The following is a 115,343-nucleotide window of genomic DNA, read 5'->3' on the forward strand; positions in this document are numbered from 1 at the left end:
CGAGGAAGCCACCGCCGCCGGTAACGAGGATCTTCATGCGTGCTGCTCCAGTTGCGCGGTGGCCCAGACCGTGAGCTTCTCGCGGCCAATCTTGGCGTTGTGGCGGATGTCGACCGGGAAGCCCGGGTGCGGCAGGAAATGCTCGATGCGCGCGGTGTGCGCGTGTGCGGCCGCTTCACGGCGCAGGCGCTCGACCAGGGCGGGCGAATCGATGGTGCCTGGCTGCAGTTCGTAGCACAGCACCGGCCGCTGCCGGCCCGGCGCACCCACGCCGACCAGCGCGGTGCGGGCGATGCCGTCCAGCGCGTTGAACACCGGCTCGACCTGCTCGGTGTACAGCGGCCCCTGCGCGGTTTCCACGCGCTGGGTCTTGCGCCCACAGAACCACAGCCGGCCCTGCGCGTCGAAGTAGCCGACATCGCCCATCCGGTGCACGACCCGCGTGCTGCCGTCGGCCAGGGTTTCGGTGATCTTCGCTGCGGCGGTGGCCTGCGGACGGTTGAAGTAGCTGTCGGTGGCGGTCGGGCCGGCCACGGTGATCTCGCCCACCTCGCCGGCGGCCAGCACGCGTGCCTGCGACCAACCCGGCAGCGGCGCGTCATCGATGGCGATGATGCGTACGTCGTTCGGCGCGACCACACGGCCGACGCACGTACCCGCGCCGGCCTCCGTGGCCTGGCGGGTGTTCTCCAGCTCGCGACCTTCGATCACCGCCACCGGCAGGCACTCGGTGGCACCGTAGGGGGTCCAGAACTGGGCGTCGTCGGGCAGCAGGCGGCGGATCCGCGCGACCACGTCCGGCGGCACCGGTGCCCCGGCCGAGGTCACCCGGCGCACGCCGGGCAGCGGCTGGCCGTGATCGGCCAGCACCCGCATCAGCGCCGGCGAGCCGAACAGCTGGGTGACACCAAAGCGGTTGATCGCGTCATGCAGCTTGCGCGGATCGGCCTGGGCCGGCCGGGTCGGATCCATGTCCGGGATTACCGAGGTCAGCCCCAGCGCCGGATCAAACAGCGCGAACGGCGGGAAGGTCGGCAGGTCGACCCCACCCGGCTCCATCCCGAAGGCGGCGCGCAGCAGTTCGACCTGGCCCACGAAATGACGGTGGCGGTAGACCACGCCCTTGGGCACGCCGGTGGAGCCGCTGGTGAACAGGATCGCGGCGACGTCCTCGCCATCGGTCGGGGCCAGCGCAGGCGCCACCGTGGCGCCCTGGGCTTCCAGCCGGGCCAGGGTGGTGCCACCCCAGCCCCAGCGGCGGCCAACGGTCACCAGCAGGCGTGCAGAGCGGCACCAGCGCAGCGCCAGGCGCGCCACGTGGGCCAGGCCGATGCCGATGAAGGCCTCCGGCTGGGCCTCGTCCAGGCATTGTTTCAGCGCGCGCCTGTCGATGCCCGGGTCGACCAGCACCGGCACCGCGCCGGTCTTGAACAGCGCGAACATCAGCAGGAAGAACTCCGGCGAGGGCCGCACCATCACCACCGCGCGCACGCCGCGGCCGATGCCGTGCGCGGCCAGACCGGCCGCCATCGCGTCGCTGCGGGCGTTGAGGGTGCGGTAATCCAGGGTGACGTCGTAGCGCGCCATGCCGCCGGGCCCGGGCGTGCCGGGGCAGCGGATGGCGATCTGGTCGGGGCGTTCACGGGCCAGCTCGGGCAGGCGCGCGGCGATGTTGATGGCGCTGTTCATCCGTTCATTGTCGCCGCTGTAGAAAAATCTTGCGCGCCGGCCGGTGGCGTGGAAAATTCGCGCCCTTCCCTCCTGCTTCGCTGCCGCCCAAGGCCGGTGCCCCATGCCCCATCCCTGCCTCACCTGCGGCGCCTGCTGCACCCAATACCGTGTGGCCTTCCACTGGATGGAATCGGACGAGGTCACCCCCGGTGGCGTCCCGCACGAGCTGACCCAGGTGCTGGACCCGCACCGGCTGTGCATGCGCGGCACCCTCTCCAAGCCGGTGTACTGCGTGGCGCTGGATGCGGAGATCGGCGTGTATTCGCGCTGCAGCATCCATCCCAACCGCCCCAGCGTGTGCCGTGAGGTGGATGCCTCGTGGGAGTACGGCAAGGCCAGCCCCCAGTGCGACAAAGCGCGCGTGGCGCACGGCATGCCGGCGTTGACCCTGGGCGACTGGCGCTGGCGGGACGAGGCGGGCAATGACGATGATCATCCCGATGACAACGGCAATTCGCCGGCGCCGCCGCAGGCACCGATCGCGGCGTAAAGATCGGCATGGGCAGGTGACGACCGCTGGTCGTCACCCCGATCAGATCGGGTTCGCGTCCAGAAACGCGCGGATCTTCGGCACCAGCACCTCGTGCTTGTCTTCCAGCACGTAATGCCCGGCATCTTCAAAGGCATGCACCTGCGCCTGCGGCAGTGCAGCCTGGAAGCCCTTCAGGAAATGGTGGTCGAACACGAAATCGCGCAGGCCCCAGCCGATGAAGGCGGGGCGGTCGGCGTAGCTGGGCAGGGTCTGGCCGGAACGCTCCAGCAGCGACCAGGCCTTGTCGGCCGGTGACAGCGGGATGTCCTGCATGAAGCGGATGGTGCTGATGCGGTTGGCATAGCTGTTGTACGGCGACACATAGGCGCGGCGCACCTCGGCCGGCATCTTCCGCTCCACGCCCAGCCACGAGGCACCGGACGAGAAGGCGTTGAAGGTGCGGATGATCCACTCACCCACCTTCCAGTGGCGGCCCAGCGCGATCTGCCACGGCATCTTCTTCGCGGCCGGCATCGGGAACGCGGCGGTGTTGAGCACCACCAGGCGTTTGACCTGCGCGTGGTGCGACAGCGCCCAGCCGAAGCCGATCATGCCGCCCCAGTCGTGCACGGCCAGGGTCACCGGGCCGGTGATGCCCAGGTGCGCGAGCAGCGCGTCCAGGTCATCCACGCGCGACTGCAGGGTGTACTCGTAGTGCGCGTCATCGGGCTTGTCCGACAGGCCCATGCCGATATGATCCGGCACGATGCAGCGGTATCTGTCCGACAAGCCGGCCACCAGGGTGCGCCAGTAATAGCTCCACGATGGATTGCCGTGGACCATCACCACCACCTCGCCATCGCGCGGGCCTTCGTCGAGATAGTTCATCGACAGGCCGGGGCGCACCTCGAAGCGGTGCGGATGGGCGGGGTAACCGGGCAGCTGGGGCATGCAAACGCACCTGTGAAAAGGGCCGGCAGAACCGGCCCTTGATGTTCAATTCCAACGCCGCAGCAGCCTGCGGCGACTGGTTTACCAGACCACTTCGGCCATCGAGCAGTTCAGGCCCGAGCCGATGCCGAGCAGCGCGATGCGATCGCCCTTCTTCAGCTTGCCCAGCTGCTTGAGCTTGCTCAGCACGATCGGCACCGAGGCCGGGCCGATGTTGCCGTGCTCGCCGAAGATCGTCATCACCTTCTTCGGGTCGATGCCGAAGTTCTTGATGAAGGCGGCGGTGTGCGGCTGGCTGACCTGGTGGATCACGAACTGGTCCAGTTCCTCCACGGCCCAGCCCAGTGCTTCACGGGCAGCCACGAAGGTCTTCTGTGCCAGCTTGATGCCTTCGATCAGCAGCATGCGGGTGTCGGTGACCATGCGGTCCAGGTTGCCGCGGCACAGCTGGTTCCACTCGGTGGCCGAGCGGGTCACGCCACCACGGTAACGCGGGGCATCGGGCACCAGCTCGGTGCGCGCCATGACCATCGCCGCGGCACCGCAGCCCAGGGTCAGGGCGGCCATCTCGTTGCGGAAGTCATCGGCGGTCACGCCCGGCAGGGCCATGCGCTCGAGGGTCTTCTCGTACACCAGGTTGGCGGTTTCACCGTCGACGATCAGCGCGTAGTCGATCTCGCCGCGTTCGAGCATGCGGGCGGCGATGTCCATGCCGTTGATGAAGGCCAGGCAGGCATTGGCGACGTCGAAGGTCATGCATTCGTCGCCGACCCCGAGGTTGCCCGAGACGATGCTGGCCGTGGACGGCTCCAGATAGTCGCGGCTGACCGAGGTGTTGACCAGCAGGCCGATCTTGTCGGCGCCGATCCCGGCGTCTTCCAGTGCTTTGCGGGCGGCCAGCGTGGCGGCGTCGGAGGCCAGCATGTCGGCATCCCACAGGCGGCGGGCGTGGATGCCCGCGATATCGCCGAGCACATCGGTACGGATGCCAAGGCGATCCAGCGTCGGCTTCAGCCGCTCGTTGATTTCCTTGGACGTCAGCGTGTGCGGCGCGTCGATGTGCGCCAGGCCGGCGATCGAGACATTCTTGAAGAGCATCAGTTAGCGCCAAGGCTCAGGCGAAGGGGGCGCTATTGTAAGCCGGCACGGGTTTCACCGCACCTTTACGAATTCACGCCCGGGCGTATGGTCCGGGCGTGGGGTGAAGGGTTCAGCGTGGCGGGCACTGGAAGGCCAGGAAACGCTGGCTGCCATCGGCGGGCAGGCCCGAGGCCTGCACGGCATTGGCACCGGCGCTGGGCGCCTCGTTGCGGGCCAGGGTTTCCAGCTCTTCCTGCACGCGCAGCGGGTTGCGGTTATAGAAGCCGACCTTGCTCTTCACGGTGACCACCACCTCACCCTTGCTCTGGCAGCCGCTCGGCGCGGGGCCGGCCGGCAGCACGCGGACCGTCTTGCCGGAGGACTCGATCGGCACCCAGGTGCAGGCGGAAACGCTGAGGATCAGGGCGGACAGAAGCAGAATGCGCATGGACAAGGCCTGGCTGGAATACGTAAGGGAGTGTGCGGGAAACAACTGAATCGGGGGTGATCAGGTGCCGGGGAATCCCCCTGGCACCTGATGGGCTGGCCGGCGCGATTGCCGGCCAGCGGCCGACATTACCGGGCCTTGGGCGCCGCGGCCGGAGCAGCCGGCGTCTGGACCGCCTTGCCTTCGGCATCGATCACCTGCACCTGGCCGAGGTTGAGCGCGCGCACCGGGGCCTCGGTCTGCTTGAGGTCACCCACCACCACCCAGGTCAGGGTCTTCGGGTCCAGCGTGGCCGCGGCCTGCTGCACCTGCGCCGGGGTCATCGCCTCGATCTCGGCCTTGCGCTTGAACACATAGTCGTCCGGGCGCTGGTACCGCACGATGCCGCTGATGGTGCCCATCACGGCACTGGCGGTCTCGTAGGCGCCGGGCAGGCTGAGGTTCTGGATGTTGCGGATGCGCGCCACTTCGGCCGGCGTGGCCGGCTTGGCCCCGCTGGCGAACTCGGCGATCTCCTTCTGCATCTCCTGCATGGACTCGGCGGTCTTGTCGATCTGCACGGGTGCGCGGGCGCCCCACGGGCGCTGGCCCAGGGTGTTGCTGGCGCTGCTGCCGGCACCGTAGGACCAGTGCTTCTGCTCACGCAGGTTCATGTTCAGGCGTGAGGTGAAGTCGCCGCCGAGCACGCCGTTGGCGATATCGAAGCGGGTCGAGCCGGGGTCCTTGGACGAGGGGACCACCTGGCTGGCGAACAGGTTGGCCTGCACCGCGCCCGGCTGATCGATCAGATACACCCGGGCCTGCGTCGGACGTGCGACGTCCACCGGCGCCTTGACCTGTGGCGCGGGGCCTTCAGCCTTCCAGTTGCCAAGCTGGCGTTCCAGCAACGGTACGATTTCCTTCAGCGTGGTGTCGCCGACCACGATCAGCGTGCCCTGCTCCGGGCGCAGCCAATCACGGTGGAAGTCCACCAGGTCTTCGCGGGTCATGGACTGGATGTCCACTTCATTGCCGCTGCCGGTGAACGGGATCGCGTATGGATGGCCCGCGCCGTACAGCAGCGTCGGCATCACGCGCATCGCAACCGCGCTGGGGTTGACCTTCTCCTGCTGGATGCCGGCGATCCAGGTCGCCTTGACCCGATCGATCTCGCCTTGATCGAAGCGCGGCTGGCGCAGCATGTCGGCATACAGCGCCAGCGACGGGGCCAGGTTTTCCTTCAGTGCGGACAGATACACGCTGGTGCTGTCCAGCGAGGCGGAGGCATCGAGCTTGGCGCCCAGTGCGTCGGCCGCGTCGGCGAACGGCAGCGCGCCGAGCTTGCCGGCACCTTCGGTGAGCAGGCCCATGGTGAAGTTGGCCGTGCCGGACTTGCGGCCCTGGTCGGCGGTGAAGCCGCCCGGGAATTCGTAGCTGAACTGCACGACCGGAATGTCATGACGCTCGGCCAGGATCACCTGGGTGCCGTTCTTCAGTGTGGCGCGGTGCAGCTCCGGGAACTTCAGGTCCGGGAAGGTCTTGGTCTGCGGCACGCCGGTGCTGCGGTCGACCTGCTTGGCCAAGGTCGTGAAGCTGGGATCCACCGCGGGCACGGTGAACGGCTTGGGCGTTTCCGACGGCAGTTCGGCCAAGGCGACACGCGCGCCCGGTTCGACCACGATGGTGTGGTCGCCGACGCCCAGCCACTTGGCGCCGACATCACGCACCTGCGCAGCGGTGGCCGCATCGATGGTGGCCAATGACTTGCGGAAGCAGCCCGGGTCACCTTCGTACACGGTGCACTCGGCCAGCGCGTCGGCCTTGCCGCCGAACCCGCCGATGCGCTCGATGCCGCGGATGAAGCCGGCACGGAAGGCGGTCTTGCCGCGGCTCAGCTCATCGGCGGTCGGACCGTCCTTGGCCAGGCGCTTGATCTCTTCATCGATGATCGCCTCGACCTTGGCCGGGTCCACGCCCTGCTTGACGCTGGCCATGATCACGAAGTTCGAGCCCAGCTGCGAGCTGTAGGCGCCGGCGCTGATGTTGTCCACCAGCTTGTCCTGGTGCAGCAGGCGCTGATCCAGACGCGAGGACTTCGCACCGCCGAGGACCTGCGCGAACAACTGCAGCTGGTCGATGTCGGTGGTGCCGACCTGGGCGACGTTCCAGGCACGGTAGATGCGCGCCTGCGGCACCTTGTCGGTCATCACCTCACGCGTGCTCTTCTCACGCTTGGCCACGTCCACCTTCGGCTGGGCCATGCTCGGGCCAGCCGGGATGTCGCCGAAGTACTTGGCGACTTTTTCCTTCGCCGTGGCCAGGTCGATGTCGCCGGCCAGCACCAGCACCGCGTTGTTCGGGCCGTACCAGGTGCGGAACCAGGTCTTCACGTCGTCCAGCGAGGCGGCGTTGAGATCGTTCATCGAGCCGATCACGCTGTGGTGATACGGGTGCCCTGCCGGGTACATCGCGCGGGTCAGCTTTTCCCAGACCTGGCCATAGGGCTGGTTCTCGCCCTGGCGCTTCTCGTTCTGGACCACGCCGCGCTGTTCGTCCAGGGCGGCCTGGTCGATCGCACCGAGCAGATGGCCCATGCGGTCGGACTCCATCCACAGCGCCATGTCCAGCGCGGTGGTGGGCACGTTCTCGAAGTAGTTGGTGCGGTCGGTATTGGTGGTGCCGTTCTGGCCGGTCACGCCGACCTGCTTGAAGGGCTCGAAATACTCGCCGTCGTGGTTCTCGCTGCCCTGGAACATCAGGTGTTCGAACAGGTGCGCAAAGCCGGTGCGGCCGGCGGGCTCGTCCTTGCTGCCCACGTGGTACCAGATGTTGACGGCCACGATCGGCGCCTTGCGGTCGGTGTGCACCACCACGCGCAGGCCGTTGGGCAGGGTGAACTGCTCGAACGGAATGTCGACCTTGGCCACCGTGGCCGGCTTGGCCAGGACCGGTGCGGGCGCCAGTGAGCCCAGTGCGGCGGAGAGCGCGACAGCCAGCAGCGCAGCACGCGGTCGAAGTTGGACGGTCATTCCGGTTCCTTGGTCATGAAAGTGAAGCCGGATGCTAGCGCGCCACCCGGGCAAAAGGCATCGGCCAACAGTCATTGGGGGCCGTAACGGACAGCCGCGACGTGATCCCGCGGACATCTGTCCGGACAGCGGACACGCGAAGATCGACAAAAAACCTTTGAAATCAACAGATAGAACTTGGCACGCGTCCTGCGAGGTACTGGGCAAGGGAAGCAAGGATCAAACCGAAACTGACTGAACGCTGAACAAAAACAAGAAAGTTCAAATTGTTCTTGCAAGCCCCGAATCGGTGTACTACCTTACTACCACACCACTGCTCACCAACACTAAACAGGACCTCGCCATGAACACCAAGACTCTCGCCATCGCCATCGCCTTTGCCGCCGGTTCCGCGTTTGCTTCGTCGGTGCAGGCCGCCCCCGCCATCGTCACCCTGGACACCGTGCAGGTCCGCCCGTCGGCTGACCAGATCGCCCAGGCCGAGGTTGAGCGCACCAGCAACATCCCGACCCTGGCCGTCGTGGAAGTCCGCCCGACCGCTGGCCTGATCGCCGATTACCGCGCCGAACTGACCGCCAACCGCCGCGTCACCACCCTGGCCGCCATCGAAGTGCGCCCGACCGCCGAACAGCGCCATGCCTTGGCTGCCGAACAGACCACCGCCCGCGGCTACGTCGCCACCTTCACCGCTGCCGCCACCGCGGTGGCCAACGAAGTGATCATCAACCTGCCGACCCTGCAGGTGCGTCCGTCGCCGGCCGATCTGCAGGCCCTGGCCCTGGAAACCGCTGCTGCCGCCGCCTCGACCGCTGCCTCGACCCTGATCCGCCAGTAAGCCGTCGCTGCAGCCTCCTGCAGCCACGGCGTACACTTTGCCGATGACTGCCACGCCCACGTTCCATGTCGTCCTGTTCCAACCCGAAATCCCGCCGAACACCGGCAATGTGATCCGCCTCTGCGCCAACACCGGCGCGCGGCTGCACCTGATCGAGCCGCTCGGTTTCGACCTGAGCGACAAGCAGCTCAAGCGCGCCGGCCTGGACTATCACGAATACGCCCGACTGCAGGTCCATCCAGATCTGGAGACCGCCCTGCAGGTGATTGCGCCCAAGCGCCTGTTCGCGCTGAGTACCCGCGGCAGCGTGCGTTACGACACCCAGCAGTTTGAAGATGGCGACGCCTTCCTGTTTGGCCCGGAAACCCGCGGCCTGCCCCAGGAACTGCTCGACAGCCTGCCCCACGGCCGTCGCCTGCGCCTGCCGATGCAGCCGGACAACCGCAGCCTCAATCTGTCCAACACCGTTGCGGTGGTGATGTACGAGGCGTGGCGCCAGAACGGGTTTGCCGGCGGGGAATGACTCAAAAAGCGTTGATTCCCGTCAGCTCGCGCCCGATCACCAGCTGATGCACGGTCTCGGTGCCCTCGTAGGTGATGACCGATTCCAGATTGAGCGCATGCCGGATCGCCACGTGCTCGGTGGTGATGCCCGCACCGCCGAGCAGATCGCGGCACTCGCGCGCGATATCGATCGCCATGCGGCAGTTGTTCCACTTGGCCAGGCTCACCTGCTGCGGCTGCAGCTGGCCAGCATCCTTCAGACGCCCCAGCTGCAACGCCAGCAACTGCGCGGTGGTGATCCGGCGCGCCATATCGGCCAGTTTGATCTGCGCACTCTGCGTGGCGGCCACCGGCCGGCCGAACAGCACGCGCTGCTTGGTGTAATCCAGTGCTTCATCCAGGCACGCCACCGCGGCACCGATCGGCCCCCAGCTGATGCCATAGCGCGCTTGGTTCAAACAGCCCAGCGGCCCTTTGAGGCCCTGCACATTGGGAAGGCGGTTACGGTCGGGCACACGCACGTTGTCGAAGAACAGGGCGCCGGTCAGTGAGGCGCGCAGGCTCATCTTGTGCTTGATCTCCTGCGTGCTGAAGCCGGCCATGCCCTTCTCGAGCACGAAGCCCTGGATGCCATCCTCGGTATGCGCCCACACGATCGCGATGTCCGCCACCGGCCCACTGGTGATCCACATCTTGCTGCCGTTGATCAGCCAGTCGCTGCCATCGCGCACCGCGCGGGTCTTCATCGCCGCCGGATCGGAACCACCATGCGCCTCGGTCAGGCCGAAGCAGCCGATCACCTTGCCGGTCGCCATGTCCGGCAACCAGCGCAGCCGTTGTTCTTCGCTGCCGTAAGCGTAGATGGGGTACATGCACAGCGAGCTCTGCACCGAAACGAAGCTGCGCAGGCCCGAATCGCCGCGCTCCAGCTCCTGGCAGATCAAGCCGTAGCTCACCGCATTGAGCCCGCCGCCGCCGTACTGCTCGGGCAGGCTGGAGCCGAGCAGGCCCAGCGCGGCGATCTCGGGAATCAATTCGTCCGGGAAGCGCCCGTCGTCGAACGCATCGCCGATGATCGGCAGCACCCGCGTATCGGTGAATCGCGCCACCGTCGCCTGCACCGCGCGCTCCTCCTCGCTGAGCAGCGAACGGATATCGAACAGATCGAACGGATTCAGTGACATGGCATCCCGGAAGGTGGCGGTGGAACCGGCCCCCATTGTGGTCGTTGTGCGCGAAGCGGCCAAGGGACGGCGGGGCAGCGCGGATGCTGCGCCGCAGCATCCTGGTATCGAACGCGCGGCGACACCGCTGTCATCGTCGGCGATCTAGGCTTAAATGCGCCGTGCCGGTACTCTGGCGCACTGATCCACCGTTTCGCCGTGGTGTGACACGCGCGATTCCCAGGCAACCGCCGCCGTTCAACCCGCGGCACTACCCACGAGTTACGCAGCCCCATGAGCGAAGAAATCAACGTCCTGCCCCCGCGTGAAGTGATGGAATTCGATGTGGTGATCGTCGGTGGCGGTCCCGCTGGCCTGGCCACGGCGATCCGGCTGCGCCAGCGCGCCATCGAGGCCGGCCGCGAGCTCTCGGTGTGCATCCTGGAGAAAGGCTCCGAACCCGGCGCGCACATTCTGTCCGGTGCGGTGATGGACCCGCGCGCGTTGACCGAACTGTTCCCGGACTGGGCCGAGCGCGGCGCACCGCTGAAGCAGAAGGTCACCCGCGACGAGTTCCTGTTCCTCAATGAGACGGCGTCACGCAGCACGCCCAATGCGCTGCTGCCGGAATGCTTCCACAACGAAGGCAACTACATCGTCAGCCTGGGCGAGGTCACCCGCTGGCTGGCGCAGCAGGCCGAGGCGCTGGAAGTGGCGATCTTCCCCGGCTTCCCGGCAGCGGAAGTGCTGTACAGCGACGACGGCGCGGTGATCGGCGTGGCCACCGGCGACATGGGCATCGAGAAGAACGGTCAGCCCGGCCCCGCGTTCGAGCGCGGCATGGCGCTGCACGCCAAGTACACGATTTTCGCCGAAGGCTCGCGCGGCCATCTCGGCCGCCAGTTGATCGCGCGGTTCCAGCTCGATGCCGGCAAGGATCCGCAGGCCTACGGCATCGGCATCAAGGAACTGTGGCAGATCGATCCGGCCAAACACGAGCCGGGCCTGGTGGTGCATGCCGCCGGCTGGCCGCTGGACAATGACACCTACGGTGGCGCGTTCCTGTATCACGCCGAGGGCGGCAAGGTCTCGATCGGCTATGTGGTCGGCCTGGACTACAAGAACCCGTGGCTGAGCCCGTTCGAAGAATTCCAGCGTTTCAAGACGCACCCGGACATCCGCAAGCACCTGGAAGGTGGCAAGCGCATCGGCTACGGCGCGCGCGCGATCACCGCCGGTGGTTTGATGTCGCTGCCCAAGACGGTGTTCCCGGGTGGCGCATTGGTCGGCTGCGAGGCCGGCTACCTCAACGTCAGCCGGATCAAGGGCAGCCACGCCGCGATCAAGACCGGCATGCTCGCCGCCGATGCCGCCTTCGATGCGCTGGTCGCCGATCGCCAGCACGATGAGCTGAGCGCGTATCCGCAGGCGTTCGAAACCAGCTGGCTGCATGCCGAGCTGCAGCAGGCCAAGAACTTCAAGCAGTGGTTCAAGAAGGGCCAGACCGTGGCCACGCTGATGACCGGTATCGAGCAGTGGCTGCTGCCCAAGCTGGGCATCCGCAACCCGCCGTGGACGCTGCGCCACAGCACGCCGGACCATGCCTGCCTGGAGCCGGCGTCGAAGCACGCGAAGATCCATTATCCCAAGCCCGATGGCGTGCTCACCTTCGACCGGCTCAGCTCGGTGTTCCTGAGCAGCACCAACCACGCCGAAGACCAGCCCAGTCATCTCACGCTCAAGGATGCCAGCGTGCCGGTGCGGATCAACCTGAGCGAGTACGCCGGGCCGGAAGCACGCTACTGCCCGGCCGGCGTGTACGAGTTCGTCGGCAGCGACGGGCATGAGCAGCTGCAGATCAACGCGCAGAACTGCGTGCACTGCAAGACCTGCGACATCAAGGACCCGACCCAGAACATCGTGTGGGTGACCCCGCAGGGCGGCGGCGGCCCGAACTACTCGGGCATGTGATCGCAACGGCCTGCGACCATGCGTCGCAGGCCATCGGGCGCGGCAGTCACCGCCGTGCTCGCTATCCTGAGCGTCCTGTTGGACGTGACCGCTGCGCCATGGCCCCTGCCTTCCGATCGATAGCGCCGTTATTGGCCTGCCTGCTGCTGGCGGCGTGTTCGCGCGCCCCGCAGACGCCGGAGCAGGCCCATCAGCAGGACCTGCAGCGCGCCTTTGCGATCTGTGCCGGTTGCCACACCGTCAGCCCGGGTGGCGTGCATCGGTTCGGCCCGAACCTGCATGGCGTGATCGGCCGGCGTGCGGGCAGTGTCCCCGGCTATCCGTACTCCAACGCGATGCGCGATGCAGGGCTGACCTGGAACGAGCAGACGCTGGATGCGTTCCTGCGCTCGCCCACGCACGTGGTGCCGGGCACCCGCATGGTCAACACCACCGCCGACCCGGAGCGCCGCCGGCAGGTGATCGAGTACCTGCAGCAGCAGCGCTGACATCAGCGGCGGCAGGGCGCCTCAGGACGCCTGCAACTGCGGCAGATAGGCACGCAGGGAAGCGGCAAACGTGGCGATGGCCTCCGCTTCCGTGGCCACCCCGCTCTCGTCCACCCGCTCCATCAAGGTACGTGCCTGGGTTGCCAGGACATGGGCGCCGAGCGTCGCCAGCGCACCGACCAGGCGATGCAGGACATCGACGGTGGCTTGCCGCGCGTCATCGCGTACCGCGGCATCCAGACGCGCCAGATCCTCTTCCGAGGTGGTGCACAGGCTGTCGATCAGTACGCTGGCGACATGCGCTGAACCGAACCGGCGCACGACCGCCGCGCGGTCCGGAAGTGCATCGGCGGCCAGCCCGTCGGCGTCGGCATCGGCGACCGGATCAGTGGTGCGCGCGCGTTGATCGGGGCTCGGCAGCCAGCGCAGCAGCGCCTGCCGCAGCAGTGCGAGCGGCACCGGCTTGCCCAGCAGATCGTCCATGCCGGCCTCACGGCACCGCTGCAGGTCATCGTCGAGCGCGCTGGCGGTCAAGGCGAGTATCGGCAACCGTGGCCTGCCGTGGTCGCGCTCCTGCTCGCGGATGCGCCGCGTCATGGCATACCCGTCCATCACCGGCATGCGGCAATCGGTGATGACCAGGTCGAAGTGAGTGCGGGCCAGCAGCGCCAATGCCTGCTCGCCGTTCTCGGCCAGCACGTGCGGCAGGCCCAACTGCTGCATGCGCCAGCCCATCAGCGCCTGGTTGGTGGGATGGTCTTCCACGATCAGCACGCGCCGCTGCAGCAGCTCGGCCGGCATCGGCAGCGTGTTGACCTGTTCCTCGGCGGCGCCTGGCTGTTCGTCTGCTGCGACGGCAGGCAGGCTCAGCCGCACCTCCACGCAGGTGCCTTCGCCCAGCGTGCTGTGCAATGTCAGCGTGCCGTGCATCAGGGCTACCAGCCGCTGGCAGATGCTCAGGCCCAGCCCGGTGCCACCGTACTGGTGGCTGGTGGCAGCCTCGGCCTGCGCGAACGGCGCGAACAGGCGCTCGCGCTGCTCGGCCGAGATACCAATGCCGGTGTCGCGCACGGTCAGGCTCAGCGTCTGCGCGCCGTCCGCATCGGTGTCGATCACCGCCAATGCAACGCTGACCTCGCCGTGGTGGGTGAACTTGAGCGCATTGCTGAGCAGGTTGAAGGCGACCTGGCGCAGGCGCATGCCATCGGCCAGATGCATCGCAGCAACGTCATCGTCGATCTGCATCCGCAGCGCCAGATCCTTGGCCACCGCCTGCGGCGCAAGCAATTGCTGCACATTGCCGAGCAGTGCGCGCAGTGCCACCGGATGCGGCTGCAGCGACAATGCGCCGGCTTCGATCTTGGAGTAGTCCAGCAGGTCGTCCAGAATCTGCCGCAGCATCTGCGCCGAATCCTCGATCACCCCGATGATGCGGCGCTGTTCGGTATCCAGCGTGGTGTGTGACAGTACCTCCACCATGCCGAGCACGCCGGACATCGGCGTGCGGATCTCGTGGCTCATCGTGGCCAGGAACTCGGACTTGGCGGCGGTGGCGCGCTCGGCCGCCGCCTTGGCCAATGCCAGCGCATCGGCCTGTGCACGCGCCTCGGTGACATCGACCCAATAGCCACTCCACAGCAGCGCACCGTCTTCGGCATCGTAGGGCAGCGCGCGCGAGCGCACCCAGCGCAACGTGCCACGTGGCGAGGTACGGAACTCCATGTCCAGCGGGATGAAGTCACGCGCGGCGCGTTCCAGTGCCTGGCGTACGCCGGCGCGGTCGCGCTCGTCGATCCGGTCCATCAAGGCGCTCTCGTCGGCCATCGCGTCGGCGGCGCTGAGCCCGAACAACGCTTCGGTATCGCCGGCGATGTACGGTATCGACAACCGTCCATCGCGCTCGCGGCGCCCCTGGTAGACGATCGCCGGCAGGTTGTCGGTGACCTCGGCCAGGCGCTGCTCGGCACGTCGGCGCATCGCGACCTCACTGCGCAGCCGCCAGTGCCCCCAGCCATGCACCAGCAAGGCCGTCAGCAGCACCAGCGCCAATGGCACCGCCCAGCGCGCGATCGCGCGCCAGTCCAGATCACTGCGGTACTCGGCCGACAGCCAGTCGCTGCGGATCGCCTCGTGCTCACGCGCGCTCATGGTGACCAGCATGCGGTCGAAGGTGGTGGCCAGCGGCGCGTACTGGCGTTTGACCGCCAGCGACAACCGATCGCTGAAGCCGGCCGGCGCCGCCACGTGGAGCTGGGCGGGATAGCGGTCACGGACGATCCGGTCGACGATCGCCAGGTTCCCGATATACGCATCGGCATCGCCATGGGCCAATCGTGACAAGGCCAGCTCGGCGCTGCGCGCCGGGATGATGCGGGCATTCGGTGCCTGCTGCAGGATGTAGCCGCGCAGGCGGTCCGGATCGGTCAACAGGATGCTGCGCCCGTCCAGGTCGCGCACACCCAGCACCGACGGGCTGCCGGCTGCAGTGACGATCACGTTCGGTACGGTGATGAAGGGCTGGCTGAAAACCCAGTCGTCGCCGAGATAGGTCGAATCGTTGGGGATGCCCATGATCGCGTCGACGTCGCCGCGGCGCAGCTGTTCGCGCACCTCGAACCAGTCGTGCGCCGGCACGCCGGTGAGTTGTGCGCCCACGGTGCGCAGCAGGCGCAGGTACTCGGCCGATACTCCGCTGGGCTGGCCGTTGGCGTCGATGAAGGCCAACGGCGCCGCATTCGGTGCGAACGCGAGGCGCAGCGGCGTGGCCAGCACCTGCTTTTCGGCATTGCCCAGGACCATCTGCGATTGCACCGACCATTCCGGTGTCTGCAACCACTGCCGCTGCAGACGGTCGCGCTCGCTGTCGGCGAGCGCTGCCAGCCCCATGTCCAGTGCTTCGGCCAGCGGCTGCTTGGCGTTGGGCACACCAAAGTGCAGACGCTCGGGGGGGAGATCACTGGGTCGCAACAGCGCCACCCCGGTCAAGCGGCGTTCGTCGATCAACGTCGCCGCGACGTAGGCATTGCCGATGTACACATCGGCGTCGCCTTTGGCGACCATGCCCAGTGCCTCCGTGGTGTTGCCCGCGATCACGCGGCGCGCAGCCGGAAAGCGCGCGCGCACTTCCTCACTGGTGACGAACTCACGCTCGGTGACCACGCGCAGTCCCCGCAGATCCGGGTCGGCCGACGCGCGGGTATCACCCGGGCGACCGACCAGCGCCAGCGGCGCATCCGCATAGGGCCGGGTATAGACCATGCACCGCGTACGGTCGGCGGTGAGGGTGATGTTCATCACCACGTCGACTTCGCCGCGGCAGGCGGCATCCAGTACGTCGGTCCAGTCGCGGTACATCCGCACCTTTACCTGCACCCCCAACTGCCGGGTGAGCAGGCTCAGGTAGTCGTAGCCCAGGCCGACCGGTTTCCCCTCGCGCATGGATTCGAACGGCGGCCAGCCGCTGTCGTACATGCCCAGGATGATGGTAGGGTGCCTGCCAAGCCACTCGCTCTGCCGGGGCGACAAGGTGGGCGGCGCAGCGGCGGATGCCGACACGCTCCATGCCGTTGCGAGCACGAACAGCACCAGCCAGCGGACGACATGGATACGCATGCTGCCTGATCTCCGTAGAATGATATCCCCATCCCGGCACGGCCCGACGGCTGCCTTACAGGCAATACTAGTCCATGACCCTGCGCATTATCATTGCCGATGACCATCCGGTCGTACGGATCGGCACGAAGGCCGTGATCGAATCCAGTGGCGTTGGCCAGGTGGTGGCCGAGGCCAGTACCGTCGCCGAGCTGATGGCCGCGCTGTCCGATCACCCCTGCGATGTCCTGGTCACCGATTACTCCATGCCGGGCGGCCAGCAGGCCGATGGCTTTGCGATGATCGCCATGATCCGCCGGCGTTTCCCCGCGCTGCCGGTGCTGATGCTCAGCGTCTCCAACAACCTGGCCATCCTGCGCCTGGTGGTGGCTACCGGCGTGCTGGGCCTGGTCGACAAGACGTCGTCGATGGACGAGTTGCCGCTGGCGATCCAGACCGTGCAGCGCGGCGTGCCCTATGTCAGCCTCACGCTGAAAGAGCGCATTGACGCGATCGGCACGAACAGCGTGGAGGAAGGCGAAGCCAAACCGCTCTCGCCGCGCGAACTGGAAGTGCTGCGTCTGCTGGGCAGTGGCATGACGGTCAAGGAAATCGCCATTCATCTGCACAAAAGCGTGAGCACCATCAGCCGCCAGAAGGGCGATGCGATGTTGAAGCTCGGCCTCAAAGGCGACGCCGAGCTGTTCGATTACCTGCGCGACGGCGAACGCTGATCGCCGCCGTTCTTCGACGGCCCCTCTGCTTCCTCCGACGCACGCGCGATGCACCTGCATCGCGATGGCGATCGTCATGCGTGATGTGTCGCGCGCATCTCTAACAGAACTCACGCAGAGAGTTCCCTGAAAAGCGGCTGCATTTATGTACTGCTCAGTTTGATATTCAGGGCTAATTCGGGTGACTAACGGATAATTCACACCTGTCGCCAGCAGCGATTTCCCCCTCCCTCTGCTGGCGGACTAAACCAAAAAATAAAAAGGTGTTCCCGAATATGAAGACTTCCCTGCTTGCTCTGGGCCTGCTCGCTGCACTGCCGTTCGCTGCTTCGGCAACCGACGGTCTGTCGTACAACTATGTTGAAGGCGGCTACGTGAACACCGATGCCAAGGGCGGCGACGCTGATGGTTGGGCGGTGAAGGGCTCGGTCGCCGTGGCGCCGAACTTCCACATCTTCGGTGACTACAACGCGCAGGAAACCAAGCGCGGCAGCAACGATGTGGACCAGTGGAAGGTCGGTGTCGGCTACAACTACGGCATCGCCCCGACCACCGATCTGGTCGCCCGCGTTGCTTACCAGAAGTTCGATCCGAAGCGCGGCCTGGACTTCAACGGCTACTCGACCGAAGTCGGCGTGCGCAGCGCGTTCACCCCGAACTTCGAAGGCTACGTGATGGCCGGTTACGAGGATTACAGCAAGAAGCACGGCATCAACCCGGACGGCGAGTTCTACGGCCGCGTCGGCGCCCAGGCCAAGCTCAACCAGAACTGGGGCCTGGCCGGCGAAGTGAAGCTGGCCAAGGGCGGCGACAAGGAATGGTTCGTCGGTCCGCGCTTCACCTGGTAATACGTTTTACGCACCACCGCGGTACGTTGTTGGATGGCGCGGTCTCTCTCCCCTGCGCCATGAAGCCCGGCTCACGTCGGGCTTCACTTATCTGCAGCACCTGGCGACACCCTCGTCGGTACGCCACGAAATAACCCGGCCCTGCGCCGGGTTGTTTCGTTCTGGCGGACCGCATCCGAAAAAAAACCCCGGCGTCTGCCGGGGTTTTTCGTGCATCACTTGAACAGCGTGTCCGGATACTCCGGCTTCTGCTCGCGTGCCAACAGCGCACGCAATCCTTCTTCGGGCGTCTGCTCACCGTGCAACACCGCGCGCACGCGATCGGAAATGGGCAGATCGATCCCGTGACGCCGCGCCTGGCGCATCACCTCATCGGCAGTCTGCACCGACTCGACCACCTGGCCGATCTCACGCACCGCATCGGTCAACGTCTGGCCACGGCCCAGGGCCAGGCCCAGGCGCCGGTTGCGCGACAGATCGCCGGTGCAGGTCAGCACCAGATCGCCCAGACCGGCCAACCCCATCAGGGTTTCCGGCTTGGCACCGATCGCCGCAGCAAGCCGCAGCATCTCGTTGAGGCCACGGGTGATCAGGCCGGCACGGGCGTTCAGGCCCAACTGCATGCCATCGGCGACGCCGGTGGCTACGGCCAGCACGTTCTTCATCGCACCGCCGAGCTCGGCACCGACCATGTCATCGCCGGTGTAGGCGCGGAACGCCGGGCCGTGCATGGCATCGGCCACCTGCTGGGCGAAGTCCGGCGCGTCACCGTGCACGGTGATCGCGGTCGGCAGGCCCTGGGTGACTTCCTTGGCGAACGACGGACCGGTCACTACCGCCAGCGGCACGTCCGACCCGAGGACCTCACGCGCCACTTCGTGCAGGAACCGACCGGAGCCGGGTTCGAAGCCCTTGGTCGCCCACGCCACGCCGGCACCGGCCGGCCGCAGTGGCGCCAGCGCACGCACGGTTTCACCGAAGGCGTGCGAGGGCACCACCACCAGGATCCAGGCAGCGTCCTTGACGGCAGCGGCCAGATCGGTGGTCGCGCGCAGCGACTCGGGCAGCGGAATGCCCGGCAGATAACGGGTGTTCTCGTGGCGCTGGTCGATGGCCTCGACCATCGCCGCGTCTCGCCCCCACAGCACGGTCGGATGACCGTGCCGCGCGAGCAAGCTCGCCAGGGCGGTGCCCCAGGAGCCGGCGCCGAGAACCGCGATTTTGTCTGCGTGGTTGCTCATCCGTACTGCAGCGCCGATCAGGCGTTGCCGGCCGGCTCGGAATCAGCGAGCGAGGTTTCGCCCTGTTCCTGACGCTGGCGCAGGGTTTCGGCGTACAGGCCTTCGAAGTTGATCGGCTGCAGGAAGAACGGCGGGAAGCCGCCGGCCTGGATCAGCTCGCTCACCAGCGAACGCACGTACGGGAACAGGATGTTCGGGCACTGGGTGCCGAGCAGCACGTCGATCGACTGCGGGTCCAGACCGACCAGGCCGAACACGCCGGCCTGCTGCACTTCGGCCACGTAGGCGGTCTTCTCGCCGGCCTTGCAGGTCAGGGTCACGGCCAGCACGACTTCGAAGGCGCTCTCGCCCAGGCGCTGCACGCGCTGGTTCAGGTTGAGCTGCAGTTCCGGCTGCACGGCGTCATTGAAGACGGCCGGAGCGTTCGGCGATTCGAACGAAACGTCCTTGACGTAGATCTTCTCGACGGTGAACGAGGGACCGGTGGCGGCGTCGACCGGCGCGACCGCGCCGTTGGTGTTCTCTTCGGACATTTCCTGTTGCTCCAAAAATGAATGCTGTAAAAACGGATTGTTACATGCCCTGCGATGGGGGCGCTGTGCGCCGCGCACAAGGCGTGCGCTGCAATCCGAGCGGGATCAGTTGCGGCCCTTGACCAGCGGCAACTCGGCCTGCTGCCACGCCGGGATACCCCCGTCGAGCACGTTGACCTGGGTGAAACCGGCCTTCTTCAGCGCCTTGGCAGCGGTCTCGGAGGCATTGCCGGTGCGGCACACCAGGACCACCGGGCTCTGCTGGGCCTTGGCCACCAGCTTGTGCTCCGGACCGAACTGGCTCGGCTGCACATTGCGGCTGCCGGCGATATGGCCCTTCTCGAAATCGCTGCTCGAGGACAGATCGACCACGATGGCGCCACCGGCATTCATCAGCTGGGTCAGTTCAGCCGGCTTGAGCGACTTGAAGCCGCGGAACAGACGGCGGACTTCGGTCACGATGATGGCCACGGTCAGGCCGACCAGGGCCATCGACAACATCGGGTTTCGGCCGGCAAAGGCCAGCAACTCTTCGTAATTCACTAAGATCACGGGTCGATAAGCGGGCGCCGATTGTCGCACATGCGGGCGAATCGGCGTCCAGCCCCCTGCTGGCCGGGGTCAGCGGTCCTGCCAGAGGTCCGGCAGTCCGTTGGCCTGGAGCCAGCGCTTGCCCTCGGCGTCCCAGCGCCAGATCTCCCGCACCCGCACCGTCCGCTCTGCCTGAGTGTTGTTGTTGATCACCCGCACCTCGGCCGTGCGCCCCACCCGGCCATCGGGCATGGGCACGTTGTCGCTGGCACGATAGCTGGAGATCTTCACCTGTTCGAAACGGCGCAGCTCCAGATCGGTCATCGGGTGCATCTTGGCGTATTCCGGATCCAGATAGGGCAGTGCATCCTCCACGGTGCCCCAGCGCATCGTGGAGTCGTATTTGATCTGGGTTTCCTCCAGATCCTTGCGCTGCTTCCGGGTGGTTTTCTGCTCGGCGGCCAGCGCGGTCACGCTGGTGAGCGCGAGCAAGGTCAGCAACAGGATCTGAAACGTACGGCGCATGCGAATTCCCCAATCGGCAAGGCGCCCATCCTACCGCCTTGCGAACGCCACGAAACGGCCGGTCAGCTCCGCGGCGGGCTTGTCGCCCTCGCCCGGATGGCGGGCGGAAAGGCTGATGCGCGCCTTGCCGCGCTGCGCGAAGGTGGCCAGGAAGCTGTCCCAGTCGGTTTCCGCATCGGCCTGGGCCTGCGCATCGAGGTCGCCATAGACCGGCGCCAGGTAGCGGATATGGCTGTCAGCGACGTAGACATCCGCATCGAACCCGGCCAGGCGCAGGCGCAGAGTCACCAGTGCCCAGCCGGACAGGGTCAGGGCGGAGGCCAGGCTGCCGCCGAACGCATTGCCCTTGTCGTTGACGTTGGCCGCCAGTGGGGCGCGGATATGCAGGACGCCGTCGCGATAATCGTGGACCCTGATCTGCATCGCCGCCACCGGCGGCATGGCATCCAGGACATGCTGCAGCGCGGACAATTGCGCCGGCAGGGAATCGGTTGCGGACATCTGGCTGATCACGTCACATCGAAGGGCTCGCATAATGCCCGCAATGAACACCCAAACGAAAGTCGCGCCGTGGACTCTGATCTCGCTGCGCCCGCGTGGCCAGCATGCGCCCGTGCGGCGCGCGGCCAAGGGCACCGGCGCCACCGTCATCGCGCTGTCGCCGTGGGCGCTGCAGTCACGCGCAGATGCGGCCACCTGCGCCGACCTGGCCGCTGCGCTGGCGGCCGAGCGGGTCGTATTCAGCAGCCCGGCGGCCGTGCATGCCGCCGCGCGGCTGACTGCATTGGATACCCCGCACGGCGGGAAGTGGCTGGCGGTCGGCGCAGGGACGGCTGCCGCCTTGGCGGGGCATGGCGCCCGTGATGTGCTCGCCCCGGGGCGGATGGACAGCGAAGGTCTGCTGGCGCTGCCCGCGTTGGCGGACCTGCGCGGCCTGCGGGCCGGGCTGGTGACGGCCCCCGGCGGGCGTGGGGTGATCGCCACTACCCTCCAGCAGCGCGGCGCCCAGCTGCTGCGGGCCAACGTGTATGTGCGCCAGCCCCTGCCGCTGCCACCGCGCACGCTGCAACGGCTGCGTCAGGCGATGGCGCCTTGGGCGGTAGCACTCAGCAGCGGCGAGGCCTTGTCGCTGCTGTTGGCGCAGCTTCCTGCGGATCTGCAGGCCCGCCTGCGCACCGCGACCGTGGCGGCTGCCAGCGAGCGCCTGGTGGCGCAGGCGCTCGCCGCCGGCTTCGCCAACGTGACCTTGGCTGCGGGTCCGCTGCCGGCGCAGCTGGTCCGCGCTGCACACGCCGCGCTCATGCACCCGGCATCTTCCTGAACAGGGAAGCTGTGCGGCCTTGCAGGGGGCTCGGGCGGCAGGCGATGCTGTGCGCCACGTCGCTCGCCAGCCAAGCGGACTGCCCGGCGCGCGCGACAAGGATGCCTGTATGAACGACGCTGATTCGCCCCCCTCTTCGAGCCGCCCCCTGCGCTGGATCGTGCCGATCGCGGCGCTGGCCGTGTTGGTCGGGGCCGGTGCCTGGGGCTGGATGCAATGGCAATCGCGACAGGCGCAGGAACATTTGCGCGCCGAGAATGCCCAGCTGCAGATGCAGGGCCTGCTGGACAGTGTTGAAGCGCTGCGCCGCGATCAGCGTTCCACCTCCCAGCGCGTGCAGGACGCAGCCGCGACCAACCGCGTACTGCGCGATGAAATGCTGGGCCTTGGCCAGCGCAACGCACTGCTTGAGGAAAATCTGGCCAAGCTGGCCGACAGCACCCGCCATGGCGCGCAGGCACTGCAGCTGGAAGAGGCCGAACTGCTGCTGAGCCAGGCCGGGCAGCGGCTGGCCTATGCCGATGACGTGGAAGGCGCCAAGCGCCTGTACGCGTTGGCAGCGGCCTCGCTGGACGATGTCCAGGGGAATGAGTATCTGAACCTGCGGCAGGCACTGATGCAGGAACGCAACGCCGTCGATGCCCTCGGCCCGGGTGCACGTACGCAGGCACAGGCCGCGCTGGCACAGTTCGCCGCGGGATTGACCGGCCTGCCCGATCAGATCGACGCACCGGTCGACGCGACAGCGGTCACGCCGTGGTGGCACCAAGTGCTGGCCCCGTTCGTGACCATCACCCCCACCCGCCTGCAGGGCCCGTTGACCGAGGCCGAGCGTGTGGCCGCCTGGGATTCGCTGCAGCTGGAGCTGACCCTGGCGCGTGCCGCCGTGGAGCGCGGCGACCAGGCCGGCTACGCCCAGGCGCTGGACCGTGTCGCGCTGTGGCTGCCGCGGCTGTGGCCGGATTCACCTGCTCTGCGCGAGCGTCGTGCTGAACTGCACCAACTACGCGCCCGTGAGCTGCGTCCATCGTTGCCCGAACTGGGCAGCACCCTGCAGCAACTGCGCACGATGCGTACTGGGAGTTAATCGATGAAGCCGTTTCAATCTCTAGTGGTCCTGCTGCTGGCCGTGGCCTTGGGCGTGATCGCCTCGCAGTGGCTCGGCACCGAACAGCTGCGCCAGTTTGGTGAAGTGATCTACCGCTATGGCGGCACCGACTACCGCTCCACGGTGCCCCAGGTCGCGCTGATGGTGCTGGTCGGCCTGCTGGTGCTGTGGCTGCTGTGGAGCCTGTTGGCCTCCCCGTTCCGTGCGTGGGGCCGCTACCGCCGCAAGCAGGGCCGCGCCCGCCTCACCGAAGGCCTGCAGGCGCATGAACACGGTCACTGGCAGCGTGCGGAAAAGCTGCTGACCAGTGCTGCTGAAGACAAGGAAGTGAGCGCGGTTGCCATGGTGACCGCGGTGCGCAGTGCGCAGGCGCGTGACGACGATGCGGCGGTCAATCAGTACCTGCAGCGCCTGGCGACCGAAGATGCCACCAGCCATGCTCTGCTGCTGGCCGAACGCCTGATGGCGCAGGAACGCCCGGTCGACGCGATCAATGTGCTGGACGTTGCCGCGATCCAGCCGCTGCCGCCGCGCGGCCTGTGGCTGCGTACCGAAGCGCTGGCCCGTGCCGATCGCGCGCATGAGGCCTATGGCCAGCTGGGCGCGCTGCGCAAGCAGAAGGTCCTGCCGGATGCCGCCGTGGCCGAGCTGGAAATCCGCCTGGCCGCGCAGTCGCTGCTGGAAGCCAGTGACGTCAACGCGCTGGCGGCCCAGTGGGAAGCGACCCCGAAGGCCCTGCGCAGCGATCCCGATGTCGTTTCCGCCTACGCGCTGCGCGCGGTTGCGCTGGACTGGGATGAACCGGCCCTGCTCAACCTCGAACAGGCGCTGGACACGCGCTGGGACGAATCGGTGGTGACGCTGTACGGCCAGATGCCGGTGGAGAAGCTGGCCACGCGCCAGGCCAACCTGCAGCGCTGGTTGACCACGCAGCCTTCCAGCCCCGCATTGCTGCTGGCTTTGGGCCGCATTGCCGCGCGTCAGCGCCAGCACACCCTGGCCGAGGACTATCTGCACCGCGCGATCGCCGCCGGCGCCGGCCCGGCCGCGTGGGAAGCGTTGGGCGAGGTGTTCCTGGATAGCGGCGAGACCGCGCTAGCCTCGCAGTGCTTCGCCAATGCCCTGCGCCAGCAGCGTGGTGATGACAGCGTGGCGCTGGCACGTGCATCGGCCACCACTCCGCTGGATCCGATCGTCCCCGAGCGCGCCACCATCGAAGAGCAATCACTGATGGGCGAACCGGCCCCGGTGCAGGATCGCCTGCATGTGGAGCAGGGACGCGTGCACGCCGAGGAAGATCGCCTGCACGTGGAGCGCGACGAGTTCGGCAACCCGCGGTTGCCGTAACGGCGGCGTGCCGCTTGCAGTGCCGGCCGCTGGCCGGCACTGCGGGGTCCCTGAGACGGTGTGGAGGAGCCGGCCAGCGGCCGGCACTACCAGTGCAACGTGGTACTCATCTACGCCAGATACAAAAAAGAAGGCCGCCCTTGGGCGGCCTTCTTCGTTCAATGCAGCGCAGGCGATCAGCGCTCGACGATCGCCACCACGCCCATGCCGCCGGCGGTGCAGATCGAGACCAGCGCGCGGCCACCGCCACGCTCGGCCAGCTGCTTGGCTGCCGTGGCGATCACGCGGGCACCGGTCGCGGCGAACGGGTGGCCGGTGGCGAGCGAAGAGCCCAGCGGGTTGATCTTGGCCGGGTCGATCTTGCCCAGTGGTGCATCCAGGCCGAGACGGTTGCGGCAGTAGTCTTCGCTTTCCCAGGCGCGCAGCGTGCACAGCACCTGCGCGGCGAACGCTTCGTGGATCTCGTAGATATCGAAATCCTGCAGGGTCAGGCCGTTGCGCTTGAGCATCTCCGGCACGGCGATGGTCGGCGCCATCAGCAGGCCTTCGCCATGCACGAAATCAACGGCCGCCACCTGCGAATCACGTAGGTACGCCAGCGGCTCATGGCCATGCGCGCGCGCCCATTCTTCGCTGGCCAGCAGCACCGCAGAGGCGCCATCGGTGAGCGGGGTGGAGTTGGCAGCGGTGAGCGTGCCGCGGCCGGAGACCTTGTCGAACGCCGGCTTCAGCGTGGCCAGTTTTTCCAGCGAGGTATCGGCGCGCAGGATGTTGTCGCGCTCCACGCCGCGGAACGGCGCGATCAGATCGGTGAAGAAGCCGCGCTCATAGGCGGCGGCCAGCTTCCTGTGCGAGGACACTGCCCACTCGTCCTGCGAGTCGCGGGAGATGTTCCACTCCTTGGCCATGTCTTCGCAGTGGTCACCCATGCTCTTGCCGGTGCGCGGCTCGGCCACGCCCGGAAATTCCGGCTTGAGTTCGCTCAGCTTGAAGCCGCGGGTCAGTGCCTTGAGCTTGTCGCCGGTGCTCTTGGCCCGGTTGGCCGCCAGCAGGCGCGCACGCAGCTTCTTGCCGTACACGATCGGCACATCGGAGGTGGTATCCGAGCCGCCGCCGATGCCCGAGTCGATCTGGCCCAGCGCGATCTTGTTGGCCACCGCGATGATCGTGTCCAGCGAGGTGCCGCAGGCGCGCTGCATGGTGATGCCCGGGGTCAGCGGGGACAGGCCCGAGGACAGCGTGGCTTCGCGGCCCAGGTTCCAGTCGCTGGAGTGCTTGATCACCGCGCCCATCGCCACTTCGCCCAACTGCTGGCCGTGCAGGCCGAAGCGTTCGACCAGCGCACCGAGTGTGCGCACCGACATACCGAGGTTGCCGACGTCCGAATAAGCCGTGTTCTGGCGACAGAACGGAATGCGGACGCCGCCGAGGATGGCGACGGGACGGGCGTTGGGCATGGAGATACCTGGCATGGGAGGGGTGTCTGCAACATGGCCTGCACGAAGGAGCAGGCATAATGGTCCCAAGTGTAGCTGCCGCCCTGTGATGGGCCAACCGTGAAACCATGAGCAAACCCGACCACGGCATGAATGCCATTGGCGTACTGGCATTGGAACTGGCCGGCGGCGACGCCCCGCGCCATGCCGCGCTGTCCTCCGAACAGGCTGGTGAACTGGCCGAGCGCGTCGGCCGCGATCTGGCCAAGCTGGTGCCCGGCGTCAGCGGGCTGGACTTCGTGTTCGCCGGCGCCCATTTCGATCCCGCAGAGATCCTGCGTCCGGGCTGGCCGGTGCACCGGCGCCTGGAAGAACTGCAGATGCGCGCCCCGGGCCGCAATCAAGGTCCGCGCGTGCTGGCCTTCGGTGCCGGCGCCGACGGCGATGTACCGCTGCCGTTCAAGGCCGATGCCAGCCTCACCGGCGGCGGCCTGCGAGTCGTCCCGTTCCTGCTGACCGGCACCGAAGTCGCCCAGACCCAGGCCGTGGCCGAAGCGCTGGAAGAGGTGCTGCTGGCCCAGGGCATGGCGCAGGCCGATACTGCGCTGCAGGCGCAGAATGCCTTCGGCGCACAGATCGAGCACGCCCGCTATTTCACGGTGAATGATCTCGCCGCGATGATGTCGATGCAGTACGACAACCAGGGCCTGGCGATTCTGTGGCCGCTGATCGAAACCGCGCTGATGGCACCGCACGTGGAAGAGTGGCTGGATGCCGCGCCGGAGCCGCTGCTTCGATACGCTGATGGCGAAGTGCGTATGGCGCTGTTCGATCCCGCCGGCTGGTGCGCGTACTACAACCACGGCACCGGCGACTGTGATCGCCTGCAGGGCATCTACGATCAGTACCTGATCCGCCAGCGGCAGATGGCCGCCGTGCTGGAAGCGCACGGCCTGCCGGTGCTGTTCGTGCATTGCGAGGCCGGCCAGGACGCGCGCGAGTTGCTGGCGCGTTAAGAGGGACGGAGGTAGTTAAGCCGCAGGCTTAACTACCTCCGTCCCCGTTATTCAAAAAAAACGCCGGCGAATGCCGGCGTTTTTCGTCACACACGGCCCGGGTTACGGGGCCGCTTTGATCACCGCGCAGGCCAGGCGTGCGCCGGCGTTGCCGGTCGGCTGGGTCTTGTAGTCATCCGCGTCGGCGTGAACGATCAGGCCGCGGCCGATGATGTCGAAACCATCGCCCTTGCCGATGTTGACGTTGGTCGAGACCGGGGCGTCGACCACGGCGTTGCCCTGGGCGTCGGCCTTGATGTTGGGCATGTCGCCGCCGTGATGCGGTTCGGCGGCCACGCTGCCGTGGTCCTGCTGGCCCGGGTTGAAGTGGCCGCCAGCGCTGGCGCCGTCCGGCGCACTGCAGTCGCCCTTTTCATGGATGTGGAAGCCGTGCTCGCTGTTCGGCTTCAGGCCGCTGACCTGCCCTTTCACGTGCACCTTGCCGTCAACGACGCTGAAGGTCACGGTGCCTTTGACGTCATTGCCCTGGGTGGCCGCGAGATCGGCACTGGCGGTGTGGTTGGCATGGGCTTCGCTGGTCATCGCCGGCGGTGCCTCGGGGGTCGCTTCAGCGGTCGGCTGGGCGGCAGTGGCTTCGGCGGCCGGGGTGGCTTCCGGCGTGGTGTCGGCCGGCTTGTTGCAGGCGGTCAGGCCAAGCGCGGCGATGGCCGCGAACAGCGTGGTGTGGATCAGGCGCATGTGGATCTCCTTGCGGGTAGCGTTGGAAGAAACGACGTCGAAGGAGGGCGCGATCAGCGCACGACCCGGATGACGCCGCAGGCAATTCGGGCGCCGGCGTTGCCGGCCGGCTGGCTGCGGTAATCGTCGGCATTGGCATGCACGATCAGTGCACGTCCGGCGATATCGGTGGCTGCGCCGCCGCCAAGGGTAACCGCTGGCAGGCGGATGTCGACGTTGACGCGGCCCTGCGCATCGGCACGCAGGTTGTCCATGTCACCGGCATGGTGCGCACCGGCACTGTTGCGGCCGTGCGGTTGGCCGGCAGGATTGAAATGCGCACCGGCACTGCTGGCATCGACCGCACTGCAGTCGCCGCGCTCATGCACGTGGAACCCGGCTACCTGCAGCGGCTGCAGGCCACCGATGACACCGGTGATGTGCACGCCACGCGCATCCGGCACCAGCGCCAGACGCCCGCTGACCAGACTGGCCGAGGCCGGCGACAGGTTGGCCTCGGCCATCTGCGCGGTACTGACCACCGGTACGACCGGGGCGACGGGGCGCGGCGGCGGCGTGCTGCCGCAGGCGGCCAGACCGACCGCGATGGCCACAGCGAGGACGACATGGGAACTGCGCATGGGAAGACTCCTTGGTTGCAAACTAACCGTGTGCTCGTCCACAGGCCATGAAAGCGGCCGGGACGCGGCGCACACGCGGTGTGGACATGCGGTTCATCCGCCGCGACGGCGACCGGCGCCGAGCTTGCGGGTGAGGGTGTTGCGGCCCATGCCCAGCCGCGCGGCGGCTTCGGCACGGCGGCCGTGGGTGATCTGCAGGGCCGCTTCGAGCAGCGCCTGATCGACCCGATCGCGCACCTGCGCGTGCAGGCCTTCGGCGCCTTCGGCCAGACGCTGGCGCGCCCACGCCGAGAGCAGCGTTTCCCACTGCCCCGGATCGCCGGCACTGCGCGAGCGTGGCGCACCCGCACCGCGATGCAGCGCGCTGTCCACGTCAGCCACGCCGATGCTGTCGGCCGCGGCCAGCGCGGCCATCCGCCAGCACACGTTCTCCAGTTCACGCACGTTGCCGGGCCAATCATGTTCGCGCAGCGCCTGCAGTGCTGCTGCGGTCAGCCGCTTGGGCGGTGTATCGAGTTTGTGCGCGGCCGCGGCCAGGAAGGTTTCGGCCAGCTGCGCGACATCGTCACGACGCTCACGCAGCGGCGGCAGGCGCAGCCGCACCACATCCAGCCGGTGCAGCAGATCGGCGCGGAAGCGCCCCTGCGCGACCAGCGTTTCCAGATCCTGATGGGTCGCAGCGATCACGCGCACATCCACGCGGATCAGCTCACGCCCGCCCACGCGGAAGAATTCGCCCTCGGCCAGCACGCGCAGCAGGCGCGTCTGCAGCGGTAACGGCATGTCGCCGATTTCATCCAGGAACAAGGTGCCGCCGTTGGCCTGTTCGAAGCGGCCGATATGGCGACGCTGTGCACCGGTGAACGCGCCCGCCTCATGGCCGAACAACTCGCTCTCGAGCAGTTCGGACGGAATGGCCGCGGTATTGAGCGCGACGAACGGCCCCTGCACGCGCGGCGATTCATGGTGCAGCGCATGCGCGACCAGCTCCTTGCCGGTGCCGGTTTCGCCGTTGATCAGCACCGACAGCGGCGCCTGCGCCAAGCGCCCGATCGCGCGGAACAGCGCGCGCATCGCCGGGGTATCGCCGACCAGCTGCGGGCGCTGATCGGGCGGGGTCGTGCTGGCGGTCTCGCTCGGCTCGGCCAAGGTGACATCCGGGGCTGGCAGGACGCGCTGCGCCAGTGCGACCGCATCATCCAGATCGAACGGCTTGGACAGGAACTCCTGCGCACCGCCGCGGAAGGCGCCGGCCGTGCTTGCCACATCGGTATAGGCCGACATCACGATCACCGGCAGCTGCGGATGCGCTGCCTTGAGCTTGTCCAGCAGTACCAGCCCATCGTCGCCTGGCATGCGGACATCGGTGAACAGCAGATCCGGCGGCGGCTGTTCGGCTAGCATCGCCAAGGCGGCAGCCGCACCGTCGAAGCCTTCGACACGGTAGCCAGCCTCGCGCAGAGCGGTGCACAGCACGAAGCGCACCGCGCGGTCATCGTCGACCACCCAGATGCGCTGGGCGGTGGTGTCGACCTGGTCAGCCATGGGCGGCAGTGTCCTCGGCGGGGGTGCCCTGCCCGATCGGCAGCTGCACGGTGAATACGGTATGGCCCGGGCGCGAGCGGTAGGTCAGGGTGCCGCGGTGCTCGCGCGCGACCTGCTGGGCCAGCGCCAGGCCCAGCCCGGTGCCCTCGGCACGCCCACTGACCAGCGGCAGGAACAGATGCTCGGCCAGGTCTTCGGGCACGCCGCGGCCGTCATCGGCGATTTCCAGCCGCAGCGCCAGCGGATGCAGTTGATCGGTGATGCGTACGCCGTGCTCCACGCGCGTGCGCAGGGTCACGGTGCCCGCACCAGCCTGGATCGCATTGCGGACCAGGTTCCACACGGCTTGAGTGAGGCGGTCCGCATCGCCATCGAACTCGGGAATGCTGGGGTCGTAATCGCGCTGGATCCGGACCGCCCAGCCGCCCTCGCTCTCGGCCAGGCGCAGGACACGCTCCAGCGAGGCGTGAATGTTGAGCGACGCATGCGGCGCGGCCGGTGCGGGCGACAGCAGCTGCTCGAGCAGACCGTTGAGGCGTTCGATTTCCGAGCCGATCAGCTCGATCAGTTCCCGCTCGTCCGGATCGCGTTGCGCGTTGCGGCGTGCCAGCAGCTGGGCCGCGCCCTTCAACCCGGCCAGCGGGTTGCGCAGCTCATGCGCCAAGCCCTTGAGCGCGGCACTGAGCGCGCTGGGCAGCGCCTGGGTGGGGTCCAGCCCCGGGAATTCATCGACCGGATGCGCCTCCAGCAGCCAGCCGCCCTCGTCCCAGCGGCTCAGCCAACCCTCGGCAAAACGCGGGGCATCGCCCGGTAGCGCCAAGGCCAGCCGGTGCAGACGCAGGGTGTCGCGCTCATCGCGGGCCAGGAAGTGGGCCAAGGCGTCGCCCTGTGCCTCCAGCGAGGCCAGCGGCTGGCCCAGCAGGCGGCGCACGCTCACGCCCAGCCAACGGGCGAAGGCGGGGTTGCAGCCCACCACACGGCCGCTGGCGTCGGCCCAGGCGACCGGGGTGCCGAGGGCGTCGAGGGCGGGGGGCAGGAGCGTGGTCGTCATTGCACCAATGTAGTGCAAAACGGCAGGCGTGTTGATCTTGCGCTGCGCGCAGCCGACAGCTGGGAAACGCTCGGGGAGAGCGTACCCGCCGTCAGTTGGCGGGGGCCGGCGCCTTCGGCAACGCCACACCCTTCGGCCACAGCATCCAGATCGTGCCCTTCTGCTTCATGTGCCCGGCCAGCTCGCCAGCCGCATCGCCGGTGCCCCAGAACAGGTCCGCGCGCACTTCGCCGGTGATGGCACCGCCGGTATCCTGCGCGGCGACCGGGCGCACCAGCGCGGTGCCGTCCGGGCGCGTGGTGGACAGCCACAGCAGGCTGCCCAGTGGCACGACGTTGCGGTCCACCGCGACGCTGTAGCCGGCGGTCAGCGGGACGTTCAACGAGCCGCGCGGGCCTTCATCGCTGTCCGGACCGCGAGTAAAGAACACATAGCTTGGATTGCTGGCCAGCAGCTCGGGCACGCGGGTCGGGTGGGCATCGGCCCAAGCACGGATGGCGGCCATGCTCACGTCGGCCTGCTTCAGCTCGCCCTGCTCCACCAGCCAGCGGCCGATCGGGCGATAGGGATGGCCGTTCTGGTCGGCGTAGGCGATGCGCAGCTGGCGGCCATCGGCCAGCTGGACGCGGCCCGATCCCTGGATCTGCAGGAACTGCAGGTCCATCGGGTGGGTCAGCCAGGCCAATACCGGTGCTTTGATGCCGTTCGCGGCGATCCGCGCAGCATCGTCATACGGCTTGAGCACGCGGCCTTCGACACGGCCGCGCAGGCGCTTGCCCTTGAGCTCGGGGTAGAGGCTGTCGAGCTGGACGCTGACCATGTCGTCGGGCACGCCGTACACCGGCACCGATGCCTTGGCGGTGCGGGCAAGGCTGCCGGCATATATCGGCTCGTAGTAACCGGTGATCAGGCCGTCGGCCCGGCTGTTGGCGGCGCGCAGCGCATAGACGTCGAGATTCGCCTGCAGGAACTGGCGGATGGCGGCAGGCGTGGTGGCAACGTTGGCCGCCGCTGCGCAGGTGGATGCCCAGTTGGCCTCCGTCTTCAGGCGCGGGCAGGCACTGCGCCAGGCCGCGAAGCCGGCCTGCAGATCGGTGTCTGCGACGGCGGGCAATGCGCTCCAATTCGCCTTCGCATAGGTGCTGGTGGGTGTTGATGCTGGCGATGCCGAGCGCTGCGGCGCGACCGCGCACGCGCTCAACAGCGCCAACCCCACGCCCATCAGCGCGGCGTGCTTGAGTGCGGGGAGGACGGGCGTGAACTTCATGGGCGGCGTTCCTGTTGCAGCAGCAGCGAGTGGAGGATGCGGGCATCTTCGGCATCGAGCTCTGCGGGGAGATCGTCACGGCCGCGGAAGCGGCGGTGGAAGGCGCCGACAGCGGCCGTCCGGTCGTCCATCGGGTAACCAAAGGCCTGCAGGGCCATCCAGGGATCGAAGCCCACCGGTGCCGGACCGTCCGCCGCGCGCGGCCACACGCCGAAACCGGCGTCGGCCAACTGCTGCCACGGGAAGAAACGGCTGGGATCCTGCTTGCGGGACGGCGCCAGATCGGCATGCGCGATGATCTGGCTGGGTGGAATGCGCAGGCGCGTGCACAGGTCCTCCAGCAGGCGGATCAGGGCCGCGATCTGCGCCGGTGCGAACGGCGTGTCGCCGTCGTTGTCGATCTCGATGCCGATCGAGGCCGAGTTGAGATCGGTGATGGTGCCCCAGCGCCCGGGACCGGCATGCCAGGCGCGGCGGTCATCGCCCACCAGCTGGTAGATGTGGCCATCGGCGCCGACCAGGTAGTGCGAGCTGACCTTGCCGCCGCTGTTGGCGCTGCGCAGCGTATCCAGGCTCTCCTGCACTGAGTGCTGATCGGTGTGGTGCAGCACGATCACCACCGGCGCGCGCGCGTTGTGGTTCGGCGACGGCACCCAGGTGGCGAGGGGGCTGCGCTGCTCGAGCGGGGTGGTACTGCAGGCGGCCAAGGAGAGCGCCAGCAGGGCGGGCAGCAACAGGCGATAGCGGGTCATGGGGGCATTCTACCCGGCGAGAGGGAAAGGCTTTGATCAGTACCCTTACATCGCAATGGAATGGATGAGATGTGTTAGGGACGCCGGCTACTCACAGCCCGCACTTCGCCAACGTTCGATGCCTTCGGAGCGGTCCATTGCCCTCTCTCGTCGCCCTTGTAGCGATACGAGGTTGAGCGTGCCTTCCTAAGCGGCACGACCGGGAAATTGCTGGTGAGCAGAGACCGTTGGGCGGCTGCTCACCTATGAAGATGGAAAGAATGTTGCACTTGCCGCAAACAGGAGCAGCGATCCCGTGGCAAGAAGCGTCTCCCACCGACGGAACCGACCGGACATAGCGACACGCACAATCAGGGCGAGAGTCAGTACAGGGAGCGATACAAACGCAATGACTAGAAAAGCATCCATGCAAGGTCGCACAAAATGACATAGCGCGAGCGAGAGCGAACCTCTGCCATCGCAGCCCAGGAAGCTGTAGCTCATTACGTAGTTGGTCAGCACTGCCGCCCAGCTGGTCAAGCACACTACCCAGGAAAAAATGTAAGAACGTTGCACCATTTACGACATCCTCATCGAGCCGAAAGCCCAGTATTTACCTGCTCGCCCAGTCGCTCGGGAAATTGAGCTTCGACCAATCAATCTGAGGTGTCACCGGCGGAAGGGCATCCTCGCCCATTCCGGCAACGCGATGCTCTAGGTCCGCGGGCAGTTCCGACTCATTGCAGCACTCAAAGGTGCAATTTGTCATCGATCCTCGTCCGTCTGCCTTTCTTGCACCTTACTCGGCGCTCTTCGATTGCCTCACCTTCTTTTTAGAATCCTGGAAAGCCAGCTCTTTCTCTGCGCGACATCATCAACTTCGACCGCCTGTTCAAATGGCGACGCAATGTCTACGTATCGATGGCTGCGTCCGTCAGCAAGCAGGTCACCCGGATAGTTCACATGCCTCAGGCAAGTATCGTCATCAATCGCCAGCACCTTCGCCACCACGGCAGCCTCGACAGACCAACAGCCGAAGTAGCCACCTTTCATTCCATGCGCTTCATCTGCGCACAACTTCCACCAGTATGGAGTCCTGAACGCTCGATCCAGATCTGCAGATCCAGCGCCCTCCAGTCCTTCGAACCAGCCATCCAAATAGCTGAGCAGCAGTGCGGGCCTGTCACATGGCTCAGCCAATAATACTTGGTGAAGCTTCCTGTATGCCCTAGGGAAACAAACATGAGATTCGATAACACGCCTTGGGCTGCGATATGCAATCACCGCATCGAGTACCGCGTCCTCACCATCGTTTAAACGGCCTTGTTGGCTTTATAGGCCTGCACATCATTGGCAATCTGCTTGCTGGTGGCCACCACCGTGCCCATCGCATTGGCCATCGCCTGCTGATTGGCCAGCTGCAGCTCGGCATTGGGCATCGCCTCAATCGCACGGTGCGCCGTGGCGGCATCGGTGTTCACGCCCAGCTCGGCGGCAGTCACCTTCTTGCCGCCGATAACGATGTTGCCTTCCGTCAGCGTGGCGTAGGTGGTGCTGCTGTCGCCGCCCTTCTCGTTCATCGGCACGCCACCGCCGAAGTTCGGCGTGGCACCGGCAAACACCGGCGTGTTGCCCTCCATCGCGCCGCCGTAGCCACCGCTGATGCCGCCCGAGCTGGTGCTGTGCTGCATCTGGTTCTGCAGGTCGCTGAAGGTCAGCATCTGCGCGGTCAGTTCGCTGTTGGTGGCGTTGGTGCTGGCAATCGCACCGCCGACAAGGTTCACGTGGCCGGCATCGACGTGGTAGCCGCCATCACCGGCAAACAGGCCCGACTGCTGGCCCACGCCCTGATAGCTGCCGTTGGATTTGCCTGCGCTGGCATAGCCGTCGGCGCTCCAGGCGGTGCCCAGCGACACCTGCACCCGGCCGCCCACCTGGCTGTTCTTGGACATGCTTTCGGCCATGTCCTGCAGCGACTCGATGGTGAGCGTGCCGCCGGTCTTTACATCCATGCGGTCGGCCGTCGCAGTGGCACCGCGCAGGGCGGTGTCACCCTCGGCCTTGAGCGAGATGTTCTGGCCGGTGAGCGTGGTGTTCTGCCAGGTGGTGCTGTTCGCGTTGGACTTGCTGCTGCCCACGCTGGCTTCGGCGTAGACATAGAAGCCGGAGAACGAGCGTGTTTGTCTGTGGCGATTCCTTTGCAACACTCAAATTGGACGGGCGCGGCCCCCAAGGGGCCATGTGACCCACATCAGCCCGGTCCTACCAGCAGTGGCCGCACCCCCGATGGCTGCCAGATTTGCCCGCTATTCAACTACAGCGTGAAATAGCAAGGCGAACGCCGACGCCAATTTCTGAAGGAGTGCTTGTGGCGCTCAAAACGACGTTCTGATCTTCCGGTAGTGCTGCCCATGCATCGAGCTTTTCTTGGACAGAAGGCGATACGACTATCTGCTCGCGAATGCGCTCGGCATGGCAGCTGGATATCGACTTGAACAGCGCACGCTTGTTCTTGTACCCCAATTGACGCACAACGTCGTCAATACATGCCTCGTAATACTGTCCGTTCAATTTCAGATCGTACAGGTCCTTGTCAAAGGTCACGTCCGGATGGATCCAGACATCATGACGAGGCGCGGCGAGAACAAAGCGACTTGCATCAAGCGCTCTAAGAAGGGCCTCACCAATTAGATGATCTTCGGCCCCGCCATGTAGGAAGATTTTTTCCCCCAACGGGTCCCATCGCATACTTCGGTAGCCCGAAAGGGTATGCACAAGAATGAAATCTTTCCCACTCAAAATGACCGCAGACGGTCTCTTTTCAACATCATTCATATCACTCAACCGTGGTGACCTTGACTGTAATTCCCTTAAGCTTGCCGTATTCCACCGCCTTCATAACCTCGTCCCACTGAGCCGACCCGGTGTTCTTTGGAATTGCCACATGGACCTCACGCTGCGTTATCTGCGATGCGGACAGGCGGACATTGCTGAGCCGGTGTCCCGTAAAAGCGGCTGCATCATCAATATTTCCCCTCAGGGTCGTAAAGATCTGCCGCGGATTGGTCAGCCGGGAAAGTGTGGTTGTATCCAAAGTTTTCGCGCTGATTGCCAAGCCAGTCGCGTCATCGAAGAAGTCGAACGTCTTGAAGTTGGGCGGTAACCTGGCTTCTTCCGGCATCAACTTTGCCAGATAGTTTTCCCAAGGCATGCCCTGCCCCTCGATGCCCTTGCCCCATTGTATCCCTGTGGCGACGAGATCGACGTTCTCAACGCCAACTCGCCCGCCGGCCCGTCCAGCCTGCCCTGCCAACGCTTCGGCGGTTTCGGTCAGTAAAGGCTTACCAATAGTGCGCCCGCCACCGGTGCCACCCGCCAGCACAGCTGTCGCGATGTCAACGACGGTCAGGAAGCGGCCGTCCATGGCTTCCACGCCAACGACCTCCAATCCATTCCCCGGGTTTGTCCCGGTCCAAGAACCCCAGGTCTGACCTATGCCTTGAAGGATTCCGGATGTGATACCTGCCATGAAGCGATTGCTTGAATTGCTGTCTTTTTCCGCAACTCCTTCGTAGTACTCGGTCAGTCTCTGGTAAGCGCCCTTTATGGTGGGCAGCAGGTTCACGCCAAGGAAGCGGGCATCCCTGTACTGCATGCCTTGGGTTTGCCAGTAGCGGACGTCCACCGCCTTCATGGTCTCTTCGTTGACGTCGTAGCCGTTGGTGATTAGCGCGTCGCGGGCAGCACTGATGTAGGCGGCACGATGCGCGTCGCGTTGTTCGGACACTTCTTCGAATCGTTTGACCGTGGCGCAGCTGGCCGCATCCTCGCTCTTGCAGCCATTCTTCGCCTTCTCGTACTGCTCCCACTCACCTTGGCTTAGCCAGTTGTGCTCAACCGAGTTGCCCGCAATACCGGTGCCAAGCGCCGCCTCCGCAACGCCGTTGCCAATCCCACCCGCCACCGCCCCCACCGCCTGCGACAACGCCAGAATCGTCTGCTTCTGCTGATCATTGAGCTCGCCGGTATACCCGGGATACAGCGCCTCGGTCAGCAGCTTCGCCGCCAGTTCACCGCCGGCCGCTGCGCCCGCACCGTTGGCTGCATTACCACCGTTGGCCTCAGCCAACAGCGCACCCAACAGCGCATGTGACAGCAGCTGCAACGCGGCGTTCGGATCACTGCCGTGGTTCGTATCGAACTTGTCGCCGATCAGCTGAGCTGCATACGGTGCCAATGCGTTGGCGGCAACCTGCCCGCCGCCCTGGCCCGATACGACGCCCACCAGCAGCGTGGTCACCGCTTCCAGCGCGCGGCCATTCTGGCTGCCAATGCCCCATTTCTGCTGCTGTGCCAAGGCGTCGCTGTAGCTGTACGGGAACTTGGCTGCGAGCTCATTGGACTTGCCTTCCGCGCTCTGGCTCTTGAAGCGATCCTTCTCCTCATCAGACAAGGTAGAGAGATAGGAATTCTCCAGATCCCGCATGGCCTGGTTGCCGATATCCCCAGCAATCTGCTTGCTGGTGGCCACCACCGTGCCCATCGCATTCGCCATCGCCTGCTGATTGGCCAGCTGCAGCTCGGCATTGGGCATCGCCTCAATCGCACGGTGCGCCGTGGCGGCATCGGTGTTCACGCCCAGCTCGGCGGCAGTCACCTTCTTGCCGCCGATAACGATGTTGCCTTCGGTCAGCGTGGCGTAAGTGGTGCTGCTGTCGCCGCCCTTTTCGTTCATCGGCACGCCGCCACCGAAGTTCGGCGTGGCGCCGGTAAACACCGGCGTGTTGCCCTCCATCGCGCCGCCGTAGCCACCGCTGATGCCGCCCGAGCTGGTGCTGTGCTGCATCTGGTTCTGCAGATCGCTGAAGGTCAGCGTCTGCGCGGTCAGTTCGCTGTCGGTGGCGTTGGTGCTGGCAATCGCACCGCCGACCAGGTTCACGTGGCCGGCATCGACGTGGTAGCCGCCATCACCGGCAAACAGGCCCGACTGCTGGCCCACGCCCTGATAGCTGCCGTTGGACTTGCCCGCGCTGGCGTAGCCGTCGGCGCTCCAGGCGGTGCCCAGCGACACCTGCACCCGGCCGCCCACCTGGCTGTTCTTGGACATGCTTTCCGCCATGTCCTGCAGCGACTCGACGGTCAGCGTGCCGCCGGTCTTTACATCGATGCGGTCGGCCGTCGCGGTGGCACCGCGCAGGGTGGTGTCACCCTCGGCCTTGAGCGAGATGTTCTGGCCGGTGAGCGTGGTGTTCTGCCAGGTGGTGCTATCCGCGTTGGACTTGCTGCTGCCCACGCTGGCTTCGGCATACACGTATGCGCCGTTCTTTGCGCCTGGCGCCACATCCATGCCCTGCACCACGTGGATGTCACCGCTGGTGCTGGTCAGGTTGAGGTTCCCACCTGCCTGAGGGGTAAAGTCCTGTGAGACCACGCTGCTGCGGTCGGCGCACTGCTGTTGGCGGTCTTGAAGCCGATACGGCTTCGGCATTGAACAGTGAGTCGTCGGAATAAGCCACCATTCATATCCAGACGGCGACAGACAACGGCGACGGAACCTAACCAACGATAAAGCTATCTCGGCATCAACGAGAAAGCTGATTAATACACAGGGCACCTTCGACCAGAACGCAGCGCCCACCATTACTCCAAAGCTCAAAGTACCCGGGTCGATCAATATCAAGGTTAATTAGCGGACTAGCCATATACCACGCAATGCAGTAATCCGCCGAAAGACCATAGAATTTCTCAAACAACGCATAGACAATTTCCGAATCTGAAACTAGATTCTCCAATACGGAATCATAGATAAGATCGAAGAACCAGACATTCGGATTATCTTTCCACAGGGCAACCTTCAGAACTTCGTCGCCAACTAATTCAATGGATGCGTGACTGCAAACCTCTGCAATCTCCTCATCACCAAATATAACTGAGGAAGGCTCTATTTCGCTCAACCAGCGCCGCCCTATTTTTAGCAAAGACTGCTTGTCTTCCGCCACTTTAGGAAGCAGGTTAGTGGAGAGATTCCCATTGGATAGTACCGTTCTTGCGATCTCCAAGAGCGCGCCGGAATGCGGAAGATAGCTAAATATCACCGACAACTACTCGATGCCATTGTGACTTTTCAGTAATCCCAGCAAATGAGATTTATCGAGGAAGATCTCACCGCGAAAGTAGGCACGCCAGTTTTATAAAAGAATTGTCACCTGCTACTTTTCCCTTCCCCTTCAGCTACTTCATGATAACGCCCTGCCATCGCCGCAATCACCTTAGTATAACAGGGATATTCAAGCTCATACGTTGCAGAACTCTTGCCTGACAGCCTCAATAATCGAAGCCAGTTCCCAGCGCTCAATCCATACTTCGGAGACATCTGGCCAAGAGCCGGAATTTTCAAGCATAAAACCCTCTGACCGGTGTACGTCAGCAGCGAGAATGCGGACTCGCGGCCCGTCGGCTACGGCGAATGCATAGCATCCTCCTTCCTCTAGATTGTAAGTTGACGCCTGATAAGTGTAGTCACTTATAAAATCGTCAGGAACGTCGTCTTCATCCATCACATACCCTGGGCGCATGATTCTCAAAATTTCATAAAATGCTTGTGGTGCTGGCATTCCTGATATCAACTGATTCTCTGGCAGATCATGAAGAGCGTTCCCCTCCCCCAAGCAACAAATATCTGCACTTAAAGTAGCCACCCGCACGGTCGGGGGGAATATCTTCTGATCAACAACAAAATGAAATATTCCGTTCGAATATCCACCTTCCGATGTCCACTGCGGGAGCGCCTCTACAATAATCGCAAACCTATTCGGATCACCAAAAACTGTCATTTCCAGCCTTTCCCTTTAATTCCAAATGCACGCTTCACTTCTGACGGAATATCATTCTTCTTCAGAGGAGCTGATTTATCACTCGTGCTTCCCGCCCAATGCCACGTACCGTCATTTGCGTTGGTAAACTGATGTACTTCACCATTTGAATCAAGTGCATATCTTTTTCGTCCGTTTTCCACCGAGGAGCCGAACAAATCCATGGAGTTTCCGGGTTCCGTCCCTGCATTGTAGTTGTAGCCACGCTCGCCAGGGCTATGCTTGCCATTTGATTGATAAATGAGGCCATTGGATGCAGTTGTCGGCTCAGGAACAGGCATAGAAGTGCCCCTTCCTGGCGTGGGAGCCTTGGCGTTGCCACCCTTAATTCCCCAACCAGTGCCGACTGCACCAACACCCTTATCCGCGGCGCGCTTCAGCAACGCAAGATACGCCGCCGATTCCTCTTTAGCGGTCATGACGGATGCGTGGTCAAACGCACCTTGGATCTCAATCCCTGGATAGGGGGAAGTAACGATCCCAGTCAGGAGGTTCCACTGCGCAATGATGCCGGACCGCATGGCCTCTGCATCGCGCACGGTCTTATCCATGAGCCAGCCATCGAAACCCTTACTTACGATTCCTGACAGATTCAACGCACCCGAAACCAGCATGTCGTTCGTGAGCTGTCTCCATCCGTAAGCGAAGTCAGCGCCAGGAGTCCTGCTCTGCACCCGGTCGTTTACTGGGATCCCTGGGTACTGCTGCCAGTAGATATCCATGCGAGCTGACCACTCGTCCTTGTAATCCTGCTCAGACACTGAGGGATACTGTCGCATGCTCAGCTCTACTTCTTTCCCATAGGCGAGCAGTTCACGATCTCGTTCCGCGTTCAACTCGTCATATGCACTCGTCACGCCGTCCTTGCACGCCTGTACATTTCCTCCGGCGGCATCGCATGCGGCTCGCTCGTGTTCCATCAGAGCTATCTCCGGCTTACTCAACCAGTTGTTTTCGACCGAATTTTTAGCAAGGGTGGCACCCAATGCAGCGCTGCTGATGCCGTCGCCAGCCAATCCTCCGGCTAACGCCCCCACCGCCTGCGACAGCGCCAAGATGTTCTGCCTCTCCTCATCATTCAGTTTGGAGATCTCGCCGCCGTACAGGTGATCGGTGAGGAACTTCGCCGCCAGTTCGCCACCAGCCGCTGCTGCCGCACCACCCGCAGCGTTACCGCCATTGACCTCGGCCAACAGCGCACCCAGCAGCGCATGTGACAGCAACTGCAACGCGGCGTTCGGATCACTGCCATGGTTCGTATCGAACGTGTCACCGATCAGGTTCGCCGCATATGGAGCCAGTGCGTTGGTCACCATTTGGCCGCCGCCTTGCCCGGAGGTGGCACCGACCAGCAACGTGGTAACCGCCTCAAGCGCGCGGCTGTTGTCACCACCGATGCCCCACTGCTTCGAGTCCCGGTAGGCCTGGCTGTCTCGGGTGAGCAACGCATCACGCGCCGCTGCATCCATGGCATTGAAATTTGCCTTTTCCTGTGGCGTCAGGTCGGCAAAGTAGGCTTCAACTGCCTTGTTGGCCTTATAGGCCTGCACATCGTTGGCAATCTGCTTGCTGGTGGCCACCACCGTGCCCATCGCATTGGCCATCGCCTGCTGATTGGCCAGCTGCAGCTCGGCATTGGGCATCGCCTCAATCGCGCGGTGCGCCGTGGCGGCATCGGTGTTCACGCCCAGCTCGGCGGCAGTCACCTTCTTGCCGCCGATAACGATGTTGCCTTCGGTCAGCGTGGCGTAGGTGGTGCTGCTGTCGCCGCCCTTCTCGTTCATCGGCACACCACCACCGAAGTTCGGCGTGGCACCGGCAAACACCGGCGTGTTGCCCTCCATCGCGCCGCCGTAGCCACCGCTGATGCCGCCCGAGCTGGTGCTGTGCTGCATCTGGTTCTGCAGGTCGCTGAAGGTCAGCGTCTGCGCAGTGAGTTCGCTGTTGGTGGCGTTGGTGCTGGCGATCGCACCACCGACCAGGTTCACGTGGCCGGCATCGACGTGGTAGCCGCCATCACCGGCAAACAGGCCGGACTGCTGGCCCACGCCCTGATAGCTGCCGTTGGATTTGCCCCCACTGGCGTAGCCATCAGCGCTCCACGCGGTGCCGAGCGACACCTGCACCCGGCCGCCCACCTGGCTGTTCTTGGACATGCTTTCCGCCATGTCCTGCAGCGACTCGACGGTCAGCGTGCCGCCGGTCTTTACATCGATGCGGTCGGCCGTCGCGGTGGCACCGCGCAGGGTGGTGTCACCCTCGGCCTTGAGCGAGATGTTCTGACCGGTGAGCGTGGTGTTCCCATAGCTGGACGCAGAGATCGCCGAGTTCAAATCACGCGGTGAACTTGCCTCTTAAGACCGCCCAACGATTTTCACTATGCTTGTCAGTTCCCCACTTGATCATCTAATGATTAGGCGGCCAACCGACTATCGCACGCCGAGGGTGCTCAGGCGCTCTGTTTCTATTCGTTCACCCTAAAGGCTCTGCGCGCCCGTGGCCAGATGATGGTGTAGATGATTCCAGTCAGCAGGCCAATTGAAATCGCTACCGCCACCCGTCTGGGTGCCCAATCGATCCAGAAGCTGCCGCTAGTCCAGATTCGATGCCAGCCGTCCCGCGAAAATGCGCCTTCGATTACGAGCCAGGCAAGTACGCTACAGAACGGAGCAAGAATGATGTGACGAAACCTGGAGTCCGGACGTAGCCTGTCAACAATGAGAATTGCAGGAAGCCCCAGAAGGGCGCCTAACACAGCTGCCACGAGAGCGACTATCGAGGTAAAGATCAGTCCCTCTACAACTGTTCCGGAGGGTATGCCTAGCGGCAAGCCAACTAGTAGAACTGCGCTTAACGCGGCGCCAAGCATTGCAGAAACGAGCTTAGCAAGAATAACGCGCTCGCTCATTGACAAACCTCTACAACTTTCCCTAGCGAATCACGGGTATTCATGCACTTCCTTCTCGATGGAAAATCGCTCCAAGGCCACTGGAGCTTGCTGACTTCGCTGCCAATATTTCGGGTATTGGGTGCCCAAACAAAGTTATCCGCCCAAGAGTTCGAATTGAGAACGGGACTGCTTCCGGTTCCCCACCCTTTGGTGGATACGGAGAAGCCACCATATCCATCAGGCACCACTTGGCGGATTACAAATCCGGGATCAAGGGCGTGTGCGCCTGGAACCGTGATGTTGATGAGGCTACTCGTACTCGGATCGATGAGGTGCGTGACGTAGCCCAATGACATACCCATGATGGAGAGATAGCTAACTACTCCATTTCCAGCAAGGGCCTTCCCGTCAGTGCCGGGCCCTGCATACCTTCGAAGCGCATTGAACTGGTCAACGACGTTACCGCAGGAGCTGGTATAGCTCACAGCGCAAGCAACCGATATCGTTTCGTACTCATGGGGTTGCTTCGTGCTCCCCAAAACGCTCTCATAGCCATCGAATACCGTTTGGAAGAAGGTGCCAGAAGTCCCTTGGGTATAGCCAAGCGCATTGACACCCGCGACCAATGAGTCCTTTCCAATACTCCCATCCGAATATTTGGGCAAGCCTGCGGCCATGTTTGCCGCCACCAGAAGCGCATACGTTTCAATGTCTGCAATCGCGCCGAATGCCGACTTTTTCTCATTGTCTTGCTGAGCGTCTGCGTCGTAGAGGGATCCAAACAATCTCACACCGTTGAAGATCTCCGGGATGATTGTGTTCACACATTCCATGGTGTCGCAAGCAAGCAGTCTCTGGTTGTTGGCGGCACTACGTTGCTCGGCTTCCTTGACAACGGCACTTCGGCACGCTTCATCGCTTGGATCGCACTGTTTGAGCTTCGCACTGAGCACCTCCACGTCACGCTTGCTTAGGTAGTTGTTTTCAACCGAATTTTCTGCGACGTTCGCTCCAAGTGCTGCAGCGGTCAAACCCTTGCCTCCACTACCAGCTGCCAGCGCACCTACAGCCTGCGACAACGCCAGAATCGTCTGCTTCTGCTGATCGTCCAACTCGCCGGTGTACCCGGGATACAACGCCTCGGTCAGCAGCTTCGCCGCCAGTTCGCCACCAGCTGCTGCTGCCGCACCACCCCCAGCGTTACCGCCATTGACCTCAGCCAGCAGCGCACCCAGCAGCGCATGTGACAGCAACTGCAACGCGGCGTTCGGATCACTGCCATGGTTCGTATCGAACTTGTCACCGATCAGGTTCGCCGCATATGGAGCCAGTGCGTTGGTCACCATTTGGCCGCCGCCTTGCCCGGAGGTGGCACCGACCAGCAACGTGGTAACCGCCTCAAGCGCGCGGCTGTTGTCACCACCGATACCCCACTGCTTCGAGTCCCGGTAGGCCTGGCTGTCTCGGGTGAGCACCGCATCACGCGCCGCTGCATCCATGGCATTGAAATTTGCCTTTTCCTGTGGCGTCAGGTCGGCAAAGTAGGCTTCAACTGCCTTGTTGGCCTTATAGCCCTGCACATCATTGGCAATCTGCTTGCTGGTGGCCACCACCGTGCCCATCGCATTCGCCATCGCCTGCTGATTGGCCAGCTGCAGCTCCGCATTGGGCATCGCCTCAATCGCGCGGTGCGCCGTGGCGGCATCAGTGTTCACGCCCAGCTCGGCGGCAGTCACCTTCTTGCCGCCGATAACGATGTTGCCTTCGGTCAGCGTGGCGTAGGTGGTGCTGCTGTCGCCGCCCTTCTCGTTCATCGGCACACCACCACCGAAGTTCGGCGTGGCACCGGCAAACACCGGCGTGTTGCCCTCCATCGCGCCGCCGTAGCCACCGCTGATGCCGCCCGAGCTGGTGCTGTGCTGCATCTGGTTCTGCAGGTCGCTGAAGGTCAGCGTCTGCGCAGTGAGTTCGCTGTTGGTGGCGTTGGTGCTGGCGATCGCACCACCGACCAGGTTCACGTGGCCGGCATCGACGTGGTAGCCGCCATCACCGGCAAACAGGCCGGACTGCTGGCCCACGCCCTGATAGCTGCCGTTGGATTTGCCCCCACTGGCGTAGCCATCAGCGCTCCACGCGGTGCCGAGCGACACCTGCACCCGCCCGCCCACCTGGCTGTTCTTGGACATGCTTTCTGCAACGTCCTGCAGCGACTCGACGGTCAGCGTGCCGCCGGTCTTTACATCGATGCGGTCGGCCGTCGCGGTGGCACCGCGCAGCGTGGTGTCACCTTCGGCCTTGAGCGAGATGTTCTGACCGGTGAGCGTGGTGTTCTGCCAGGTCGTGCTGTCCGCGTTGGACTTGCTGCTGCCCACGCTCGCTTCGGCATACACGTACGCGCCTGTCTGTGCGCCCACCTGGACACCCACACCCACTTCGGCACCCGCATTGCTGCTCTTGCTGCGGTCGGCAAGCTGCGCCTTACCGGCTTCCAGCAGGATGTCGCGTGCCGAATCCAGGCTCACCGTGTTGCCCGCGCTCAGGTTGCCCTGCACCACATGGATGTCACCGCTGGTGCTGGTCAGGTTGAGGTTGCCACCTGCCTGAAGCGTGGAGCCCTGCGAGACCACGCTGCTGCTGTCCGCACTGCTGTTGGCGGTTTTGAAGCCGATACCGGCTTCGGCACTGATCAGTGTCCCGCTGCCACCGGCACCGGCGGTGCCGGCGATCGCGCTGGCCGCCTGGTACGCATTGGCGGCCGCTGCCATGTTCTGCATGGACGACAGACGACCGTCGGACTGCCGGGCCGCATCCACGTTGTTGATGAGGTCGATGAAGGGCGACTTCACCCGCGCGAACACGCCGATCTTCAGATCGTCATCGCGCTGCGAGGAGTGCCCGACCTCGTCGGCGGTGAGCAGCTCGATCTGCGCGGCGGTGATGTTGATGTCCTTGGCCGACACCACGTTGCTGGCAATCTGGCTGTAGGTGCCGCCGGCGCTCAGGTTGACGTTGCCGCCCAGGCTGCCGACATTGCTGGCCACCTGCGATACCTGCGCACTGTCATCGTCATGCTCCTGCCGGTGCCAGCCGGAGAACTTCTCGGTGTCGGAGATCTGCACTGTGCCGATCGCCTTGCTCTGCGAGGTGTTGGTGTTGCTCACCGTGTCCTGGCCACTGCGGATGGTCAGGTCGCCTGCGGCGTGGATGTTCACGTCCTTCTCGGCCACGATGTTGGCGGCGGTGAGACTGATATCCCCCTCACTGGTCGCCATGCGCACCCCACCGCCCACCGACAGCTGGGTACCGGTGATGGTGTCGCTGCTGCCGCTGCCTTCACTGCGCGAATTGTTGGTGCCGAACGGCAGGCCACTGGTGTTGTTGGCGATGCCCCAGCCCTTGCCACTGCTCTGGCTGGTGCTGGATTCGGTGTTGTGGGCGACATCGAACACGATGTCCTTGGTGGCCAGCAGCAGGGCATCGCCCTCGGCCGCCATCTGCGCGCCCTGGCTGTAGATCGAGCCGCCGTTGGCGATCAGGGTCAGGTCGCCGCCCGCACTGAGCTGGCTTACCCGCGCATCACTGCTGGACTGGCTCTCGTTGCTGTTGGAACGCTGGCTGCCCGCGGTGATCACCGTGGAGGTGGTGGCCGCCCGCAGGCCGGAGGCGGCGCCTTCGGCATTGCGGGTGATCTTGCCCATGGTGGAGCCACTGTCGGCCATGCCGTCGGTGGTGGAATCGCGGGCGCTGCGGTAGGCCTTGGTGGGATCGTAGGTCACCCCCACCGAGAGGCCACTGGATTTGCTGGAGGCGCTGCTCTGCGTCTCCAGCGTGTCCTGCCGCGCGATCAGGTTGATGTCCTTGCCGGCCAGGGTCAGGTTGTTGCCGGCGGCGACATCAGAGGCGGCGATGGTCAGCTGGTTGCCGGCATTGATCAGCACGTTGCCGTCCATCGAGCCCACGGCCGAGGCCACCTGGGTGGTGGACTGGCTGGCGCTCTGGTTGTTCGACTTGGCGCTGCTGTACCCCACCGACGCCACGCCATTGCCGAAGCCGCCGGTGATGCCGGATTTCTTCTGGCTGAAGCTGCTGGCCTCGCTGTAGGTGTCCTGCGCCGATTCGATGGTGATGTTGTTGGCCGCGGCAATGCGCAGGTCGTTGTCCGCAAGCACGGTGGAGCCGGTGATGGTCACATCGTTGCCGGCGATCATGTCCACCGTCTTGCCACCGATGGTGCTGCCCACCGCATAGCTGGCCGAGCTCTGGTCATGGGTGGTGGTGGTGGTGCTGGACAGCGTCTTCTTCTTGCGGGTGGTTTCGTCCACCACCAGATCGTGGGTTTCCTGCGCGGTGGTCAGCACCAGGTTGCGCCCGGCTGAGAGCAGCACGCCGCCGTCGCTGCTGTCCACCGTGGTGGCCTGCAGGGTGAGGTCGCGGCCGGCCTGCAGGGCAACGCCTTCGCCACCGCTGAGCTGGTTGCCCAGCACCCAGCCATCGGCGGCACTGACCTCGCGCGAGCCGTTCTTGCTCTTGGCACCGCTGTCGAACGTGCGCGTGTCCACCACGGCAACGCTGTTGATATCGCGCCCTGCCTGGGCCACCAGTGCATTGGCGGCCGAGACGTTGGCGGCGGTCAGGTTCAGGTCGTTGCCGGCCTTGAGCACCACATCGCCGGCACCGCTGATGGTGGTGCCGATGTTGATCAACTGGGTCTGGCTGTTGAAGTTGCGGGCGTCATGGGTGAGCGAGACGCTGCTCTTCTCGGCGACCGAGGTGAGGCTGAGGTCGCCACCGGCCACGATCGCGGTCAGGCCGTCGGTACCGGCGTTGGCCAGCTGCGCGGCCCGCAGCTCCACGTTGCCACCGGCGTTGACGCTGAGCACGCCGGCGCCGTCCTTGTTGGTCACGTACAGCCCGGCCACGCGATCCAGCGTGGTGGTCTGCTGCACCAGCAGGTCGCCGTTGTCGCGCCACTCGCGCGTGGTCGAGGCCACGGTGATGTTGCCACCGGCCTTGAGCCCCAGTGCATCGGTGGCGGTGACGGTGCTGCCGATGATGTCGATGTCGTGGGTGGCCTGCAGGCCGACCTGCTGGCCGCTGATCTGCCCACCGCTGACGTTGCGGATGTTGCCGGCATCGATGCTCACCAGCTGGCGCCCGGCGATGGCACCGCTGTTGACCAGGTCGCCGCGCAGCTTGATGTCGATGTCGGCACCGGCCAGCAGCGCACCGTTGGTATCCAGATCGCCCGGCATCACCCGCAGGTACACCTGCGGCACCAGCGCGCGCACGGTGGAGCCGTCGGCCAGGGTGACGTCCTGCTCCACCAGCCAGACGATGTCGCTGGTGAGGCGCGCCATCTGCTCGGCGGTCAGCGCCACGCCGGGGCGCAGGCCCCACGCACTGGCGACGGTGGCACCGGCCTCCAGCAGCGCGCGGTACTGGTCCTCATCGCTGGCATGGCCATCGAGGAAGCGGCGGCCGGTGAGCTCGCCGATCTGTTCGCGCACCAGCTTCTGTTCGTAGAAACCGTCACCCAGGCGCTTCTGGGTCTGCGAGGGCTCATAGCCGGCGCGCTGCAGCAGGTAGTCCGAGCTGAGCCAGCTGCGGTAGCTGGCAAAGCGCGGGTCGGTTTCCACCAGGTAGCCGCCGCGGTTGGCATCCACGTTGAACAGGCTGGCGCTGGGGGCACTGGCATTGGGCGTGGTGGTGACCACCACGTGCGGGTCATTGCCGGCGGCGGCGACGGCCTGCTTGTTGGCCAGTGCGGCATTGCCACCGCTGCCGGCGTGGCCACCGGCCTGCACGGCCCCCGGGCCGGTGGCCGTGGCCTGTGCTGCCTGCCCGGCCACGATGTCCTGCACGCCGCCCGTGCCCGGGCCCGCCGAGCCAACCTGGCCCGGTCCCTGGGCGCTGGCGGCATCGGCCAGCTGGCCGCTGGTGCGGTCGGCACCCTGCAGGCCCTGGCCTGCCGCGCCCTGTGCGGCACCGGCCGCAGACGGTCCCTGGGCGTGCGCGCCATCGGCGATGTGGCCACCGGCCTGACCCGGCCCCTGTACCGCACTACCGGTTTGACCGTGTGCTGCGCCGGCCGCCGTCGGCCCCTGTGCGTTCACCGGGCCGGCGCCCTGGCCGTTACTCTGCCCCGGCCCCTGTACCGCGCCTGCGCCCGGGACGACCGAGCCTGCGCCCGGCCCACCGGTGTTGAGGTTGGCCATGCTGTCGCCATCGCGCACGTTCGGCGCATCGCGGCCGGTGTTCTCGTTGCGCAGATTGCCGACATCGATGCTCAGCTTGCCGCCGGCGGTGATGCCCGCCCCCAGCACGCTGAGCTGCTCGGAGATCGGCGCGGCGCTCCACTGGCTGCGCGAGCCGCCATAGGTGATGGAGACATTGCTGAAGCTATGTGTGCGGAACAGCGTCTTGGCGGTGTTGATGATCGAGGATTCACCCACGTTCAATCCGACCACGGCCAGGTTGCCACCGGCGGCGATGCTGGCGTACTCGTTGCGCAACGCATCGGTGGCGATGCGCATGTGGCCACCGGCATTGATCACGGCGTCAGCACCGGCCGACACCAGCACGTCTTCGGTGGTGGTACGGGTGGCGACGCGGGTCTTCTCGTTGCCATTGGTGCTGGTGGTGTGGCGCTGCATGTTGATCAGCATCGCCTCCGGATTGTCGTAGTCCGGGTAGGTGATCAACCGCACGCAGGTGGTGGTGCAGGTGCCGTAGGCGTTGTTGTAGGCCAGGGTATCCGAGTCGTAGCGGAACTGCCGGTTTCCCGGCGGCATCATCGAGAGATCGCGGAACGGATCTTCGGCCCCGGCGCCCAGCTGGTCCGGATTGTTGCGGCTGTCTGCACGGCCCACGTAGTAGATGACCACCGTGCCGTCCTGCGCGGGCAGTCGCGAGCGCTCGCCGCGCTCGCCGTCCAGGCCACCGCGTGCGAAGTAGTAGGCGCTGGTGTTGGCAGTCAGCCGGACCACCGCCCGGCGGATCTGCTGGCCGTCGGGCGTGATGTACGCGGTGTCTTCCAGGATGTCATCCGGATTGAGGTAATAGACCTCGTAGGGCTGGAAGTTGGAGGTGTCGCGCAGATTCCGGGCGGTGTTGTTGCCGTTCTTGAACCAGCCCGGCTGGTTGAGCGTGACCGGCCCATGCTGGATGGTCTGCTGCTGCACCACCACGTTTTCGCGGATGTTGTTCACCGCCAGCGCGGACATGTCCAGGTTACCGGCGATCTCGATGGTGGAGCTGAGGTTGTCGATGCGCTGTGCGCTGCCCACGGCCGTCAGCCCGTTGAGCGCCCCGCCGATGGCCGCATCGCCATCGCTGAAGATGAGGCTTTGGCCGCGGTTGTTCAGCACGCCCAAGCCGAGGTCCAGACGCTGGCGTGCGGCGATGGTGGCCGAGCGCTGGGCGCCGCCCACGTTTTCGGCCAGGTTGTTGAGGGTGCCGGCCTGGATGGCGATGTGGTCGCCGTAGATGCGGCCGGTGCCGATGTTGTTCAGCGTGCCGGCGTCGATGTGGGTAATGCGGCCGTCCAACAGGCCGCGGTTGAGCAGCTCACCGCTGGCCACCAGCCGGGTCAGGCCGACGCTGCTGATCTCGCCGGAAGCGGCGTTGTGGATGTTGCCGGCGCTGATGTTCACCCCGGCGCCCTGCAGCTTGCCCAGGTTGTCCAGGTTGCCCTGGATGGCCAGGGTGAGCGTGCCGTTGGCGGCGAGCTCGCCGGTGTTGGTGTGGCTCTGGCCCAGCTCCAGGGTCATGTCACCCTGCGAGAGCAGCTTGCCGTCACCGGTGATCTCACGCGTGCGCACGATCTGGTTGCTGCCCGCCACCAGTGAACCGCCGGCGTTGGCGATGCTGTCGGCGCGGATATCAGACGTCTCGGCGGCGGATATCTGGCCGCCGCTGTTGTTCAGCAGCCCGCCCACTTGCACCACCAGGGTGTCGGCCAGGATCTGGCCCTGCTGGTTGTCCAGGCTGCCCGTGCCCAGCTGCAGGTGCTTGCCCTGCAGGCCCAGCGCCGGGCCAGTGGGCGCGCTCAGGGTGTAGCGGTTGTCGATATTGCCCGCCTGCAGGGCGAGCGTGCCACCGGCGGCCACCAGGCCACCACGGTTGTCCAGCGCGCCGGGCAGGACGATGTCCGCATTGCGGCCCACCGTGATCTTGCCGCCGGCGTTGGCCACCGATTGCGCACGCAGGGTCAGGTCGCCTGCGCCCACCAGCGCGCCGCCGGCGGTGTTGTCGACACTGCTGGCAGTGACGGTGATCGCGCCCTGGCCAAAGATCGAACCGGCACGGTTATCGAACGCACCGCTGTGGATCTCCAGCGTACCGCTGCTGTTGATGCCGTTGCCGTTGGCATTCGTGTTGATCAGGGCCTGGCCGGCCGTGTCGATACGCAGGTTGCCGGCGGACTGCAGCAGCCCACCGCTGTTGTCCAGCTGGCCGGTGCGCAGCGCGGTGCCCCCGGTCAGGCTGGCCACAGTGCCTGCGCGGTTGTCCAGGGTGTAGCCGCGGGTATCCAGATCCACCGTGCCGGCGATGATCCGGCCGCTGTGGTTGTCGATGCCGCTGCTGGTCAGGCGCAGATCGGTACCGGCCTGGATCAGGCCGGTGGTGTTGCGTACCTGCGCGGTCGTGTCGAGCTGCAATGCGGCGCCGGCGGCCAGGGTGCCCGCTTCATTGTTCAGGGATTGCGTAGTGATGTGCGCGTTGCCGCCCGACGACACCGTCCCCTGCGCACTGTTGTCGAGCAGGCCATCGACGGTGACCGTCAAGCTGGAGCTGCCATCGCTGTGCAGGGTGCCACCGCGGTTGTCCAGGCCGGTGGCGGTGACCGTGGCATTGCCAGTGGTCAGGATGCGACCGCCCCGGTTCTCCAGTGCACCGCCGATGGCCAGCTGATTGCTCCCCGCCCCGGCCGCCTGCACGGTGCCCTGGTTGTTGAGCAGCTGCGCGGCGCGCAGATCCAGCGTGCCATTGCTGGCGAGGGTGCCGGCGGTGTTGTCCAGCCGGCCGCGCACGTTCAGCGCCAGCACGTCGGTGCCGGTGGCGGTGAGCGTGCCGCCTGCGGTGACCAGTTCACCGGTCTCGATACGGATGCGCTGTGCGGCGGTGGTGCCATCGCGCAGGTCGGTGTTCTCGCCGGTCAGCGCCAGGCTGCCATTGCTGAGCAGCTTGCCGCCTTGGCCGTTGAGGGTGTGAGCGTTGATCGCCAGCGTACCGGTGCCCGCCTGCTGCACGGTGCCGCCGGCATTGCCGAGGGTGGCCGCGGTGATCTGCAGGTCGCCGTTGCTGGCCAGCGTGCCGCCGTTGCCATTGTCGAGTATGCCGCTGACGTCCAGGCTGCTGGCCTGCCCGCCCGTGGCCAGCACGGTGCCGCCCTGGTTGTTGAAGGCCTCGGCCTGCACGGTCAGCTGGGTCGCGTTGAGGGTGGCACCGCCGTGGTCCACCGCACCGGCGTGCAGCGCAAGTGCGCCGGCACTGACGATCGTGCCCTTCGCACCATCGAGCTGGCCGACCGTCAGGGTCAGCGACTCGTTGCCGCCGTGGCTGAGCGTGCCTTCCTCATTGATCAGGCGGGCGGCATCGATCTGCAGCTGGCGGCCATTGCTGGCCACATCGCCGCGGGTATTGTCGAACGTGCCGAGCACGTTGATGCGGGTATCGCCGGTGCCGGCTGCGCTCAGCGTGCCGTCGATGTTGGAGAGCGCGCCGGCCGTGATCTGCTGGGCGCCATTGGCGGCGATGGTGCCGCCGTTGTTGGTCAGCGCCCTGTCCACCTGCAGGGTCATGGCCTGCGTGCCGGTGGAGGTGAGCGTGCCCTTGCTGGTATCCAGGCTGCCAGCGGTCACCGTGACCTGGCGCGCGCCGGTGGTGGCGCCACTGAGATCGAGCGTATCGCCCTTCAGTTGCAGCGCCCCGTTGCCGACGATGCGGCCACCCGCACCGTGCAGGTCGGTCACCTCGATGGCGAGCGTGCCTTCACCGGCGTGCTCGATGCTGCCGGTCTGGTTGTCCAGGGTGGTGGCGGTGAGGTGCGCATCGCCACCGCTGGCGATGACACCCTGGCCGCTGTTGTCCAGCCTCCCGTCCACGCCGATGGTCAACGCCCCGCCGGTCTGCAGGGTGCCGCCGTGGTTGTCCACGCTGGCCGCACCGATGACGGTCGCGCCGGTGGCGAGAATGCGCCCGCCGCGGTTCTCCAGCGCCTGGCCCACCTGCAGCTGGTTGCTGCCCGCGCCAGCCGCCTGCAGCGTGCCCTGGTTGTTGATGAGGGTGGCCGCGTGCAGGTCCACCGTGCCATTGCTGGCCAGGGTGCCGCCGGTGTTGTCCAGGCGGTTGCGCACGTTCAGCGCCAGTGGCCCCGTGCCGGTGGCGACAAGGTTGCCGCCGGCGGTGGTCAGGTCACCGGTGTCGATGCGGATCTGCTGCGCCGAGGTGGTGCCGTTGCGCAGGTCGGTGGTGTCGCCGCTGAGCGCCAGCGCGCCATTGCTGACCAGCGTACCGCCTTGGCCATTGAGGGTCGCGGCGGTGATGCTCAGCGAGCCGGTGCCGGCCTGCTGCACGGTGCCGCCGGCGTTGCCGAGGGTGGCCGCGGTGATCTGCAGGTCGCCATTGCTGGCCAGGGTACCGTCGTCGCCGTTGTCCAGGGTGCCATCCACCCGCACCGTGTTGGCCTGGGTGCCGGTGGAGAGCACGGTGCCACCACGGTTGTCGAGTGCGGTCGCGACGATGTCCAGCTGGCCGGCGCTGAGGGTGGCGTCGCGGTGATCGATCGCGTCCGCACGCAGGGTCAGCGTGCCGGCGGTGGCGATGCTGCCTTTCTGGCCCTGCAGGCTGCCGGTCTGCAGGGTGAGGCCGTTCTGGCCGGCGTGGTGGATCCGGCCGGTGTCATTGACCAGGCTGCCGGTCTGCACCGTCAGGGCGCCGCCGTTGCTGGCCAGGGTGCCGCGGGTGTTGTCGAACTGGCCAGCGACTTCAATGCGGGTGTCTGCAGTTCCTGCCGAACTCAGCGTACCGGCAACGTTGGACAGCGTACCGGCGCTGATCTGCTGCGCGCCATTGGCAGCAATGGTGCCGCCATCGTTGCCCAGCGCATCGCGCACCTGCAGCACCATGGTCTGCTCACCGGTGCTGCTGAGCGTGCCACCGGCGTTGTCCAGGCTGCCGGCGGTCACCGTGACCTGGCGCGCTGCAGTGGTGCCCCCGCGGATATCCAGGGCGTCGCCCTGCAGGGTCAACGCGCCATTGCTGATGATGCGGCCGCCAGCGCCCTGCAGCGTGCCGGTATCGATCTGCAGCTGGCCCTCGCCGGCCTGTTCGATGCTGCCGCTGCGGTTGTCCAGCGTGGCCGCGCGCAACTGTGCATCGCCGCCACTGGCGATCAGGCCGGTGTTGCTGTTGTCCAACAGGCCATCCACGCCCACGCTCAGGTCGGTGGCGCTGTGGACCGTGCCGCCCTGGTTGTCCAGGCTGGCCGCGGTGACATTGAGATCACCGCTGGTGAGGATCTTGCCGCCGCGGTTCTGCAGCGCCTGGTCGATGCTCAGCTGGCTCGCGGCGGTCCCTGCGGCCTGCAGGTTGCCACCGTTGTTGAACAGCGTGGCGGCGCGCAGATCCAGCGCACCATTGGTCGCCACGGTGCCGCCGGTGTTGTCCAGGCGGCCGCGGACCTGCAGCGCCAGTGCGTCGGTGCTGGTGGCCGTGAGCGTGCCGCCGGCGGTGGTGAGATCGCCGGTCTCGATGCGGATGCGCTGGGCCGAGGTGGTGCCAGCGCGCAGGTCGGTGGTATCGCCCTGCACGTGCAGCGTGCCGTTGCTGAGCAGGGTGCCGCCGGCACCGTTGAGGGTGGCGGCGTTGATCGCCAACAGACCATTACCGGCCTGCTGCACGGTACCGCCGGCATTGCCGAGCAGCGCCGCGTTGAGGGTCAGGTCGCCATTGCTGGCGATCAGGCCATCGTCACCGTTGTCCAAGGCGCCGGCCACGTCGATGTGGTTGGCCTGGGTACCCGTGGCCACGAGTTGCCCGCCGCGGTTGTCGAAGGCCTCTGCCGCCAGCGCGATCTGCGTGGCCTGCAGGGTGGCACCACGGTGGTCCACCTCGCCCGCGGCGAGCGTGAGGGCGCCGGCGGTGACGATGCGGCCATCCTGGCCCAGCAACTGCCCGGTGCTCAGGGTCAGGCCCTGGGTGCCGGCATGGCTGAGGGTGCCGTCGATGTTGCGCAGGCTGCCCGTTGCCACTTCCAGTGCAGCGGCATTGCTGGCGATCACGCCCTTGCTGTTGTCCAGCTGACCCGCTACGTGGATCTGGCTGTTGCCGGTGCCGGCCGAACTCAGCGTGCCACCCCGGTTGGACAGCGCGCCGGCCTCGATGTGCTGAGCACCGTTGGCAGCGATCGTGCCGGTATCGTTGGTCAGCTGCTCGCGCACCTGCAGGCGCATGTCCGCTGTGCCGGTGGCGCTCAGCGTGCCACCGGTGTTGTCCAGGCTGCCGGCCTGCACGGTGATCTGCGTGGCACCCACCGCACCATCGCGCAGGTCCAGCGTCTCGCCCTGCAGGTGCAGCGCATCGGCCGCGACCAGGGTGCCATCGGCATTGCGCAGCACCTCGACCTCGATGCGCAGATCGCCATTGCCGGAGATCGCGCCGCCGGTGTTGTCCAGCAGCTGCGTCACGCGCACCTGCGAGGCGGCCTCGCCAGCGGCGATGAGCTTGCCGTGGTCATTGACGAAGCGGCCGGCGTTGATGTCCACGGCGCCGTTGCTGCCAAGGGTGCCGCCACTGTTGTCCAGCAGGGTGCGTGCCTGCACCTGCAGTGCCTGGGTGCCCAGCGCGCTGAGCTGACCACCGGCGGTGATCAGGCGCTCGCTGTCGATGCGGATCTGCTGTGCCGAGGTGGTGCCATTGCGCAGATCCAGCGTGTCGCCCTGCAGCTCGAGCGCGCCGTTGCTGAGCAGCGTGCCGGCGTGGCCGTTGAGCGTGTCCACCTTGATGGCCAGCGTGCCGGTGCCGGCCTGCTGGATGGTGCCGCCGGCGTTGCCGAGGGTGCTGGCGCTGATGGATAGATCGCCATTGCTGGCCAGGGTGCCGCCATCGCCGTTGTCCAGCGTGTCGGTTACCTGCAGCGTGTTGGCGGCAGTGCCTGTGGCGATGATGCTGCCACCGCGGTTGTCCAGCGATTGCGCGGTGATGTCCAGCTGCTCGGCGGCCACGGACGCGCCGCGATGGTCGACAGCTCCGGCGCTGAGCTCGAGCGCGCCAGCCGTGCCGATGCGACCCCGCTGACCGTCCAGTCGGCCGGTGGTGATGGACAGTCCGTTCTGACCGGCATGGCTGATCGTGCCATCGGCATTGACCAGTGCACCTGCCTGCAGCTGCAGTGCGCCTGCATTGCTGGCCACGGTGCCACCGGTGTTGTCCAGCGTGCCGGCCACGATCAGGCGGGTATCGGCGGTGCCGGCCGAGTTCAACGCGCCGCCCCGGTTGGTCAGCGCGCCTGCCTCGATCTGCTGCGCGCCGTTGGCGGTGAGCGTGCCCCCGTCATTGACCAGGCTGCCGCTGATGCGCAGCTGCATGGCCTGCTCGCCCAGCGAGAGCAGGGTGCCGCCGGTGTTGTCCAGCGCGCCGGCACGGATGTCGACCTCGCGGCCGCGGGTCGTGGCCTTGTGCAGGTCCAGTGTCTGCGCCTGCAGCTGCAGCAGGCCACTGCTGGCGATGGTGCCTTCGCCGCCGCTCAGGCTGGCGGTGGTGATCTGCAGCGTGCCGTTGCCGGCATGATCGATGCTGCCGCCGCCATTGAGCAGACGCTCGGCATCGATGCGCAGGTCGCCATTGCTGGAAAGCGTGCCGCCCTGGTTGTGCAGCGCCTCGCTGGTATGCAGCGTGGTCTGCCCGGTGCCGGCGGCGATCAGCTTGCCGCCGGTGTTGATCAAGGTGGTGCTGTCGATGGCCAGCGCGCCGTTGCTGCCCAGTGTGCCCCCGGTGTTGTCCAGGGTGCGGGCCACCTGCAGATCCAGTACCTCGGGGCCGGCCGAGGTGAGCGTGCCACCGGCAGTGATCAGATCGCCGGTGGTGATCGCGATGCGCTGCGCGGAGGTGGTGCCATCGCGCAGGTTGGTGGTATCTCCCTGTACCACCAGGCTGCCATTGCTGAGCACGGTGCCGCCCTGGCCCTGCAGGTTGACCGCATCGATACGCAGGCTGCCGGTGCCGGCCTGCTGCACGGTGCCACCGGCATTGCCCAGCTGCGCTGCGGTGATCTGCAGGTCGCCGTTGCTGGCCAGGGTGCCGCCGTCGCCGTTGTCCAGCGTGCCCTGCACACTGAGCGCGCTGACCTGCTGCCCGGTGGACAGCACCCGCCCGCCGCGGTTGTCGACGTCGCCGGCGGTCAGGCTCACCCGGTTGGCGATCAACTGCGCCTTGCGGTGGTCGGCACTACCCAGCTGCAGGACGATGTCGCCGGCGGTGGCGATGGTGCCCTGCATACCGTCCAGGCGATCAGCGCGCAGCTGCAGCCCGTTGCTGCCCGCATGGCTGAGGCTGCCGCGGGCGTTGATCAGATGGCCCAGGTCCAAGCCGAAGGTGGTGGCGTTGCTGGCCAGGCTGCCGTCGCTGTTGTCCAGCGTGCCGATGGACCAGGCGGTGGCCGCGCTGCCACCGTGCGCGAGGGTACCGCCGCGGTTGAACAGCGACTGTGCCTGCAGCTGGACGGTCTGCGCCAGCGCCATGTGGCCGCCGCTGTTGTCCAGCGTCTGCACCTGGGCCGAGGCCGCCCCCTGCACCTCCAGCCGGCCGCCGACATTGCGCAGCGCTTCGCCCTGCACCTGCAGGGTCTGTACCCCCAGCGTGCCGCGGCTGTTGTCCAGGCTGTTGCGGGCGCTCAGCTGCAGGATGCCGGTGGCATCGATGGCACCCCCGTCGTTGTCCAGCGAGGTGGCGATGTTGAGTGCGCCGGCCGCCAGCGGGGCGGTGGGCGTGGGTGGTGTGGTGCCGCCGGTGCCGCCCTGGCCCGGCGTGGGCGTGCCGGTGCCGGGGGTGCTGCCGCTGCCCGGCTGTCCAGTAGTGCCTCCCGGGGTGCCACCCTCGCTCCCCTGCCCCGGCGAGGTGCTGGCCACCGTGCCGATCCTGCCCTGCACGTTGCTGATGTCCGCGCCACTCAATTGCAGCGTCTGGCCGCCCACCTGTTCGATGCTGCCGCCGCGGTTGCGCAGCGCATCGGCATTCACTTCGATGCGGCGGGCATTGAGCGTGCCGCCGCTGTTGTCCAGATCGGCGGGCGTGTCCACGCGCAGTTCGCGCTCGGCGCTGAGCGTACCCGCATTGGCCACGCCGCCGGCGGCGGTGATCCGGGTGTCCTGCTGCGCGTGCAGCGCACCGGTGTTCTCCAGCCGGCCATCGGCAGTGACCACCAGTTCGCCGGCCTGCGCACCGATCTTGCCGGCGTTGCTCATGCCGACGCCATGCTCGTTGCCGACCAGCCAGATGCGGTTGGCATACATGCCACCGAGCGCACCGACGTCCAGCGCGAAGGCCGGCGCGCCGCCGGTGGGGGCCTGCGCGGTCACGCTGCTGTGGTCGGCACTGACCACGTTGGTGCCCAGGCTGGCCTGCAGCTGGTTGGCCCAGATACCGGCGTTGACCTGCAGCGAGCGGGTGATGATGTCGGTGTAGTCGGTCAGGCTGGCATCCAGGCCCGCACCCGCCACGCGGATCGCACCGCCCTGGACACGGTAGCCTTCCAACGCACCATTGTTGAGGATGGGCGTACCGGTGGTCAGGGTGACCCGGCTGGCATTGAGGAAGCCGGCACCGTCGATCTGGATGCCGGCCGGGTTGGCGATGACCACCTGGGCACGGGCACCGGCCACTTCGACATAGCCGTTGAGGTGGCTGGGGTTGCTGCCGTTGACCTCATTGAGGATGACCCGCGCGGTGCCGGTGGCCAGCCAGGGATTGCCCTGCACCCAGCCACCGATCTGCGTCTGCACGTCCGTGCGCGAATTGTTGAGGATGACGCCCTGGCGGCCGACATCGAGCTGCTGGTACTGGTTGCGCGAGACACCGGCCGCGCTGGGCGTGGTGATGTTGACCTGCGGTGTGCCGTTGGCCGAGGTGATCACGGTGGGCCGCTGCTGGGCCGGTGCGCCGGGGTCGGCGATGATGCGGCCGGCATCGGGCACCTGCTGCGCGGACAGCGGCTGTACCAGCCCTACCCAACCGAGCACCAGCCACAGCGCAAAGCTCATCGGCCGCAGCGTGGCCATCGTGTTGCCGCCGCGCGCATCGCAGCCCCCGCGGGGTGCGGTCACCAGTTCGGAGGCGACCTGCATGACACCCAGGGTACGGTTGAAAACCAGGCGATAGACTCGATTCACGGCGTTGCTTCCTTTCAATGCGGTGTGGGGTCGCGCGCCGCAGCGGCGCGCAGGGCCGTACAGCTGGCGTCAGAACGAGACGCCGAGGTTCATGCCAAAGGTGGTGTAGGCGGTCTGGAAGCCATCGGGCTTGTGCAGCGGGCTGCCGACGAAGCCTTCCCATTGCACGTGACGCGAGCCGCCACGCAGGCCCAGCGCCATGCCGGTGAGGCGGTCGCCGAGCAGCCACTCGGTCGAGGGTCCGCCCACCTGGCCATGGTCCACGGCCACGAAGCTCTCGACACCGCCGCCCATGGCAAAGGCCAGTTCATTGCGCAGCAGCCAGCCGCGCTCGCCGGTGAGCGAGAGTTCCCCGTCGAAGCCGCGTACGGTGTAGCGGCCGCCGATGGAGAAGCGGTCCTGCGGTACCAGCCGCGAACGGTTCCACTGCGCGCGCCAGCTGCCGGTATAGCGCAGTGCCTGCCGGCCCCATTGCATCGGCACGGTGAGCTGCGCATCGGCGGTCACCACCTTGCCGCGCGCGGTGCCTTCGCCAAAGCCCTCTTCCGGTGCCTGCAGCGCGTTGAACGCGCCGGTACCGCGGCGGTAGGCCAGGTTCGCATCCAGCGTGGCCTTGCCGATGAAGTGGCGGTGCGCGATTCCCAGCTCCCACCCGGCCATGCGCCGGCGCTGCACGAGGATCTCGGTGTCGTCGATGAAGTTGTCCGATTCACGGTACCAGCCGCGCGCGTGCATGCTGGTCTTGGCATGCGCGTTGCGGAACAGCATGCGGGTCAGGCGCAGCTCGGCATTGCGGCTGGAGCCGCTGTACTCATATGTTTCGTAGGCACCGGCCACGGTCTGCCGGTAGTCGTACTCGCTGGCGTTGGCCCCCAGCAGCCACCAGCCCAGCGGCACGCTGTAGTGGGTGGACCAGCTGTCGGTGCCGCGGTCGCTGCCGTTGAACACCGACTTGCCCGCATTGAAGTAGAACAGGTCACTCAACCCGGCCAGGTTGTCCAGCGACAGCGTGGCGCCGGCCTGCAGTTTGCCGGTGGACTGGCTGCCGGCGTCATCCAGGGTCAGGCTCACGCGCACCGGTGCGCGCTGCGCCCAGCTGATGACCAGATCGCTTTCACCGGGCTTGTCCTGTGCGCCTTCCTTCGGCGGGGCGATCTGGATGTCGACCGCGGCGGTGGGAACGCGTTGCAGGTTCTCCAGCGCCTGTTCGATATCGCGCAGGTTGAGCAGATCGCCCGGGCCCACCGCCAGCGCATTCCACAAGGCGGGCGCACGCCCTTCCTCGCTGGCGAAGCGGACGGCGTTGATGCGGCCGGGCACCACGGTGAGTGTCAACGTGCCGGTCTTCAGGTCCTGCGGGGCGGCCAGGATGCGGGTGGTCACGTAGCCGCGCGCGATGATCGCGTTCTGCATGCGCTTGATCACGATGTCCACGCCGCCGGTGCCCAGGCAGCGGCCAGTGGCCGGATCGTCGCTCGGATCGGCTGCACGCAGTGACCAGCGGAACTGATCGGCCAGCTCGCCCTCCAGCGCGATGCGCTGGATCGGGAAACAGGGCGTTTCGTCGGTCGGCAGGCGACCCACCGCCTCTTCCGGCGTGGCCTGGAGGCGCACGTCCGGCGTGGTCTCCTGCTGTTCGCGCAGGGCGCGCTCGCGCTCCTGCTGGCGCAGCAGCTCCTGATCCGGAGGGGCGACCTGCGCGCACACAGTGGCCTGCGTGCAGGCCAAGACCAATGCAACACCCACAGCCAACCGCCACCGCAGCACGCGGCTGCGTTCTACACGTCCCTGTTGCACGTTCACGCTCTTCCTAGGCAAGAATCCGGGCCGGCCGGCAATTTAGCGGCGGGCGGGCCCGGAACTTTAAAGGAATCGGGCCACCGGAAACAGGGCCGTAGACGACCGTCTGTCGGCTGGAGTGTGAAGACGGCCCTGTGAAAAAGTGATGCTGGTCCGGGCAATACGGCGTCGCGTCTCCGCCCACCGAGTGCCGGATGTGGCATCCCTACCAGTCTTCCATCGCCCTGCGGCTGGGCATACGCGGCGGTGCGAAGTGTGACCTCTATGCGGTAAGGCAGAGCGGCACGCATCACAGTTGCATGGCCGCACCGGAACGGCGGTCTGGATTCGGGACAGCGGGCACAGCGCAACGCGTGCCCTGCCCCTAGGCTCACGCTGGCTCACCGCAGTGAGCGCCTGGCCAACCTCCTGGAGAACTGTGCATGTCACGTACCGTTCTTGCCGTTACGGCCGTGGTGTCGGCGGTGATCATCAGCATCGGTTCGGCTACCGGCGCGGTGCTGCCTCGCATCATCGACGGCGAACCCGCGCCGATCGATCTCTATCCCGCCTATGTGGGCTTGTCACTGCATCCGAGCTCCGGCATCTCCCACCTGTGCGGCGGCACCCTGATTGCGGACCGCTGGGTACTGACCGCAGCCCATTGTTTCCGGCGCGTACCGGACATCGGCACGCTTCGCGCCAACATCGGCATGACCCGCTTCAGGCCAACCATCACCGCCCGTGACCAGGTGATGGTGAAGCGCGTGATCCTGCACCCGGGCTATGACCCTGACCAGTTCGACACCCGTTTCTGGTACGACGCCGCCCTGGTCGAACTGGAGCGGCCCGCCCAGTCCACGGATCTGATGCCGTTGGCCGCGAGCAGCGAGGGTCTGTTGCCGGGCGCCGAGCTCTGGGTGGCCGGCTTCGGCGTCATTGCGGGGCAGACACCGGACGTACTGATGCACACCGACAGCCACGTTCTTGCCGATCCCTTCTGCGCGGAGGTGCCGCCGGGCTATCCCACCACCACCTACAACCCGGCCATCCACCTGTGCGCTCAGCGCGCGGTGACCGGTGGTGACTCCGGTGGCCCGATCCTGCGCATGATCCCGACCGATCACGGGCAGTCCGCTTGGGAGCAGGTCGGCATCGTGGCCAACACGGTCTATCCGCCGGCGGAGATGCATACGCGCGTTCCGGCCATCAAATCCTGGATCGATGCGCATCTGGCCGGAACACCCTGACCAGGCGCGCAAAAAAAAACCGGCGGCCTCAGGGCCGCCGGCAAAGATAAAACATCTCTCTCTCGTTTCTAATGCGGTATTGCGCGGGGATCAGGCCTCGTAGGCCGACTCGCCGTGCGAGGTGACGTCCAGGCCGGTGCGCTCTGCTTCTTCGGTGACGCGCAGGCCAAACACCATGCGCACCACCAGCAGGATCAGCACGGTGGCCACGGCACACCAGGCGATGGTGAAGCCGACGCTGACCAGCTGCACCCAGACCTGATGACCGATGTCCAGGTCGGCCTTGGTCCCGCCCAGCGACTCGGCACTGAACACACCGGTGAGCAGCGCACCGACGATGCCACCGATGCCGTGCACACCGAACACATCGGCGGTGTCATCGACCTTGAGCAGGCGCTTGAGACCGGTGACGCCCCAGACGCAGACCACGCCGGCGACCAGGCCGATCACGATCGCGCCCAGCGGGCCCACGGTGCCGCAGGCCGGGGTGATGCCGACCAGGCCGGCGACGGCGCCGGAGGCAGCGCCCAGCGCGGACGGCTTGCCCTTGCTGACCGCTTCGACCAGGGTCCAGCCCAGCACCGCAGCAGCGGTGGCAAGAATGGTGTTGATGAAGGCCAGCGAGGCAACGGTATCGGCCGCGGCGGCCGAGCCGGCGTTGAAGCCGAACCAGCCCACCCACAGCAGCATCGCGCCGATATAGGTGAACGGCACGTTGTGCGGCTTCAGTGCGGTCTGGCCGTAGCCGATGCGCTTGCCGACGAAGTACGCGCCCACCAGACCAGCCACGCCGGCGTTGATGTGGACCACGGTGCCACCGGCGAAGTCGATCGCGCCCATCTCACCGAGATAGCCGCCGCCCCACACGATGTGCGCCATCGGGATGTAGCTCAGGGTGAACCACAGGGCCGAGAACAGCAGCACGGCCTTGAACTTGATGCGCTCGGCGAACGCACCGACGATCAGGGCGGTGGTGATGCCGGCGAAGGTCGACTGGAAGGCGACGAACAGATAATCCGGCAGGCCGGCGATCGGCGTGTTGCCGACGGTATCCGGGCCGAAGCCCTTGAGGAAGGCGAACTCGGTGAACGAGCCGAAGAAGGCGTTGCCTTCACTGAACACCGCGCTGTAGCCGTAGGCCACCCACAGCATCAGCACCAGCGAGAACACCACCAGGATCTGGCTGAGGATGGACAGCACGTTCTTGGAGCGCACCAGGCCGCCGTAGAACAGGGCCAGGCCCGGCACCACCATCAGCAGCACGAGCAGGGTGGAGGTGAGCATCCAGGCGACATCGCCGTGATCGAACGTGGCCGCGGCGGCGGCTTCGGCGACCGGGGCAGCCGTGGCCTCCGGCGCGGTCGGCAACGGCTCGACCGCGACCGTCTCCGAGGGTGCCGGGGTGACCTGCGCCTGGGCGTGCGCGCTGCTGGAAAACGCGCCAACGGCCAGTGCGCTGATCAGCATCATCAGGCACACGGCATGGAACCGGGCTTGCCACCCGGTGAACAAAGAAGTCTTCATTGTGGGCTCCGAGTGGGGTTAGAGCGCGTCAGCGCCGATTTCGCCGGTGCGGATGCGGACGACCTGTTCGACCGCGGTGACAAAGATCTTGCCGTCGCCGATCTTGCCGGTGCCGGCCGCGGTCTGGATCGCTTCGACCACGGCCTCCAGGCGATCGTCGGTCACGACGGTCTCGATCTTGATCTTCGGCAGGAAATCCACGACGTACTCCGCGCCGCGATACAACTCGGTGTGGCCCTTCTGGCGCCCGAAGCCTTTGACTTCGGTCACGGTGATGCCCGACACGCCAGCGTCGGAGAGGGCCTCGCGGACCTCGTCGAGCTTGAACGGCCGGATGATGGCGGAGATCAGTTTCATGCGCATATCCCGATGGTGGATGGAACCGGCCCGTGGGGGACCGATGTCAGGTCAACCGGCGGCCACTTGCACATGGCCGCCGGTCGTTGCGCCGAACGTTGCATGGGCCACGCCGATGCCGACGCCCGAAGGGCGACGCCAGCGGTGACGCGGGAGGGAGGAAGGGCCCATGACGCGTCCGGTCTCTCTTGCCCCTGGTGATGCGTGTTGCCTGCGTTGCGGCTCCCCAGCTGCAGCGCATGTCCTGCGGACCCGTTGCCGCCCGGATGCATGGGCTGCAAAAGGCGGCGACGATGACGAAGGGTGGGAGGGATATCCTTCGTCATCGTCACCTGTTGCTCAGTTCGCGTAGTACATCTGGTATTCGAGCGGGTGGGTCGCCGCGCGGAAGCGGGTGACTTCCTGCATCTTCAGCGCGATGTAGCCGTCGATGAAGTCGTCGCTCATCACGCCGCCGGCCTTGAGGAACTCGCGGTCCTTGTCCAGCGCTTCCAGGGCCTGGTCCAGCGAGGAGCAGACCTGCGGGATCAGCTTCTCTTCTTCCGGCGGCAGGTCGTACAGATCCTTGTCGCTCGGTGCACCCGGGTCGATCTGGTTCTTGATGCCGTCCAGGCCGGCCATCATCAGCACGGTGAAGGTCAGGTAGCCGGACTGGATCGGATCGGGGAAGCGCATTTCGATGCGGCGCGCCTTCGGGTTGGACACCCACGGAATGCGGCACGAGGCGGAACGGTTACGGGCCGAGTAGGCCAGCATCACCGGGGCTTCGAAGCCCGGGACCAGACGCTTGTAGCTGTTGGTGCCGGAGTTGGCGAAGGCGTTGATCGCCTTGGCGTGCTTGAAGATGCCGCCGATGTACCACAGCGCCAGCTGGCTCAGGCCGCCGTAGCCGTCGCCGGAGAACAGGTTGGTGCCGCCCTTGGAGAGCGACTGGTGCACGTGCATGCCGCTGCCGTTGTCGCCGACGATCGGCTTGGGCATGAAGGTGGCGGTCTTGCCGTTGCGGTGGGCGACGTTCTTGATGACGTGCTTCATGCGCAGCAGTTCATCGGCCTTCTGCACCAGGGTGCTGAACTTGGTGCCGATCTCGCACTGGCCGGCGGTGGCCACTTCGTGGTGCTGCACTTCCACTTCGATGCCGACCTGTTCCAGCGTCTTGCACATTTCCGCACGCAGGTCGTGCAGCGAATCGGTCGGCGGAACGGGGAAGTAGCCGCCCTTCACGGCAGGACGGTAGCCGCTGTTGGCGCCGTCGTACTTGTCACCGGTGCTCCAGGCCGCTTCTTCGGAATCGATCTTGAAGAAGGTGTGGCCCATGTCGTTGGCGAAGCGGACCGAATCGAAGATGAAGAACTCCGGCTCCGGGCCGAAGAACGCCTGCTCGGCGATGCCGGAGGACTTCAGGTAGGCCTCGGCGCGCTTGGCGATGCCGCGCGGGCAGCGGCCGTACGGCTGCATGGTGGCCGGATCGAGGATGTCGCAGCTGATGACCAGGGTCGGGTCGGCGTAGAACGGGTCGATGTAGGCGCTGGACGGATCCGGCAGCAGGACCATGTCCGATTCGTTGATGCCCTTCCAGCCGGCGATCGAGCTGCCATCGAACATCTTGCCTTCTTCAAACAGCGACGGCTCCACGATGCTGACCGGGAAGGTGACGTGCTGCTCGATACCACGCATATCGACGAAACGCAGGTCGACGAACTCGATCTGGTTGTCCTTGATCAGCTTCTCAACATTTTCCACGGACATCGGTGAAACCTCAGATGGGTGATTGCCTGTGTGGATAGAGCAATCCCCGTGCCAACTTTTCAGACTTCACAAACCCTTGATTTCACTGGGCTGGCACGCAACGTGGTGCGGGCCGGCGCGCACCAAAGTAGTGCACGCCCTGCACCACGCACACATTTGGTGCGAGGCGCGGATGTTTTATGCTGCCTCCCGATTTCACCTCTTCCGAGCTCCAGCACTCCCGATGTCCGATCTGCTCTCCGCCCTCCTTCTGGGCATTCTTGAAGGCCTCACCGAATTCCTGCCGATCTCCAGCACCGGCCATCTGCTGATCGCCCAGCACTGGCTGGGCGCACGCTCGGACTTCTTCAACATCATCATCCAGGCCGGCGCGATCCTGGCGATCACGCTGGTGTTCCGGCAGCGGTTGTGGACCCTGGCGACCGGCCTGCACGAGCGCGCCAACCGCGACTACGTGCTCAAGCTCGGTACCGCCTTCCTGGTGACCGCCGTGGTCGGCCTGCCGGTCCGCCTGGCCGGCTGGGAGCTGCCCGAGACGGTCACCCCGGTAGCCTGGGCGCTGATCATCGGTGGCCTGTGGATGATCCTGGTGGAGGCCTACACCGCGCGCCTGCCCGAACGCGATGAGGTGACCTGGAAGGTCGCCATCCTGGTCGGCATGGCGCAGGTGGTGGCCGGCGTGTTCCCGGGGACCTCGCGTTCGGCCGCGGCGATCTTCATCGCGATGTTGTTCGGCCTGAGCCGCCGCGCGAAGGCCACCGAGTTCGTGTTCTTGGTGGGCATCCCGACGATGTTCGCCGCCAGCGGCTACGCGTTCCTGGAACTGGCCAAGGACGGCAAGCTCGCCAGTGAGAACTGGACGGACGTGGGCGTGGCCTTCCTTGCCGCGGTCGTCACCGGCTTCATCGTAGTGAAGTGGTTGCTGGGCTACATCAAGTCGCACCGGTTCACGGCGTTCGCGTTCTACCGCATCGCACTGGGCGCGGCATTGCTGCTCTGGTTGCCGGCTGGCAACTGAACGGCCCGGCGCCGGTGCAACCCCGTTGTGGCTGCGCCGGCGTTTTTCCCCAGGTTCCCAAGGAGATGTACATGAAACGCACCCTGATGCTGATCCTGCCGCTGGCCCTCATGGCCGCCTGCAGCAACCCGCCCGCGAATTCGCCTGCCGCCCCCGGCAGCGAGCCGTCCCCGGCACCTGCATCGGCCCCGGCGGCCACACAGAACGCCAGCGCTGCATTGAGCGCGTCGCTGCTGCACGCCAACCATTGGCGGCTCGAGAGCGCCACCGATGCCAGCGGCAAGCACATCGATGCGCTGTTCGCCCGCGCCGACAAGCCGGTCACGCTGGACTTCAAGGAGGACCGCATCGCGATCAGCAACACCTGCAACCGCATGGGCGGCGGCTACACGCTGGCCGACGGTTCGCTGACCATCTCGCCGATGGCCTCCACCATGATGGCCTGCACCGACAAAAACCTGATGGCGCTGGACCAGGCCGTCGGCAGCCGTCTGGAAGGCGCGCTCAAGACCGAGCTGGGCGATGCCGGCCAGCTGACCCTGCGCACCGCCAAGGGCGATGTGCTGGTGTTCACCCCGGAGCCGACCGCTGAAACCCGCTACGGCGGCGAAGGCGAAACGGTGTTCCTGGAAGTGGCCGCGCAGACCAAGCCGTGCCCGCACCCGATGATCCGCGACAAGCAGTGCCTGCAGACCCGCGAGATCCGCTACGACGCCAACGGCATCAAGCAGGGTGAGCCGGGCGAGTGGCAGAACTTCTACGACGCCATCGAGGGCTATACCCACGAAGACGGCGTGCGCAACGTGGTGCGTGTGAAGCGCTACAAGATCGCCAACCCGCCGGCCGATGCCTCGTCCAACGCCTACGTGCTGGACATGGTGGTCGAGTCCGCGAACGAGAAGAAGTAACACGCAGAAGGGCGGCCACTGGCCGCCCTTCTTCATCCTGTAGTGCCGGCCGCTGGCCGGCTCCCGACAGCGGGTCGGTACCTACCGGGGCGAGCACCGACCGACGGTCGCTACCTCGCTTCAGACCAGCGCCGGGTTCAACGTGTAGGTGCCATGCAGCGATGCTTCGGCCAGCACGTGACCCTGCATCGCACGCAGCACCTCCGCGGCGGTGAACGGCGTGGGCAGCGCCAGCTGCGCCACGTCCAGCGCGAACACGCGGAAGAAGTAGCGGTGCACGCGTTCGTCGTTGAACGGCGGGTACGGGCCGTCGTAGCCCAGGTACTGGCCGGCCATGTCCGGATTGCCCGCAAACCAGCCGGTGAAATCGTTCAGGCCCTGACGGCTGCCTGCCGGGCCCGCCGGCTGGGTCTTGCCGCCCACGGTGAAGCCGTCACTGCAGCTGCCGGCGGCGAGCTCGCGCACGTCAGCCGGAATGTCGACCATCGCCCAGTGGGTGAAGTGTGCGCGCGGTTGATCGCGCGGCACCGTGCAGTCCTGGCGGCCCACGGTGTCCGGCACGGTCGGCACATCCGGGTCGATGCACAGCAGCGCGAACGAACGGGTGCCGGCCGGCACGTCGTGCCAGGCCAGCTGTGGGTTGCGATTGGGCGCGAAGCCCTCGGCGTTGCCGGCCGCGAACGTGGCGGCGATCGGCTGGCCGTTGGTGATGCTCTCACTGCTCAGATACATACAGGTCTCCTCACTCTTCCGGGTAGCCCAGGCGCACCGCAACCGAGGTCAGCAGTGCGAAGGCCGGGCCCATTTCATCGCGGTAATCGCGCCAATGGCCGGGGGCCATGCGGGCCGGGCCGAGCGTGGGCGCGGGCGGGAAATGCATGCCGAACAGGTTGCCCAGATGATGTGCCATGGCCTGCGCGTCGTGGCCGATGTCATCGATGCGCACCAGCGCGTTCGGGTACAGGTCCTGTTCGTGCAGGGTGGCGACCTGGGCCAGCGACCGCGCCAGCCATTCCGCCGCTTCGTGCACCGAGTTCAACGCGAACGGCGCAGGCGCGCCGAAGGCGATCCACTCCAGCAGCATGTCGCGCGGATCACGCAGGGCGATGATCAGGCGGCCTTCCGGCAGCTGCGGACGCAGCGCCCACAGCAAGGCGTTGTCCCACCACAGCAGCCAGTCGATCACCGCACCTTCGGGAACGCCGCGGGCCGGCAGCTGGCTGCGCCATTGTTCAACCAGCGCCTCCGCAGTGAGCTTGCCGGTCGAGAGGTCCTGCAGCGTGTGATAGCTCTGGAAGGCATCATTGGGCGGCGTCGAGCCGAAGCGATCACCGCGGACCACCGGACTGGCAGCGGCCATCGCCGCGACCACGCGCTCCACGCCCGAGCCTGGCGCACCCCAGACGAAGATCGGCGCAACAGCGTTGCCTTCGGGCACCGGCGCCAAGTCCGGCCAGCTCAGCGGTGCCTTGGCCTGCGGCGGCATCGGCAGGCGCTGCGGTGCCTCGGCGGCATGCAGATCCACCCACGTCCGCAGGGCATCGCGGTACTGGCCCGCACGGTCCTGGACCGAGCCCAGCCAGGCGCGCAGCGACGGCTTGGCTGCGTCCGGTGCGCCATCATGCAGCGCCTGCACGCGGGCGATGGCGGCCGATGGATCCCGCTTGAGCAGGCCCTCGACCAGACGCATCTCGCCACTGGCACGGCCCGGCTCGATAGCCACGATCCGTTCGGCCACGGCTTCGGCGGCCTCGGCCTCGTTGTTCATGTCATGCAGGCGCAGGCGGGTTTCCAGCGCCGGCAGGTGTTCGGGCATGGCCTGCAGCCAGCGTTCGCCGACGGCAACCGCCTCCGGCCCACCGACCGGTTCGACGGTCAGGCGCGCCATCCACAGGTCATGCACCTCGGGGTGATCGGCCAGGGTCGCATCGAGCGTATCGCGAGCCTGCTGTTCGCGGCCCAGGCGCTGCCAGGCCATCAGCAGCAGCTGCAGCGTGTGGCGATCGGCCGGCCACTGGGCCAGCACCGGCAGCAGCTGCTCAAGCGCCTGCAGCGGTTGCCCGGCCTGCAGTTCCAGCTCGCCGGCCAGGCGGTGCATGGCCGGGCTGTCGCCGGCCGGGGTGGCCAGCACCTGGCGCATCATCTCGGCGGCCACATCCACATGGCCCTGGCGCAATGCCAGCTGCACGATCAGGCCCTGCAGCGAGGTGACGCTCGGGTTCAACTCCAGCACGCGGCGGAACGCCTGCTCGGCGAAGGCCAGCATGTCCTTGCCCAGGTAGGCAAAGCCGAGGGCGTACAACACCCGCGAATCACCCGGCAGGGCTTCGCTGGCGGCCGACAGCAGCGACAGCGCGCGATCCACCTCGCCCCGGCGCAGCGCCACCATGCCGGTCAAGGCCGCCAGTTCCGGATGGTCTTCATCCACACGCGTGGCCAGGCGGGTCAGCCGGTCGGCTTCATCGACGTCATTGCGGGCCAGCGCCAGGTGCGCCTGCATCACATACGCGGACAGTTCATTGGGATTGAGTTCGGCGGTGCGGTCGAGCGCCGAACCGGCGGCGTCGAACTGGCGCAGGGCCAACAACAGGCCCGCCTGCTGCAGGTGCAGATCGGCATTCTCCGGGGCGAGCGTCAGTGCCTGCTGCAGGCTGGTCAGCGCGTCATCGAACTGGCCCTGCTGCTGCAGCGACAGCGACAGCCAGCGGTGCGCCTGCGGCTGCTCCGGCTCGGCCGTGGTCCATTCGCGCGCCAGTTGCACGGCGTCGTCCACCGCATTGCGGCGCAGGGCTTGAAGAATCTGGTCTTGCATGACGGTCCGAACTCGAGGGTCAAACCCCGATTGTAGCGGGGCCGGCCCGCCAGAACGGCCGATCAGGCGGGCGTGTTCGCCTCGATCCCCAGCCGCTGGGCCACCCAGCGCTCGGAGAAGCCATCACCGCGCCAGTTCTCCAGGAAGCCGCAATGGCCGCCCCACGGGGCGATTTCCAGGTGGGCATGGGCCGGCAGGCGCCAGCCGTTGAAGGTGGTGAACGGGATCACCGGGTCGTCCTGGGCCATCAGGATGTCGGCCGGCACCTGCAGCCCGGCCAACCGGTCGCCGGCGATCGAGTAGCCATCGAAGTACGCCTGCAGGGAGCCGAAATCGGTGTGGTGCTCGACCAGCCAGGCGGTCAGTGCGCGGATGTCCAGCTTGAGCACGCGGTCGTCCCAGTCGCTCAGCTCGGGGAACAGGTCGCGCTTGCGGCGCAGCGAACCGGCCCACTTGCGCCGGAAGTACCAGTCGTACATCGCCGGGCCGTTCTCGATGCTCTCCATCGTGATGGCCGGGTCCAGCACCGGGCAGACCGAGGCGACCCGGCGCAACGGTACCCCGGCAGACGGTGCACGCAGGGCCAGGCGCAGCACGAAGTTGCCGCCCAGCGAATAGCCGGCTGCGACCAGCGGCAGCTCGGGCCAGCGCCGGGCGATGTCGCCGGCGGCGTGCACCACTTCATCGATGCGGTTGGAGTGGAAGATGCCAGGATTGAGGTGATGGGTATTGCCGTGGTCGCGGAAGTTCAACCGCACCACGTCATAGCCTTCTTCGAGCAGCCGCGCCGCCGTCATGCGCATGTAGCTGGATTCGGCACTGCCTTCCCAGCCATGCAGCAGCAGCGCCATGCCGATCGGCTCACGGCCGTCGATGAAGCTGTGCCAGCCCTGCAGGCGTACGCCTTCGCCGCCGTCCAGAATCAACTCTTCGGTATGCGCACCGGTGGCGGCCAGCAGCACCAGGCCGCGCTGCATGCGCATGCGGCTGGAGCTGAGCATCGACTGCAGGTGGGGATTGCGCAGCCAACGCGGCGGTTGGTAGTCGGCAGCGGTCAACATGGGCGCGAGCCTGCTCCCGGCTGCGACGCTGGCGCGTGAAGGAACAGCACCGGGTTACTCGGCGGACATGGCCGCCAGGATGCGCGCGCGCGAGGTTTCCGCGATGCGGCGACGGCCTTCCAGATCGTGAGTACCAATAGGCGCGAGGAAATGCACCTCGGCCCGCCGTGCCGGCTCGCCCAGCAGCCGCAGGAAGTTGGCGAAGAAACTCTCCCTCGGACCGAACGCGACAATGGTCTGCGCATCACCGCGTACGCCATAGCGCAGCGCCACCGGCTGGATCGGCACCTGGGTCTCGACCGCCGCCTGGAAGATGCGCGCGTGGAACGGGCCTACTTCGTGCCCACCGCGGGTGCGCCCTTCCGGGAATACGCCAACCGCTTTGCCCTCGCGCAGGCGCACCACCATTTCCTGCATCACGCCACCGAGCGACTCGGTGCTGCCACGCTGATGGAAAATCGTCTGGCCACGTGCGGCCAGCCAGCCGATCACCGGCCACCCGGCGATCTCCTGCTTGGCCACGAAGCCCATCATGCGCTGGCTGTGCAGCATCGAGATGTCGACCCAGCTGACGTGGTTGGCCACGAACAGCACCGCACCCGGCAGCGGTGTGCCGATCCGGTGCAGGCGGAAGCCGAAGATCCACATCAGGCCGGCCGACCAGGCATTGACCGCCGCGTGCTCGAACGTGCGCTCGCCCACACGCATACGCCCCCACGGCGGCAGCATGGCGATCAGCAGCATCGGCAGGAACAGCAACAGGTGGACCAGCAGCAGCGGTACGCGGTACAGATAACGGCACACACGCGCCACGCCGCCACGTGAGGCCGGAGTGGGGGAATTCATCCGCGAACGATACCCGAGCGCCGCAGGCTCTGCCAGCGGAATCCGGACAATTCCATGACAGCGGCGCGCCAGTCGCCGCACGCGGTCAAGCCGGTGCCCCTGCACGGCACAGCCACCGGGGCGACATGCGCCGGCGCACTGTCATGGCCGGTGCAACACAGCGTCCATGCCATGCCGCCGGTCAGCCCGGCCGGTCAGCCCGGCCGGACCGCCGGAACCACCGCCAGCGTCAGCCGCGAGGTGCAGACCAGCTTGCCGGCCTCATCTTCGATGCGGATGTCCCAGACCTGGGTGCTGCGCCCGACGTGCACCGCACGCGCGGTGCCGGTGACGGTGCCGGCACGCACAGCGCGGATGTGGTTGGCGTTGATCTCCAGCCCGACACAGACCTGGGCGGTGGTATCCACGCACAGGTTGCCGGCACTGCTGCCCAGGGTTTCAGCGAGCACCACCGACGCGCCGCCATGCAGGATGCCGTACGGCTGGCGGGTACGTTCGTCCACCGGCATGGTCGCGCTGATCCAGTCCTCACCCGCCGCGGTGAAGGTGATGCCCAGGTGCTCGATGAGCGTGTTGCGGCTGAGCGCGTTGAGCGCATCGATCGACACCGCGTCGCGGAATACCTGGGACATGCAGCTTCTCCGTGGAGGGTTACAGAATCGGAACCAGCCCGGCGCCGAAGGCGGTGAGCATGCGCACCAGCAGCCACTTCGGCCCGACATTCACCTCGGGGAAATCGCCGACGGCGACATAGCAGGTGTGGAACGCCGGGTCCTGGCGCCTGAGCGGCTCCGGGCACTCGGGACCCGGCTGGAATTCGTAATCGGTGGCATAGCGCCACGGCCAGAAGTCGAGCACGGGCAATGCCTCGGAGGCCTTGCCGACGCTGTAGTTCAATCCGGACAGCACCGGCGGCTTGGCCCGCGGCGCCACCACCCAGGAGTTCTGCGGGTGGATGTCGCGCAGGATGCTCTGCGCCAGCGCCTCGGCGAACACCGGGTCATCGATGATCACCGCGCCTTCGGTGTTGTAGTTTTCGCTGCGCGGGTCGAAGTTGTGCGTCCCGATCACGCCGATGCGGCGATCCACCACCAGCGACTTGGCATGCAGCCCCATGCGGGCGCCGGTGCGGGTGACCGGCAACGGCTTGTTGACCGCCTTGGTGCCCAGGAAGGACGGCCGGGTTTCGGCACGTAGCACGCGCCGTTCCACCACGCTGCCGTCCATGCGCCGCCGCGCGGAGGGGCCCGGCGTGGGCTGACGCGTCACCCGCGGATCACTGTCGGCGGCGTCATCGCGGCGGCTGTCATTGCCACTGCTGCGCGCATTGCTGCCGGCCGCACTGCCGCCGAGCAGGCTGCTGCGCCGGCCCTGCGACGCTGGCGTCTCGGTGCCCAGCGGCGCGGGCAACAGGTTGCGGTAGTCCACCGGTGCATCCAGCGGGAACGGCTTGAACTCGTAAACGTTGAAGCCCAGCTCACGCAGGTTGCGGCGTTTGTACTTGTAGGACAGCGCGTAGACGATCGGGTTGTCGGTGGCGGCCAGACTGTTGGTGGACACCACCACACGCGGTGCGTGTTCGCGTTTGCGCAGGTCGCGGAACAGTTGCTGGGCCGGCTTGGACAACACCAGGTACGGGGTCTGCAGCAGCACTTCGGTCTGTGCGCTGGCAATCAGCGAATCCAGCTGCGGCTCGGTCACGTGCTGGCCGTTGGCCGGCTGGCTGGCCCGTTCGCGGCGGTGCTTGCGCGGCAGATCGGCCACGTACTGCACCGAGGCCACCGGCAGGGCGGTATCGACGAAGGTGCGGCGGACGTAGTCGGGGTCATTGGCCTCTTCGCTGACCCGTTCGAGTCGCTCCGGTCGCCGGACGTCGGCCGGCGGCATGGCCGGGACGCCCTGGCGCAGCAGCGTGCGCCCGACATCGTTGAGGCGTTCGGCCGGCACGCTGCGTGGTGCGCGCCAGAACGCATCGAAGTTGGCGGCCATTTCGCGCACTTCCGGGCCGGCCACGATGACGTCGCGGTCGCGGAAGTTGTATTCGCTGTCCCAGTCGTAATAGTCGTCCTGGTAGTTGCGCCCGCCGACCACGCCCAGCGCATCGTCGACCACCAGCAGCTTGTTGTGCATGCGCTGGTTGAAGCGGCGGAAGCAGCACACCACGCTGGCCGCATAGTCGAAATAGTTCAGGCGCGCTTTGCCGAAGGTGGGGTTGTAGACCCGCAGCTCGAAATTGGCATGGCTGCCGGACAGTGCCCCCAGGATCTCCAGATCGGAGATCGCCGAGAGCTGGTCGATCAACAACCGGACCTTGACCCCGCGGCGCGCGGCCGCCTGCAGCTCATCGAGCACGAGCCGGGCGCTGTCGTCCTTGTCGAAGATATAGGTCTGCAGGTCGATGCTGCGCGTGGCACTGCGGATCAGGTTCAATCGCGCGACAAGGGCGACTTCGCCCTCGTCCAGGATGGTGGCGTAGTGGCGCGGCTGGCCGGCGTGGGATTCGGCGAACGCGCGGCCCCCGAGGGCGCGCAGCGGTGAATCCAGGGCGCAGCGGTCGGCCTGGGTGCAGTCGACCACGGTCGAGCGCGCCTGCACGGCGATGCCAGCGGCACGGTCGCGCTCGGCGTTGGACAGCGAGGCACAGCCGCTGCCCAGCAACAGCGTTGCCAGCACCAACAGACGCAGCAATGGGTTCACGGTTTCGGCGCCTCGCTCAGACGCGCACGCAATACAAAGGTCACTCGATCACTCAAGGCAAGCTGCCAGCTGTCCATTCCATACCGGCCACGTTGGACGGTACCGCGGCTGACCACGTCGCAATCATACCCGGCCCGGGCACACGCCGGCGGTTCCACCCGCAGGGTCTCCGGGTGGCTGACCCCGCGCAGGATCAGGCGGCCCTCGATGCTGCCACCCTTTTCCACCACCTCCGGCCAGTACGGCAGCGAGTCGAACTCGACCACGGGATAACGGGCCGAGTCGAAGAACTCCTCGCCGCGCATCCAGCCGGTGTAGCGGGCCTTGCCGGGAATCTCCACATAGCGGGTGAACATCCGCAGGTGTACCTGGTGGCGACCGTCGGAGAGCACCTCGATGTTGCCTTCAAAGCGCGGGAACACGCCCTCGATGCGTTGGCCGAGCCGGGTCCGGATCTCAAACCCGAAGCGCGACTTGACCGTATCGAAGGCCAGCGCATGGCTGGTCGGTGACGGTACGGACGACGGCGGGGCGGCATGCACCGCCCCTGCCATCAACAGCAGCCCCACCCACGCCGCGCGGACTGCCCACACGGGTTATGGCCACCAGAACGCGGTCAGGCTGGCCACACCGGGTTCGATGGCAGCATCACGATCGAACGCCAGCACCGCGATCCCGCCCGGCGGCATGCCGCGATAGTCGCTGCTGGTGCCTTCACTCATCAGGGCGACCAGCTGTTCCAGACCGGGGTTGTGGCCAACCACCAGCAGGCGATCGACATCGCGACGCGCATCGATCAACCCCATCAGGGTGCCCGGGGTGGCGTCATAGACGGCGTCCTCCAGCCGCTTCTCGACGAAGCCGGTGATGCCCAGCACGGCCTCCAGGGTTTCGCGGGTCCGCCGCGACGGCGAGCACAGCACGCAGTCCGGCAGCAGGTTGTTTTCCTTCAGCCAGCGGCCGGCGGCCTCGGCTTCGGCCAGCCCGACCGGCGACAGCGGGCGGTCCAGATCGGCCTGGCCGGTGCTGGCGGCTTCGGCATGGGCGTGACGCAGCAGTATCAGTTCTCGCATGGGATCTCTCGTGTCAGGCGTTCTTCAGCCACTTCAACAGCGGCTCCCAGTCACTCTGGTGCTCGCGCACCTGGGCCGAGCGGTAGTCGAACAGACTCCGTCCCAGCCCGACCATCACCACATAGCTTTGGCTGTCGCGCAACTGCGCGACGACCTCGTACGGCCAATCGGCCAACATCTGTATCGCCTGCTGCGAGGTCTGCGTCCAGGGCTTGGTGCGGTTGAGCACCAGCCCGACCGGCAGGCGGCGGTTATGGACACGGGGGACTTTGGACAGGCTGTTGAGGAAGCCGACGATGGCTTCGATGTCCAGCGCGGACGGCAGCACCGGCACCACGACGGCGTCGGCCGCGTCCAGGAAATGGGGAATATCGTCAGCCATCGCACCGGCCGGGGCATCGATGATGACCTCGTCGGTGCCCTCGGGAACCAGTCGTTCCCAGCTCTTTTTGCGATACACGTCGATCGGCAGCACGGCACTTTCCAGGACCGAGCGGCGTTGCGCCCAGCGGGTGCTGGAGCCTTGTGGATCGGCATCGGCCAGGACGGTCCGCTTGCCTTCCAGTGCCGAATGCGCCGCCAGGTGGGTGGCGACGGTGGTCTTGCCCACCCCGCCTTTGGAACCGGCCACCAGGATCGTCTTCATGCAAGCCTCGCTTCCGGGGAACGTTCGGGCAGCCTACACCGGCGCCTGTGACGGAGATAGTCGCAGCGCTGAACCAGATCCGTCGGCCTCGGCTTTGCTATCGTGGATGGTTCCAACGGACTGACCGCCAGCATGAGCGAACTACAGGACCTGAGCGCGTTGATCCGCGCCAACACCCCGCTGATCATCATCGAGACACAGGATGAAGACCGCGTGGTGGAGCTGTTCCGGCAGACCCTGATGCATGTCTGGCGCGCCCTGCACCGCTGGTCGATCACCGAGGGCCTGCGCCGGATCGACATGGACCGCGAGGACGACCCGGTCGGGCCGCCCGATGCCAGCGCGGCCCTGCAGATGATCCGCCAGGCCGAACAACGCGGCATCTACCTGCTGCTCGATTTCCATCCTTACCTGGGCTATGCCAGCCACCAGCGCGCGCTGCGCGACCTGATCCAGCGGCGGCACTGCGAGGCCCATGTGCTGGTGCTGATCGGGGCCAAGGTGGAACTGCCTGCCGAGCTGGAAGCGCTGGCCACCCGGTTCAACCCGCGCCTGCCCGACCCCAATGCCCTGCTGAAGATGCTGCGCGAGGAAGCCGAAGCCTACGCCCGCGAGAACGGCGGGCGGCGCGTGGAGGTGGACAATGAGGCGGTCCAGAAGATCCTGCACAACCTGCGCGGGCTGAGCCTGGTCGATGCACGGCGGATCGCGCGGCAGCTGATCTTCGCCGACGGCGCGCTCAGCCAGGACGACCTGCCACAACTGGCCCGGCTCAAGTTCGAGCTGCTCAACCGCGCCGGCCACCTGCACTTCGAATACGACACCACCCGCTTTGCCGATGTGGCTGGCGCCAACCGGCTCAAGCGCTGGGTCAACCAGCGTCGCGCGGTGTTCCTCGGCGGTGCCGGCCCGGCCGGCCTGGACCCGCCCAAGGGCATGCTGCTGCTCGGCGTGCAGGGCTGCGGCAAATCGATGCTGGCCAAGGCCACCGCCGCCGGCTTCGGCGTGCCGCTGCTGCGGCTGGATTTCGGCAGCCTCTACGATAAGTACCACGGCGAGACCGAGAAGAAGCTGCGCGACGCACTCGCCTCGGCCGAGCAGCTGGCGCCGTGCGTGCTGTGGATCGATGAAATCGAGAAGGGCCTGGCCAGTGGTGGCGAGGATGGCGGTGTGTCGCGCCGGGTGCTGGGTCATCTGCTGACCTGGCTGGCCGAGCGCAAGAGCACGGTGTTCATCGTCGCCACCGCCAACCAGGTGCATGAACTGCCGGCCGAACTGCTGCGCAAGGGCCGCTTCGACGAGATTTTCTTCGTCGATCTGCCCGATGCCAACACCCGGGTGGAGCTGCTGCGCCTGCACCTGGGCAAACGCCAGCTCAACGCCGACGACTTCGCGCTGCCGGCATTGGCCGCGGCGGCGGATGGCTTCTCGGGCGCGGAGATCGAGCAGGCGGTGGTGGCCGGGCTGTATGCCGCGCACGCCGAGTCACGCGTGCTGGATACCGAGCTGCTGATGCAGGAAATCCGCGGCAGTCGCCCGTTGTCGGTGCTGATGGCCGAACAGGTGACCGCGCTGCGCGAGTGGGCGCGCGGGCGCACCGTCAGCGCCGACGCGTAGAGCCGACCGTTGGTCGGCTACCGGATCATGGCGGCCCATGAAGACCGGCCCCGCGCTGCAGCACCCACACCCACGCGGGCAGCGTCACCAGCGACAGCAGGATGCCGTAGCCGACCAGCGCTGCCGCCAGGCGCGGGGCCAGGCGATGTGACATCGCCAGCGCGGCGGCAGTGATCATGGTCGGCATCGCCGACTCCAGCACATTGGCCTGCAGCATCGTCCCCTGCAGCCCGAATGCCCAGGAGATCGGCAGTGCCAGGGCCGGCATCACCAGCAGCTTGAGCAGCAACCCGACCCCCAGCGGCTTGAGCTCGTCCAAGGGCAGGCGCAGCTGGATGGAGAATCCCACCGCCAGCATCACCAGCGGCAGCATCGCATCGGCCAGCTGCTTCAGCCCGGTGCCGATCCAGACCGGCGGCTGCTCAGGCATCAGGGTCAACGCGAACAGCAACGCCCACAGCGGCGGGAACCTCGCGATCCGCAGCAGGATCTGCGCGGCGGTCGGCGGCGTATCGCCGCTGTAGCGCGCGATCACATACAGACCGAACGTGGACAGCAGCACGAAGGTGCCGAACTGGTCGTAGACCACCGCGTACGGCAGTGCGTGATCGCCCAGCAGTGCGCGCACCATCGGGTAGCCGATGAAGCTGGAGTTGGCCAGCGCCACGCAGATCAACAGCACGGCATGCACATCGCGGGCGAAGCCGAAGATGCGCGTCGCCAGGCTCACCAAGGCGAGCGTGCACAGCATCAACAGCCACGGGGTGGCGACCAGCCCGATCAGGCTGACATCCAGATGCAGCCGGGGGACATAGATCAGCACCGCCGCGGGCAGGCAGACGTACAGCACGATGCGGTTGAGCACATCGGCGGTGTTGTCCGGCAGCGCGCGCAGGCGCGAAAAGGCCATGCCCAGGCCGAGCATGGTCAGGATCAGCGCGAATGCATCGAAAGCCATCCCGACAGCCTAGCCCACCCGGCCGCGACCGCCGCCCCGACGATGGTCGAAGCACGATCCTTCCCCGGCATGCGCCGGGCCTGCCCACTTACCCGGGCAGGCCCGCGCGGTCACGGCCAGGCCGGCGGCTTTTCCGCCCACGCCTGCTGGATCTCGGCGAGCGTGGCGCGTTCGCTGTCGCGCCAGCCCGGCAACAGGGCGGCGTAGCGGTCTGTACCACTCCACTGCTGCGGCTCGGTGCGTACCGCCGCGGCATACCACTGCACTGCTTCATTCTTGCGGCCCAGTGTCCACAAGGCCAGGGCATACGTGGGTGGCACCCACGACGGGTTGCCACGCAGCCCGCTCTGGGCCGCCGACCAGTGTGCCAGCGCCGCCTCGGGCTCGCCCAGCCGGAACAGGTCCCAGCCGTAGTTCCAGCGGACCGAGCGGCCCTGTACCGAGTTGGCCGTCGCCGTCGCAGTCGCCTGCTCGTACAGGCTGCGGCCCAGCTCCGGTCGCCCCTGCGCGATGGCCACGCCGGCCAGTTGGACGGTCGCTTCCAGCGTCTTGCGGCCGCGCTCGCGCTGCTTCATCAACTGGTCGACCAGATCCCCACTGCTGCCCGCCACCACCACCATCGGCGCAGCGGCCGCGTCGTTGTCGAAGTAGAACTCCTGCACCGCCGGCAGCGATTGCGCCGACGCGTTGAACACACAAGCCCCTACAGCCAGCGCCAGGCTGGCCAGCATCTGTCTTGCAACTGCCATGCAAACTCCCCCAGGTTGTCACAACAACCTCCCCTCCTGATCCTAACCGCAGGACGCGCCCGGCACCAAGCGCCGCCGACCCACGGCCGGACCTAGCCGGTGCGCCGCCAGACCCGCAGCCGGTTGTTGGCCGGCATCGCGGCATCTTCGATCAGCACCAGGCCCACCCCGGCCGCCAGCGCATCCACCGCTTCGGCATCGCGGATGCCTGACGCCGGGTCGCGTGCCTTCAGCCACCCATCGAACTGCCGGTTGCTCTCGCTGGTGTACTGACCCTGGGCGTTGAACGGACCATAGACACAGAGCACCGCGTCGTCGGCCATGACCGCGGGCAGCCCGGCGAACAGCGCCTGCACATGTGCCCAGCTCATGATGTGCAGCGTGTTGGCGCTGAACACCGCATCGAACGCCAGCGGCGCAGTGGGCAACGGAGCCAGCCCCGGCGCCGGCGACAGCACCGCCTGCAAGGGCCACGGTGCCGGGGTATTGGGCAGGGCAGCGGCCTGCAGCCGCGCAGTGATGCCCGGCAGATGGTCCGGATGGTCACTGGCCTGCCAGTGCAGATGGGGCAGTGCCGCCGCGAAGTACTCCGCGTGCTGGCCCGTGCCGCTGCCGATCTCCAGCACCCGCTCGCGCGTGGCAAGGTGGCGCTGCAGCACCGCCAGGATCGGTGCGCGGTTGCGCTCACAGGCCTCGGACCAGCGCATCTCACTCATGGGAATGTCACATCGGCAGGGAATCGATGTCCATCCAACCATGACCGCAGTCACTTGTGCCACCCTGTCATGGCGTTGAAAGTCGAAGGCTTGTCCAACGCCGTCGGCCTTCGCGCCGTCGGCCGTCTTTGGGGGATGTGAGCTGTGCAACGTCGTGAGTTCCTAGCGCTGTCTGGAATGGGCCTGGCTGGCCTGGTACTGCCGCACGGTCGGCTGATCGCCGCCGAGCAACTGCTCGAGCCGGGCGATGTGGGCCGCCAGAAGGCACTGGCCGAGGCCGCGCTCGCCGCCGCCAAACGCGCCGGCGCCAGTTACTGCGATGTGCGCATCGGCCGCTATCTCAACCAGGCGGTCATCACCCGCGAGGCCAACGTCCAGAACGTCACCAACAGCGAGTCCTCGGGCATTGGCATCCGGGTGATCGTCAACGGTGCCTGGGGATTCGCCGCGACCCATCTGCAGACTCCGGCGGCGGTGCTGGCCACGGTCGAGCAGGCCGCGGCGATCGCCCGCGCCAACGCCGGCATCCAGACCCGTCCGGTGCAACTGGCGCCGGTCACCGGGGTGGGCGATGTGAGCTGGAAGACGCCGATCCGCAAGAACGCGATGGCGGTGCCGATCAAGGACAAGGTCGACATGCTGCTGTCGCTGAATGCGGCCGCGCTCAATGCCGGCGCCGACTTCATCAACTCCACCCTGTTCCTGGTCAACGAGCAGAAGTTCTTCGCCTCCAGCGATGGCTCCTTCATCGACCAGGACGTGCACCGCATCTGGCTGCCCTTCACCGCCACCGCGATCGACAAGGCCAGCGGCAAGTTCCGCACCCGCGCGGGCCTGTCCTCGCCGATGGGCATGGGCTACGAATTCCTGGATGGCGAGGCGCGCGGCAAGATCGCGCTGCCCGGTGGCGTGGTGGCCTACCGCGACTCCTATGACCCGGTGGAAGATGCCATCGCCGCGGCCCGGCAGGCCCGCGAAAAGCTCAAGGCGCCGTCGGTCAAGCCGGGCAAGTACGACCTGGTGCTGGACCCGTCCAATCTGTTTCTGACCATCCACGAAAACGTCGGCCACCCGCTGGAACTGGACCGCGTGCTCGGCTATGAAGCCAACTACGCCGGTACCAGTTTCGCCACGCTGGACAAGCGCGATGCGGGCTTCCGCTGGGGCAGCGAGATCGTCAACTTCTTCGCCGACAAGACCGCCCCGGGCAGCCTGGGCGCAGTGGGCTACGACGATGAAGGGGTCAAGACCAAGCGCTGGGATCTGGTCAAGGACGGCATCCTGGTCAACTACCAGGCCACCCGCGACGAGGTGCATATCCTTGGCGAGAAGGAGAGTCACGGCTGCAGCTACGCCGATTCGTGGTCCAGCGTGCAGTTCCAGCGCATGGCCAACGTGTCGCTGGCGCCGGGCAAGGCCCCGCTGAGCGTGGCCGAGATGGTCAAGAACGTGGAGAACGGCATCTACATCCACGGCCGCGGCTCGTACTCCATCGACCAGCAGCGCTTCAACGCGCAGTTCGGTGGGCAGCTGTACTACCAGATCAAGAACGGTGAGATCACCGGCATGGTCGAAGACGCCGCCTACCAGATCCGCACGCCCGAGTTCTGGAATGCCTGCAGCGCGATCTGCGACGAGCGTGATTTCCGCTTCGGCGGTTCGTTCTTCGATGGCAAGGGCCAGCCGGGCCAGGTCTCGGCGGTCTCGCATGGCTCGTCGACCACGCGCTTTGATGGCATCAACATCATCAACACCGCACGCAGCCTGGGATGAGCCTGTCCCTGCTCCGTGCCGAATGTCACTACCGCGGCGCCCGCATGGCCGCAAGAATCGGCTGTGCCGCCGCGGCGGTCCCCCTGATGTCGCTGTTTCCCTGCCACCCCCACACCGACGTGGAGAGCTGCCTTGCAAAGACGTGACTTTCTCGCCCTGACCGGGCTTACCGCTGGCGGACTGATCGTGCCGTCGTTCTTCGGCAAGGTCATTGCCGCCGAACAGCTGCAGAGCGCACTCGATCCGGCGCTGAAGAAGCGCCTGGCCGATGCCGCCCTGGCCGCCGCGCGCCAGGCCGGCGCGACGTACTGCGATGTGCGTATCGGCCGCTACCTGCGCCAGTACGTGATCACCCGCGAGGACAAGGTCCAGAACGTGGTGAACACCGAATCGACCGGTGTGGGCATCCGCGTGATCGTCAACGGCGCCTGGGGCTTTGCCGCCACCAACCAGCTGGGCACCACCGATGTGGCGCGTGCCGCGCAGCAGGCCGCCGCGATCGCCAAGGCCAACGCCGGCGTGCAGACCGCACCGGTGCAGTTGGCTGCCGCGCCCGGCGTGGGTGAAGTGTCCTGGCGCACGCCGATCCGCAAGAATGCGATGGACGTGCCGATCAAGGAGAAGGTCGAGCTGCTGCTGGACGTCAATGCAGGCGCGATGGGCGCCGGCGCCAGCTTCGTCAACTCGATGCTGTTCCTGGTCAACGAGCAGAAGTACTTCGCCTCCACCGATGGCTCCTACATCGACCAGGACGTGCACCGCATCTGGGCACCGATGACGGTCACGGCCATCGACAAGAGCACCGGCAAGTTCCGCACCCGCTCCGGGCTGTCCTCGCCGATGGGCCTGGGCTACGAGTACCTCGATGGCGCGGGCACCGGCAAGGCGGTCTCGCCCAACGGCGTGGTCAACTACCGCAACTCCTACGACATGAAGGCCGATGCGATCGCCGCGGCCAAGCAGGCGCAGGAAAAGCTCAAGGCACCGTCGGTGAAGCCGGGCAAGTACGACCTGATCCTGGATCCCTCGCACACCTGGCTGACCATCCACGAGTCGGTCGGCCATCCGCTGGAACTGGACCGCGTGCTCGGCTACGAAGCCAACTACGCCGGCACCAGCTTCGCCACGCTGGACAAGCGCGAGCAGCATTTCCAGTACGGCAGCGACAAGGTCAACATCTTCGCCGACAAGACCCAGCCGGGCAGCCTCGGTGCGGTCGGCTACGACGATGAAGGCGTCAAGACCAAGCGCTGGGACCTCATCAGCGAGGGCAAGCTGGTGGATTACCAGACCATCCGCGACCAGGCCCATATCCTGGGCAAGACCGAATCCGACGGCTGCTGCTATGCCGATTCGTGGTCCAGCGTGCAGTTCCAGCGCATGGCCAATGTCTCGATGGCGCCGGGCAAGACCAAGCTGAGCGTGGCCGACATGGTCAAGGACGTCGAGAACGGTATCTACATCATCGGCGACGGCTCGTTCTCCATCGATCAGCAGCGCTACAACGCGCAGTTCGGTGGCCAGCTGTTCTATGAAATCAAGAACGGCCAGATCACCCGCATGCTCGAGGACGTGGCCTACCAGATCCGCACGCCGGAGTTCTGGAACGCCTGCACCGCCGTGGCCGATGAAAGCGACTACCGCTTGGGCGGTTCGTTCTTCGACGGCAAGGGCCAGCCCGGCCAGGTCTCGGCGGTCTCGCACGGTTCGTCCACCGCGCGCTTCAACGGCATCAACGTCATCAACACCGCGCGCAGCCTCGGCTGACCGGTCAGGAGCCCCAATCCATGAGTATCTTCACCGAAGCCCAGGCCAAGGCCATCCTCGACAAGGTCATCGCGCTCTCCAAGGCCGATGAGTGCACTGCCGTGCTGGCCGGCTCGATCGACGGCAACATCCGTTTCGCGCTCAACAACGTCTCCACCAGCGGCATCGTCGACAACACCGAACTGGCCGTGACGGTCGCCTTCGGCAAGCGCGTCGGCACCGCCTCGATCAACGAGTTCGACGACGCCGCGCTGGAACGCGTGGTACGCCGTGCCGAAGATCTGGCCCGCCTGGCCCCGGAGAACCCGGAGTTCCTGCCCGCCATCGGCAAGCAGACCTACCGGCCCAGCCCGACCTTCAGCGAATCCACCGCGGCGATCGACCCGGCCTTCCGCGCCAAGGTCGCCGCCGACTCGATCGCGCCCTGCCGCGGCAACGGCCTGATCGCCGCCGGCTTCCTGGAGGACGGCCAGAGCTTCCAGGCCACGGCCAACAGCAACGGCAACTTCGGTTACCAGCGCGGCACCAACTTCGATTACACCTGCACCGTGCGCACCGAAGATGGCCGCGGCTCGGGCTGGGTCGGCCGCAACCTCAAGGATGCCGCCGATTTCAAGGCCGACCAGGACATCCGCATCGCCATGCGCAAGGCCACCGAATCGGCCGAAGCCAAGGCACTGGAGCCGGGCAAGTACACGGTGATCCTGGAGCCGGCAGCCGCGGCCGGCCTGATCAGCTTCATGATGAACTTCTTCGATGCGCGCTCGGCCGATGAAGGCCGCAGCTTCCTTTCCAGGAAGGGCGGTGGCAACAAGCTGGGCGAACAGGTCTACGACCCGCGCGTGAACATGGTGGCCGACCCGTGGCATGCCGATGCCGCCGTGCTGCCGTGGGACAACGAAGGTCAGCCGCGCGAGAAGCTGGACATCATCAAGGACGGCAAGATCGCCAACCTCAACTACTCGCGCTTCTGGGCGCAGAAGCAGGGCAAGACCGCCAACGCGCGGCCGGGCAACCTGCTGATGGCCGGTGGCGACAAGAGCACCGCCGAGCTGGTGCGTGGCACCCAGAAGGGCATCCTGGTCACCCGCACCTGGTACATCCGCATGGTGGACCCGCAGACCGTGCTGCTGACCGGCTTGACCCGCGATGGCACCTTCTACATCGAGAACGGCCAGATCAAGCACCCGGTGAAGAACTTCCGCTTCAACGAATCGCCGGTGATCATGCTCAACAACATTGAAGAACTGGGCAAGCCGGTGCGTGTGGCCGGTGACGAGTCCAGCCTGGTGATGATGATCCCGCCGATGAAGCTGCGCGATTTCACCTTCACTTCGTTGTCCGACGCCGTCTGATGCACGGTCGTGACGGCCACTGGCCGTCTCCCCGTCTGGCCGGTGACTCCCGGGAACGTGCGCGGCGATGAACCGTGCACAGTTCCTGCGCCTGATGCTGGGCAGTGCCGCCTTCGCGGCATTGCCCGCGCCGGCACGCGCCCAGGCCGGGCGCTATGACTTCTGGTTCACCCGCCTCAAGTACGACTCCGGCGACTGGGACGTGGACGCGCGCATGCCGTCCAACGTGATCACCTCGCTGATCGATTACACCTCCCTGCGCGTGGACCCGACCGAACATGTGATCGCACTGTCCGATCCGCGCATGCTGGAGGCGCCGTTCTGCTACCTGGCCGGGCACAAGCTGGTCGAATTCAACGCCGCCGAACGGCGGAACTTCGTGCGTTACGTGCGCAACGGCGGCTTCGTGTTCGTCGACGACTGCAACCACGATATCGATGGTCTGTTCGCGACGTCCTTCGAAGCTCAGATGGCCAAGCTGTTCGGGCCCAAGGCGCTGAACAAGCTGCCCAACACCCATGCGCTGTACCGCAGTTTCTTCCGCTTCCCCGAGGGCCCGCCCGCCACCGGGTTCGAGCTCAATGGCTGGGGCGATGATCTGGTCCACGATTACCTCAAGGGCATCGAGATCGATGGCCGCCTCGGCGTGCTCTACAGCAACAAGGATTACGGGTGCGAGTGGGACTACGACTGGCGCAACAAGCGCTTCCTGGCCGAAGACAACACCCGCTTCGCCGTCAACATCGTGATGTATGCGTTGAACAGTTGAGCTTCTTCCTGCTTTTTCAGCCACGCATGGCGTGGCTCTACGCCGATCCTGCGAGTGCCTTATGACGACCGACCGCCTTGATGCCCTTCTTCCCAAGCTGCAGCAGCTGCGCGGCGCGCTGGCCCAGGCCGTGGTCGGCCAGCACGCGGTGGTCGAGCAGCTGCTGATCGGCCTGCTGGCCGGCGGCCACTGCCTGCTCGAAGGTGCCCCCGGGCTGGGCAAGACCCTGCTCGTGCGCTCGCTTGGCCAGGCCTTGGAGCTGCAGTTCCGGCGCGTGCAGTTCACGCCCGATCTGATGCCCAGCGACATCCTTGGCACCGAACTGCTGGAAGAGGACCACGGCACCGGCCACCGTCACTTCCGCTTCCAGAAGGGCCCGATCTTCACCAACCTGCTGCTGGCCGACGAACTCAACCGTACCCCGCCCAAGACCCAGGCCGCGCTGCTGGAGGCGATGCAGGAACGCACCGTCAGCTACGCCGGCACCACCTATGCGTTGCCGGCACCGTTCTTCGTGCTGGCCACGCAGAACCCCATCGAGCAGGCCGGTACCTACCCGCTGCCCGAAGCCCAGCTCGACCGCTTCCTGCTGCATGTGCGGGTGGACTATCCCACCGAGCAGGAAGAGCGCGACATCCTGCTGCAGACCACCGGCAGCGCCAGTGGCAGCGTGCCCAAAGTGATGGACGCCGAGGACGTGCTGGCGCTGCAGGACGCCGTGCGCCAGGTCCACATCAGCGAGGATGTGCTGACCTGGATCACGCGCCTGGTGCGGGCCAGCCGTCCCGGCAGCGATGCACCGGCAGCGGTGAACCAATGGATCAAATGGGGTGCCGGCCCGCGTGCCGGGCAGTCGCTGGTGCTGGCGGCCAAGGCGCGTGCCCTGTTGCAGGGCCGTTTCGCCGCCACGCGCGAAGACGTGCAGGCGCTGGCCGCGCCGGTGATGCGTCATCGGCTGCTGCTGTCGTTTGCTGCCGAAGCCGAGCAGAAGAGCGCCGACGACGTGGTCGCCGCGCTGCTGCAGGCCGTGCCGTTCCCGGGGTGATCCACACGCCGTGAGCCGCAACGCACCGATCGCGATTCCCGCCGATGTCCGCAGCCGCCTGAAGGCGCTGCGGCTGCTGCCGCGTCGTGCGCGCGGCGCGCACGGGATCGGCCAGCACGCCAGCCGCAGCCGCGGTGCCGGGTTGGAATTCGCGCAGTACCGTGCCTACGAGCCCGGTGATGAGCTGCGCCAGATCGACTGGAAGCTTTACGCGCGCTCGGACCGGTTCTTCGTGCGCGAGTCCGAGCGCGAGAGCCCGATCACTGCCTGGGTGCTGATCGATGCGACCGCCTCGGCCGGCCAGAGCGACCGTGCACGACCGGACTGGTCGCGGCTGGACCACGGCTGCGCCACCGCCGCCTGCCTGGTCGAGCTGGCCCTGCAGCAGGGCGACCGTTTTGGCGTCATCGTGGTCAACGGTGGCGGCGTGCAGCTGGTGCCCGCCGGGCAAGGCCCGCGCCAGCGTGATCGCGTCCACCTGCTGCTGCGCCAGCTGCAGGCCAGTGGCACCTGGCCGCCGGTAACCTCGCTGGCGCCGATCTGGGAACGCGTGCAGGCCGGTGATCTGCTGGTGGCACTGGGCGATGGGTTTGACGAGGCAGGCATCGTCCTGCTGGAACGGCTGGCAGCCGCGCGGCGCGAGGTGCTGCATCTGCAGCTGCTGACCGCCGAGGAACGCGATTTTCCGTTCACCGAGGGTCACCGCTTCCGCGATCCGGAGACCGGCGAAGAACTGCTGGGCGATGGCCGCGCGATCCGCGAAGACTATCTCGCCCGCTTCGACGTGGCGCAGCGAGCGTTGCAGGCGCGCTTGCAGAGCAGCGGCATCGTGCACACCACCGGCTATCTCGACCAGCCGCTGGATCAGCCATTGCGTGCGCTGCTCGGCACCGGGAGTGGCGCATGAGCCTGTTGTTCCCGCTCGGCCTGCTCGCTCTGGCGGCCTGGCTGGTACCGCTGTTGATCCACCTGGCGCGGCGCCACCAGTACGCACCGCTCGATTTCGCTGCGCTGCGCTGGCTGCGGGCCAGGATCCGGCCGCGTCAGCGCGTGCGTTTCGACGAGTGGCCGCTGCTGCTGGTGCGGCTGCTGCTGCTCGCTGCGCTGGCCCTGCTGCTGGCGCGCCCGGTGCTGCGCGGTGGCGCGGCCGACACCCACTCGGTCACCGTGGTCGCCCCCGGTCTGGATGCCACCGCCCTGCGTGGCGAGGACACCATGGGCGACTGGCGCTGGCTTGCAGCGGGCTTCCCGGCACTTGCCGGTGCCGCCCCGGTGTCTCCACAGCCCTTGGCCAGCCTGCTGCGCGAGCTGGATCAGCGCCTGCCGGCCGGTGCACCGCTGACGGTATACGTGCCCGACCCGATGCCCGGGCTGGATGGCGAACGCCCGCGGCTGTCGCGGGCCGTGACCTGGCGGCCGGTGCCCTTGGCGCCGCCGAGCGCGCGCGCGGCGGCAGTTCCCGTGCTGCAGATCGGCGGCGACATCGCCGAGGGCGAGCAGCGTGTAATGGCAGCGATCCAGCGCGCATGGTCGAACCAGCCCCTGTCGCCTGCGCGCGTCGCAGCCACCGCTCCGGATGATGGCCAGCTGGGCGTGTGGCTCGCTGCTGGGCTGTTGCCCAGCGTCTGGCAGGCGTGGGTGCAACAGGGTGGCAGCGTGCTGGTCGGGCCCGAGGCTGCCGGTGCCGGTTGGACGCCGGCCCTGCGCGATGCACAGGGTGCGGTACTGCTGGAATACCGTCCTGAAGGAACCGGCCGTCTGCTGCGCTTCACCGCCGCGCTCTCGCCGACGGATCTGCCGGCGTTGCGCGAACCCGGCTTCCCGCGCCAGTTGCTGGCGGCGATCGTGGCCCAGGCCGCCCCCACCCTCGCCCCTGCGGCCACACAGCTGCCGTTGCGTGGTGCTTCGGCGCCAATGCCCACGCCGCGTGAGCTGGCCCCTTGGCTGCTGGCGCTGATCGTGCTGCTGTTCGCGGTGGAGCGCGCGATGGCGACGTCGCCGCGCCGCGGAGCGGGCGCATGAGCCCCACCCTCCAGCGCGGCTGGCAACGTGCACGCCGGCGACAGTGGTGGGTCACCACCGCGCTGGCCGTACCGCTCGCGCTGGCGCTGAGTGCGGTGACGTGGCGGATCGCAGGGTTCAACGCCTTCACGGTGGTGCTGCTGCTGGCATTGCTGATCAGCGTCGGGCTGGCGACCGGGCGCGCACGCCGGCTGGATCGCCAGTGGCTCATTCGCCGTCTGGACGAACACCCGGTCGCGCAGGACAGTGCCGATCTTCTATTCGCCGCACCGGAGGCGTTGAATCCGCTGCAGCAGCGTCAGCGCGCGCATGTCGAGGCGGCAGTGCAGTCGCGTCTGCCCGAGCTGCGACCCCGCTGGCCAGGCCGTTGGGTGCTGGCATCGGCGGTGATATCGCTGGTGGTGATGGCGCTGGCGTTCGGCTGGCCGCGGGGTCAGAACGCTGCGCCGCTGTTTCCCGGTGCCGCGGCGCCGCCGGCCACTCCGGCACAGCCGCCGCAGCTGCGTTCGACGCGGCTGGAGATCACCGCCCCGGCTTACACCGGCCAGGCCGCGCGCGTGCAGAACGCGCTGGATGGCAAGGTCGCGCAGGACAGCCGCCTGCAGTGGTCGCTGCGCTTCACCGCGCAGCCGCAGACGGCTGCCCTGCAGTTCCACGATGGCCAGCGCATCGCCTTGCAGCGCAATGGCGACCAGTGGACCGCACAATGGACCGCGACACGTCCGGCGCTGTACCGCGTGGTCACCGAACCTGCCCTGCGCGACACCCGGCTGTACCGGCTCGATGTGGTGCCCGATCGCCCACCGGTCGTCCGCGTGATCGCCCCGGACCGCAGTCTGGTGCTGGGCACGCCCGGCCAGCGCCAGTGGCCGCTGCAGTTCGAGGCCACCGACGACTACGGTGTGGTCGCCACCGCCCAGTTGAAGGTCACCCTGGCCCAGGGCAGTGGTGAGAACATCACCTTCCGCGAGCAGACCTTCAGCCTGTCCGGCACCGGGCCGGCGACGCAGCGACGCTTCGCCCGCACGCTCGACCTGGCCGCGCTGGGCGCCACCGAAGGCAACGATGTGATCGCGCAGCTGACAGTGCGCGATACCCACACGCCCACCGCGCAGAGCGCCCAGAGCAGCAGCGTGATCCTGCGCCTGCCCAGCGCCGCGGAGATCCAGGGCACCGACATGGAAGGCATGGTCAAGAAGACCCTCCCGGCCTACTTCCGCAGCCAGCGCCAGATCATCATCGACGCCGAAGCGCTGATCAAACTGCGCGGCAAGCTGCCGGCCGAGGAATTCGTCAAACGCGCTGATGCGATCGGCGTGGACCAGCGCATCCTGCGCCTGCGCTATGGCCAGTTCCTCGGCGAGGAGAGCGAAGGCGGAGCCAAGCCGCCGCCGACCAGCGATACCTTGCCGACCAGTGACGTCCCGGCCAGCACGCACGACGATCATGATCACGATGGCGAGCCTGCGCAGGCCCAGGCCGGTCACGACGATCACGACCATGGGGCGCCGACCGACGGCACCGCCGCTGTGTTCGGCAGCGCCACGGATGTGCTGTCTGAGTATGGCCATACCCACGATCACGCCGAGGCCGCCACCCTGCTCGATCCCAAGACGCGCGCCACGCTGAAGGCGGCGCTGGATCAGATGTGGTCGTCGGAGGGCGAGCTGCGCCAGGGCCAGCCGGAGCGCGCCCTGCCCTACGCCTACAAGGCACTGGGCTTCATCAAGGAAGTGCAGCAGGCCGAGCGCATCTATCTGGCGCGGGTCGGCCCGGAGCTGCCACCGATCGATGAAAGCCGGCGCATGACCGGCGATCGTGCCGACCTGGCCAGCCGCACGCTGCCGCTGCGTGCGCTGGACGCCCCGGACCAGGCCATCGTGGCGGTCTGGCAGCAGCTTGCCGATCCCGCCAGCGCGCCCGATCTGGACGCACTGACCCAGTGGCTGCGGCGCAATGAAGCGCGCCTGCCGGACCCGCTGAGCCTGGCCGCCACCATCGAGGAACTGCGCATCGCACCGGACTGCGCCGACTGCCATCAGGCCCTGCGCGCGCAGCTGTGGCGCGCCCTGCTGCGGCCACTGCCGCAGGTCCCCCGGCGCAACGCACCCGATGCCATGGGTCAGCGCTACCTGGATGCACTGGAGGCCACACCATGAGCGAACCGCGCTGGATCCTGATCGCGCTGCTCGCAACGCTGCTGCTGGCCAGCGCGCGTCTGTGCTGGCAGCAGTGGCGTGGACCGGCGCGCACGCGCGGCGTGTTCGTCAGCCTGCTGCTGTTGCAGGCCGCCGTGACGACCCTGCTCTACCTGACGCTGGTGCCACCGACGCAGCGCGTCGCCGGTGGTCAGCTCACCGTGCTGACGGCAGGGGCCGATCAGGTGCGCTGGTCGGCCGAGCCGGGGGAGACCGTGGTTGCGCTGCCAGAGGCGCCGAATGCTCGCGACGCCCTGCGCGCACCCGATCTCGCTACCGCGCTGCGACAGCATCCGGGCAGCACGTCGCTTCGGTTGATCGGCGATGGTCTGCCCGCCCGTGATCGCGACGTCGCGCTGCCTCGCAACGTCCGCGTGGCAGCCCCCGCCGCGCCGCAGGGGTGGGTTGCGCTGCAGCCGCCGGCCGTCACTGCGCCCGGTGCGGTGTTCACCGTCAGCGCGCGCGCTCAAGGCGATTCCGACGCGCGCGCCGAGCTGATGGATCCCGCCGGGCTGGTCATCGACAGGGGCACGCCCGATGCCGATGGCACTGTGCGGCTCACCGGTGTGGCCCGCGTCACCGGACAGAGCACCTTCCGCCTGCGGCTGCTGGATGGCGAACAGCATGTGCTCGACACACTCACCTTGCCTGTGGATACGGCCGCGGCGCCGGCCACGCGCCTGCTGATCCTGGCCGGCGCACCGGGGCCGGAGCTGAAGTACCTGCGCCGCTGGGCCACCGATGCCGGGCTGCGCGTGCAGGCGCAGGCCAACGCGGGCGGCGGGGTATCGCTCGGCGATGCACCGATCGCCCTCACGGCCGCCACGTTGGCGCAGACCGATGTGGTGCTGCTGGATGAGCGCAGCCTCGCCGCGCTGTCGGCCGGCCAGCGCAGCACGCTCCAGCAGGCGGTCCGCAACGGGTTGGGCGTGCTCGTCCGCACCGGCGGCCCGCTCGGCGATGGCGCCCGCCAGACGCTGCGCAGTTGGGGACTCTCCATCACCGGCGGCAACCAGGCCGCGCCCCTGTCGCTGCCGGCCGATGCCGACGCCGCGTTGCTGCAGGCACGTCGTGGCCCACAACGACCCGCAGCGGACACCACCGCCTACATCGAGGAGGCCGACACCGCCTCACATCAGGCCGCAATGCCAGTGCTGGAACGGCTGACACTACAGGCGGCCGAGGCGACACCCCTGCTGCACGATGACAAGGGCATGGCCGTCGGTGGCTATCGCGCCCTCGGACGCGGCCGCGTTGCGCTGCTGCCGGTCACCGACAGCTATCGACTGGTGCTGGCCGGTCGCGATGATCGCCACGCCGAGCTGTGGAGCGGCGTGCTGGCCAGCGTGGCGCGCGCCCTTCCCGCCGCAGACGCGCCACGCATCGAGCCCCCCCCACACTGGGCCGGCGAGCGCGTGGCGCTGTGTCAGCTTCGGGACTCGGCACAGGTGCGGGCACCGGATGGCACGCTGATTCCGCTTCGGGTTGACCCGGCCAGCGGTGCCGAACACTGCGCCGGCTACTGGCCGAACCAGCCGGGCTGGCATCAGCTGCAGCAGGGCGAAGGCCGCCACGCGTTCTACGTTTTCGATCCGGCGAATGCGCGGCCGCTGTATCGGCAGCAGCTGCGCGACGCGACCGCGCAGCGTCTGGCCACCGGCGGCGCCGCAGCGGCCGGCATGGTCGAGACGCCGGGTGCGCGGTGGCCGTGGCTGCTGGCCTTCGTGCTGGCGGCAGGACTGTTGTGGTGGGTGGAACGGCGACGGGTGGCAGCCCCGGCACGGTGATACCTCAAGGGTGTCAGCGATGCCACCTGCTGAACTCAGTCAACGTCCATCATCCGCTCCAGTGACTGCCACCGCTGCAGTCGCTGCCGGTGTCGGCGGCACACCACCCAGGCTGCGACCGCGAACACTCCTACCACGACGGCATTGACCACGATGTTCAAACCCCATGCCGCAGGGGGTGCAACCTGCACCATCGGCATCCGCCCCTGCGCCGTGAACAATGCCCAGAGCGTCATCGCCGTCCACAGCACCACACTCACCCATGTCGACACGCGCCAGATGCGAAGCGCCGTGCGTGAGCGCTCAGCTTCGAACGCCATCAGCGCGCGGGCATCGAGTGCCTTCGCGCGCCACTGGCGTCGGCGTTGCCACAGCGTCCAGCCCGTCATGGCGATGATCAGCCCGATCAGGAACCACACCAGTCCAGCGGGCACAGGCAGTCGCTCGCCCAGTGACAATGCCCGGACGCAGTTGGCAAGCGACAGTACTGCCAGGACCACCTCGATGCTCCAGACCATGCGCAGGCGGCGGCTCCGGCGATGCACCTCGCGTTGAAGTGCCTGCACATCGGGCACCTCGCTGGGCTGGGCCTGCCAGCGGGTCACCAGTGCATCCCACCCCGTGTTCTCGTCGTTGATCGCGGTCATCGCGAAGCTCCCATCAGATCTCGCAGCATTCGCCTGGCGCGGCTCAACCGCTGCGCGACGGCATTCTCTTCCAGCCCCAGCGCTTCAGAAATTTCGCGGTGGGCGAATCCTTCCAAAGCGAGGGACACCACCTGCCGGTAGCCGAGTGGCAGGCTGAGAACCGCAGTCAACAGGCCGTCGCGCTGCTGTTGTGCTTCGGCATGGCGCAGCGGATCGGCATGCGGATCGGGCCAGGTCTCATCCAGATCACTGGCAGACAGGCGCTGCTCCTTGGCGAATACATCGACGCAGCGGTTGTGGGCAACACGTGCGACGAAGGCACGCAACGAGCCGTCGCCACGCCAGCGCGGGAGCGCATGCCATACCGCGATGCTGATCTCCTGAAGCAGGTCGTCGCGACGTGCGCTGTCGCGCGTGTAGCTGGACGCCAGCCGGCTCAGCATCGGCCAGTGCTCACGAAGGAGGGTCGGGATTTCGTCGGATATCAGCGGCGACAAAGAATCGGCTCAATCAACGGCAACGGAATCGAACGCATCGCGGTAGGCCCAGTAGCCCACATACCCCAGCTGCAGCAACGGCAGCAGCAACCACGGCTGGAACACCACGCTGCCAACCAGCAGGATCGATAGCGCAAGGTACACCGCAAGCGGCCGCCAACCTGCAGCCAGCAGGCGCAGGTTCTCACGCAATGCCTCCGCCACGCCCACCCGGTCCAGCACCACCCGCGGCACGGTGAAGAACAGCAGCATGCCCGGCAGCGTCCCCGCAGCGAAGATGGTGGCCAACTGCAGGCGGGTCAGCTGGGTGACCACCGCCGGATCTGACGTCGCCACGCCGAGCGCTACCGACGGTCCGGCCCACATCCACAGCACGCCCATCTGAAAGGCGAACACACTCGCTGACAACACCGCCAACTGCAGCAGACGGCCACGCAGCCTGAACATCCGGGCCATGCCTTGCCTCATGGCGAAGCGACCGCTGCGCACGCGCTGGTCGAGCACGATCAGACACCAGACCGACGCGATCGGCACAACGAACTTGGACAGCACCACGCCGGCCACCGGAATGGACACCTGCAGGACGAGTTCGATCGCCATCGGCACCAGGGACAGCCCGATCCAGCGTATCGGCGCCTGCCGGTACATGCGCCAGGCTGCGGCCGACCAGTGCCACAGACGACGGGCGGACCAGGTGCCTGCGTGAGGTGACGGCAGAACGGTGTCAGGGGTAAGCATGCGGCTCTCCATGTGGGCGTGCGTCCTTTAGAAGACCGTCCGCACGTGGAAAACCTGACAGGCCATCCACGATCCCGACCGATCCCGCCCATACACACGCTCGCGGTCCGACGTTATCCCGTCTCCCAGGCCATCTTCGGTGGCCTACTGCGTGTGTAGCTGTCGCTCAACGCTCCGGCGGCGCCAGGCACCCACCCTGCTGCGCGCATACCTCCTGTGCACGACGCTGCTCTTCGTCGGTCAGCTCCGGCGGTGGGCGGGCCGTCGCGGACTGGATCTGGTCGGGTCCGCCGGTAAGTTTGTTCACGCCCTGCGCGGCGGCGGCCAATCCCTTGTTGATGCCCATCATCAGATAGCCACCGCTCATGCTGACCTGCTCAGGCGATGGCGGCTCGCTCCAGGTGCGGCTGAAGCGGTTGGGCTGCACCTGTACCGGATTCTTGAAACGGTACAGGTCCAGCGGCTCATCATCGGGCTTGAGCGCACGCACCTCGCCCAATGTGGTGACATCGCCCTGCGTTGGCGCGGGCGGTGGTTCCACGACTGCAGGTGGATCGGCCTGCTGGGCCTGTGCGCCGGCGGCCAGCAGCAGGCTGGCCAGCAGAACTGCACCTTGGTGTCCACGTAATGCCACTGCGGCGCCATCCTTGTGTGTGCGGGCTCCCTCAAGCATACGGATGCCGCCTTCAGATTTCGTTGCTGGCAGCTGTCCAGAAAACGCCGGTGCGCACTGAACCATTCACCCCGGCGCAGCGCAATGTCTCAGACATTGAGACGCGGTCATGTTTCCATAGCGTCCTTTGCAGACCGTTGTGACCATGGCTTACGAACTCGCCAAGCGCACCGAGGACGCCGAGCGCAACCTCGCCACCACCGATGGGCTGCCCTCGCGCGATGGCGCGCTGCTGACCGCGCGCCTGCAGCGCCGCTACAACGACCGCATCACCGGCAGCTTCACGATTCCCGCCCGCCAGGGCCAGTACGCGCCGATTCCAGCCGATGTGCCCGATGCGCTGGTCAACGCACTGAAGGCGCGCGGCATCGAGCAGCTGTACAGCCACCAGGCCCAGGCCTGGGAGGCCAGCCAGCGCGGCGAACATGTGGCCATCGTGACCCCGACCGCCAGCGGCAAGTCGCTGTGCTACACCCTGCCGGTGGTCAGTGCCGCCATGCAGGGCAAGGCCAAGGCGCTGTACCTGTTCCCGACCAAGGCGCTGGCCCAGGATCAGGTGGCCGAGCTGCTGGAACTCAATCGCGCCGGCGATCTGGGGGTCAAGGCCTTCACCTTCGATGGGGATACGCCGGGCGATGCGCGCCAGGCGATCCGCCTGCACGGCGACATCGTGGTCTCCAACCCGGACATGCTGCACCAGGCGATCCTGCCGCATCACACCAAGTGGGCGCAGTTCTTCGAGAACCTGCGTTACGTGGTGATCGATGAGGTACATACCTATCGCGGCGTGTTCGGCAGCCACGTCACCAACGTGCTGCGCCGGCTCAAGCGGATCTGCGCGTTCTACGGGGTGGAGCCGCAGTTCATCCTGTGCTCGGCCACCATCGGCAACCCGCAGGCGCATGCCGAGGCATTGATCGAAGCGCCGGTCACCGCGATCACCGAATCCGGTGCGCCCAGCGGGCCCAAGCACGTGTTGCTGTGGAACCCGCCCGTGGTCAATGCCGATCTCGGCCTGCGCGCCTCGGCGCGCTCGCAGAGCAACCGCATCGCCCGCATCGCAATCAAATCCGGGCTGAAGACGCTGATCTTCGCGCAGAGCCGGCTGATGGTCGAAGTGCTGACCAAGTACCTCAAGGACATCTTCGACCACGACCCTCGCAAGCCGGCGCGCATCCGCGCCTACCGCGGCGGTTATCTGCCCACCGAGCGGCGCGAGACCGAACGCGCGATGCGGTCTGGGCAGATCGACGGCATCGTCAGCACCTCGGCGCTGGAGCTGGGTGTGGATATCGGCAGCCTGGACGTGGTCATCCTCAACGGCTATCCGGGCAGCGTCGCCGCGACGTGGCAGCGTTTCGGCCGCGCCGGTCGGCGCCAGCAGCCCGCACTGGGCGTGATGGTGGCCAGCTCGCAGCCGCTGGATCAATACGTGGTGCGCCATCCGGACTTCTTCGCCGAGGCCTCGCCCGAGCATGCGCGTACCGCGCCGGACCAGCCGCTGATCCTGTTCGATCACATCCGCTGCGCCGCCTTCGAGCTGCCGTTCCTGGCCGGCGATCCGTTCGGTCCGATCGATCCGCTGGTGTTCCTCGAAGCACTGGCCGAGACCGAGGTGGTGCATCGCGAAGGTGACCGCTGGGAGTGGATCGCGGACAGTTATCCGGCCAATGCGGTCAGCCTGCGCTCGGTCGCCGATGGCAACTTCGTGGTGGTGGACCGCAGCGACGGCAAGCAGCAGATCATCGCCGAGGTGGATTACTCCGCCGCCGCGCTGACGCTGTATGAGGGTGCCATCCACATGGTGCAGTCCACCCCCTACCAGGTGGAGCGGCTGGACTGGGAAGGCCGCAAGGCCTACGTCACCCGTACCCACGTGGACTACTACACCGACAGCATCGACTTCACCAAGCTCAAGGTGCTGGACCGCTTCGACGGCTGCCTCGCCGGGCGGGGCGATTCCCACCACGGCGAGGTGCACGTGGTGCGCCGCGTGGCCGGCTACAAGAAGATCCGCTATTACACACACGAGAACATCGGCTACGGCCCGGTCAACCTGCCCGACCAGGAGCTGCACACCACCGCGGTGTGGTGGCAGTTGCCGCAGGCGCTGCTGCTGACTGCGTTCGACAGCAAGCAGGAGGCGCTGGACGGCTTCCTCGGCGCGGCCTACGCACTGCACATCGTCGCCACGGTGGCGGTGATGGCCGATGCACGCGATCTGCAGAAGGCCGTGGGCAATGGTGACGGCGCGTGGTTCGCGGTGGCCGACCAGAGCGGCCGCGGGCAGCTGCGTGGTGCCGAGTTCGATGCCAGCGCGATCGAGCTGCAGCAGCAGTTCGTGCCCACGGTATATCTGTACGACAACTTCCCCGGCGGTGTGGGCCTGAGCGAACCGCTGTGGATGCGCCAGGCCGAACTGCTGCTGCGCGCGCGCGAGCTGGTGCAGGGCTGTGACTGCAAGGCCGGTTGCCCGGCCTGCGTGGGCCCGGTGCTGGCCGGCCAAGAGGACGATGCCACCACGCCCAAGGCGCTGGCGTTGAAGGTGCTGGATCTGTTCGACAGCGCCGCGCTGCCGTCTGCTGAAGAGCAGGAGCGCCGTATCGCCGAGGTGGTGACGCCGTGAGCCTGAGCCTGGACAAGCTGCGCCTGCTGCGCCGGCAGGCTGGTGATGCGACGGCGGCGCCTGCCTCTGGTCCGGCCGTCGCCCCTGGGCACGGATCCGCTGCCGCTGACACAGGCGCTCCCGGCGACACGGGCAGCGCCCCACTCCCTGCCGCAGCCAACGATGCGCGTGCGCGTAAACCCGCACCCGCCTCCGTCTTCGGCTGGGTCGAGCAGGAGATCCGCCACAAACCAACGGGTGCCGCCGCACGCGAGACCACACCGGCAGTTTCCGCCGTTCCTGCTCCCGCGCCGGCGCTGCGCAGACCCGAGATCGGCGGCCTGCGCCGTCTGCTCGGGCTGCGCGATCGCAGCATCAGCACGGCCACCCCGCGTGAGAACGCCAAGGACCGCCATGTGCCGGGTGAGGAAATCGCGCCGGGCCTGTTCCTGATTGAATCGTTCGTCACCCAGGCCATTCCGACCGAACCGTTGTCGCTGGCTTTCGCCAAGCGAGAGGGCGAGCAGGTGCAGCCGCAGGACCTGCTGTTCTTCGATACCGAAACCACCGGCCTGGCCGGCGGCACCGGTACGCGCGCCTTCATGATCGGTGCCGCGGACTGGCACACCCATCCCGAGCGCGGCGACGGCCTGCGCATCCGCCAGCTGCTGATGACGACGATGGCCGCGGAAACCGCGATGCTGCGTGAGTTCGCCGGGTGGCTGCAGCCGAGCACGGTGTTTTCCAGCTACAACGGGCGCTGCTACGACGCCCCGCTGCTCAAGACGCGCTATCGGCTGGCCCGGCAGCGCTGCCCGATCACCCCGCTGGATCACGTCGACCTGCTGTTCCCGACGCGCCGCCGCTATCGCGGCACCTGGGAGAACTGCCGGCTGGCCACGATCGAGCGGCAGCTGCTGCAGATCGTGCGCGAGGACGACCTGCCCGGCTCGGAAGCGCCGGCCGCGTGGTTGAACTATCTGCGTGGCGGCAGTGCGGTGAACCTGCGCCGGGTGGCCGAGCACAACCACCAGGACGTGGTGACGCTGGCCTTGCTGATGCGGCGGCTGGTGGCTGAGGAACAGCGCGACCGGGAGACGTTGGCCCTGCAGGCCATTGACGCGGTGTGAAGGCCGACCCACGGACACTGCGGGTACTTACCGTGGGAGGACCACCGCATGCGTCTGAACCTTCTGTTCGCCTTGGGCTGTGCTTTGCCGCTGGCCGCCTGCAGTCATCCGGGCAAGACCGCCGCACCGCCGGCTGACAGCCCGACCTCGACGGCCCCACCCGCGGTGGCCGGCAGCGGGGGTCAGTGCGATCCGGAAACGCTCACCGGGCTGACCGGGAAGACCGCCACCGAGGCGGTCATCCAGAAGGCCGTGAAGGACAGCGGTGCCCGCAATGCCCGTGTACTCAAGCCGGGCATGGCGATGACCATGGATTACCGCGAAGACCGGCTCAGCATCGAAGTGGACGAACAGAACAGGATCGTGCGCGCCAACTGCGGGTGATCGGTTGCAACCGGCGGCCTGGCACGCAGGCCGCCGTGGCTGGCATGTACCGATCAGTTGCGTACGCGCTGCGCCTTGCCGCTGGCCAGCGCCTGATCGATCGCGGCCCTCACGTCGCGCACGGCACGCGCCGAGGCCACACTCTGCTGCTGTGCCAGGCGCGCCTGTTCCTTGCCCAGTTCAGCCTGCTCACGCGCCACCAGGGCAATCTGGCGGGCGTCCACGGCCCTGGCCGAAGCGGTACGTGCTTCGCGTGCGGCCTGGCTGGCAGCGGAGGCAGCTGCACGTGACTGGCGAGCATCCTGGCGGGCCGCCCGATCGGCTTCCACAGCGGCATCAAGCCCGGCATCACGGATGGCGTTGTTGACCACGGCGCTCACATCTACCGACGCCATGGCATCGGCCGTGACCTGCAGCGATGCCGCCGCGATCTGTCGGCCGATCACCGCTTGGCGGTTGCCCAGCTCGGCCTGTGCGGTTCCGAGCGCGGCCACTTCCGTCTGGGCGTGTCCCAGCGCCTTGAGCACGGCGGGATCGCGGATCAGATAGCGGTCCTGGCCTCGGCGGACCCACAAGGTCGGTTGATCGTTGCCGGCATCGCGTCGGGCCTGTTTGAGGTCGGCGACGGAGGCATCGACGAAATTGCTCTCGCCGCCGATCAACACGAAGGCCTGCGCAGGCTGCCGGCTGATGTTGAGCTGACCGTGGGTGACGAAGGACATACCGTCATCCAGATCCTTGGGCGGCTCCGGCGCATGCGGTGCAGCGGGGGGCTCCGGGGCCGGAACAGGCTCAGGTGCCGGAACAGGTTCGGGCGTCGGCACCGGTGCCGGACGCGGGGCAGGAGCAGGCAGCGGGGCCGGTGGGGTCGGCGCGGCGGGTGCAAGCGGTGCCTGGGGCGGGGCCGCCACCAGACGCAACGGCGCAACGCCAATCACCACGAACAGCGCGGTGATCGCCAGCGAGGCCACACGCGGCACGCTGCGGGTCTGCTGCAGCGTCAGCAGCCGGCGCTTGAGGCTGCGCAGGTTCGGCGAGGCGCTGGCCACGCCGACGGCAGGACGCGGCGCAACCCCCAATTGCACCAGCAGGCGGCCGTAGTCATGGCGGCAATGATCATGCCCGGCCACCACCGCACCATCGCAGGCCTCTTCGCGCGCCAACGAATACTCGCGGGCCGCCACGTGGACCAGCGGGTGGAAGAAGAACAGATGCTGGGACAGCGCTGGCAGCAGTCCCCACCACAGGTCACGGCGCTGCAGGTGGATCAGCTCATGGGTCAGCGCCATGTCCAGATCGTCCGCCGACATCGTCGGCAGTTCGCGGGCCGGCAGCAGCAGAACGGGCCGCCACGGGCCTATCAGCTGCGGCGAATGGATCTGCGCGGACAGCTTCAGCCGCGGTGAGCGCCGCAGGCCATGCGCTTCGGCGGCCAACTGCAGCGCCTGCTGCAGGCCGGCATCGGTGCACTCGGTGGCGCTGCGAACCAGCGCGCGGCTGGCGCGGTAACCGCGCAGGCTGTGCACCAGCATCAGCAGCACACCGGCGCCCCACAGGGCCAGCAACACCATGGGCCAGGACGCTGTCATCGTCGCCGTCTCCACCACATCGGCGGCATACGTGACCGGCGTGGCCTGCACGGCGGCGTCGAACGCGGGCAACGCCAGCGCCGTCACCGCCGCCGGCGCCGGCAGCACCGCCAGTTCCAGCGGGCTGCTCCAGACAAGACCCAGCACGGCCTGTGCGGCCACCAGCCACCACAACCGGCAGCGGGTGGCGGCAGGCAGCTGCGGCAGCAGCCGGCACACGCCCCACACCAGCGCCACCAGCACCGCACTCTGCACGCTGGTCCAGCCCAGCCGCATCAGCATTTCACTCATCATCATGTCCATCGCTCAGCCCTCCCGCTTGCGTGACTGCAACTGTGCGACCAGCGCTTCCAGCTCGGCCAGTTCCTGATCGCTGACGTCCACCTTGTGCGACATGAACGCCACGAACGGCGACACCGAGCCCTGCAGCGTCTTCTCCACGAAGCTGGCCACAGCGCCCTGTACCACGCTGTCCTGGCCGCTGGTGGTGACATAGCGGTAGACGCCGTCCACCTGCTTGCGGCTCAGGTACGACTTGGCGCGCAGGCGCTCCATCATGGTCAGCACGGTGGAGCGCGCCAGCCCGCGCGGCTCACCGAACCCGGCGGCGACTTCGCCGACACTGGGGCGGTCCTGTTCCGCGATGTACTGCAGCAGGGCCAGTTCCTGGTCCCCGATGGTCTTGCCGCGCATGGCGCACTCCCTATGACTACACGTGTCGCTACCGTGCCAGTGACTACAGATGTCGTCAAGTGCCGGAGGGTGCGTGCCGACGAACGGTCAGCTGCGGTCGGCCGCTGGCCATGCGCCTGCGGCTGCGTGGTCAATCTGCAGATGGAGATGGGGATGAGGATGGACGGGGAGATGGACGCCGAAAGGCGGAGGGCCATGGCGGCATGCTCACGCCATCGGGCCTCGGTACGGATGGGGACCACCGAGGTGTTCCTCGGTGGTCCCTCTCGGCAAGATGCCGTCAGTCAGCCGCGCGGCCCACCCATGACCGGCAGGATCACGCCGCTGATGTAGCTGGCAGTGATCGGGGAAGCGAGGAATACATAGGCCGGCGACACTTCTTCCGGCTGCGCTGGCCGCCCCATGTCGCTGTCCTGGCCGAACTCGGCCACATCCGCCGCCTTCTTGTCGGCCGGATTGAGCGGGGTCCAGACCGGGCCCGGCGCAACCGCATTGACCCGGATGCCACGCGGCAGCAACTGGCTGGCCAGTGCCTTGGTGAAGGCATGGATCGCGCCCTTGGTCGCCGAATAGTCCACCAGCGATTTGCTGCCGAACAGGCCGGTCTCCGAGCCGGTGTTGATGATGCTGGCGCCTTCGCCCAAGTGTGGCAGTACCGCGCGCGCCATCTGGATGTACCCGCCGATGTTGGTCTGCAGGGTTTCCTGCAGGTGCTCGTCCTCAAGGTCTTCCAAACGGTCGCAATGCAGCTGGAAGGCCGCGTTGTTGACCAGGATGTCGACACCGCCGAATGCTTTGACGACCTGTTTGACGGCCTTGTTGCAGAACGCCGGATCGCGCACGTCGCCAGCGATCACCACACAGCGCGCGCCTTCCTGCTCGACGTGCTCGCGGGTGATCTTCGCGTCCTTCTTTTCATCCAGGTGCAGCACCGCCACATCCGCCCCTTCGCGGGCGAACAGCACCGCCACCGCGCGGCCGATGCCGGAGTCGGCACCGGTGATGATGGCGCGCTTGCCCTTGAGCTTGCCGCTGCCCCGATAGTCCGGTGCGAGGAAGCGCGGGGCCAGCTGCATCTCGTGTTCGTTGCCGGGCTTGGCCAGCTGCTCGGCCGGCATTTTTTCCGGCTGGCGACGGGTGCCGGCCTGGGTGGCCTTCTTGGTCTTGGACGTGGCAGCCTTCTTCGCCGCACGCGCGTCCTTGGCCTTCTCCTGGTCCTGCAGACGGCGCTGACGGGCGGCCACGCGCGCAGCGCGCGGATCGGTGGCGGCGGCCTTGCGGGTCGCGGTTTTGACGACCGGGGTGCGGGTGCGCGGTTCGGCCGCCGCAGCAGCCGCCTCCGCCGGGCGCGGACGCTTGCGGGAGGTGGGGGTCTTGGTGGTCTTACGGGTGTTGGCCGTGGCCATGTTCGACTCCTGTTGCCGGATCAGATGCGTGGATTCCACGCGGGCGCTTGTTCGTCGCGGCGGTGGCCGCCGTGGAAATGCGCAGCTCCACTATGCTCAACCCGGCGGCCAAGGACGGTGAATGGAGCGTGCCCACACCGTGTAGAGATTCATGCGCCGCATACGGCCACCGATGCACCCTGAGCGTAATTCCCATGGAGTGCGTCGCATGCTTCGTTACCTGTCCGCGGCTGTGGCCGTCCTTGCTTTGTCCGCCTGCAGCAGCACCCCTGTCGCGCAGGTCCAGCCGATCGACGGCGTCATTTCCGGCCAGTGCCACGTGGACAAGGTCCGCGGCGCCGTGGGCCTGGCGGCATCGCAAGCCACGGTCGAGCGCGCCCGCGTGGACAGTGACAGCCTGCAGGTCATCGTCGTGCGCAGCGAGCGTGCCGCCAGTGGCGCCACTGCCAGTGGCGCGGCCAATCCCACCCCGGGTGCAGAGCAGGGCGGCGAACGGCTGACCATCGAAACCGGTCGTACCAACAACATCACCGCCCTCTACTGCGGCTGACCGCTGCGCTCATCCCGCGCGGGCACGCCGGACGGTGCGCCGCGCGGCTTTGAGTACTTTCAGCGTGGCCAGTTCCCACTGGCGCTCGCCGCGCAGACCGGCAAGGGCCTTCAATGAGCCGGCCCGCCAACCATCGAATACGCACGGATCGATATAGGCCTTGCGGCACACCGACGGTGTGTTGCCCAGCAGCGTGGCGACCTCGCATACCACCTGTTTCTGCAATGCCGCCAACGCGCGCTCGCTGGAGGGTTCGGGCAGCTCGGTCACGGCAAGCTGACGGATCGCCTCCAGCGTGCCGCCCCAGGTGCGGAAGTCCTTGGCGCTGAAATCCTCGCCCATCGCATCGTGTAGATAGTCGTTGACCATGCCCGAGTCCACGGGTTGTACCGCGCCATCGTCATCGCGGTACTGGAACAGCGCCTGCCCGGGCAGCTGCTGGCAGCCCCGGATCAGCTTGACCAGTTCGCGGTCATCCACATCCACCTCATGCGCCTGCCCGGACTTGCCCCGGAAGCGCATCTGCGCCCGGCCGCCCTTGACCAGCGCGAGGTGGCGGTTGCGCAGCGTGGTCAGCCCGTAAGAGCGGTTGTCACGTGCATAGACTTCATTGCCAACGCGCACCAGCGTCTGTGCCAGCAGCGCCACCACGATCGCCAGCACCTTGTCGCGCGGGAAGCCGGGCAGCTTCAGATCGCGGCGCAGGCGCCGACGCAGCGTGGGCAGGGCGGTACCAAAGGCAATGATGCGATCGAATTTGCCATCGCCCCTCACCCGCGCCCAATCAGCGTGGTAGCGGTACTGCTTGCGCCCGCGCGCGTCACGCCCAGTGGCCTGCAGATGGCCGTTGGGCAGCGCGCAGATCCAGACATCGGTGTAGGCCGGCGGGATCGCCAGCGCGCGGATGCGGGCTAGAGTGGCGGCATCGCGCACCGCCGCGCCATCGGCATCGCGGTAGGCAAAGCCCTTGCCGGCCTTGCGGCGGGCAATGCCCGGCAGTTCATCGCTGACATAGCGCAGGCCGGCCTGGCGGGCGGCGGCGACTTCGGGGGTGGCGGTGCGGCTCGGGCTCATGGAAGCGGCGCGTATCAGGGGAACGCAGTGTCGCCGGTGCCGGTGCGGCACCGCGTCAATAACGCAACACAAACACCTCACACCGCGCTTGGCGATATCCTCCATCGTTTACTGGCTCGCTTTTCAGGAGTATCGATGTCGCCTCTGTCGTCCCGCCGCCTGCGGCGCTCTTTCGGGCTGATCGCCCTGTTCCCCGCCCTGCTGGTCCTCGGTGCATGCAGCGCGCCGCCCATGGATGAGCAGGAAGCGGTCGCCACCAACGCACAGAAGGCGGCCGAAGCCGCCGCCGCGCCCACCGATGAAGCAGGCAAGGCGCTGGAAGCGCCGCCGGTCGGCAACTGTGATGCCACCCAGGTGCAGAGCCTGGTCGGCCAGCCCTACACCGAGCAGATCGGCAGTCAGGCCCAGCAGGATGCCGGCGCTGCCACCCTGCGCGTACTCAAGCCGAATGACATGACCACGATGGATTTCGTGGGTGAGCGCCTGAACATCGAAGTGGACGGCAAGAACGTGGTCGCCAGCGTCCGCTGCGGCTGAACAGGGGGCGGAAAAACACGGGAAACACAGGGGTTTGGTTGCGCCTGCAACCGTGTATTGCGGCGTTGCAACAACTGTGATCTAGTCGGGTCATCCGGTGCTTCGACCCGCGCTGCAAGGACTGAGCGGGGACGAGTGTCGCCGCTCACCTGACATCGCATCGAGGCAGAGATGGCCCCCCGCAACCGCCAAGGGCTTTACGACCCGCAAGATGAGCGAGATGCCTGTGGTTTCGGCATGGTCGCCCAGCTCGACGACCAGCCGTCACGGCTGCTGGTCGACACGGCTATCGCCGCGCTCTCACGCATGACCCACCGCGGCGGCGTCGCCGCCGACGGTGTCACCGGTGACGGCTGCGGCCTGTTGCTGCGCCGCCCCGACGTATTCCTCAAAGCACTCGCCGCCGAGGCGGGCCTTACCTTGGGTGCACGCTTCGCTGCCGGCGTGGTGTTCCTGCCGCATGACACCGCCGCCGCACAGGCTTGCCGCGAAACGCTGGAACAGCAGCTGCGCGACGCCGGCTGCCAGCCGGTCGGCTGGCGCGTGGTGCCCACCGATTCCAGCGTGTGCGGCCAGCTCGCGCGCGATACGCTGCCGCACATCGAGCAGGTGTTCGTCGATGCCGGCGCCGCGCAGGACGAGGCCGCCTTCACCCTGGCCCTGTTCCTGGCGCGCCGCCGCAGCGAACAGCAGCTGCGCGAGCACGCCGATTACTACGTCACCACGCTCAGCCCGAATGCGATCAGCTACAAGGGCATGGTGCTGCCGGACAAGCTCAGCCGCTTCTACGTGGATCTGCAGCGCAACGATCTGGCCTCCAGCGCGATCGTGTTCCATCAGCGCTTTTCCACCAACACGCTGCCGCGCTGGCCGCTGGCGCATCCGTTCCGGATGCTGGCGCACAACGGCGAGATCAACACCATCGAGGGCAACCGCCGCTGGGCGCAGGCGCGCAGCAAAGTGTGGAAGACCCCGCGCTTCGACATCGGCGAGTTCAACCCGGTGATCTCCATGCACGGCTCGGATTCGCAGAGCCTGGACAACATGCTCGAGCTGATGGTCAGCGCCGGCATGGACCTGATCCAGGCGCTGCGCATCCTGGTGCCGCCGGCGACCCAGTCGCTGGAGTTCAAGGATCCGGACCTGGCCGCGTTCTACGAGTTCTACGGCCTCAACAGCGAGCCGTGGGACGGCCCGGCCGGCATCGTGGCCTGCGATGGGCGCTATGCCGCCTGCACGCTGGACCGCAACGGCCTGCGCCCGGCGCGCTGGATGCTGACCTCCGACCGCCACTTCCTGGTCGCCTCCGAAGCCGGTGTGTGGGAAGTGCCGGCCGAGCGCGTGGTGCGCAAGGGCAAGCTCGGCCCGGGCGAGATGATGGCCATCGACCTCAAGCGCGGCGACCTGCTCGATTCGGACGCCATCGACCGCATCAACCGCGGCCGCGCGCCGTACAAGCAGTGGCTGCAGCAGGGCGTGACCTACCTGCAGACCGAGCTGATCGATCCGTCGCTGGTGGAAGAGCCGTTCGACGAGCGCACCCTGCGCAGCTATCACAAGCTGTTCCAGCTCAGCACCGAGGAAGTGGAGCAGATCCTGCGTCCACTGGCCGAGACCGAGCAGGAAGCCACCGGCTCGATGGGCGATGACACGCCGATGGCGGTGCTGAGCCAGCACAGCCGCCCGCTCTACGATTACTTCCGCCAGGCATTCGCGCAGGTCACCAACCCGCCAATCGATCCGCTGCGCGAAGACTGCGTCATGTCGCTGTCCACCCAGCTCGGCAAGGAGACCAACATCTTCCATGCCGGTGCGGAGACGGTGAACCACGTCATCCTCAACTCGCCGGTGCTCAGCCAGCGCAAGCTGCGCCAGCTGATCAAGATGGAGCAGTACGCCGACAAGAACCGCCTGATCGATCTGTCCTACAGCCTGGACGAAGGCCTGAAGGCCGGCATCGAGCGCATCTGTGCCGAGGCCGAAGCCGCCGCGCGCGAGGGCATCGTCATGCTGCTGCTGAGCGACCGTTACCCGGTCGCCGACCGGCCGATGGTGCATGCGCTGCTGGCCACCAGTGCGGTGCATCACCACCTGTCCAATGCGGGGCTGCGCTGCGACGTCAACCTGATCCTGGAAACCGGCACCGCGCGCGATCCGCACCACATGGCCTGCCTGCTCGGCTTCGGTGCCACCGCGGTGTATCCGTACCTGGCCTACCAGACCCTGTTCGATCTGGGCCGGCGCGGCATCCTGCAGCTGAGCAAGGGCGGCGAGCAGTCGCAGATCGGCCGCCGTTACCGCAAGGGCATCTACAAGGGTCTGTCCAAGATCATCTCCAAGATGGGCATCTGTACCGTGGCCAGTTACCGCGGCGCGCAGCTGTTCGAGATCGTCGGGCTGGATGACGAAGTCGTCGACCTGTGCTTCCCGGACACCGCCTCGCGCGTGGCCGGCGTTGGCTTCGCCCGTCTGGACGATGAGGCCCGCGAGCTCACCGTGCGCGCCTGGAACGACCTGCTGCGCCCGGATGTGGGCGGCGTGCTCAAGTACGTGCACGGCGGCGAATACCACATGTACAACCCGGACGTGGTCATGACCCTGCAGCGCGCCGCGCGCAGTGGCGATGCCGCGGACTGGCAGCGTTACTGCGAGGCCGTGCATGGCCGCCCGGTCTCGGCGCTGCGCGACCTGCTGCAGCTCAAAGCCGCGCCCACGCCGACCCCGCTGGACGAGGTCGCCCCGGCCGAAGACCTGTTCCGCCGTTTCGATACCGCGGCGATCAGCCTCGGTGCGTTGTCGCCCGAAGCGCACGAAGCGTTGGCGATCGCGATGAACAAGCTGGGCGGGCGCAGCAACTCCGGCGAAGGCGGCGAAGACCCGGTGCGCTACGGCACCGAGAAGCGCAGCAAGATCAAGCAGGTCGCCTCGGGCCGCTTCGGCGTCACCGCCGAGTACCTGGTCAACGCCGAGGTGCTGCAGATCAAGGTCGCGCAGGGCGCCAAGCCCGGCGAAGGCGGCCAGCTGCCCGGGCACAAGGTCAACGAACTGATCGCGCGGCTGCGCTATGCCAAGCCGGGCATCGGCCTGATCTCGCCGCCACCGCACCACGACATCTACTCCATCGAAGATCTGGCCCAGCTGATCTATGACCTCAAGCAGGTCAACCCGACCGCACTGGTCTCGGTGAAGCTGGTCAGCCATGCCGGTGTCGGCACCATCGCCGCAGGCGTGGTGAAGGCCGGCGCCGATCTGATCACCGTGTCCGGCCATGACGGCGGCACCGGCGCCAGCCCGGTCAGCTCGATCCGCTATGCGGGCGTGCCGTGGGAACTTGGCGTGGCCGAATCGCACCAGGCACTGGTGGCCAACGACCTGCGCGGGCGCACCCTGCTGCAGACCGATGGCGGCCTGAAGACCGGCCTGGATGTGATCAAGGCCGCGTTGCTGGGTGCGGACAGCTTCGGCTTCGGCACCGCGCCGATGATCGTGCTGGGCTGCAAGTACCTGCGCATCTGCCACCTCAACAACTGCGCCACCGGCGTGGCCACCCAGGACGAGCGCCTGCGCGCGCAGTACTTCACCGGCCTGCCCGAGCGCGTGGAGAACTTCTTCCGCCTGCTGGCCGAGGAAGTGCGTGGCTGGCTGTCCTATCTGGGCGTGCGCTCGCTGGACGAGATCGTCGGCCGCACCGACCTGCTGCAGCAGCTGGAGGTCTCCCCGCGCCCCGGCGTCAAGGTGGATCTGTCGCGTCTGCTCAACCCGGCCGAGTACGCCGGCAGCCACTGCGCCGCGCAGCGTCTGTACGAATCGCCGGACAGCCTGGCCACGCAGATGGACGGCCTGCTGGCTCCAGCGATCGCCGGCAAGCTCGGCGGCGAACACCGCTTCCTGATCCACAACACCGACCGCTCGATCGGTACCCGCCTGTCCGGCGAGATCGCGCGCACGCATGGCAACCAGGGCATGGCCGATGCGCCGCTGACCCTGCGCTTCCGTGGCACGGCCGGGCAGAGCTTCGGTGCGTTCAACGTCGGCGGCCTGCAGCTGGAGGTCGAGGGCGAAGCGAACGACTACGTCGGCAAGGGCATGGCCGGCGGCCGCCTGGTGGTGCGCCCGCCGCGCGGCGCGCGCTTCGAGGCGCGCAACACCGCGATCATCGGCAACACCTGCCTGTACGGCGCCACCGGTGGCGAGCTGTTCGCCGCGGGCCGCGCCGGCGAGCGCTTCGGTGTGCGCAACTCCGGCGCGCTGGCGGTGATCGAAGGGGCTGGCGACCACTGCTGCGAATACATGACCGACGGCATCGTGCTGGTGCTGGGCAAGGTCGGGCTCAACTTCGGCGCCGGCTTCACCGGCGGCCTGGCTTATGTGCTGGATATCGACCGCGACTTCGTGGATCGCTACAACCACGAACTGATCGACATCCACCGCATCTCGGCCGAAGGCTTCGAGAATCATCGTCAGCACCTGCATACGCTGATCAGCCGCCACCGCGAACTGACCGGCAGCATCTGGGCGCAACAGATCCTCGATGAGTTCCGCGATTACGTCGGCAAGTTCTGGCTGGTCAAACCCAAGGCCGCCAGCATCGAATCGCTGACCGACTCACTGCGCCGCGCTGCGTAAGCGCGGAGAAGCGCCGGTATCGACCGGCGCCTCGTGTTCCCACCGCTGTAGTGCCGGCCGCTGGCCGGCAACCTCACCACAGAGCAAGCCATGAGCCGCAAGCAAGCTTTCCAGTTCCTCGATCTGCCCCGGACGATGCCGCAGCGCATCCCGGTCGAACTGCGTACCTCCGGTGACTGGGGCGAGCTGTACGGCAAGTTCGGCAAGGAAGACGCGCAGTTCCAGGCCGGGCGCTGCCTGGATTGCGGCAACCCGTACTGCAGCTGGAAGTGCCCGGTGCACAACGCGATCCCGCAGTGGCTGCAGCTGGTGCAGGAAAACCGCATCCACGAAGCGGCCACGCTGTGCCATTCAACCAACCCGCTACCGGAAGTGTGTGGCCGGGTGTGCCCGCAGGACCGGCTGTGCGAAGGCAGCTGCACGCTGGAGGAGTTCGGCGCGGTCACCATCGGTGCGGTGGAGAAATACATCGTCGATACCGCACTGGCCACCGGCTGGCGCCCGGACATGAGCGCAGTGGAAGCCACCGGCAAGCGCGTGGCCGTGATCGGCGCGGGCCCGGCCGGGCTGTCTTGCGCCGACAAGCTGGCGCATGCCGGCATCCAGGCCGTGGTGTATGACCGCTACGAACAGATCGGCGGGCTGCTGCAGTTCGGCATCCCCAGCTTCAAGCTGGACAAGTCCGTCATCAGCCGCCGCCGCAATGTGCTCGAAGGCATGGGCGTGCAGTTCCGCCTCGGCGTGGAGATCGGCCGCGATGTCAGCATCGATGACCTGCTGGCCGAGTACGACGCGGTATTCGTCGGCACCGGCGCGTACCGCTATACCGACGGCGGCCTGCTCGGCCAGGACCTCAAGGGCGTGCTGCCGGCGCTGCCGTTCCTGGTGCAGAACAGCCGCATCGTCAGTGGCAGCGACGCGCATGGCCGGCCGATCGCGGGCTGGGAAGACCAGATCGCCCTGCCCGACCTGGAAGGCAAGCGCGTGGTGGTGCTGGGCGGCGGCGATACCGGCATGGACTGCGTGCGCAGCGCGATCCGCCTGGGCGCGGCCAAGGTGACCTGCGCCTACCGCCGTGACGAGGCCAACATGCCCGGCTCGGCGCGCGAAGTGGCCAATGCCCGCGAGGAAGGCGTGCGCTTCCTGTTCAACCGCCAGCCGCTGTCGATCGAGGCCGGTGCCGATGACGAAGTGATCGGGGTGATGGTGGTCGAGACGACCCTGTCAGATCCGGATGCCCAGGGCCGCCGCAATGCGGTGCCGATCGAGGGGAGCGAGTCGCTGCTGGAAGCGGACGTGGTGATCATCGCCTTCGGCTTCTCGCCGACTGCGCCGGCCTGGCTGACCGGACAGGGTGTGGAGGCTGGCAACAACGGTCGCATCGTGGCCGGTGGCAGTGGCCGCCTGCCGTTCCAGACCGCCCACCCGCGCCTGTTCGCCGGTGGCGATGCGGTACGCGGTGCGGATCTGGTGGTGACGGCCGTGGCCGAGGGCCGCGACGCGGCCGGCAGCATCGTGCAGCTGCTCTCGGCGTAACGGGGCGCCTACCGAAGCGCGCCTCTCAAGCGGCGCGCGATACCGTCGGTACCGGCGTGTGGCGCACGCCGGCCCGCTCGATCTCCAGCGCCATCAGCAGCTCGATGTTGTCGAGCTGATCGCGGATGCGCCGGTTGCTGACCACGTCATCGTGGCCGCGGCCAATGTGCGCATCGAGCATGCGCGCCAACCCGGCCAGCAGCACCTCGGCATCGGCCTGCGGGGCGTCACGCAGCACGGCGGCCAGCGCGCGGATGCGACTGCCCTGATCCGCGACAGCGGGCTGAGATGAGGCGGCAACGGAAGAAAGGGAGAGGGTCATGGCAGGGGTTTCCTGATTGACGGACGACCACCACTGTCGGATATGGCCCCTCCAGAGACCATGCAACAAATACGAAAATGCGTGATGCCGCGTGATCGCCATCACTGTTTGAGGCTTGCCCAGCTGCAACCTGAACGGCTTACACTGGCTGGGTCATCCTCTGGACTGCCCCCATGCGCATCGGCCTGGCCGCGAACCGCCTGCATCACCACGACAAGCACGCCGCGCTGTTCCGCTGGCTGCGCGCCAGCGACGCCGGGCTGCGCGAACTGGGCGTCGAGCTGCATGCGGTCGGGCGCACCTTCGATGCGATCCAGCGGCTGGGCTTCCTGCAGGACTTCGCCCCGCTGCGGCGCTACCCGAACGGCCGCGAGGGCGGCCTGATGAAGCTGGTCGCCGAGGTGGTCGGCATGGGCACGCCGGAGCGCACGCTGGACGGCGCGATCTACCTGATGGACCCGGTCGACCCTTCCTCGGTGTTCCCCGAAGCGACCGCGCTCAAGCGCCAGTGCGTGATCCATGGCAAGCCCTTCATCTCCACCGTCGCCACCGCGCGCGACTGGGTCGAGGTGGAGCGCCTGCACGCCGGCATGGCCGCGGACCCGGGTGCCGATGATCTGCACGCCTTCGAGCAACACACACTGGCCCTGATCGCGCATGACGCGATGAAGCCGGCGATGCTGGCCTTCGCCGATGAACACTTCGCGGTGCTGTCGCGCTTCCGCAGCCGGGTTGGCACCGGCACCACCGGGCAGCGCCTCAACGAACTGGCGTGGAGCCGCGGTTGGCCACAGGGCGAGGAATGGGTGACGCGCTACCAGAGCGGCCCGATGGGCGGCGATGCGCAGATTGCCGACCGCGTGCTGGAAGGCCATTGCCAGCGCGCGATCTTCTTCGAGGACCCGCACGTGGCGCGCCAGCACGAGGCTGACATCCAGCTGCTGGAGCGCGCGGTCACCACCGTGACCGATCAGGCCGTGTGCATCACCGCGCCACGTGTCGCCGCGCGCTGGGCGCAGGCGGCGGCGTTGCGCGCGGGGAACTGACGACACACCGCACCTAGCGCGATTGCCGGCCAGCGGCCGGCACTACCGGTGGGTCGCGAGCGTTACGGTGTCGGGGTCAGCAGCTGCCGCAGCGTGGCCTTGAGGCGCCGCCCTTCGAGCTGGAAGTAATCCCGCTCGGCGTGCCACGCCGGGAAGCGCTTCTCCACCTCAGCCCAGAACGCCGGCGAGTGATTGGCCTGGATCAGGTGGCAGAGCTCGTGCACCAGCACGTACTCGAACGCCGAAGGCCGCCCAAGCACCAGGGCCAGATCCAGCGCCATGCTGCCGTCCGGCGCCAGCGAGCCCCACTGCGAGGACATCACCTTCAGCCGCAGCCGCGCCGGTGCGCGCGGCAGGCCCGGCAGATAGCGCGGCAGCCACTGACCGACATCGGCGCGGGTCTGTGCTTCGTAGAACTCGCGCAGGGTACGGCGCAGCGTGGCATCGGTGCCACGCGTGGGCCAATGCAGGCAGGCGCCCTGCTCGTCCACGTGCATGTGCGCGTAGCGGCCGGTTTCCCAGCGCAGCGGCAGCAGCTCACCGCGTAGCGGCAGCACGCCCGCCTCGCCGATCACCAGCGGTGGCGGCAGGTTGGTCGCCTGATAATTGCGCAGCTGTTCGGACAGCCAACCGCGGTGCTGCTCCAGGAATCGCTCGCCCATCACCAGGCTGGCGCGCGGCGGCAGGGTCAGGCGGACACCGCGCTCATCGACACTGAGCTTGATCCTTCGCGCACGCGGATCGCGCACACGCAGGACATCGATCTCGGCATCCTCCAGGCGCAGCCGTACCGTATCGCGCTGCAGCGTGCTGACAGCCGGCGAAATCAGGCGGCGGAGGAATCCGGACATGGGTACAGCATAGCGCCGGCCGTGACCGGCGCATGACTGGGGACTGATCGGAACCGGTCAGTCCGCCTTGCTGAGCTTGAAGGCCTCTTCCAGCAGCAGGAACAGGCGGCGCACTTCGCCGCTCTGCAGGGCGAAGCGGGCGTCCAGTTCGGCACGGCGGCCGTCATCGTCGGCATGCTCGAGCTGGTCCAGCGCGCCATCCAGGAACTTCAGCTTGCGCACGATCAGGTCGTCGCCCAGCACGAAGGACAGGTTGTCCTCGAACACCAGGGCCAGCTTGGTCACCTGCTTGCCGGCGTCCAGGTGCTTGTCGATCTCGTCGCAGCGCAGTTCCTGGTGCTGGCACTTGACCACCGCCCCGCCCTCGGCCGGATCCTTCATCTCGCACTCTTCGCCCAGGCTCAGCCCGGTGGGCAGCGGCTCACCGGCGATCCAGCCGGTCAGGATCGAGCGCGGGGCGACTTCGGCATTCAGCGGCATCGCCGGGAAGCTGCCGAGCAGGCCACGGATGTCGGACATCATGTTCTCGCCCTTCTTGCTGCTCGAGCAATCCACGGCCACGTACCCGTGGGTCAGGTCGATCAGCGCGTCGGTACGCGAGCTCTTCACGAAGGCACGCGGCATCAGCTCGTGCAGCAGATCGTCCTTCATGCGCTTGCGCTCGCGGCCACCGGGCTTGCGGCCTTCCTTCTCTTCGATTTCCTCGAGCTTGCGCGCGAGCAGATCGTTGACCACCGCGCCCGGCAGGATCTTGTCCTCACCGCCGACGGTCAGCCACAGCGCATCGCCGACGCGGTGCGAGAACACGGCTTTTTCTTCACGGCCGAACGGCGAGATGAAGCCGCGCGAATTCATTTCAAGCGGACCGACCGGCTTGAGCAGCACCTGCGGCAGCAGGGTGTCCACGTCGGAGAAATCGGTGGCGGTCGGGAAGCGGAACAGCGTCAGGTTGCGAAAGAACATGGACGTCCAGAGTAAG

The 115,343-nt window shown here is 66.8% G+C and carries 86 protein-coding genes and 1 pseudogene (1 of these 87 cut by a window edge); 32 read left to right on the plus strand and 55 right to left on the minus strand.

Annotated elements, in window-relative coordinates:
• Both oleD and oleC read right to left on the minus strand, forming a co-directional pair.
• Nucleotides 1-37 carry the 5' end (the start) of a 2-alkyl-3-oxoalkanoate reductase gene (oleD, locus tag ABE464_RS08375; protein WP_346471560.1) on the minus strand. The gene continues 974 nt to the left of window position 1, outside the view, so 37 of the gene's 1,011 nt are visible here — the first part of the coding sequence; its start codon is at nucleotides 35-37; its stop codon lies beyond the left edge, outside the window.
• On the minus strand, nucleotides 34-1,689 hold the full coding sequence (gene oleC, locus ABE464_RS08380) for an olefin beta-lactone synthetase (protein ID WP_346471561.1): 1,656 nt from the start codon (nucleotides 1,687-1,689) through the stop codon (nucleotides 34-36). The genes oleD and oleC overlap by 4 nt, the downstream gene beginning before the upstream one ends.
• A 103-nt stretch (nucleotides 1,690-1,792) precedes the next feature.
• Here oleC and ABE464_RS08385 point away from each other — a divergent pair, with 103 nt between their 5' ends.
• On the plus strand, nucleotides 1,793-2,221 hold the full coding sequence (locus ABE464_RS08385; RefSeq protein ID WP_346471562.1) for a YkgJ family cysteine cluster protein: 429 nt from the start codon (nucleotides 1,793-1,795) through the stop codon (nucleotides 2,219-2,221).
• A gap of 42 nt (nucleotides 2,222-2,263) precedes the next feature.
• Here the strand turns inward: ABE464_RS08385 and ABE464_RS08390 are convergent, their stop codons facing one another.
• The 4 genes from ABE464_RS08390 to ABE464_RS08405 all read right to left on the minus strand — a co-directional run bounded on the left by ABE464_RS08390 (nucleotide 2,264) and on the right by ABE464_RS08405 (nucleotide 7,690).
• Complete coding sequence (locus tag ABE464_RS08390) at nucleotides 2,264-3,154, minus strand: alpha/beta fold hydrolase (protein ID WP_346471563.1); 891 nt, start codon at nucleotides 3,152-3,154, stop codon at nucleotides 2,264-2,266.
• An 81-nt stretch (nucleotides 3,155-3,235) separates the two neighbouring features.
• On the minus strand, nucleotides 3,236-4,252 hold the full coding sequence (locus ABE464_RS08395) for a 3-oxoacyl-ACP synthase III (RefSeq protein WP_019184878.1): 1,017 nt from the start codon (nucleotides 4,250-4,252) through the stop codon (nucleotides 3,236-3,238).
• 112 nt (nucleotides 4,253-4,364) lie between these two features.
• The gene (locus ABE464_RS08400; protein WP_088434811.1) at nucleotides 4,365-4,682 is read right to left on the minus strand and encodes a DUF4156 domain-containing protein; all 318 of its coding nucleotides are present in this window, start codon (nucleotides 4,680-4,682) and stop codon (nucleotides 4,365-4,367) included.
• 128 nt (nucleotides 4,683-4,810) lie between these two features.
• Nucleotides 4,811-7,690: a pitrilysin family protein gene (locus tag ABE464_RS08405; protein WP_346471564.1), complete on the minus strand. Its 2,880-nt coding sequence runs from the start codon at nucleotides 7,688-7,690 to the stop codon at nucleotides 4,811-4,813.
• 343 nt (nucleotides 7,691-8,033) lie between these two features.
• On the opposite strand from ABE464_RS08405, the gene ABE464_RS08410 reads away from it, so the two are divergent.
• Both ABE464_RS08410 and trmL read left to right on the plus strand, forming a co-directional pair.
• Entirely contained in the window at nucleotides 8,034-8,525 is a 492-nt protein-coding gene (locus ABE464_RS08410; RefSeq protein WP_346471565.1) for a hypothetical protein, read from the plus strand.
• A gap of 43 nt (nucleotides 8,526-8,568) precedes the next feature.
• A complete protein-coding gene (gene trmL, locus ABE464_RS08415; protein ID WP_346471566.1) occupies nucleotides 8,569-9,048 on the plus strand; it encodes a tRNA (uridine(34)/cytosine(34)/5-carboxymethylaminomethyluridine(34)-2'-O)-methyltransferase TrmL in 480 nt (159 codons plus the stop codon).
• Nucleotide 9,049: 1 nt separating this feature from the next.
• On the opposite strand, the gene ABE464_RS08420 is transcribed toward trmL, so the two are convergent.
• Nucleotides 9,050-10,213, minus strand: a complete 1,164-nt coding sequence (locus ABE464_RS08420; protein WP_346471567.1) for an acyl-CoA dehydrogenase family protein — start codon at nucleotides 10,211-10,213, stop codon at nucleotides 9,050-9,052.
• 273 nt (nucleotides 10,214-10,486) lie between these two features.
• Between ABE464_RS08420 and ABE464_RS08425 the strand changes: the two genes are divergently transcribed.
• Both ABE464_RS08425 and ABE464_RS08430 read left to right on the plus strand, forming a co-directional pair.
• Nucleotides 10,487-12,163 (plus strand): electron transfer flavoprotein-ubiquinone oxidoreductase, encoded by a 1,677-nt coding sequence (locus tag ABE464_RS08425; RefSeq protein WP_346471568.1) that lies wholly within the window; start codon nucleotides 10,487-10,489, stop codon nucleotides 12,161-12,163.
• Between the two features lie 98 nt (nucleotides 12,164-12,261).
• Entirely contained in the window at nucleotides 12,262-12,651 is a 390-nt protein-coding gene (locus ABE464_RS08430; RefSeq protein WP_346471569.1) for a c-type cytochrome, read from the plus strand.
• Nucleotides 12,652-12,672: 21 nt separating this feature from the next.
• On the opposite strand, the gene ABE464_RS08435 is transcribed toward ABE464_RS08430, so the two are convergent.
• Nucleotides 12,673-16,263 (minus strand): transporter substrate-binding domain-containing protein, encoded by a 3,591-nt coding sequence (locus tag ABE464_RS08435; RefSeq protein ID WP_346471570.1) that lies wholly within the window; start codon nucleotides 16,261-16,263, stop codon nucleotides 12,673-12,675.
• 74 nt (nucleotides 16,264-16,337) lie between these two features.
• On the opposite strand from ABE464_RS08435, the gene ABE464_RS08440 reads away from it, so the two are divergent.
• Both ABE464_RS08440 and ABE464_RS08445 read left to right on the plus strand, forming a co-directional pair.
• Nucleotides 16,338-16,976, plus strand: coding sequence for a response regulator transcription factor (locus tag ABE464_RS08440; RefSeq protein WP_346471571.1), 639 nt, complete (start codon nucleotides 16,338-16,340; stop codon nucleotides 16,974-16,976).
• Nucleotides 16,977-17,251: 275 nt separating this feature from the next.
• Nucleotides 17,252-17,824: an Ax21 family protein gene (locus tag ABE464_RS08445; protein ID WP_123731060.1), complete on the plus strand. Its 573-nt coding sequence runs from the start codon at nucleotides 17,252-17,254 to the stop codon at nucleotides 17,822-17,824.
• Between the two features lie 215 nt (nucleotides 17,825-18,039).
• Here the strand turns inward: ABE464_RS08445 and ABE464_RS08450 are convergent, their stop codons facing one another.
• The 5 genes from ABE464_RS08450 to ABE464_RS08470 all read right to left on the minus strand — a co-directional run bounded on the left by ABE464_RS08450 (nucleotide 18,040) and on the right by ABE464_RS08470 (nucleotide 21,155).
• Complete coding sequence (locus ABE464_RS08450) at nucleotides 18,040-19,065, minus strand: NAD(P)H-dependent glycerol-3-phosphate dehydrogenase (protein WP_346471572.1); 1,026 nt, start codon at nucleotides 19,063-19,065, stop codon at nucleotides 18,040-18,042.
• A 17-nt stretch (nucleotides 19,066-19,082) separates the two neighbouring features.
• Nucleotides 19,083-19,598: a protein-export chaperone SecB gene (gene secB / locus ABE464_RS08455; RefSeq protein WP_019184891.1), complete on the minus strand. Its 516-nt coding sequence runs from the start codon at nucleotides 19,596-19,598 to the stop codon at nucleotides 19,083-19,085.
• Between the two features lie 105 nt (nucleotides 19,599-19,703).
• Nucleotides 19,704-20,141, minus strand: coding sequence for a rhodanese-like domain-containing protein (locus ABE464_RS08460; protein ID WP_088434820.1), 438 nt, complete (start codon nucleotides 20,139-20,141; stop codon nucleotides 19,704-19,706).
• A 78-nt stretch (nucleotides 20,142-20,219) separates the two neighbouring features.
• Nucleotides 20,220-20,654: a hypothetical protein gene (locus ABE464_RS08465; protein ID WP_346471573.1), complete on the minus strand. Its 435-nt coding sequence runs from the start codon at nucleotides 20,652-20,654 to the stop codon at nucleotides 20,220-20,222.
• A gap of 30 nt (nucleotides 20,655-20,684) precedes the next feature.
• Complete coding sequence (locus tag ABE464_RS08470) at nucleotides 20,685-21,155, minus strand: YiiD C-terminal domain-containing protein (RefSeq protein WP_346471574.1); 471 nt, start codon at nucleotides 21,153-21,155, stop codon at nucleotides 20,685-20,687.
• 43 nt (nucleotides 21,156-21,198) lie between these two features.
• Between ABE464_RS08470 and ABE464_RS08475 the strand changes: the two genes are divergently transcribed.
• The 3 genes from ABE464_RS08475 to ABE464_RS08485 all read left to right on the plus strand — a co-directional run bounded on the left by ABE464_RS08475 (nucleotide 21,199) and on the right by ABE464_RS08485 (nucleotide 24,430).
• Entirely contained in the window at nucleotides 21,199-21,975 is a 777-nt protein-coding gene (locus ABE464_RS08475; protein WP_346471575.1) for a uroporphyrinogen-III synthase, read from the plus strand.
• Nucleotides 21,976-22,084: 109 nt separating this feature from the next.
• Nucleotides 22,085-23,062, plus strand: a complete 978-nt coding sequence (locus ABE464_RS08480) for a uroporphyrinogen-III C-methyltransferase (protein ID WP_346471576.1) — start codon at nucleotides 22,085-22,087, stop codon at nucleotides 23,060-23,062.
• 3 nt (nucleotides 23,063-23,065) lie between these two features.
• A complete protein-coding gene (locus ABE464_RS08485; protein WP_346471577.1) occupies nucleotides 23,066-24,430 on the plus strand; it encodes a heme biosynthesis HemY N-terminal domain-containing protein in 1,365 nt (454 codons plus the stop codon).
• Nucleotides 24,431-24,606: 176 nt separating this feature from the next.
• Here ABE464_RS08485 and ABE464_RS08490 read toward each other — a convergent pair whose 3' ends face one another.
• Nucleotides 24,607-25,902, minus strand: coding sequence for an acetyl-CoA C-acetyltransferase (locus ABE464_RS08490; RefSeq protein WP_346471578.1), 1,296 nt, complete (start codon nucleotides 25,900-25,902; stop codon nucleotides 24,607-24,609).
• A 92-nt stretch (nucleotides 25,903-25,994) separates the two neighbouring features.
• Between ABE464_RS08490 and ABE464_RS08495 the strand changes: the two genes are divergently transcribed.
• Entirely contained in the window at nucleotides 25,995-26,882 is an 888-nt protein-coding gene (locus tag ABE464_RS08495; protein ID WP_346471579.1) for a hypothetical protein, read from the plus strand.
• Between the two features lie 102 nt (nucleotides 26,883-26,984).
• Here ABE464_RS08495 and ABE464_RS08500 read toward each other — a convergent pair whose 3' ends face one another.
• From ABE464_RS08500 to ABE464_RS08570, 15 genes and pseudogenes are all read right to left on the minus strand, one after another.
• Nucleotides 26,985-27,620 carry a superoxide dismutase family protein gene (locus ABE464_RS08500; protein WP_346471580.1) on the minus strand — a complete coding sequence of 212 codons (636 nt, stop codon included), beginning with the start codon at nucleotides 27,618-27,620 and terminating at the stop codon, nucleotides 26,985-26,987.
• A 53-nt stretch (nucleotides 27,621-27,673) separates the two neighbouring features.
• Entirely contained in the window at nucleotides 27,674-28,240 is a 567-nt protein-coding gene (locus tag ABE464_RS08505) for a superoxide dismutase family protein (protein ID WP_346471581.1), read from the minus strand.
• Nucleotides 28,241-28,333: 93 nt separating this feature from the next.
• Nucleotides 28,334-29,785 carry a nitrogen regulation protein NR(I) gene (ntrC, locus tag ABE464_RS08510; protein ID WP_346471582.1) on the minus strand — a complete coding sequence of 484 codons (1,452 nt, stop codon included), beginning with the start codon at nucleotides 29,783-29,785 and terminating at the stop codon, nucleotides 28,334-28,336.
• The gene (locus ABE464_RS08515) at nucleotides 29,778-30,836 is read right to left on the minus strand and encodes an ATP-binding protein (RefSeq protein WP_346471583.1); all 1,059 of its coding nucleotides are present in this window, start codon (nucleotides 30,834-30,836) and stop codon (nucleotides 29,778-29,780) included. The genes ntrC and ABE464_RS08515 overlap by 8 nt, the downstream gene beginning before the upstream one ends.
• Before the next feature lie 91 nt (nucleotides 30,837-30,927).
• Nucleotides 30,928-32,058, minus strand: coding sequence for an MltA domain-containing protein (locus ABE464_RS08520; RefSeq protein WP_346471721.1), 1,131 nt, complete (start codon nucleotides 32,056-32,058; stop codon nucleotides 30,928-30,930).
• A 41-nt stretch (nucleotides 32,059-32,099) separates the two neighbouring features.
• The gene (locus ABE464_RS08525) at nucleotides 32,100-32,855 is read right to left on the minus strand and encodes an N-acetylmuramoyl-L-alanine amidase (RefSeq protein ID WP_346471584.1); all 756 of its coding nucleotides are present in this window, start codon (nucleotides 32,853-32,855) and stop codon (nucleotides 32,100-32,102) included.
• A gap of 801 nt (nucleotides 32,856-33,656) precedes the next feature.
• Nucleotides 33,657-34,127 (minus strand): annotated as a pseudogene (locus ABE464_RS08530) (PoNe immunity protein domain-containing protein); the annotation flags it as partial.
• A gap of 20 nt (nucleotides 34,128-34,147) precedes the next feature.
• On the minus strand, nucleotides 34,148-35,038 hold the full coding sequence (locus ABE464_RS08535; RefSeq protein ID WP_346471585.1) for a hemagglutinin repeat-containing protein: 891 nt from the start codon (nucleotides 35,036-35,038) through the stop codon (nucleotides 34,148-34,150).
• A gap of 106 nt (nucleotides 35,039-35,144) precedes the next feature.
• Nucleotides 35,145-35,669, minus strand: a complete 525-nt coding sequence (locus ABE464_RS08540) for a contact-dependent growth inhibition system immunity protein (protein WP_346471586.1) — start codon at nucleotides 35,667-35,669, stop codon at nucleotides 35,145-35,147.
• A gap of 1 nt (nucleotide 35,670) precedes the next feature.
• On the minus strand, nucleotides 35,671-38,322 hold the full coding sequence (locus ABE464_RS08545) for a hemagglutinin repeat-containing protein (protein WP_346471587.1): 2,652 nt from the start codon (nucleotides 38,320-38,322) through the stop codon (nucleotides 35,671-35,673).
• A gap of 94 nt (nucleotides 38,323-38,416) precedes the next feature.
• Nucleotides 38,417-38,929 carry a hypothetical protein gene (locus tag ABE464_RS08550; protein ID WP_346471588.1) on the minus strand — a complete coding sequence of 171 codons (513 nt, stop codon included), beginning with the start codon at nucleotides 38,927-38,929 and terminating at the stop codon, nucleotides 38,417-38,419.
• Between the two features lie 198 nt (nucleotides 38,930-39,127).
• Nucleotides 39,128-39,667 (minus strand): immunity 42 family protein, encoded by a 540-nt coding sequence (locus tag ABE464_RS08555; RefSeq protein WP_346471589.1) that lies wholly within the window; start codon nucleotides 39,665-39,667, stop codon nucleotides 39,128-39,130.
• On the minus strand, nucleotides 39,664-42,039 hold the full coding sequence (locus ABE464_RS08560) for a VENN motif pre-toxin domain-containing protein (protein ID WP_346471590.1): 2,376 nt from the start codon (nucleotides 42,037-42,039) through the stop codon (nucleotides 39,664-39,666). The genes ABE464_RS08555 and ABE464_RS08560 overlap by 4 nt, the downstream gene beginning before the upstream one ends.
• Nucleotides 42,040-42,610: 571 nt before the next feature.
• Entirely contained in the window at nucleotides 42,611-58,984 is a 16,374-nt protein-coding gene (locus tag ABE464_RS08565) for a hemagglutinin repeat-containing protein (protein WP_346471591.1), read from the minus strand.
• 69 nt (nucleotides 58,985-59,053) lie between these two features.
• Complete coding sequence (locus ABE464_RS08570) at nucleotides 59,054-60,781, minus strand: ShlB/FhaC/HecB family hemolysin secretion/activation protein (RefSeq protein WP_346471722.1); 1,728 nt, start codon at nucleotides 60,779-60,781, stop codon at nucleotides 59,054-59,056.
• A gap of 425 nt (nucleotides 60,782-61,206) precedes the next feature.
• Between ABE464_RS08570 and ABE464_RS08575 the strand changes: the two genes are divergently transcribed.
• A complete protein-coding gene (locus ABE464_RS08575) occupies nucleotides 61,207-62,013 on the plus strand; it encodes a serine protease (RefSeq protein WP_346471592.1) in 807 nt (268 codons plus the stop codon).
• A gap of 90 nt (nucleotides 62,014-62,103) precedes the next feature.
• Here the strand turns inward: ABE464_RS08575 and amt are convergent, their stop codons facing one another.
• The 3 genes from amt to glnA form a co-directional block, all read right to left on the minus strand.
• Nucleotides 62,104-63,537, minus strand: coding sequence for an ammonium transporter (gene amt / locus ABE464_RS08580; RefSeq protein ID WP_346471593.1), 1,434 nt, complete (start codon nucleotides 63,535-63,537; stop codon nucleotides 62,104-62,106).
• A gap of 18 nt (nucleotides 63,538-63,555) precedes the next feature.
• Nucleotides 63,556-63,894 (minus strand): P-II family nitrogen regulator, encoded by a 339-nt coding sequence (locus ABE464_RS08585; protein WP_019184907.1) that lies wholly within the window; start codon nucleotides 63,892-63,894, stop codon nucleotides 63,556-63,558.
• 339 nt (nucleotides 63,895-64,233) lie between these two features.
• Nucleotides 64,234-65,643 (minus strand): type I glutamate--ammonia ligase, encoded by a 1,410-nt coding sequence (gene glnA / locus ABE464_RS08590; RefSeq protein ID WP_346471594.1) that lies wholly within the window; start codon nucleotides 65,641-65,643, stop codon nucleotides 64,234-64,236.
• A 223-nt stretch (nucleotides 65,644-65,866) separates the two neighbouring features.
• Here glnA and ABE464_RS08595 point away from each other — a divergent pair, with 223 nt between their 5' ends.
• Together ABE464_RS08595 and ABE464_RS08600 are read left to right on the plus strand one after the other, a co-directional pair.
• Nucleotides 65,867-66,661 (plus strand): undecaprenyl-diphosphate phosphatase, encoded by a 795-nt coding sequence (locus ABE464_RS08595; RefSeq protein WP_346471595.1) that lies wholly within the window; start codon nucleotides 65,867-65,869, stop codon nucleotides 66,659-66,661.
• 71 nt (nucleotides 66,662-66,732) lie between these two features.
• Nucleotides 66,733-67,569, plus strand: a complete 837-nt coding sequence (locus tag ABE464_RS08600; RefSeq protein ID WP_346471596.1) for an META and DUF4377 domain-containing protein — start codon at nucleotides 66,733-66,735, stop codon at nucleotides 67,567-67,569.
• A gap of 120 nt (nucleotides 67,570-67,689) precedes the next feature.
• On the opposite strand, the gene ABE464_RS08605 is transcribed toward ABE464_RS08600, so the two are convergent.
• From ABE464_RS08605 to ABE464_RS08645, 9 genes are all read right to left on the minus strand, one after another.
• Entirely contained in the window at nucleotides 67,690-68,301 is a 612-nt protein-coding gene (locus ABE464_RS08605) for a YbhB/YbcL family Raf kinase inhibitor-like protein (RefSeq protein WP_346471597.1), read from the minus strand.
• Between the two features lie 10 nt (nucleotides 68,302-68,311).
• On the minus strand, nucleotides 68,312-70,381 hold the full coding sequence (locus ABE464_RS08610) for a tetratricopeptide repeat protein (protein WP_346471598.1): 2,070 nt from the start codon (nucleotides 70,379-70,381) through the stop codon (nucleotides 68,312-68,314).
• Nucleotides 70,382-70,443: 62 nt separating this feature from the next.
• Entirely contained in the window at nucleotides 70,444-71,439 is a 996-nt protein-coding gene (locus tag ABE464_RS08615; RefSeq protein WP_346471723.1) for an alpha/beta fold hydrolase, read from the minus strand.
• Nucleotides 71,440-71,496: 57 nt separating this feature from the next.
• Complete coding sequence (locus ABE464_RS08620; protein WP_346471599.1) at nucleotides 71,497-72,288, minus strand: lysophospholipid acyltransferase family protein; 792 nt, start codon at nucleotides 72,286-72,288, stop codon at nucleotides 71,497-71,499.
• Nucleotides 72,289-72,482: 194 nt separating this feature from the next.
• Entirely contained in the window at nucleotides 72,483-72,920 is a 438-nt protein-coding gene (locus ABE464_RS08625) for a hotdog fold thioesterase (protein WP_346471600.1), read from the minus strand.
• A 19-nt stretch (nucleotides 72,921-72,939) separates the two neighbouring features.
• A complete protein-coding gene (locus ABE464_RS08630) occupies nucleotides 72,940-74,985 on the minus strand; it encodes a phospholipase D family protein (RefSeq protein WP_346471601.1) in 2,046 nt (681 codons plus the stop codon).
• Nucleotides 74,982-75,539, minus strand: coding sequence for a YceI family protein (locus ABE464_RS08635; protein ID WP_346471724.1), 558 nt, complete (start codon nucleotides 75,537-75,539; stop codon nucleotides 74,982-74,984). The genes ABE464_RS08630 and ABE464_RS08635 overlap by 4 nt, the downstream gene beginning before the upstream one ends.
• A 42-nt stretch (nucleotides 75,540-75,581) precedes the next feature.
• Nucleotides 75,582-76,058, minus strand: coding sequence for a histidine phosphatase family protein (locus ABE464_RS08640; RefSeq protein ID WP_123731027.1), 477 nt, complete (start codon nucleotides 76,056-76,058; stop codon nucleotides 75,582-75,584).
• Between the two features lie 13 nt (nucleotides 76,059-76,071).
• Nucleotides 76,072-76,704 carry a ParA family protein gene (locus ABE464_RS08645; protein WP_346471602.1) on the minus strand — a complete coding sequence of 211 codons (633 nt, stop codon included), beginning with the start codon at nucleotides 76,702-76,704 and terminating at the stop codon, nucleotides 76,072-76,074.
• A gap of 132 nt (nucleotides 76,705-76,836) precedes the next feature.
• On the opposite strand from ABE464_RS08645, the gene ABE464_RS08650 reads away from it, so the two are divergent.
• Nucleotides 76,837-78,321, plus strand: coding sequence for an AAA family ATPase (locus ABE464_RS08650; RefSeq protein ID WP_346471603.1), 1,485 nt, complete (start codon nucleotides 76,837-76,839; stop codon nucleotides 78,319-78,321).
• Between the two features lie 25 nt (nucleotides 78,322-78,346).
• On the opposite strand, the gene ABE464_RS08655 is transcribed toward ABE464_RS08650, so the two are convergent.
• The 3 genes from ABE464_RS08655 to ABE464_RS08665 all read right to left on the minus strand — a co-directional run bounded on the left by ABE464_RS08655 (nucleotide 78,347) and on the right by ABE464_RS08665 (nucleotide 80,744).
• A complete protein-coding gene (locus tag ABE464_RS08655) occupies nucleotides 78,347-79,279 on the minus strand; it encodes an AEC family transporter (RefSeq protein ID WP_346471604.1) in 933 nt (310 codons plus the stop codon).
• 110 nt (nucleotides 79,280-79,389) lie between these two features.
• On the minus strand, nucleotides 79,390-80,028 hold the full coding sequence (locus ABE464_RS08660) for a tetratricopeptide repeat protein (protein ID WP_346471605.1): 639 nt from the start codon (nucleotides 80,026-80,028) through the stop codon (nucleotides 79,390-79,392).
• A 92-nt stretch (nucleotides 80,029-80,120) separates the two neighbouring features.
• Nucleotides 80,121-80,744, minus strand: a complete 624-nt coding sequence (locus tag ABE464_RS08665; protein ID WP_346471606.1) for a DUF938 domain-containing protein — start codon at nucleotides 80,742-80,744, stop codon at nucleotides 80,121-80,123.
• Nucleotides 80,745-80,888: 144 nt separating this feature from the next.
• On the opposite strand from ABE464_RS08665, the gene ABE464_RS08670 reads away from it, so the two are divergent.
• From ABE464_RS08670 to ABE464_RS08710, 9 genes are all read left to right on the plus strand, one after another.
• Nucleotides 80,889-82,517: a TldD/PmbA family protein gene (locus ABE464_RS08670; RefSeq protein WP_346471607.1), complete on the plus strand. Its 1,629-nt coding sequence runs from the start codon at nucleotides 80,889-80,891 to the stop codon at nucleotides 82,515-82,517.
• A gap of 132 nt (nucleotides 82,518-82,649) precedes the next feature.
• Complete coding sequence (locus tag ABE464_RS08675) at nucleotides 82,650-84,284, plus strand: TldD/PmbA family protein (RefSeq protein ID WP_346471608.1); 1,635 nt, start codon at nucleotides 82,650-82,652, stop codon at nucleotides 84,282-84,284.
• Nucleotides 84,285-84,304: 20 nt separating this feature from the next.
• On the plus strand, nucleotides 84,305-85,639 hold the full coding sequence (locus ABE464_RS08680) for a TldD/PmbA family protein (RefSeq protein WP_346471609.1): 1,335 nt from the start codon (nucleotides 84,305-84,307) through the stop codon (nucleotides 85,637-85,639).
• Between the two features lie 67 nt (nucleotides 85,640-85,706).
• On the plus strand, nucleotides 85,707-86,408 hold the full coding sequence (locus tag ABE464_RS08685) for a DUF4159 domain-containing protein (protein ID WP_346471610.1): 702 nt from the start codon (nucleotides 85,707-85,709) through the stop codon (nucleotides 86,406-86,408).
• 61 nt (nucleotides 86,409-86,469) lie between these two features.
• The gene (locus tag ABE464_RS08690; RefSeq protein WP_346471611.1) at nucleotides 86,470-87,453 is read left to right on the plus strand and encodes a MoxR family ATPase; all 984 of its coding nucleotides are present in this window, start codon (nucleotides 86,470-86,472) and stop codon (nucleotides 87,451-87,453) included.
• 10 nt (nucleotides 87,454-87,463) lie between these two features.
• Nucleotides 87,464-88,360 carry a DUF58 domain-containing protein gene (locus ABE464_RS08695; RefSeq protein WP_346471612.1) on the plus strand — a complete coding sequence of 299 codons (897 nt, stop codon included), beginning with the start codon at nucleotides 87,464-87,466 and terminating at the stop codon, nucleotides 88,358-88,360.
• Nucleotides 88,357-89,475: a BatA domain-containing protein gene (locus tag ABE464_RS08700; protein WP_346471613.1), complete on the plus strand. Its 1,119-nt coding sequence runs from the start codon at nucleotides 88,357-88,359 to the stop codon at nucleotides 89,473-89,475. Before ABE464_RS08695 ends, ABE464_RS08700 begins: the two co-directional genes overlap by 4 nt.
• On the plus strand, nucleotides 89,472-91,634 hold the full coding sequence (locus ABE464_RS08705; RefSeq protein ID WP_346471614.1) for a hypothetical protein: 2,163 nt from the start codon (nucleotides 89,472-89,474) through the stop codon (nucleotides 91,632-91,634). Before ABE464_RS08700 ends, ABE464_RS08705 begins: the two co-directional genes overlap by 4 nt.
• Nucleotides 91,631-93,460, plus strand: coding sequence for a hypothetical protein (locus ABE464_RS08710; RefSeq protein ID WP_346471615.1), 1,830 nt, complete (start codon nucleotides 91,631-91,633; stop codon nucleotides 93,458-93,460). The genes ABE464_RS08705 and ABE464_RS08710 overlap by 4 nt, the downstream gene beginning before the upstream one ends.
• 35 nt (nucleotides 93,461-93,495) lie before the next feature.
• Here ABE464_RS08710 and ABE464_RS08715 read toward each other — a convergent pair whose 3' ends face one another.
• The 4 genes from ABE464_RS08715 to ABE464_RS08730 all read right to left on the minus strand — a co-directional run bounded on the left by ABE464_RS08715 (nucleotide 93,496) and on the right by ABE464_RS08730 (nucleotide 96,015).
• Complete coding sequence (locus ABE464_RS08715) at nucleotides 93,496-94,107, minus strand: hypothetical protein (protein WP_346471616.1); 612 nt, start codon at nucleotides 94,105-94,107, stop codon at nucleotides 93,496-93,498.
• Nucleotides 94,104-94,604 (minus strand): sigma-70 family RNA polymerase sigma factor, encoded by a 501-nt coding sequence (locus tag ABE464_RS08720; protein WP_346471617.1) that lies wholly within the window; start codon nucleotides 94,602-94,604, stop codon nucleotides 94,104-94,106. The genes ABE464_RS08715 and ABE464_RS08720 overlap by 4 nt, the downstream gene beginning before the upstream one ends.
• Nucleotides 94,605-94,613: 9 nt before the next feature.
• On the minus strand, nucleotides 94,614-95,342 hold the full coding sequence (locus tag ABE464_RS08725; RefSeq protein WP_346471618.1) for a hypothetical protein: 729 nt from the start codon (nucleotides 95,340-95,342) through the stop codon (nucleotides 94,614-94,616).
• 166 nt (nucleotides 95,343-95,508) lie between these two features.
• Nucleotides 95,509-96,015: a hypothetical protein gene (locus ABE464_RS08730; RefSeq protein ID WP_346471619.1), complete on the minus strand. Its 507-nt coding sequence runs from the start codon at nucleotides 96,013-96,015 to the stop codon at nucleotides 95,509-95,511.
• 145 nt (nucleotides 96,016-96,160) lie between these two features.
• Here ABE464_RS08730 and ABE464_RS08735 point away from each other — a divergent pair, with 145 nt between their 5' ends.
• The 3 genes from ABE464_RS08735 to ABE464_RS08745 are packed head-to-tail and all read left to right on the plus strand — an operon-like array spanning nucleotide 96,161 to nucleotide 100,134.
• A complete protein-coding gene (locus ABE464_RS08735) occupies nucleotides 96,161-98,641 on the plus strand; it encodes a DEAD/DEAH box helicase (protein ID WP_346471620.1) in 2,481 nt (826 codons plus the stop codon).
• A complete protein-coding gene (locus tag ABE464_RS08740; protein ID WP_346471621.1) occupies nucleotides 98,638-99,750 on the plus strand; it encodes a ribonuclease H-like domain-containing protein in 1,113 nt (370 codons plus the stop codon). Before ABE464_RS08735 ends, ABE464_RS08740 begins: the two co-directional genes overlap by 4 nt.
• A 48-nt stretch (nucleotides 99,751-99,798) precedes the next feature.
• Nucleotides 99,799-100,134 (plus strand): I78 family peptidase inhibitor, encoded by a 336-nt coding sequence (locus ABE464_RS08745; RefSeq protein WP_346471622.1) that lies wholly within the window; start codon nucleotides 99,799-99,801, stop codon nucleotides 100,132-100,134.
• Nucleotides 100,135-100,187: 53 nt separating this feature from the next.
• Here the strand turns inward: ABE464_RS08745 and ABE464_RS08750 are convergent, their stop codons facing one another.
• The 3 genes from ABE464_RS08750 to ABE464_RS08760 form a co-directional block, all read right to left on the minus strand.
• Nucleotides 100,188-102,014 (minus strand): M56 family metallopeptidase, encoded by a 1,827-nt coding sequence (locus tag ABE464_RS08750; RefSeq protein WP_346471623.1) that lies wholly within the window; start codon nucleotides 102,012-102,014, stop codon nucleotides 100,188-100,190.
• A 15-nt stretch (nucleotides 102,015-102,029) separates the two neighbouring features.
• Nucleotides 102,030-102,416, minus strand: a complete 387-nt coding sequence (locus ABE464_RS08755) for a BlaI/MecI/CopY family transcriptional regulator (protein ID WP_346468083.1) — start codon at nucleotides 102,414-102,416, stop codon at nucleotides 102,030-102,032.
• A gap of 284 nt (nucleotides 102,417-102,700) precedes the next feature.
• On the minus strand, nucleotides 102,701-103,822 hold the full coding sequence (locus ABE464_RS08760) for an SDR family oxidoreductase (RefSeq protein WP_346471624.1): 1,122 nt from the start codon (nucleotides 103,820-103,822) through the stop codon (nucleotides 102,701-102,703).
• A 208-nt stretch (nucleotides 103,823-104,030) separates the two neighbouring features.
• Between ABE464_RS08760 and ABE464_RS08765 the strand changes: the two genes are divergently transcribed.
• Nucleotides 104,031-104,372, plus strand: a complete 342-nt coding sequence (locus tag ABE464_RS08765; RefSeq protein WP_313211186.1) for a hypothetical protein — start codon at nucleotides 104,031-104,033, stop codon at nucleotides 104,370-104,372.
• Nucleotides 104,373-104,381: 9 nt separating this feature from the next.
• On the opposite strand, the gene ABE464_RS08770 is transcribed toward ABE464_RS08765, so the two are convergent.
• Complete coding sequence (locus ABE464_RS08770) at nucleotides 104,382-105,446, minus strand: DNA topoisomerase IB (RefSeq protein WP_346471625.1); 1,065 nt, start codon at nucleotides 105,444-105,446, stop codon at nucleotides 104,382-104,384.
• A 135-nt stretch (nucleotides 105,447-105,581) separates the two neighbouring features.
• Between ABE464_RS08770 and ABE464_RS08775 the strand changes: the two genes are divergently transcribed.
• The 3 genes from ABE464_RS08775 to ABE464_RS08785 all read left to right on the plus strand — a co-directional run bounded on the left by ABE464_RS08775 (nucleotide 105,582) and on the right by ABE464_RS08785 (nucleotide 112,145).
• Nucleotides 105,582-105,983: an I78 family peptidase inhibitor gene (locus tag ABE464_RS08775; protein WP_346471626.1), complete on the plus strand. Its 402-nt coding sequence runs from the start codon at nucleotides 105,582-105,584 to the stop codon at nucleotides 105,981-105,983.
• 171 nt (nucleotides 105,984-106,154) lie between these two features.
• Nucleotides 106,155-110,609, plus strand: coding sequence for a glutamate synthase large subunit (gene gltB, locus ABE464_RS08780; RefSeq protein ID WP_346471627.1), 4,455 nt, complete (start codon nucleotides 106,155-106,157; stop codon nucleotides 110,607-110,609).
• Nucleotides 110,610-110,699: 90 nt separating this feature from the next.
• Complete coding sequence (locus ABE464_RS08785; RefSeq protein WP_346471628.1) at nucleotides 110,700-112,145, plus strand: FAD-dependent oxidoreductase; 1,446 nt, start codon at nucleotides 110,700-110,702, stop codon at nucleotides 112,143-112,145.
• A gap of 25 nt (nucleotides 112,146-112,170) precedes the next feature.
• Here the strand turns inward: ABE464_RS08785 and ABE464_RS08790 are convergent, their stop codons facing one another.
• Nucleotides 112,171-112,467, minus strand: a complete 297-nt coding sequence (locus tag ABE464_RS08790; RefSeq protein WP_346471629.1) for a hypothetical protein — start codon at nucleotides 112,465-112,467, stop codon at nucleotides 112,171-112,173.
• A 173-nt stretch (nucleotides 112,468-112,640) separates the two neighbouring features.
• On the opposite strand from ABE464_RS08790, the gene ABE464_RS08795 reads away from it, so the two are divergent.
• Nucleotides 112,641-113,513, plus strand: a complete 873-nt coding sequence (locus tag ABE464_RS08795) for a methylglyoxal synthase (protein WP_346471630.1) — start codon at nucleotides 112,641-112,643, stop codon at nucleotides 113,511-113,513.
• Nucleotides 113,514-113,575: 62 nt separating this feature from the next.
• On the opposite strand, the gene ABE464_RS08800 is transcribed toward ABE464_RS08795, so the two are convergent.
• Together ABE464_RS08800 and ABE464_RS08805 are read right to left on the minus strand one after the other, a co-directional pair.
• On the minus strand, nucleotides 113,576-114,364 hold the full coding sequence (locus tag ABE464_RS08800) for a SprT family zinc-dependent metalloprotease (RefSeq protein WP_346471631.1): 789 nt from the start codon (nucleotides 114,362-114,364) through the stop codon (nucleotides 113,576-113,578).
• 57 nt (nucleotides 114,365-114,421) lie between these two features.
• On the minus strand, nucleotides 114,422-115,327 hold the full coding sequence (locus ABE464_RS08805; RefSeq protein WP_019184123.1) for a recombination-associated protein RdgC: 906 nt from the start codon (nucleotides 115,325-115,327) through the stop codon (nucleotides 114,422-114,424).
• Nucleotides 115,328-115,343: the final 16 nt, after the last annotated feature.

Source organism: Stenotrophomonas sp. TWI587 (genome assembly GCF_039674145.1).
Lineage (GTDB): Bacteria > Pseudomonadota > Gammaproteobacteria > Xanthomonadales > Xanthomonadaceae > Stenotrophomonas > Stenotrophomonas maltophilia_AY.

Bases quoted from the DNA above. Each gene is read 5' to 3' on its own strand.
- ABE464_RS08425 (WP_346471568.1), top strand. From the start codon at position 10,487: ATGAGCGAAGAAATCAACGTCCTGCCCCCGCGTGAAGTGATGGAATTC.
- ABE464_RS08690 (WP_346471611.1), top strand. From the start codon at position 86,470: ATGACGACCGACCGCCTTGATGCCCTTCTTCCCAAGCTGCAGCAGCTG.
- ABE464_RS08555 (WP_346471589.1), bottom strand. From the start codon at position 39,667: ATGACAGTTTTTGGTGATCCGAATAGGTTTGCGATTATTGTAGAGGCG.
- ABE464_RS08790 (WP_346471629.1), bottom strand. From the start codon at position 112,467: ATGACCCTCTCCCTTTCTTCCGTTGCCGCCTCATCTCAGCCCGCTGTC.
- ABE464_RS08505 (WP_346471581.1), bottom strand. From the start codon at position 28,240: ATGCGCAGTTCCCATGTCGTCCTCGCTGTGGCCATCGCGGTCGGTCTG.
- ABE464_RS08485 (WP_346471577.1), top strand. From the start codon at position 23,066: ATGAAGCCGTTTCAATCTCTAGTGGTCCTGCTGCTGGCCGTGGCCTTG.
- ABE464_RS08545 (WP_346471587.1), bottom strand. From the start codon at position 38,322: ATGCCGAAGCCGTATCGGCTTCAAGACCGCCAACAGCAGTGCGCCGAC.
- ABE464_RS08410 (WP_346471565.1), top strand. From the start codon at position 8,034: ATGAACACCAAGACTCTCGCCATCGCCATCGCCTTTGCCGCCGGTTCC.
- ABE464_RS08735 (WP_346471620.1), top strand. From the start codon at position 96,161: ATGGCTTACGAACTCGCCAAGCGCACCGAGGACGCCGAGCGCAACCTC.
- ABE464_RS08430 (WP_346471569.1), top strand. From the start codon at position 12,262: ATGGCCCCTGCCTTCCGATCGATAGCGCCGTTATTGGCCTGCCTGCTG.
- ABE464_RS08715 (WP_346471616.1), bottom strand. From the start codon at position 94,107: ATGACCGCGATCAACGACGAGAACACGGGGTGGGATGCACTGGTGACC.
- ABE464_RS08620 (WP_346471599.1), bottom strand. From the start codon at position 72,288: ATGAATTCCCCCACTCCGGCCTCACGTGGCGGCGTGGCGCGTGTGTGC.
- ABE464_RS08805 (WP_019184123.1), bottom strand. From the start codon at position 115,327: ATGTTCTTTCGCAACCTGACGCTGTTCCGCTTCCCGACCGCCACCGAT.
- ABE464_RS08420 (WP_346471567.1), bottom strand. From the start codon at position 10,213: ATGTCACTGAATCCGTTCGATCTGTTCGATATCCGTTCGCTGCTCAGC.
- ABE464_RS08435 (WP_346471570.1), bottom strand. From the start codon at position 16,263: ATGCGTATCCATGTCGTCCGCTGGCTGGTGCTGTTCGTGCTCGCAACG.
- ABE464_RS08635 (WP_346471724.1), bottom strand. From the start codon at position 75,539: ATGGCAGGGGCGGTGCATGCCGCCCCGCCGTCGTCCGTACCGTCACCG.
- ABE464_RS08665 (WP_346471606.1), bottom strand. From the start codon at position 80,744: ATGAGTGAGATGCGCTGGTCCGAGGCCTGTGAGCGCAACCGCGCACCG.
- ABE464_RS08600 (WP_346471596.1), top strand. From the start codon at position 66,733: ATGAAACGCACCCTGATGCTGATCCTGCCGCTGGCCCTCATGGCCGCC.
- ABE464_RS08795 (WP_346471630.1), top strand. From the start codon at position 112,641: ATGCGCATCGGCCTGGCCGCGAACCGCCTGCATCACCACGACAAGCAC.
- ABE464_RS08575 (WP_346471592.1), top strand. From the start codon at position 61,207: ATGTCACGTACCGTTCTTGCCGTTACGGCCGTGGTGTCGGCGGTGATC.
- ABE464_RS08475 (WP_346471575.1), top strand. From the start codon at position 21,199: ATGAACACCCAAACGAAAGTCGCGCCGTGGACTCTGATCTCGCTGCGC.
- ABE464_RS08650 (WP_346471603.1), top strand. From the start codon at position 76,837: ATGAGCGAACTACAGGACCTGAGCGCGTTGATCCGCGCCAACACCCCG.
- amt (WP_346471593.1), bottom strand. From the start codon at position 63,537: ATGAAGACTTCTTTGTTCACCGGGTGGCAAGCCCGGTTCCATGCCGTG.
- ABE464_RS08765 (WP_313211186.1), top strand. From the start codon at position 104,031: ATGCTTCGTTACCTGTCCGCGGCTGTGGCCGTCCTTGCTTTGTCCGCC.
- ABE464_RS08520 (WP_346471721.1), bottom strand. From the start codon at position 32,058: ATGGGCGTGGGGTTGGCGCTGTTGAGCGCGTGCGCGGTCGCGCCGCAG.
- secB (WP_019184891.1), bottom strand. From the start codon at position 19,598: ATGTCCGAAGAGAACACCAACGGCGCGGTCGCGCCGGTCGACGCCGCC.
- ABE464_RS08680 (WP_346471609.1), top strand. From the start codon at position 84,305: ATGAGTATCTTCACCGAAGCCCAGGCCAAGGCCATCCTCGACAAGGTC.
- ABE464_RS08405 (WP_346471564.1), bottom strand. From the start codon at position 7,690: ATGACCGTCCAACTTCGACCGCGTGCTGCGCTGCTGGCTGTCGCGCTC.
- ABE464_RS08495 (WP_346471579.1), top strand. From the start codon at position 25,995: ATGAGCAAACCCGACCACGGCATGAATGCCATTGGCGTACTGGCATTG.
- ABE464_RS08465 (WP_346471573.1), bottom strand. From the start codon at position 20,654: ATGCGCCGTACGTTTCAGATCCTGTTGCTGACCTTGCTCGCGCTCACC.
- ABE464_RS08750 (WP_346471623.1), bottom strand. From the start codon at position 102,014: ATGAGTGAAATGCTGATGCGGCTGGGCTGGACCAGCGTGCAGAGTGCG.
- ABE464_RS08775 (WP_346471626.1), top strand. From the start codon at position 105,582: ATGTCGCCTCTGTCGTCCCGCCGCCTGCGGCGCTCTTTCGGGCTGATC.
- ABE464_RS08645 (WP_346471602.1), bottom strand. From the start codon at position 76,704: ATGAAGACGATCCTGGTGGCCGGTTCCAAAGGCGGGGTGGGCAAGACC.
- ABE464_RS08655 (WP_346471604.1), bottom strand. From the start codon at position 79,279: ATGGCTTTCGATGCATTCGCGCTGATCCTGACCATGCTCGGCCTGGGC.
- ABE464_RS08685 (WP_346471610.1), top strand. From the start codon at position 85,707: ATGAACCGTGCACAGTTCCTGCGCCTGATGCTGGGCAGTGCCGCCTTC.
- ABE464_RS08390 (WP_346471563.1), bottom strand. From the start codon at position 3,154: ATGCCCCAGCTGCCCGGTTACCCCGCCCATCCGCACCGCTTCGAGGTG.
- ABE464_RS08705 (WP_346471614.1), top strand. From the start codon at position 89,472: ATGAGCCCCACCCTCCAGCGCGGCTGGCAACGTGCACGCCGGCGACAG.
- ABE464_RS08385 (WP_346471562.1), top strand. From the start codon at position 1,793: ATGCCCCATCCCTGCCTCACCTGCGGCGCCTGCTGCACCCAATACCGT.
- oleC (WP_346471561.1), bottom strand. From the start codon at position 1,689: ATGAACAGCGCCATCAACATCGCCGCGCGCCTGCCCGAGCTGGCCCGT.
- ABE464_RS08640 (WP_123731027.1), bottom strand. From the start codon at position 76,058: ATGCGAGAACTGATACTGCTGCGTCACGCCCATGCCGAAGCCGCCAGC.
- ABE464_RS08760 (WP_346471624.1), bottom strand. From the start codon at position 103,822: ATGGCCACGGCCAACACCCGTAAGACCACCAAGACCCCCACCTCCCGC.
- ABE464_RS08755 (WP_346468083.1), bottom strand. From the start codon at position 102,416: ATGCGCGGCAAGACCATCGGGGACCAGGAACTGGCCCTGCTGCAGTAC.
- ABE464_RS08700 (WP_346471613.1), top strand. From the start codon at position 88,357: ATGAGCCTGTTGTTCCCGCTCGGCCTGCTCGCTCTGGCGGCCTGGCTG.
- ABE464_RS08445 (WP_123731060.1), top strand. From the start codon at position 17,252: ATGAAGACTTCCCTGCTTGCTCTGGGCCTGCTCGCTGCACTGCCGTTC.
- ABE464_RS08800 (WP_346471631.1), bottom strand. From the start codon at position 114,364: ATGTCCGGATTCCTCCGCCGCCTGATTTCGCCGGCTGTCAGCACGCTG.
- ABE464_RS08440 (WP_346471571.1), top strand. From the start codon at position 16,338: ATGACCCTGCGCATTATCATTGCCGATGACCATCCGGTCGTACGGATC.
- ABE464_RS08745 (WP_346471622.1), top strand. From the start codon at position 99,799: ATGCGTCTGAACCTTCTGTTCGCCTTGGGCTGTGCTTTGCCGCTGGCC.
- ntrC (WP_346471582.1), bottom strand. From the start codon at position 29,785: ATGGCTGACCAGGTCGACACCACCGCCCAGCGCATCTGGGTGGTCGAC.
- ABE464_RS08610 (WP_346471598.1), bottom strand. From the start codon at position 70,381: ATGCAAGACCAGATTCTTCAAGCCCTGCGCCGCAATGCGGTGGACGAC.
- trmL (WP_346471566.1), top strand. From the start codon at position 8,569: ATGACTGCCACGCCCACGTTCCATGTCGTCCTGTTCCAACCCGAAATC.
- ABE464_RS08770 (WP_346471625.1), bottom strand. From the start codon at position 105,446: ATGAGCCCGAGCCGCACCGCCACCCCCGAAGTCGCCGCCGCCCGCCAG.
- ABE464_RS08595 (WP_346471595.1), top strand. From the start codon at position 65,867: ATGTCCGATCTGCTCTCCGCCCTCCTTCTGGGCATTCTTGAAGGCCTC.
- ABE464_RS08490 (WP_346471578.1), bottom strand. From the start codon at position 25,902: ATGCCAGGTATCTCCATGCCCAACGCCCGTCCCGTCGCCATCCTCGGC.
- ABE464_RS08730 (WP_346471619.1), bottom strand. From the start codon at position 96,015: ATGCTTGAGGGAGCCCGCACACACAAGGATGGCGCCGCAGTGGCATTA.
- ABE464_RS08500 (WP_346471580.1), bottom strand. From the start codon at position 27,620: ATGCGCCTGATCCACACCACGCTGTTCGCGGCCATCGCCGCGCTTGGC.
- ABE464_RS08540 (WP_346471586.1), bottom strand. From the start codon at position 35,669: ATGAATGATGTTGAAAAGAGACCGTCTGCGGTCATTTTGAGTGGGAAA.
- ABE464_RS08710 (WP_346471615.1), top strand. From the start codon at position 91,631: ATGAGCGAACCGCGCTGGATCCTGATCGCGCTGCTCGCAACGCTGCTG.
- ABE464_RS08400 (WP_088434811.1), bottom strand. From the start codon at position 4,682: ATGCGCATTCTGCTTCTGTCCGCCCTGATCCTCAGCGTTTCCGCCTGC.
- ABE464_RS08450 (WP_346471572.1), bottom strand. From the start codon at position 19,065: ATGAGCAACCACGCAGACAAAATCGCGGTTCTCGGCGCCGGCTCCTGG.
- ABE464_RS08785 (WP_346471628.1), top strand. From the start codon at position 110,700: ATGAGCCGCAAGCAAGCTTTCCAGTTCCTCGATCTGCCCCGGACGATG.
- ABE464_RS08625 (WP_346471600.1), bottom strand. From the start codon at position 72,920: ATGTCCCAGGTATTCCGCGACGCGGTGTCGATCGATGCGCTCAACGCG.
- ABE464_RS08605 (WP_346471597.1), bottom strand. From the start codon at position 68,301: ATGTATCTGAGCAGTGAGAGCATCACCAACGGCCAGCCGATCGCCGCC.
- ABE464_RS08480 (WP_346471576.1), top strand. From the start codon at position 22,085: ATGAACGACGCTGATTCGCCCCCCTCTTCGAGCCGCCCCCTGCGCTGG.
- glnA (WP_346471594.1), bottom strand. From the start codon at position 65,643: ATGTCCGTGGAAAATGTTGAGAAGCTGATCAAGGACAACCAGATCGAG.
- ABE464_RS08585 (WP_019184907.1), bottom strand. From the start codon at position 63,894: ATGAAACTGATCTCCGCCATCATCCGGCCGTTCAAGCTCGACGAGGTC.
- ABE464_RS08660 (WP_346471605.1), bottom strand. From the start codon at position 80,028: ATGGCAGTTGCAAGACAGATGCTGGCCAGCCTGGCGCTGGCTGTAGGG.
- ABE464_RS08525 (WP_346471584.1), bottom strand. From the start codon at position 32,855: ATGACCCGCTATCGCCTGTTGCTGCCCGCCCTGCTGGCGCTCTCCTTG.
- ABE464_RS08515 (WP_346471583.1), bottom strand. From the start codon at position 30,836: ATGACGACCACGCTCCTGCCCCCCGCCCTCGACGCCCTCGGCACCCCG.
- ABE464_RS08725 (WP_346471618.1), bottom strand. From the start codon at position 95,342: ATGCTTACCCCTGACACCGTTCTGCCGTCACCTCACGCAGGCACCTGG.
- ABE464_RS08470 (WP_346471574.1), bottom strand. From the start codon at position 21,155: ATGTCCGCAACCGATTCCCTGCCGGCGCAATTGTCCGCGCTGCAGCAT.
- gltB (WP_346471627.1), top strand. From the start codon at position 106,155: ATGGCCCCCCGCAACCGCCAAGGGCTTTACGACCCGCAAGATGAGCGA.
- ABE464_RS08395 (WP_019184878.1), bottom strand. From the start codon at position 4,252: ATGCTCTTCAAGAATGTCTCGATCGCCGGCCTGGCGCACATCGACGCG.